The following is a 114,571-nucleotide window of genomic DNA, read 5'->3' on the forward strand; positions in this document are numbered from 1 at the left end:
CAATACGCTGTAAATAAGATAAAAACAAATTTAACCGAAAACTTTGATCCAATTTTATTTGGATTGTAACAGGAAAACAACTATGGGGGCGGAATGCCCCTATGCTTTTATAAACGGATAAAGAAAATGACAGAAATAACGAGAAAGCAGATATCTGGTCTGCGGGTAAAGATGTATTAACGGCTATGGGAGAGGAACATAGAATCAACGAGATAAAAGGTGTCATCATCAGCCGTGCCCTGCTCAAGGAATACGGGTATGATGGCGATATGCCCACCGACAAACAGATGCAGGTCATCGGCAACGGGTTACTTGAATACTGGGGCGTAAGCGACGGTTTCAAGGAAGCCCTCGCCAGTACAATGGAGAACATGTTCGGTGTAAAAGCAAAAGATTAGGTCTATGGAAACGAAAGAACTTACTACCCACCAGCGTGGTGTTATTCTACGCGGCATCTGCGGCGGGGCTGCATTGAAAGACAAGTCGCCGCAAATATCTGAAAACAATACCGTCATAACCTGCGCCGGAGGGTTGGAGATTTGGGACATCTGCTGCATCAGCAGTGATGCCGAAGCCTTCGGCCTGAAACCGTCCTTCGGTTATGACGGGCACACGAGAATCACTTTCACCCCCAAAGAATAAGCGGAATGAAATCATATTACTACTTGGACTACCTGCACCGTGAAATCTTCCTTGAAGAGGAGGATATTCAGACCGTTCCGGAATCAGGCAGGGCGGACGATGCCTGTTCCGCCATTGCCGAAAAGCCGTATGTCGTGGAGCAGTTCATGGCGGACTCTTTCCGGACACTCAAAGATGTGGCCAGCCGCCTGTGCGATTCCCCTGATATTAAAAGCCGCCACGATGCGCTGATGTATATCGTGTGGAGGGTGGCACTGGACATCAAGGAGTGGCGGACTCTGAGCCATAGCGAAGCCGCCGTCAAGGTAACCCGTGAGGACGGTTTCGTGTGGCTGCTTGTATCGGCGGAAAATGCCCGGAAGCTATGGGAGGCAGACGTATTCTCCCTGTACAGGCTTTATGCCGATGATTCGGAATCCCTGATCGAAAGCGAGGCGGAGCTGGAATCGACCATCAAGGGCGGATACCAGATAGGTATCGAGGTGGGGTTCGCCTCTGTAATGGACCATGCCGCCCGGATGAAGCAACAATAAAAATCGGAAACAATCAAATAACGAAATCAAGAAGAAAGGTATGGAAACAACATTATTGACAAAGGAAAATGCCCATCGTGTGACCATGGTGCGGCGTGTGGATGCCCCGGAAAGCGAACCGGTAGCGTTTCTTTTCAGGGGAAAGAGACACGGGTATTGCAGCTATTCCCATCTTGTAGGGAATCCGGGCAAGGAAGAAATCCTCGCCCCGGCGGACTTCAAGGACTGGGAAGTTGTGGAAGTGGCGCACCCGGGCTATCTGGAAGAATATTTCAAGCAGGCGTGCAGCTCCTACAACCTCACCTCCTTCTCACCCGACGAGCGGGGTGAGTCAGACATCGCCTCGCACGAAAAGGAACTGCACGAGGATTTGCAGTCGATGCCCGAGCAGCAGCGGGAACGTTACATGGAAAACTACAAACGCTATTTCTCTGCCATGATCGCCGCCAACAGCCGTTGTGCCAGCGCGATGATTACGGGACCTGCACGCTTCAACACGGGCCGCAACGAAAAGGCCTGCAACAGCCACGCCAAGAGCGTCACGGCGTTCCGGGAATGGCGAGAACGTGCACTCGAAGCGATTCGCAAGGCTACCGAAGCGGCCAAGCCCGAAGAACAGCGTCTCGAGGAGGAGTGGCAGAAGGTCAAAGCCTTTATCGACGATGCCGCCTCGACCATTCACGGTATCGATACGGGTACGGCACGAGGCTATAGCCGGGCTCTCTTCGTCAGCAACCTCGCCGGGCGACTCTCCACCTATGTCAACCATGGCAACGTGGAAATCATCGACCGTGCCGTCGCTCGTCTGCGAGAGTGGAACGACAAAGTCAAGAAACCTGTCGTCACGGCACGCCATTCAATCTTCAAGTATCCCGAACTCGTCCGCAAGGTGCGGGAAAAGCAGCAGGAACGGGCAAGCCGTGAAAATCGTGAGATTCCGTTCGATGGCGGCAAGGTGGTCTACAACTTCGAAGAAGACCGCCTGCAAATCCTCTTCGACAAAATACCCGATACCGATATGCGTACGACCTTGAAGCGTAACGCTTTCAAGTGGGCGCCACGCAACCAGGCATGGCAGCGCCAGCTCACCCGCAATGCCGAATATGCCGCCGGTCAGGTGTTGAAAATAACCATTTAATCCAGTGCCCATGAGATACATCATCGATTCACGTTATTTCGACGGGACATGCCTCACGTCGATGTCGGATGACATGCACAGCGACTACGGCGGCGAGACGCTGGAAGCACTGCGCGAAAGGGAGAAGAACCCGTACCTGGTCGCTGTATCACCGGTACGCATGACACTGCTTGTGAAGCGTTATACCCGGGCACTTTGCAAGCCCTTCCATGAAATTACGGAGGAACGTTATTACGAACTGCTGGAATGCCTGCCTCCGGCCCGCATGCAGAGCGACTGGTTCTTTGTCGGGGAACCGTATTACCGAAACCTGTACGCGCTCTGTTTCGAGTCGGACGGCAGGTATTTCCGGGCGGAACGTCCCGTACGTCTTTCCAATGTGGAAATCTACCGCCAGATTCGGGAACACATGGAGAAAGTAAACCTGCATCCCGCCATCGTCAAGAAGGCTTCCTTTGTCAAATATGTCAATTGGTACAAAAAGACGGTCACCTACATACCGTACTATTTCGAGTATGGAGGTAAAATATATTTCCTGAAGAACCTCGCCACTCGGACGGGATCCGAATTTGGCGACCGCCGGGAACGGAACGAGATGGCGGCATTGCTGAGGAACCTGCGCGGAAACCGCTACGAATACTGTACTTTCTACTCCCAAAAGAAGGACATCTTCGAGTTTTTTGACTGGCTACGGAAGAACAAATACACGCTGGAAATCCAGGGCGACTTGTTCGACTTTGCGGATGACCGCTCCCACGTGGACTTTCACGGCAATGTATGCGAGTATTCGGCTGTGTTCCATTACCGCATCTATTCACGCAAGCTTTTTGGCCATATCATTAACCAGCTACGCACCGTGAAACGGTATCACGCGTGGCATAAAAGGAGGGAAATACGATGAAAATCTCAAATGAACCTACCCCATACCTCCTGCTCAAGGCAGGAACTGACAGTGCATGGGATTGCTGCGACTTTGCAATCGTGTACCTGTCAAAAGAGTGGAGACAGACACAGTCCGGCAGGCTGGAAGCCGTCAAGCCATTCAAGGATGACATCAGTTTCCAGTCTTTGAACTTTTATGACATATCGGTTGGTTTTTACCAGCCGGACGAGGACGGGATACTGGGCAGCGAGGACTTGCCGGAAGACAATAACTGGTGCTTCGTGGAACTGACCGAAACGGAACTGGAAAGGTTGGTTCCGCCGGACAATGTGCTGGTCAGCCATATCTTGGCGGTATTTGCAAACGGGGAAGCCAGATACCGGGCGTACGGCAAACATACCGACGAGCGATTCTGGACTGAAAAATTCCCTTTGCAACAGATTTTGGATATACTGGCGAGTCATGAATCTTAAAATTTCAAAGCAACTATGACAGAAATCATCAAAACGGACGGAACACGCCAACCCGTGCAGCCAGCCAATGGCTCAGACTTCACGCTGGAGGAGATGCAGGCGATTGTCGGCGGCTACATCGAACTGGTGGAACTGGACGGGAACACGACAATGGTCGTCAACGAGGAAGGCAAATTTATCCCTCTGTCCCTCAATCTTGAAGCGAGCAGGATATTCCGTGCTCATCACCCGGCGTCGAAAGACTTCATCGTTGGGGACGTACTTGTGTGCAATAACAATCAAATCAGATAAAATTATGGATAAAGAGAAAGCAAAAGCGCTCAGCAAGACCCTCGCATGCTACAAAGAATTACAAGAGAATAACAGTGTAAACCTGATCGAGTTCCATACCGCTGACGGGCAGAAACACGGTATCGGCAACCCGGAAGCCATCAAGCTGTTGCTTTCGGTGGCCGTCATCGAACTGGAACGCCAGCTCCGGACCGCACAGTTCGGTGATATTCCGGAAAGCCTGGAGAACAGCCGCGAGTACAAGGCGGCCAAACAGCTGGAATACGCCATGAACGATTTGGGATTCAAGTCCGAACGTTTCGCCCAGGCTCTTCCTTATTTCCACAAGACACTGGAACAGACATTCTTCAGAACGGTAAAGGCTTCCATTACCGCTATGGCAGGGCGTGATTCACGCTGCATTGACGACCGCAACCGTGCTTCATACGAGATGTGTCAAATGCTGGCCTCCATGCTGGAAGATACCCGTCTGCCCTTTATCTAAATGCCATGTTCATAGACGAGAGGACACAAAACCGCCTCCATGCCGTGCCGGGAGAGAGTATCTCCCACGGCACGATGCGCACGCAGGACCTGATTCCGGCGTTCTTGGACGTTATCCGTGACACACCGGAGTACGTGCAGGTGATGAATGCCATCCCCGCCCATGCCATGGAGGACAAAGAAGCAGACTGGTGGAACAGCGATGACGCGGCGGGATTGCTGGAATCGCTGTTCGACACGCTCGATAGTTACTCACCGGAGGGGTACTATTTCGGTGCTCATCTCGGTGACGGGTCCGATTACGGATTTTGGAAAATGGACAAGTGAATGTCGGAACATGGTACGGATTACAAAAGACAAGCGGCATGACATTCTCAAAGACGGGATTCGTATCGGGCAAATCTATCTTGCCCGTGCCGAAAGCAGGAAATTAAGATACTGGGCAATCTCTTGCATGAGTGGAATCGGCTTCAACACTTTCAATGAAGCCCGCAGTTATGCCAAGGATTTCCTTTAATAAAAGAATCGCATGAAAAATTGGATACAACAGATGCTTTTGTGGCGTAAAAAGACGGACAAGGGCAGAATGACACTCGGAAAGGTGCAGAAAGAGTATCGCGAGAATGACGTATGCATGGGAGAACTCCTTGATGCCCTTCCCGCCGACGGCCTTTCCATAGAGGAAGCTTTCGAGCTGGCTATCACCGCCAAGAAGTGGGCGGACGGAGACCGTTTCTACCGGAGTATCAACGATGGAGAACCGGAAGAATTGTAAGGTAAATAACAATAAACAATAATGACAAATGAGCAGATATGATTTTATAAGATTCGGCGGCTTTGTCAACTGGGCGGACGAGGACACGGACACGTTCCGGAAAATGAAAGTCTGCCTGCCGGTAAAGGAGCCTGTCGAAGATGACACGAAAATAGGACTGATTTCCACGGACGAGGACAATCCGGAAGAAATCGCGGTTTCCTATTCCGTCAGGGCAGCCGAACTCATCCCTTGGACGGACTCATTCCAGGAAGGATACTGGAAAGCCCTGATAGTGGCAGAGGCAAACGGAGCAGGCACGGACGTATTGCTGCCCATGCTCAAAGATGCCGGACTATGCCTGATGGAATGTGTCTTCCTGATGCTCCGGAGCGATGCCTGCAAACTGTTTCCGGTCCTGTGCCGGCTGTTCCCGGAAGTGGAGGAAATGTTTGAGATTATCACATGGAATGACAGGGAATATTTTGTCAGGGAACTGACGCTGTTCCGTGGAACGGGCGGGGAATACAAAACCCTGGTCTCTGTAACGGGTCTGCAAGACGTGCTGGTCGGCAAAGACGGCGCACCCATATCGGACGAGGCGGAGGCCGTGGACCGGAAAATCTGCTATTACTTCACGGACGAGGAGTTCCTGCTGCCGGAAGAGCGGCTTGTGGCCCTTGCGGAGGATGCGTGAGAAATCATAATGTATGTACAAAGACCAGAAAATGAATAAAAGAATGAACAAACAGCAAACCACTCCCGTTACCGACACTTTTAAGGGGATGCTACTTATGTCAATGGGTGTCCCTGTAGGAAACATCCGTCCCTACCGTTTGAAGTCGGCACCTTCCTGCCTCGGCGGTTTCGAGCGCATGAGCGTAGCGGCAGCACGAGCCTCGGGAATGGATATCCCGGAGACGGAGAAAGAGAACGATGAAGTTTACATATGCCGCTTGGGACCCGCCGTCTTCCATAAATGGATGCCTGTCTGGATGTTCGAAACCGCTTTCGAACCGGTTCCCGAGCAGAGACGCGGTGACCGCATCCGAACACTTACGGAAGAGATGAACAACCATCACGTGGCGGAGAAAGCCCTGAATGAAAAATGTTACGCCCTGTCCGTGAAGCTGCTTTCCGAGTGTGGCGGCAGCCTTGATGACAACGGTGAACAATCCTCGACCTATCTCCATGTTGTGGACCGTGACCCCGTGGAACTGGTCATCACGAACGCGTCGCTCCGGAAAGACGGGAAAATCTTCATCATGGGTTACAGTTACTACACGGGCGAGGAGTACGAGCAGGAATGTGACGTAGAATCCGGCATGGACATACTGAATTTTATCCTTTCCCAAAAAAGTTTTGAGTGCCATGAATGAAGACAAGATATTGCAAATGTTCTTCGACATAGGCCGGTGGACGAAGGCCATTGAGAAAGGCGTGCTGAAAGACATTAGGAAAGACCAACTTATTCGGCTGACCGACGAGCATACCCGTATGGCGATGGCCTATGCCATGCGCCGGGGAAAGTACGAGATTTCCCCTCCCCACACGGCGCAGATACCCAAGGACAACGGTGAGTTCCGCACAGTGTACGTAAACGAGCCGATGGACCGCGTAGTACTGGGTATCGCCAACGACCTGCTCTTCGAGTTGATGCCGGAGATGCTGCACTCTTCGTGCAAGTCCTACCAGACCGGTATAGGGTGCGGCAAGGTAGTTACGGAAGTCAGCCACCGGATGACAGAAACCGGCAATAGCGGCTGTCTGGGCTGGAAGTCCGACCTTTCCAAATACTTCGACAGTGTTCCGATACGGTTCATCGACGAGGCGTTCGACAAGGTGGAGGCCAAACACGGCCAGTCTGCCCTGATAGACGTACTTAGGAAATATTACCACTCGGACCTCTATTTCGATGAAGATAACCGGTTGCAAAGCAAGTATCAATCCTTGAAACAGGGTTGTGCTGTGGCTAGCTGGCTGGCGGATGTACTGCTCTACGACCTAGACAGGGAACTGTCACAAATGAACGGCTACTACGTCCGGTATTCCGACGATATGCTTTTTATCGGCAAGGATTATGAAAAAGCGATGGACACACTCCAAAAACGCCTGGAAGATAAATCCATGAAGCTAAATCCCAAGAAAGTGGAATACCTGGCAGCCGATGTCTGGTTCAAGTTCTTAGGATTCAGTATCAAGGGCGGCATGGTCTCGCTCTCGTCATCACGCATCAAGACCTTCCAGCACGAGATCGAGCGGCGGACAATCCGCTGCCGGGACACGACACTGGCAAAAGCCGTGGACGCCGTGAACCGTTACCTGTACAAGGGCGAGTTCAGCTGGGCGATACAGGTATTGCCGGTCTGTAATGTGAAGAGTGACCTCAACGAGCTGAACAAGTTCGTGATGGACTGCTTTAGAGCCGTTCAGACGGGCAGGTGCAAGATCGGCGGTCTGGGATATGTCCGAACCAAACCGGATGGCTGCATCGTCCGGGGACGGGGACGCAACGTGAAGGCCAACCGCGATAAAACAGACCGGGACATACCGGGTTACCTGACTGTCGGCTGCATGCGTAACGCCCTTCTGACCAGCCGGGCGGTGTACAACACGCTGGTGGCATCGCTATAAGTTACGCCGGGCACACGGCAGAACGGGTGGACGGGCAGGCTATTCAACGTTACAGGCTTATAACCAGAATCCATATCGAGATTAACCGGTCTAACACCCGGTTAATCCCATCTCGATTCTGGCTGCGCCTGTAATGTATCGGGAAATTAAAGTCATGTGCCGTCTGTCCCGTACCCGTTACCGGAGCACACCGGGAAAGTTCAAGGAATAGGTTTGGGCATCCCGCGTACCAACGTCTTCTTTCCGAGTCTGAAGGCGGCTGACCGTCGCCTTCGGACTCCGCAGAAGACCCATACGCGGGATACATCGGAAGCATAAAGCCATGTGCCGGTATTATGAGAACTTTCGGTCTTTTCCAGCACGGGAACGTGCGGTTCGGGGGAATGGATTCAGCCTGCTGTCCCCGATAAGCCCGTCTCGCGCCGTCGTATCCCTAACGTTATACGACGGCGCCATTCCGGCTTCCGCCACAGCAGACATCGGACCTGTAAAGGAACGTGCCGGCATTCCGGGAACCGCAAAAAGAACAGCACAGGGCAAAGGGGGCAAGGCCGGGATTTCAACAGAGCCGCAATTCACACGGCTGGAGCCTGTGTTATCTCCTGCTAACACGACAGATGACACAGGTTCCAGCTGTACTCGCGGCCCGTATCAGGTTTTTAAAGGGATGTGCCGTCCGGATGAGTCCCCTGAACAGAAGGTAGCGCGACCGCATATGCACGAGGGACCCAAATTCAAGATACAGTATTCAAGCTTGGTCCTGAGCCAGGCAACTACCTGGTTCAGGACCGAAGTCCTACTGTATTTATCAGGACTATAAAGATACGCGCCAGGGGTTTGAGTGCCATTAATTGTAAACAGGTGAGAAAATGGAAGATATTTACCGAGAAACCGTCACCGCCATAGAGAACGGCGCAAATTTCCGGATTGATTTCCAGTCCAGAAGTTTAAAAGTAAACGGGAGACACATGATACGGAACGGCAGGTATGATGGCGCTCCGTGGTTGCCGGAGTACGGCTGCGGGGATTTTTTCACGGATGTGGAGGAGCTGTACCGCCGCTATAAACATTCGATACCATCGGAGCGCAGCCAGAGCAAGTCCCGCCGGTATTTCATGGCATTGCCCGAAAGTGACCTCGAGGACGGGGACATGCTGTACGGGCAACACCGGGATACCGCGCAATTCGAGCTGGAATTCTATATCCTCTGCCGGATTATAGGCGGGTTCACATGGAATCCCGAAACGATGGGCAAATGGTTCTGGCAAAGCGAAAAAGACAAGGACCTGGTGATACTCAGAAAATGGGTGGAACCCGGAAGTAATCAATTATTAACAAATTCACAATGAGTAGAAAGAAACAAGAAACAAAAGTCCTGTGCCCCGGATGCGGCACGGAATTCGCCATCGCGGACAAGGAATTTGCCGCCACGGGCACCGTTATCGGCAAGAATTCGGATTTGGGCACCGTCTATCCGGTGGTGGCCGGCCATAATTCTCCTGCCGGACTTCCCAAAGGGGCGCGGGAGCGTATCGAGGCACTCCGCGGTGCCGGTGTGGACGTGAGCTGCCTGTTCGCCATGCAGGGAGCCGAGGGCGGCGAGTATATCGCCTCCAACAAAGACGGGAAACTTACCATCCTGGATGACAACGACCCGATATTCGGCAGCATCATGGCACAGGGTACCGTTCCCAACAACCGACTCTTCCGCCGGTGGGTCATGGCACAAATGTTCCATATGATGTCATACACGCATTACCGTGAAAAAGAGCCGGCAGGGGTGACCGAGATGATTCACCGGAAAGGCTATGATTACCAGTGGAAAATGCTCTTGAACGAGCTGCACGCCCAGATGAAGATGGAACACAAGGACATCACGGGTTTTGCCGAGAGAAACCGCTGGTTCAACCGTGATGTGGTTTTGGCCATCGCGAGCGACTATGTCAACGCGCTGAAAAAACACGTGGGCAACCTGGAAACAAGAAAATGCAAGGGAGTTCCCTACAAGCGTATACACGGCCGTAATATTTTCGTGGAGGACCTGCAATCCAAACTGTACTACCCGCTTTCCATCGCGATAACCCACATCAGGCACGCGTTGGACGCCACACAGCTTTACAACGCGGTCAGACAGTTCAATGACCGTCGTATCCGGCTGCCATGGGGCACTCCTCAAAGCAAGGCATGGATGGATGCCTATAAGGGAGCCGGGGCGTTCTTTACCATGCAGAACCTGATTCGTTTCCACGGTTGCACGGCTGTCAATGACCGGGGTCGGCGTCTGGACAAGTACCAGTCACTGACGTTCCTGTCAGCCAAGGCGGAAGAGTATAAAAACGGAGAAGGCTGGCGGTTGCTGGCAGTCCTGAAAAAAATGCTGGCGGACAACAATATCAACATCAAAAAGAAGATGGCGGCATGGCGTAAGAAATAGGCCGTCATCACCATCCGCCCGGTAGGCGGCGCGGTGTGGCGGGTCAGAATAAATTAGTACTCCCTCCATTGAAATGATGCTCATCCCTGTTAACACAAGATGAGCATCTTTCAATGGAGGCATTACATCGAAAACGTAAAGAGATGCCCCTGTTTGACGACCACACCGCTATTCTAATCAAAACGACATAATCCTTTATACGATGAGCAAGAAACAACTACGACGCAGGGCCTACCTGCTGTACCGGTTACGAAAACAGGGTATCCGATGCCTGACACGTTGCCGGACCATCTTCTACCTTTACGGGGAGGATCCTAAATCAGTACCGCAGATTTGCAGCCTGATAAGCGAATTCCATTTCCATGTCCAGTTTGAAATACCCGCCTGACATGAAACCGGGAGACATTGCAACGCTGAAAGTGCCCTACAAGGGCTATCGCCGTATAGAACTGTTGGAACGGCTCCAATACACCTGGCTGGTACGCATCTGCGAGAGCAGGAAGGAGATCGAGGTCTATGAAGACGAGTTCGAAACGGATTAAAGGCACGGAACAATGAAAGGAGAACAACAGGAAGAACGCGTACCGAACTTCATCGGCAATGCCGTCATTATCCTCACGGCCAGCCATCTGGGCTGCGAGGTGGAGATGCTCGCCACCGCACAGGAGGTGTGGCGGACGAAACGCCTGCCCGAGGCGGTACTGCTGGGCATGTACGAAAAGGCCGCACGCGATGCCGTGTCGGCTGTCCGGAAGAGAGGTCTGGCGGAACAGGCTGACCGTCTCGGAGAGATATTTTACAGGACGGGGGAATTTCCCCCGCCGGAAGAAGACAATACATAAAAAGGAGTAACAAATGAAAACAAGGACTTTTCAGGAAATATATGATTTCTGCCGTACGGACGATACCTACCGGAGCTATTTCGAGGCATCGGACGAGTCCCGCATTACCGGAGCAAGGGCAAGAAAGTACTATTACGGCGACATCCGCCGAGGCCAGTGCCGCGTGGGGACATTCATCTACCGCCAGTCGATGCGGCAGCTTGAAAGGTTCCTCGGGGGCGCAAGGCAGGACCACTACATCCATGTTGACCCGCCGGCCTGCCGGGGAGTGAGCCTCAAGGACGATATGTTCCCCGGCCAGACCGCCTATATCGTGGTACATGTCAGGAGGCAGGGTGTGCAGATTGAAATCGAACACCCGTTGCATGGTGGATGGGTGCATTTCACGGCACGCTCCCACCGTCCCTTCACCAGGGAGGGAATCATAGCCGAGGCGAAGTCCTACATTGACAGCCACATCCTGCTGGCACCGGGAAGATACCGGGACTTGCAGCTGGAAAATATGGTTTCCAAGGAACAGTTCCCCGCATGGTACAGGCTGTATAAAATGAGGCTGCACGACCGGGCGGAAGCCGAACATCGGGACATGGTGGACAGATACAGGCACAGGAACGACCTTACCTACGGGGAAGCCCGTGACATGCTCGCGGCTTCGGGTATATTCTTCGACCTGAACTGCGACGAGTTCGAGCGGGACGAGATTACGGAACAATTTGTAAGACTTTGTAACAAGACATAATACCCAGGCAAATGAATCTATATAATCAAATCAAATATAACGGGTACCGCATCAACATCTATTATGATGATGACGCCCGAAGCCCGCGTGAAGCATATGACAATCTCGGTACGCTTTATACGGCACATCGTCGCTACCGCCCGGAGAAGGAGTTTGATGACCACTTCGATATCGACAAGGTTTTTGAAGGGCATATCGGAAATTTCCGGGAATCGTTCCTGAAGGAATATATCGCCCTGCCGGTCTACCTCTACGACCATGGCGGCATTACAATATCCACCTCGCCGTTCAGCTGCCCGTGGGATTCCGGATTTTTCGGAATCATCGCGGTACCGTTGGACAAGGTGCGCCGGGAATACGGGTGGAAGAACATCACCGCGAAACGCAGGAAGCGGATCGAGGGATACCTGCAAGACGAAATCAGTACCCTTGACAACTACTATACCGGGGAAGTTTTCGGGTATCGCATCATGCCGGAAAGTGACGATGACAATGAACTGGACAGTTGTTGGGGATTCTATGGTACGGAATGTATGAAAGAACTGGAAGCCGAATGCAGGCATATTATCGACGGGCAGAACAAAGCGGTAGCATAAAATAGAAAAATACGCATAATAACTGGAAATACAATGAAGACATCATACGGACTTGAATTTGACACGGTAACAGAAATCAATCCTGAATGGAGCGGCTATGACAAGACGATAGCAGGATGTCACCTGGCCAATGCCAGGGTGGTCATCGTGGATACGGAATACGGGCAACCGATAGACAATGAGCATGACCTTGAAGAAATCTACCGGATTCTCGAAAAGAAAAAGACAGGCCATACTAAAAATGAACGACATGGAAGAAAAACGAGATAACAAGGAAATCAGGGTACGCCTGCACCATATCGACCGTGGAAACTGCACGGAAGTGTGGGAGGTGCAGACAGAGAAGGGTAAGCCCAAACGCTATCTGGGACGTGACGACGGTTATGGACCGAAGGAGTGGTACACGCTCTGCGATGCTCCCTACGGCTATTGCGAACGCGACTGCCATGTGAGGGAGGACCTCACCCTCATTGTCTGCGACAAAGATTGGAACGAGGTGTTGCGAGACGGAACGGACAGGGAACGCTTTCCTGAAAGTTTCCCTTCACTGGATGAAGCCTGCAACGAGGCATGGAGCAAGGTCGTGAAAGTGCTTCCGCATGTCACGCACAAAGGTTTCGGGCAGTGGATCACCAAACAGTCATTCCTCCCGCTCAGCCAGACCGAAGAATTGAATTGGCGGGATAGCTACTATGAGGAAGAAGCGAGTGAGATACTCTCACGTTTTACATGGATCGGTGAAGAGTATGCCATATTCAAGGTTACCCAGAGGCACACCAAGTGCGACGCCCAATGGTACGAGTATTACGCGGGGAAGACAAACCGGCAGGAACACGAGTGGTATACCCGTTTCTTCGGTTACGAGTACCATGACCGGCATATCAGCGACGTACTCCGGACACTCGGAAGGCGGTGCGACGACATCATCCGTACTGCGGTGGAAACCCGCACGGACCACTATTACGGGCGTACGGTTTCCTGTTTCATGGACGAGTTCATCGGTTACGACCTGTCCCATGAACAGGTCCGTGACGCCAAGGAATGCAGATTGCGCAAGGCACGGGAAGACTACGACGAAGCGAACGCCTACTATTACAAACTGAAAGAGAATGAGGAAAGCATCCGTGGTATCGAATTGATGCTGCACTGCATAAGACAACAAATCCGAAAAATGAAAAGATAATGGCCAGAAACTACATGTAGCCAGAGTTTGGCAAATCGAATACAAATATCCGGGTATGTATGGCGGGGGCGGTCAGGATATCTTTTATGATATCCTGACAATGTTCGAAGTTGATAACTCCGCAGAAGACGCCTATACCGATGACTTCGAAATAGCCCGTTCGGGTCTGCAGCAGCTAAGAAAACATATCTCAGAACAGGATGAAACCTTCCGGCAGAATGCCGAAGAATTTTATTCCTGCCTGGCAAAGGCCGGGATGGACCGGGAAAAGTTTATCGAAGTACTTGATTGTCTAATCAACGGCAGTGACCAAAGCGATGCCTATGTGCATGTCTCATGGTTTTAATGATATGCCATGAAGGCGTTTCGAGCAAACCTGCCGTAACATCAAACCTGTATGAAACCTAAAGATAACGGGCTGGCCAACCTTCATGACCGGAAACGTGAGGAACGCGGTTTCTGCTGCATGCAACTGATCATATTCCTTACAGACAATGGAGTGAAGAGCTGGGATGAATGGCACCGGGCGCATACCGACGCGGCCCGGGGCGAATGCAGATACCGCAAGCGGTGCCCGGTTTATGGACGTAGCAAACATTTAATGAACAATAAATAATATGGTACTTAATATTGTAAAAAACGACCTGCCTGCCTCATGCATTGCAGAATATGTAAGATGCGTGTTTGACAATGCCAAAGTAAACATCAAAGATGAAAATGCAGTATCCGTCGACATCGAAGTGACCGGAAAGAACGAGCTGCACTCTTTGGAAGGATTAAAAGAGTTGGAATACTATTTTAAAGATTATGACATAAGAATATGGTGACCGCCATGCAACGGGCGGCAAACCGGAAATTGTTCAACTACAGATAAAAAACAAGCAACATGGAACAGGAAAAACCTACAAAGCCGGAAACAGACAGAACCTTTCCGGAAGACGATGACACACTTTACCGTGAAATGACAGTGCACATGCCCCGCTGCTATTTTCCGACTTCGCTAGGCGAGAACAGTATCCTCAAATTTGCCGGAGAGGAATTCCGCCGCGTCAAGAATATTGTCTGCCGGCGCTACAACTTTAACGAGGACAAATATATCCGGGAGAACGCCGGCGTATCCCCTTTCGACTCTGTTCGAGGCAACTTCGAGCAGGAAGTGTACAGACGTCTCCGTAAGGATTATGCGCACCTCAGTATCATCTCCATCAGAAGATCACTTATGGAGAAAATCCGCGACGCCGTGAAGAAGGAGAACAACATCATCGGCACGTTCTACCGCAACTGCGGCGTACATTACCGGGAGGCGGAATCAGCGGAGTATGAAACCTCCCCGATAGTGGTGGTCCACAATTCCGCTTTTTACGGATACGGCGGTTATGAAAGTGCGACCGTTTATGAACTTTTCATCGACGGGAACGGCAAACTGCTCTGCACGCTCAACGGCGAAGCCGGCGAGGATTTCGATGAGCCCATCGGACAGGTACAGACCGAGGGATTGCTTGAGATTGCCCACTGGCTGGAAGAACACGGGTTCATCTCCGCTGATGTCAATGACGACGAGATTGTCGTATGCGAGGGGTGCGGTTCAGACAATATACAGACCCAGGCATGGGTGGATCCGAATGCCCGTACATTCATCGGTACCACGGGTATAGACCGCTATGATAACTGGTGCGACGAATGCGAGGACCATCAGCCATTCTGTACTTTAAAAGAGTTCAAAGAACGCATGGAGGAATGGTGGAACTCGTTGGACGCAAATCAAATGGAACAGATCACGGGTTGCCGTCAGGACAAGTGTCCGGCCGGAGACAACCATCAGGGGTTTGCCGAAACCTGCAATGAATGGTGGGAAAACAAGGGCTATGACGAGAAACGTAAAATCTGGAAAGAACATAATGACTGCTGATTATGATTTACAATCTTCTTAAACGCATACAGAACCTGTTGGCTTCCAAGCCGTCCGGGACAAAGGAGGAACAGGAAATCCTGAGTCTGGTCAGCCAGGCGCTTCCTGCAATGCTCAATGGGCATGATACGGAAACACTTGCCGCCAATGAGCTGCTGGTACGGATATGCCCCGACACCAAACGGCCGGTCCTCGTATGCCATAACGGCAACGGGCAGTGCCTGTGCCTGCACAATGGGACGACGGAAGAGGATGCCGTCGACGTGGACTTATGGCTGCGTTCCAACGGTAGAGAGTGTAACGGCTACAACAAGTTGCAGGAGGCTGTCGTGGACCTTGCCTACAATGCCGGGGCGGACAACCTGTGGGAGGACAGGGACTCCCGTGCCGTCAATGCCGAGATCGTCCAGTGGGCGGAAGAATTCGAGACTGAGCATGCGGGCACTGATTGGGATGCGGAGGACTACTTCCTTGCCATCGACAGGTTTTACAAGGAAAAGACAAAACAAATGAATCCGGTTACAATACCGGCGAACTGAAAAAATGGCAACCGAATGGACAAGGAAATTGCAGAAGAAATCATCCGGGAAAACCGTTATCCGTCCGGATATGACATACAAGACTATCTGTTTGACAATGAGGATACTGTGCTTTCTCTGGAGGACGGAACGGAGCTGCTTGATGACTTCGACCTCTGGAAAGAACGTTCCGACCTCGAACTTGAAAAAATCATGGACCGGAACTACTGGTCCTCGACTGGTGGATATTAGATTAAAAACAGGAATATAATTATGGTAAGAGAACTTTATCAACGGCTCAGGGAATATTTCAACAACTTACCCGAACCGACAGAAGAGGAAAGACAATTTATCCGGGAGCTGAACGCCGGGTATTTCCCTATCACGTCCGTCCACCGCGATGACCTGGAAGGACAAGGTTTCGATGTGGAAAAGATCAGCGATGACGACATGCAGAATCTGGCGGAAAAGATGGCCGACGATTACTGCGAACAGTTGTTCTGGCCCAGCATGGAAATCATTGCCGGAGAAATCCTGAGTTTCCCGAAAGTAAAAACAAAAGACATTATCTGTCCGAAATGCAATTCGGAAAATATCCGTTATGATATTCACGAAAGTCGGTTCCACTGCGGCGAGTGTTCCCTGGCATGGGATGACAAGTTATATGCACTCGTGGAATTTCCCGAGGAAAGTGCTCCTTTCGAGGAAGAAGGAACCGGTTATCCGGCATGGGGAAGCGGGGAGAACGGGGCGCTTTACGTGCCCGAGGAAGACTATATACGCCATACCGGCAAATCTCCCGAACGGGACAAGTGTTACCGTGCCGTGTGTTGGCCGGACTCCCAGAAATACATGGGAACGAAAGGTTGTGAACCCATACAGGATGAAAACGGGATACGGGATTTCGGCACATCGGCATACTGGGTGCCGCTGCTTCTGACGGAAGAAGCGGCAGAGCGACGAATGGACAAGAAAAAGGTACCGGTATGCCCCGAATGTGGGGGCACAGATATTGACATTCTGAGTGACGAGGGCGTGGCCGTATGCAATGACTGCTGCCTTGAATGGCCTTACGCGGAGGATTGAGAATGGAAACGGTAGATGTTTATACGGAACGAGGCGACCTGGTCACCTGTTCCGATTGCGGCAAGGTGATGCTCCTGCCGTATGGAGCGGATAAATGTCCCGCCTGCAAGAAAGAAGGTTGCCTGGTATGGACGGACGAAAGCTTGCGGGAAGCCGACATCGACTCCCTGCTCGAGAGGCACTGTAACCTGCACCAGAAGAGCGAACTGCAACCGGAGGAGTATCTTTCACTTTCCATACTGGTGACCGAGTATATTCCATATCTGGCCGATAAACCGCAGACAGCGCGTGAAACCCTGTTCCTACTCCTTGAAACCGGCTCTCTTTTCGAGAAATACTGGCGGGATACAAGATGCTTCCAATCCGAAAATATCTACACGCCCGCCATCAAGACACTGCTTGACAAACTGGACGTGAAACTGCGAGAGGGCGACACGATTCCGGTAGAATACCAGGATTGCCGCTCCCTGGAGGACTTCTTCAGGGTCGTTGCCGGCGAGCGTCCGGCAAAGGAAGAGGTATCGTTTTCTTCAGATAAGGAGGGAAACTATTATTTCAACGGACGCAAGGTCAAGGTGGAAAATTCTGACGAGTACGCCTACCGCCTGCTGAAAACCAAAATACAGACGAGCTACCGGCGTCCGGTAGATTTTTACTTCCGCTTCCTTGCCCGTTTCGGACCATACGGAACTTATGGCAACGTGTATTACCCGAGTATCACGGACCTGATATGCAGGCGTTACCTGCCTGAAACCGCAAAATGAATTCCGGAAAGGCGATGGACAACGGTTCACCGCCTTTCTTATTGTATAACTTTTTTAATATCAATCATTATGGCAACAGCATTAGCAACAACGGCCGCCCCCGTGCAGTTCGATTTCCAGAACAACAACGTCGAGGTGATGACGCTCGACACGCTCCGGCGCACACACAAGGAAAATGACATCTATGGCAACCCGCTCAAGGGAATCTACCATTACGAGGTGATAGAGCGCATGGCGGACATCTGCCAGAAACACAACCTGAATTACGAGGTGGAGGAAATCTTCGCCGCCCAGAACAAGAACAAGGCACAGCCCGGCGTGGTCGTCCTGCCCCAGGTGGAACAAAAGTACGGGGCGATGGCCGTCGAGGCGCATATCCTGCGCCGCGTTTATACGACCATCCGCATTAAGGAATGGGAAACGGACGAGCTGACCACGACGCTTGTCATCGCCTTCCATCAGGACGGCATCCAGGCGGCCATCGGCCCGTGCGTCAGGGTGTGCCACAACCAGTGCATCCTCTCCCCCGAACGCAGTGTGTCGAACTACGGGAAAGACAAAGTCACCACCGAAGAGCTTTTCGGTCGTGTAGACGAGTGGCTCTCGAACTTCGAGGTACAGATGAACGAGGACAGGGAACGCATCCGCCGCCTGAAAGCGAAAGTAATTACCCCGGTGGAGATGTACGCCTACATCGGATTGCTGACAGCATTGCGCGTATCGCATGACAGTTCCGACAAGCGTCTTTCGTCCAAGGTGGAGACCTATCCCCTGAACCAGTCCCAGATTTCCATCTTCACCGAGGACCTGCTCAAACTCACCGAAGAGAAGAAGACGCTCACGGCGTGGGATATCTATAACGTGGCAACCGAAATCTACAAGCCCGGACGTACGGACATTCCGGCCATGATTCCCCAGAACGGGGCGCTGGCCGAGCTGATGCTCTCGGAAGGGTTGCCGGAATCTTAAAAGGCTGCCACGTGACAAGAATCAAGGGACAACTGACGACAGCCGACTACCTGCCCATAGCGGAATATAACAGGCTGGTCCGCGGGCTTGAGAAGGACGGCGAGTACCTGTGGGAGACCTACTGCTGGCTGTCGTTCTGCACGGCATGCAGGGCCTCCGACGTGAGGACCCTGCGCTGGAAAGACATCTTAGGAAAAAGCACCATGACCCGCATCGAGCAGAAAACAAAGAAAAACCGCCTGATCAAGTTCAACAGGGACGTGCAGGAGAAGAACCGTTTCCTGTACGAGATGCTCGGACAACCCGCCCCCGAACAGTACATCTTTCTCAGCCCGCGTACCGGGAAACCTTACTCGCTGGAATACATCAACAGGCTGCTCAAGGTATTCAAGGTAAGGTACAGGCTGCCGATCAGGGCATTCTCCACACATACCTTCCGCAAGACTTTCGGGCGCTATGTCTACGAGCTGATGGGACGCTCGGCCGAGGGCCTGATCCTGCTCAACCAGATATTCCGCCATTCCAACCTGGAAACCACCCGGCGCTACATCGGGCTGGCGCAGGAGGACATCGACAAAGTGTTCGATTCCATACGTCTATGAGAATATTTTCAACGATGCCCGGAACCCGAGCGGGAGGTTCCGGGCTATGCTTTATATAACATATCAAAATCAGAACTGTAAATGGACACACCGATATATATCGACACATACTTCCGCGTCGAGTCCGGCTATGACGGCGGTCGCATGCCGGAAGAGAAAGCCGGACGCTTCTTCGACGAGGTAAAGCGCCTTTTCACGGAAACAGGGTTCAGCATCAAGGAAAACAAATACAAAGACGGTTGTCCCGAGGTGTATCTCGGAAAGACATGCCTGTACTGTCATCCCCAATCGTTATCGGGCCCTGTTCTTAAAGAGCACATGGAGCTTATCGAGAAGATTCTGGCACAAGGAACGACCTTCCGGTACCTACGTACTGACACTTACGGCGAGATTCTCGACCTGACGGAGGAGGAAGAACTCGCGTATTACCACAAGACTCATGACATGACTATCGGGGGTGTCTTTCTCGACGCCTTCCGCACCAAGCGCCGGAACCTGTACAAGAGCCGGGAGCAGGTGCTGGAAATACTCGTCGAAAAGCTGCGTGTCAAGACACTCCGTGGGAAGTCCGTTTATTCGAACACCTCCCCGGCATACCGTTATATCAGGGAAATGTACGGGAAAATGGTGTCTGAAGGACGGCTCGTCGAGGGATGCAAGCAAACCGCTTCCGGGAAACTGCCGCTCTGCCGCACGGCAACCGGCAGGGAACTGAAAATGAAAAGACGGGAAGACGACAGGACGGAATGACACGCGGTTCCGTACCGGACATGGCCGGATACCAGTCCGAAGACTTCTGTAAATCATAATTTTCAAGCCGGACTGTCAATCGAAAGAAGGACGACCCGGCTATACTTCAACAACAAGAGATAGCACTATTATGAGCATACAAATCGGAAAACTGTTGCCGGACGGCAGTGTCCGGCACATCAAGGCGCTCCATGAGACGCTTTCAAAAGACCTTGTGAGGAAACTCCGGGTGTTCTATCCCAATGACAGACGGGTAGATGCCCTGCTGTCGCTGGGCGACATACAAAAACTGGGACCGTCACCCTATGGAAAATGGACAGGAACCGGCGATACCGTCCACTGTTTTTCAAAGATCCGTGACGGACGGGAAACACCGCGGCAATCCGCATCACGCATCGCGGACAACGCAGACATTTTCGGCCGCATGGAGGACACGTGCCTCCTGTTCGATAACGGCAGATGGCATGTCATGGACAAGGGAGAATACTGTGAACAGCCGCTCTTCGTCGAAGATACGCCCTCCCATGACAGCATGAAACCGATCACGGTATATGTGAACAACCATGTCCGACTCGAAAAGATAAATACACCGCAGCACTGGCAGGGACTTGAGGAACTCGCCGAACGGGAATCCAGGATACTCTATGTCTACCGGGGGTGCCGCCTTGTGAGAATCGTCCGTTCGTCCAACCTTAAAAAGAAACTGTATGCGGCACAATAACATCGTATCGGCCATAGAATGGCTGCCGGAACACCTGTTCACGGAAGAGATCGTGGAAGCAGCCGTCGAAAGCAAGGAAATAGAGGTGCTGAGCCATATTCCGGGACGTTTCCTCACACCCGGACGTATAGAACGAATCATCGCGGGCAGCACGGAGAGCTGGCACAGCTTCGAGCTGCGCAATATTCCGGAGGCGTACCGTTCGGGAGCAGTCTGTGACTACGCCATGCGCAAAAAACCGAAGAATATCACGGCCGTTCCCGAAGCAATGGTTACCCGAGAAATGGCAGAAGCGGTCATCCGAAACGGACGCGGGGATTTCGACATTCTCGCCTTCATACCTGAACGCCTTTGGGATGCGCAACTGGCATACCTGGCCTTGCGCAGCTATATTTACGACCCGTATTACACGGACAGCAGGACAGACGCCGTCATGAAAACGGGGCTTATCCTCGGATATGTCCCCGTTGAGGTAAAGACTCAAGAGTTCTATTACGGGATGCTCGACGGGATGAAAATATTGAGCACGGTTACCGATGCCGTCGTGCCGTCCCGTTTCAAGACTGCGGCATACTACCGCAAGATGGCGGAACATGACCTCTCGCTTGTTCCCGCCCGGTTCTATTCCTATGAGATTCTCCATGCGGCTGTCTGTTCGACCGAAGGAAAAAACTTCATCACAGACCCCCAGTTTTTCAAGCCGTTGTCGGTATATCTGGACGACATGCTGGCGGACCGGCTGATGGAGAAACACCCTTACATGTTCGGGGAGTTGCCGAAGCGGTTCAAGACACCGGAAAGACTGGTCATTGCCATCGATAACAGCAAACGGGAGACGAACTGCTATATCGACGAGGAAACTGAACAATCCCTGCTCACGGTGGAAGTGTGCAAGGCATTCATCCGAAGAAACGGCAACTGTCCCGAATTTCCTGAAAATGTATGGACGCGGGAATTTGTCGACTACTGCATGGAGCACGGGACGAGTTTCCGCTGGTTCCGCCAGATGCCCAAAAAGTTCCAGAGCTCCGCGAACACGCAGGCGGCGTATGATTACGGTCATTACCATATCTGTGACTTTGCCAAACGGTTCATCACTCCGCAAATGGCGAAGGAGTGCTACCAGGAGCGCAGTTATGCACATGCCATCCCCGGACATTTCCTCACGGAGTTCTGCCGACAGACCGGACTGCCCGAGAAGTTCTACGGCGGGGAAACCACGATGCTGTCGCTGAAAAACAGCCGTGACGACTATACTTACTGCAAAGTCGGCAATACCTGTCTGGCCTTTTACCTGAAAGAACAATACGAGCCGTCCTCGGCACATCTGATGATGACGCGGTCGGATTCAAAATACTGCACGCCGGAGAAGGTGTTCGACGTGCCTGTCGGAACCTTCCACCGCACGTGGCTGGAAAAGATCGTGGCGGAAAACGACCCCCGCTTTGTCAAACCCCGTGTGGACAAAGCGTTGAAAGCCGTACAGGCGGTCTGCTATTACGGTGTCGAGAAGTTGAAGGACCTGAACCGTACGGAAATCTTCCGCAACACCTTCATGGGTGAGACCATCGGTTACTGCGCCCGCCGCAGGGACCTGACCTACCACAGCGACAACTGCGGGACCCTTATCGAGGGCTTGAAGTTCAAGATCCGGGGAATGGCTGTCCCCGTAACCTTGGCGGAAGACATGACTCCTTATACGGCCGACATGCTGCACCGGAAGTTCGGCTTCTGCTATATCGGAATGACGGCATTCGCCACGGACTACGGCCTGGACATGGAGAAGGCATACACCTTTGCACAGATGCGCCAGATCGTAAGGGAGAAAGGGCACAAGCCGTCATTGAGAAACTACAAACGTGAACTGAAACAAATAAACATCATACAATGAAAAAATACCGGATAGCTATCGAAGAGACGCTCCGTAAGGTCGTGGAGATCGAGGCAGAAACGCCCGGTCTGGCCGTCTGCAGGGCGGAAGACGAATACAATGAAGAGAAACACGTGCTGTCAGCCGACAATTTCGCAGGAGCTGACATCGCGCTCTCGACTGATGACAGCACGGTCATGGAGACTCTGGAAGACGTGGATTTCATCGGATACGTGCAACGCCGTTTCGAGGAATGCCGGGAGTCCATATCCGTCGAAGACAAAGTCCGGCTGGCATTCGGAAGTTTCGACAACGCCCTGTATGAGTTCGGCGAATACCGTAAGGAGGCGGCTCGGAACCGCCCGCAGGTCTACCTGCTGTACCGGAGCGATGCCTGGCACAACCGTTCTTCCATGGAGCTCATAGCCCCGTTCTCCTCCCTCGAAAACATGATGGAGTACCTGCGGCGTAAGAAGAAGGAATTCCGCCTGACGGAAAGTGATCTGGAAGAGTTCAAGAACAACCGGCAGACGAAGGGGCGCGACGAAAACTACCTGTACGAGTCGGATTATTTGGATGTGCTGCCGGAACAGGAACCCGAACTGCCGCCGAAAGATGACGCTTTCTATGACAAGGTTTTCACCTGCGGGCAATCCGAGCTGTCACGCAGGGAGTTGGAATCTCTGCCGGAGCCGTTCGATACCTACCATGTTACGGACGAAGAAATGGAACAGATTGTGTACGAAACGGAAATGGAGACACGGGACCGGCTGCGGCTCGGTAAAAGAAAGCCCATAGATTTTGACAATGACCGCCATAGTGAAATCTGGTGGGAAGAAATGGAAAAAGCAGTGGTAAGGCACGGCGTACCGTACTACGAGGCCGAATAACGAAAATAGAACCTGTTCATCACATGCCATAATGATGACGGGCCGTCGCGGCTACGGCTGCGGCGGTCTTTTTTTTCAAAACGAGGTGAGTATTCCACCCCTTATACAAAACGATTACCTACTCTTAAAAAAACGGATTTATGAAACAGACAAGACAGGATTTCTTCACGGCGAACGGGGAAGGAATCAAAATCATGACATTTACGGAGTTCGCCCGGCATATCCTGCGTATGGAATGCGGGGAAAGTCTGGAACTGTATGCCGTTGTGAACCGGCAGACACGGGAATGCTCCCGGCCGCTCTCTGTCAGAAAGGAACAATGGAACGGTACGCCCTTTTACCTGCTCGGCGGGCACGGGCAGGAAGTCCGTACCATCAATTTTGCGGGTCGTCCGAAAGAGGAGTTTGAAACGACCTGCCATGATGTCTTGGACAGCTACGATGCCGTGGAAAGTATCGGGGCGGTCGTGTCAAGACTGCGTGAATTATCTCCTGAAGAACTGCATAAGCGGATTGCGGAAGAGATGAAGACCGGCTGTAAATACCTGTTGGTCTACCGCAGCGAGGAGGAGATGACGGCCGCACTCGACGGCAAGATATACGCCATCAGCGATACGGACGGCAAATTCCTTTGCGACCTGTATCAGCCGGATTATCTCCATCTGGAAAACGGGGGCGATATTGTGGACACCGCATCCATTCCGGACATGCATTTCCATTCCGATTGGGCAATCGCCAACCCCACGGTACGCGACAAGGTGCTCTCCTCCCGGATGGTGATTATATATACCCACGAAACGGTAACGCTATGATAGAGATTGGCAACAGGATAGAAACGCCGGAAGGTGTGTTCTATGAACTGGAATACGGAGGGGAAGGAAACATCTACAAGAACGAGGATGCCTTTCTCAACCGCCCCGATGAAGTGTGCTATGTACCTGAATACGCGGCAGAAGACCGTGAGGACTGGCGTGTGTCGGAGAGCAGTGACGGCTGTTTCACGCATAACTCACTGCTCGCCCTGTGCAAGGGTAATGAAGAGGTGTGCCAGGATCTGTTTTACAGCCTTGAATGGACGTACCCGACCACCTTGCTGGAAGAATGGGACTCGAACGGCTATTTCGATGAGATCGAGGGCTGGTATGACAGTAACGATTAAATGGAACGGCATATCATGGACAGGAAATACAAAATCACATACTCGGGAAAAATCACGGGCAAGACCCCGAACTACATATTGAGCCTGCGGGCGCATCTGAAAGGCATCTTCCCTGAAATGGAACGGTATGGTAAGGAAGAATTCGACCACGTGCTTCATTGCATCAGCTCGTTCATTGATGATTTTACCTTCAAGGTACGCAATTCCCGATACCGGGGAGACATCCTGAAAAGGACTATCAGTAACGACTGCCTGAAAGTGTTCAACCTGGGTGACGAGAAAGTGATACTGACCGTCTCCTTCACCCCGCTGGAAACATGAAACCAACAATATGACAGATATGGATAAAATACAGAAAGACAATGCGGAGCCGGGCAAAGCCCCGGACAAAATGAGCGCCGACAAGCTGCATCTGTTCGCCACCCAGTACGCCTTTATCGACGGACGGCTGCACGAGGCCGAGCAAGCCATGCTGAAATTCATGCTGGAGTTCCTGGCACAATATGGCCGCGTATCACTCGGCCTTACAGAAGAGGAGGAACTCGATGACAACAACTTCCCCGTCACGACAACCTTGTACGGGAAGCACGACACGCCCCGTATCAAGCTTACCGATGTCTACCTGACGGATGACGGGGAATATCTCCTTGCTGACGGAATAGATGCGGAGACCGGGGAAAAACGGGACGGATTCTATATCTACAGCGAACAATACGCCGATATCTTCCAGTTCGTCGGCCACGCTTCGGAGATGAACTGACGAATGAGGAACAACCATAAAACGAAATATCAATGGACTGTATCAAAGATTTACAAGACGCCATCCGCAACATTCTCGTGAACAACGGCCTTACGGAACTCTGTCTGGGAGAGCCTGACGAACTGGACGATCCCACCTATATCATCTGGTATGACAGGCACTGTGAGCCTCACGAAGACCCGGTATTGAAGGTTTACCTTGAAAATGAGGGCATTGCCGTTGAGGTCGAAGCCCGCAGTTTCGGGAACACGATAACCGTCTACGATTATGACATAGACCGTATTGAATGGTGGAAAGGCATTCATGCCAATATTCTGGAAGTGCTGGAGCGTGACGGCAAGCGCCGGTGTCCGGCCTGTGGCAGGACGGTCAAGGGGAAGCAGCGGTATTGCGGTGCCGGATGCCGTGATTTCATGACTCCCGGACCGACAGTGGAGCAGGTCGCGGAAAAAGCCAACCGGAATATCCGCAAACTGGCAAGCCTTGCCGCCGGAAAAGACAAGGCGTACCGGAAGCGGCTGATAGAGAAATATACCGTCGGTCCGTCATAAGCCGGCTTTGTTACACTAAAAAATGTATGATATTATGGCAACAAGAACCATTTACCTGACCGTACGGCTCGATATCGACAACCCGAAGGCTGATGAAATAACGGACGAAGAGGTTGACGAAATTATCAGCGAAGTGGACTATGAATTCAAAAATTACGGGGACTATGAAATCGACACGGAAATCTGCGGGAAAAATGACGAAGGTGGTCTTTAGACGCTATCCCGACGGACAGGTCATCGCCCTGTTCCCGGACATACCGTGGAGCGGACGGCGGGGTGAAATAACCTCCTACATGCATGTCGGCCAGCATGGCGCAGCCGACTATGCGGGCGTGATCGCCATGACACGGCCAGCCCATGAAAAGGAGTACCGCAACCCGCTTTCCGAACTGAGAGCCATCGGTTACGATGACCTACACATCATGCGGCGTGCAAGACCGAAATTCATAAACAGCTAAAAACAAATCTTATGTCTCATAAACCGAATGCCGTTCCTGTCTTGCAGGAGGGAACGGTCTATACAATTATACTTGACAACGGACGAAAGGTCCACGACGTAATCTATCATGCCTGTGTCGCCTCCGGCAAGTCGTATTTCGCCAAAGGCGATAAGACCTATCCCGCCGAAAAGGTGCGGAACCATTCAATCACCGGACATGCCGCATCGGACGGCTCTAGAAGGAACGGCACACCCAATCCCGACCGCTTCGCCATCACGGATGAAGTGTGCGAGGTCGTTGATGTAGTTACCACGCCGGAAACCAATCCGGAAATGTTCCGGTGTCGTGTCAAATGCCTGATGTATTCAGGCCTGTCACAAGCCGAGGCTGAGAAAGTCATCGCTTCAACGCCACTAAAGCTGGAACTCTTCTACGACGTAGGCCGTGGCAGTTTCGCTATTGACGCCGAGGCAGTTGGCAACACACCGCTGTATAATCCTTACACGGGAAAGGAAATCCCGGATGAAACCTAAGCCGAACTACATCGAATATGAGAGAACTATATATCAAGAATCTCTGCATCGAGATTACCCGACGTTGCAACATGCGCTGTACCCATTGCATGCGGGGAGATGCCGAATCCGTGGATATCCCTTTGAAACATATAAGCAACCTGCTGCGGCATGTCAGGCATATTCACCATTTCAACATCACGGGCGGCGAGCCGTCGCTTAACGTCCGGGCCATCCGCCATATCCTCGAACGGGTACGCGCCTACGGTATTACTGTCAATGACTTTTATATCGTAACCAACGGCTCTGCCACATCCCGTTCGGAGGAATTCATAGAAGCCTGCGCCGCACTGTACGAGTACCAGGAGGAAAAGGAACAGGACTCCGGCCACATGCTCGAAATGAGCGACGACCGCTTCCATGATCCGGCAGAGCATGCCGCCACGCTCGCGGCACTTTCCCCGTATCCCTTTTTCGGAGTCCGGGGACAGGCCGAGCGTATCTTCCTTTTCCGGGAAGGCCGCAGCACGGAGGGGTTTCCGAACCCTGTTCATGGGATTTATCTTACGGAGGAGAACTACGTTTACGGCGACCTCTGTCTCAATGCTGAAGGCATGGTTCTCTCCAACGGGGACCTGAGTTATGCCCGCCAACGGGAACATGCCCTGTGTCCCTGCGGGAAACTGATGCAATATCTCCGGATGACCTTGAAAAAGCGTCAAAAAGAAAGATTGTACGAATAAATACACAAATCAAAAAACTTATGTCAATCGTATGCAGTATCTGCGGCGGCACTGGAGTGAAATGTACCGCCGTCATCGACCCGAACACCAGACAGTTCCTCGAATTTACCCGCAACGCCTTGTCGGACGGCCGGTGCAGCCAGTGCGGCAACGTTGCCCTGACCGACCCTGACGAAGTAAAAGCCGGGCTGGACAAGCTTTGGACGGAATATACGGCGCGGCATCGTGCCGCCCCCAACTACACCTGCTGCGACATTGTCCGGCATGGTGATTACGACGGGTGTGAAAAGGCGTATATCCGCATCGGAGGCCCGTCAGACGTGGTCGAGAAGTATCCGGTCGTGGCCGTGTGCCGCGACCTCGAAGAGCTCAAATCACTTGCGCTCCCTGACCCGACGCGAGAATTTACCCTCATGGGAATTCAAGGGTTCGAGTTCCACGACGTGTTGGAAAACAAGACCTACGAGATCGGGGTGGACGACCTGAAAATTCCCGTCACGACGAAAGAGGTGCTGGACTTTTACCCGGCGGAACATCGGCTGAAAGAAACGGACATCGAACAATATGCCGCGGCTTACACGGCCCGTATCAAGGCGTACAGGGAGTATACCCGTCAGCTCGACGCCACACTCGTGCGGCGGCTTCTCGACAAAGAGCGGCTGATGAAAGTCGGCGAGAGCGACGGTTTCCGCTTGAAACTCCATTTCGACTGGTTTGTCATTTTAAAGCGGGAGAACGAAAGGATGTACGCGCCTTTCAAATACGCTGTAAATGCTTATTGTCTGGATAATATCCAAACTTTCGACCGTCGTTATGTCACGCTCGAAGATGCCTTGCTCCACTGCCTGAACGGTTTCAACGAGAACGCGAACATTCCTAACCGTTACAAGTCCATCGGGCATTACCTGTCGGGGAAATCCTGACGACGGGCAGTGTATCGACGGGTTACCGGAGGCCACGGGTGCTTTCCCCTTGACCGGAATACCGTCGGAACAAGTAACAATGTAACCAAAGAATAAAAAATATGATGAATGATTATAAAATCAAGAACATTCTCGAATCCCTGAAAGAGGAGGTCGAGAACGGGAAGGTATCCCTGCGGGAAGCTGCTGTCGAACTTCATAAAGCCGGCTGGACGAATTTCATCGACATCGACGCCACGAGGAACCTACTGAAGACCCGGAATGTAACGGGGAACGGAAATGTCCCGGGAGTTTCCGACATGATGGGAAAATACCGCGAGATGAAAGCGGCGCACCCGGATGCCCTGTACATTTTCCGAAACGGGGAATCTTGTGAATTGTATGAGGATGATGCCATCGCCGCTTCCGGCATTTTGGGCATTGCCACCGCCGAACGCGTCGACGGGCAAGGGAAAGGCGTCAAGGAACTGCGGTTTTCTTTTCGTGACCTGGACGTGTATCTCCCCAAACTGATACGCGCCGGAAACCGGGTGGCTGTCTGCGAACCGAATCAAACCGGTTCGGGCAAACGAGTTTGATAACCATTAAATAACAAATATTCAAAACCCAAAGACACATGATAAAGATAACAACGATTTTCGGCGAGGACGCCGTACGGGAATATGAAGAGAACAATGAACTGCCTTCTGAAGAATGGCTGGCGGATAACGGGGGCGTCGTGGACGAGAAAGAGTTCGAGACTGAGGCGGAGTACAATGCCTACATCGCCGGGGTAAACGATGCCGACGGATGGAGTGATTATCATATCATACGCCACCGGTCGGAAGAGGCGGACACCTCGAGAGAGGAAAATCTCTGGCTACGTCTCGGAATTAGCGTCCGGGGCAGCCGGGAGGACATCGAAAGGATTCTAAACGGGGACACCGAAACCCTTCGGAAACTGCTCGATGCCGGACGTTATGGGATTGGCGGAGAGACCTATGTCCCTGGTTCGACCGTCGAGGGGTACAACGAGGACCACGACACGGAGTTCGAGGAGGAAGACGTGGAGTTCCATTTATAATAAAACCACACCATCTGCAATAATGATAACAGTAAAAGTTCTACTCGGTAAGGATACTGTAAGCATATACAGGAAAACCGGGGATATCTCGTCGGTGGAGAGCACGGCCGAATCCGGGGGATATGTGATAACCCGACATTTCGAGACCGAAGCTGAATACAAAGCCTACGCAATGGCTGTGGAAGACCTGGACGGACATGAAGACTGGCAGATGCTGACTCCTGCCGTTACGCCGGAAGCTCCGTTCCGCAAAGGGGAATTTGTCCGGCTGACAGACGATGCAATTAAGCGGATACGTGAAAGTTTCGGGGACGGACCGGCTGACTACAGAAAGGAAATGATTTTGGAGGTGATTGCCTGGTGCCGCTATGAAGGCACATGGATCATTGAAGTCCGAGATATCCGTGAAGACGATACTCAGGAGTTCGATGCCGTTTTTCTGCGCCCCTTGACGGCACGGGATCTCGTGGCTATTTCCGCACCCCGACACCCGCTATCCACTGCGATATATCCTATTCACATCCGATAACTTAAATGATGCATGATGGAAAATATATTCATACTGCCCGGAAACGAACAGGAACTGTTTAACCGGTATTTAGATAACAACGAATACGGCCCTCTGAAAGAACGGCTGGAACTGGTCAGGAAAGCCTTGAGCAACAAGCTTTCCCCGGATGAACGCAATAAGCACGGGCTGAACGTGGGTGTGCATGAACTGTCCATGGAACGTAAGGAACTGGAAAGAAAGATATTCCAAATGGCACTCAAATCCTTTGCAGAACGGGTTTGTGACGAGCAACGCGCTCTTTGCGAACAGGGGTTCTGGCAGGCACCGTGCGGCAAAGAGGCGGAATATATCTCCTCCGCTCCGGTTCCGGACCTTGTAACGGACGTGAAGCAGTACAAGACCATTTGCCGCTGGTGGGAGAAGCTGTCCGATACCAGGAGGCTGAAGGTAGCGGCGATGTTTGCAAACGAACTGGGACCGATATACGGGCACGACACCGAAACGCTGGAACGGATTTATAGCCGCTGGTTTCTACTCTCCTTAGATGGCAAACAACGCATCTACCATTCATGGACCACAAACGAAAAACAGACTTCACCATGCCATACAAAAGCTCGGGAATAATCATCAGCGGGACACAATATGACCGCAGGCAGAAGCTCACTCCTTTTCAGAAGGCTGAAATTTTCCACCGTTACATGACAGAAGCTGTCAGCCAGCGCCAGCTTGCCCGGGAATACGGTGTCAGCCGCAGGCTGATAACCTTCATTGTGAACCCAGAAAGCGAAGAGCGGAACAAGGAACTGCTGAGAGAGAACAAGGCAAAAGGCTTGTATAAATATGACCGGAAGAAACATACCGAAAATATACGCAACCACCGTCGTTACAAACAGAGATTATTTCAAGAAGGTAAAATCATACTAAAAGATGGATAGACAATGAGAATACAGGAGAAACAAAAAGCGTTGGAACAGGAAGTTATAGCCAACCTGTGTGCGATACCGAAAATGCCGGAAAATATGTTGCCCCATACGGTATATGTCGAGGAGGAAGGGGAAGACGGGTATGGCCACGGGATACCGGTATACACCATGTACCGGTTGGAGGAGATACGCACGGACGGAAGCTGCACGCTTTACAACGCGGAAAGCCGGGAGCGTTTCACCTGCCGCCACCTGCATGAGATTAACATGGACTGGCTGGTGACAGTCTGGGAACGTTATCTGGAACTCTGTGTCGAGCAGGATATCTGGAAAGGGAATGCCGTTGCATTCCTGAAAGACCGTACCGGCAAACCGGAAGAGGAAATCATTTCATTCGTGGAAACCTCGTGGGACAAATGCCAGGCTTATACAGACAACCTCAAGGCGTTTCTTGGGGAAGATAAAGACCGGGAAATATGGATATTCTCTTTCCCGCTGGACGAATTTGAACGTGACGTTCCGGCCGGGAAAATCATCGTTGATTACGAAAATAACCCCGCAACGCGGGTTGAGAAGATGACACCGCTGGAATTTACGGCCAACATCAATGATGAATGTTTTGATGACCGGAACAATTGGGTAAGAGCCATTGAACTTCCCAAGCAGGAATAATAAACTATTTGAATCAATAAATATGATTACAAAAGAAAACATTGGCAACGAGACCTTTGAGTCTATGACCATCAATGACACGCCTGCATTGTTTACGGATATGCGGATTGACCGGAATGCCGTTCCGGAGGGACTGTACGCATACGATATCCGGGAGTCGGATGACGGGGACCGTCTGGCGACCATCGAACCGACGGTGATGGTAAATCATGGCGGAACCATCCTGACCAGGAAAGAGTTTATCACGGAAAAGGACGGCTATGTACAGATTGACGAATACGGTTTCGAGGCCTCCATGACACTGGAAGAGTGGCTTGAGGAAAACAATTAAATGTATAAAGGATATGGATATTAAGGAACTGACAGAAAGGTATCAGGATCGTTTCGATGCCCATTACCTGCAAGACGATAACGGAACCGGCAGAAAAGGTCGGAAACGGAAAAAGGAAGTTGAGACCCCGAATTTTCTCAAGGATGTTATCCGGCCGATCCTGGACACTTTGCCGGACTTGTTGCCGGAGTACGGGTTCACCAAAACTACGGATGATTACGCCATGTACGGCGAGTATTACCGTATCAAGGCGGGTATCGTCCTCGTGGGAGGTTTTTCCATCGATGAGGATTTTAACCTGTACTTCACGCCATTGTTCCATGGCAAAGCCTGCGGTAAGAGTCACAAAATCGACAGCATCGGACAACTCGTTGAAATCATCCGCGAACAATTTGAAAGAAGGGAGGTGAAGATGAAAGGATAGTTTCATGCAATAGACATGGGTCGTTCCGTAATTTATTGTATATTTGTCAGATGAAGAAAGTCTGTATATGTATTTCGGACGAAAGCCCGGCAGTTGAACGGATTACAGGCACTTTCATGTTTGGCTGACATCAAACCTAATATATCTATTTGATATGAAAAAGGAAGAGATTATTCGCCGCTGTTACGGCGGCATGAAGGAAAGGCATGGCGTGGAAACCATCATCCTTTTCCATGTCGGAGATTCATTCGAGGCGTATTTTGATGATGCCGAAACGATTACCCGGATCACGGAAGTGCCCCGGTTCAAGATGACGGCGGCAGGTATACCTGCCATCAGGATTTCCGACGCCGCCTTGGAAGAATGTAGAAACCGGTTGCTGGATGCAGGATGCAAGGTATGCGTGTCCGAGGTCCGGGGGGTATCCGGCCGCCACATTCTCAAAATCAATGAAACAAATACGGAAACGGGCCGATGAATTGATATTGATAGCGGCAGCAATAGGTCCTTGGACACTGTTGGTGGTAGCGGTATTAATCATCGGAACGCTGAAATGCTGTCTGACCACGGACTCGGACAGCATTGACGAAAGTATCAACAAATCACCGGGGATAGTCGCGCATGTCATGGTACTGGACAGTACGGATAATGGTTTTCGGGTGGTTTATGCGACGGCTGCGCCGGTAACGGATGAAAGGTTTGCCGAGATATGCGACAGGCCGGGTATTTTGGAGGGGTTCGAGAACCTGAAACGGAAAGCTCCCGAACACTTTGGCGGCAACCTGCTGGAAACCGACATCTGTGACTTCGCGTTGTACGCCTACCGGTTTCCTATCGATAAGGACGTACGGATACACAATATCTTTGTCGCCGGTAAAGAGAAAATGGACTTCTATGTCCGGAACAACCCGGACCTGCCCGGGTGCGCTACATGGATGCACCACGGTACGGAACAAGGGAACCAATATCTGAATGCTGACGATATAAATCACTGTATACCCAACGGAAGGCGGATTTACCGTTATTGGAAATGCCGTTATCTACTGCAAACTTCTGATACTGACGAGCGTTTCAGTCATTTTACAGAGGAGGAAAGGCTGTACTGAATGCAGCCTTTTCTCTATATATATTACACATAACCATCTGAAAATTAATAACTAAAACGTTTTGTTGGCGTGAAAAATTGGCATATATTTGTATGGAAAAGTGACCCATTGAAAACAGATTGTCAATTGAAAGCAATAGATTGAATATGAAAGAACAGTAATATGACATCGGAAAAATCGCAACTGAAGTTTGCGAGATCGGAAGAGACGGGCGAACTGATAGGGTTCGTTTCGCGCCATTCCAAGACACGTAAATTGATGGGAGTCCGTGAAGACTCAAGATTCGGCAAGCAGATTTGTGTCCTTTCGGAAGACCTGAAAGGAACTCTCGAGCCAAACATACTATACTCGGTAGAGTTGAAACCCATGCACAAAGCCAACGGGTATGTAGTCGTTGCCGCTACCCCCGTGTTATTTCAGGCGCATGTGGAAACAGTGATCGTCCCGAAGACATTGTATCAAGTAACTGTGACGTTCGGCAACAAAAAGATTTTCTTCGACCCGAAAGACGGCAAGAGCGTAATGAGCCGCACAATAGACGGTGTGCTGGAAATCCTCAAGGGACGCAAGGATATCAAGTACAAGGAAGGTGTCATCACCGACTATCTGAATCAGGCGCGTGCTCTGGTACGACGTATGGAATCCGACGGGTTCATCTATACGGGAGACAGACATCAGGGAGGAATTCAATGAAAGAAAAACCGGTCGTGGGTATTGCGACCGACGGTGCCCATTCTGCAAAAGAGAGGTTGACACGCTTCCGGGCTGTCGACCTCTCTTCAGGAAAAGAACTCTTTTCCAAAGCTATCGGTAACTGGACGAACAATATCGGGGAGTTTCTCGGCATTGTCGAGGCGGTCAGATATGTCATGGAACATCCGGAAAGTCCGCGAACAATCTACTCGGACAGCATTACAGCCATCACGTGGTATCGTAACAAACAGACAGCCTCTTCACGCAGATGCCCGGCATTGCAGAAAGCGGAGATATTCCTCAAAGTGATGGAGGCAAGAATCAAGGACATCGAAGTGCTGCACTGGGACAACCGCCTGTGGGGTGAGATTCCTGCCGACTTCGGAAACAAATAACAACATCAATATGGCAAAATTAAAATCACAGTCACAGAAATATGTTGAGCTGAAGGAGGAAGACTACCTGTTGCTCATCGAGAATACCATCAAGATGGAAGCCCTGAAGATTGCCGGTATCGAAAAGATGCCCATATACAAGGCTATGGAACATATCCTTGAACACGAGCACATCGACCTGCTCGTCAAACCCGTTTCAAGGAGATATTCTTGATTTTTTTAGGTGGACAATAATACACCCCACAAGCAAAATCAATGCTTATCAGTACCAAATGATAGTATATAATAACAATTAATGTAAATCAATGCAAATCAGATGATTAAGAAAGTGGCGCATGTACGGAATTATCTATACCATACATGCGCCACTTTGCTCTATACACTTTTTGATTTCCTTGATTGATAAAAGAAGGTTCTTTTCCAGTGTTTTACAATCCGACTTTTTTATATACTTTTGTCTTCAGTATCAGTTGGTTATTGAAACCCTCTATGTATGCTTATAAGTAGAGATTAGCTTTTTTAAGCGAAACTAACTACTGGTTATCAATCAATTATCAAACAAAAAAAGTTTGCCCGTAAGGCAGGCCTTTTTGTAAAACTCAATAAATATCATAGTCAACACTTCCCCGAAAGTTATGATAAACATTCTATAAGATCAATCTTGATTTTCAGAAACTTTTAACCGACATTTGCTCCTACAATACCCCGCGAGTGCGTTGTATTTTAAGAAACATTTTCTAACTTTGTGGTGCTATCCGATGGGTAGTGACATATTGATTGATGAAAGTGTTTAGCTTTTATCCTTACGTGGAAATCTGGAAAATTTCAATAACTGAGGGATAGGCAATACAAACACTCATCACTTGCGTAGCTATATCATTCTCGATATACTGCTCAAGTGTGGGGTATTGTTTATTTCAGTTAAGGTATTCCAGAACCTCCACGTAAATAAACTAACAACTCCACACTTTCTTTTTATAGTTACCCGAAAGGAGTTGGGCGGGTGTTTGGGGATAGTATGAATAGTTGTTATGAGGCAGATTTACTTGCCAAAGTAATGAAAGATATTATGTTGCTTTCAAGTGTGGAAACCCCAATACCTGATGAATTATCTTCTGACAAGAGGTCAGTTGTTAATGCTTCGTATCCTATTCTAATATATCCTTGTTCTTTACATTATTATCTTCATTCAGATAACAAGGGAGTCATAAGAGATAAACTTTTATTAATAGCACAGGAAAAATATGGATTTAAGATACCTCAATTTAATGAACGTAAACCAATTTTGTCAGATATAAGTAAGGGGGTATTTTATGAAAAAATGGGTATAAATATTAAGAATATTGTTTATTCCCTTGGTTGTATATTGCTTTGTCTAACTATTATAACGCTGTTTGCGTCCCTTTTTATTTGGGTTGGGTTTGCCGTATTGTACAGACCTTTTGCAATGAGTTTTGAGGTTAACTTTCCTTATGCTGAAAGTTATTATATATCCCAATGCTGTTTCTATGGTTTTGTTATTAGTACACTTATAACCCCTATAGCTCTCTTATTTTTACATAAAATATTTGAAGAATTACCATGGTTTAGAATAACAAAATTTCGACCATATACAAATTCAGAACGAGAGGAGTTATTACAACAGAAGTTACAAGATTATAAAGTTCGCCTTAATCAGTATAAGGAACAGTTGCAACATGATTATAGCATTATTTATAATAATTTGAGTAATATTTATAAAGATTTATGGCGGGAAAAAATTGAGCCAATGGCTGATTATACTTATGAGTGTAATCCTAAAAAGGGGGTATTTGAGGAAAAACTATTAAGATATTTTCGTATAAGATATCCGTCATATATAAAGGGTGATACGAAGATTGGGCCATTCTTTCCTGATATATTGTTAGATATAGATGGTATTGCATATATTGATATTGAAATTGACGAGCCTTATGATTTACAAACTGGCGATCCAATACATCAAATATCTGGTAAGGATGATCTTCGAAATGAATTTTTTAGAGACTGCGAAATTTTTGTAGTAAGATTTGCTGAATTTCAAATTTGCCATTATCCAAATGAATGTATATCCATTGTTGATGCAATAGTGCAATTTATAAAAACTGGCGATCCACAATGCTTATCCTCTATAAGAGATTCTGTCCCTCCTATAAAACGGTGGAGTAATGCGCAATCTCGTATGATGTATATGGATTCTCTACGCACAACGTATGACGATTGCGATTGGGAATCTTACAAAAATCAATATGAGGAATATTTTCGTCCTGCATCTCTTGATGTATTATATGGAGAAGAACCTATCGAGCAAATAATGCTTTCTGCAATTCTTAAACAGATAGAAATAACCGAAATAACCGCGTATAATGATGTTAATTTGATGCGTATTACATTTGTTCCTGATAATGGTAAAATGAGATATGCATTATGTCGTCAAGAACAATTTTATTGTGATGGTGCACAGAGAGTTCCGGAGATTATTGATGAGCATGGTTTGCCAATAACAATTACATTTTATCGGGATAGTAATGATAGACCATGCATTTTAGACATCACTTATCGTAAGATGGATACAATGCCTCTAAGTTCTGAAATGAAAGAACTTTTGCGAACGGGAGCAGTACAAGTAAAGTTTTAGTAGCGACTAATATAACAATATCCTACTGATGCAATCTGCTTATTTTTACTGCTTCACCTGCGGCTACTCTGATTCCTGCGTAGGCCATCGTTGGGAAGATGGTACACCATTAGCCAAATTCACCTCTTTTGCTTGTAAGGATTGTAAAAGGCTGTGTGATAATTCATATCTAAAAGGTGTGCCTAATTTGTCAGCGACTACATGGAAACCTACTTGGGAATATGTCCCCGATGAACCTTTCTGCATGTGGTGCGGGTCAAAGAATGTCGAAGAGTGGAGCGAAGATAATCCGGTATGCCCGAAATGTGGAGGGGTGATGCAGAAATTCGATAAATAAGATAGATTTACTCACTTACTTTGTAAGATATATAAAGTAAATGAGTGAATCTAAGATCGAAAATATACTCAAAAACTAAAAAAATAGACCCATGAAGAAATTATTATCCTTTTTATTAGTCTTGTGTTGGTTTACGTCTGGTTATGCACAAGATAAAACAGATCTGCGCAAAGGCATTGAGGCATATAAGAATAATGATCCGGCTTTAGCATTAGAACACTATGATCGTTACATCGAAAATAATCCGGATGATTCCGATGCGTTGTATCTACGAGCTATCGTGTATTATGAGTATGACAAGTATAATGATGCTCTTTCAGACATAACACATGCGATTAGAACTCACACAAAAAAGACTGTAATGTCTAAATCTCAATTATACCATTTGCGAGCCAAGATTTATGATATGGTCGATAATTATGATGCGGCACTGGTCGATTACAATGCAGCATTGAGGTTATCATCGCAAGATGTTGATATCCTTTGTGGCCGAGCTCAATTATTCTATAATCGCAAAGATTACGCTTTATCGGATAAAGATTACAATGAGGCGTTGCGGATTAATCCCAATCATCTCAAAGCACAAATAGGGCTTGCTCGCAATAAGATTGAGATAAAACAATTTCAATCTGCAATCGACATATTGAACCAAGTTGAAAAAATGGACGATACTTATGGTGAAATATACAGATTTCGGTGTGAAGCTTACTATGAATTAGGGGATTCCCGTAAGGCTGTAGATGACTTAATCAAGTATATGGAGATTGCCCATATAGATAATTTTTCGATACGAAGATTGATTGATTATTCTAAACAGATTCCTACTTATGCTACAGCTCGATTAGGAAGTGCGATAGCAGAGCATCCGGATGATTGGGAATTGGTATATGTTCGAGGAAAGTTACACTCTGCTCGGGAAAAGTATGAATTAGCACTAATAGATTATATAAAAGTCAAAGAATCTCGTGAAGAACCTAATCTTTCGATTTTGTATGATATTGGAATATGCTACAAAGAATTAGGACTTTATTTACAAGCAATAGATGCTTTCGACCAAGCCAATGCCGTAGAAGAAAATGCTGATGTCTATACTGCAAAAGCAGACACAGAGCGATTGAATGGAGATTATGAAGCTTCTATTCGGGATTTTACCAAAGCCATCGAACTTGCCCCTATGAATGGTTGGACCTATTATAGACGTGGCTGGGTTAAAGAACATATTGGAGATAAAACCGGAGCTTTGGAAGATTATAATGCAGGAATTGAGATTGAGCCGGATTATTTGTATACTTATCTTAATAGAGGTAAGTTATATTTAAATATAGGGAAAATAGAATTGGCAAATAAAGATTTCAACTATGTCGTTAATAATGAATCAAAAGAATATATTGGGAATTGCAAGCAATATGCTTTATTCTATCTTAGCCGGGAAACAGATGCTATTGAATATATGAATACGATTTTGGAGAATCGGCCAACAAGCAGGGCATATTATGATGCAACTTGTCTATATTCCATTATGAATAAACCTGAACAGGCCCTTAAATATTTAAAGATAGCTTTGGAAAAAGGATATAGGGATTTTATTCATATGGATGTTGACGAAGATTTGGATAATATCCGGAATTTGCCGGAGTACAACGCATTAATTGAGAAATATCGAAAAACGAATTTGGATATATCTTCTACTATTATTATAGAAAGAGATACGACACCTGTCACAGCAGTAGTTCCAATGAAGAAATTATCTTCGGGTGTATTCGAGATACCTTGTAAAATTAATAATTTGCCATTAAAGTTTATTCTTGATACGGGCGCCAGCGATATTTCCATATCTTCGCTTGAAGCTACCTTTATGCTTAAAAATGGCTATCTAAATAGATCTGATATTTTAGGTAGACAGAATTATCAGACAGCATCTGGAGAAATTATGCAGGGAACTAAAATTAAATTACGCAATGTTTCCATCGGAGAGATAAGTTTGAAAAATATAGAAGCATCCGTAGTTCACAATCAAAACGCTCCATTATTATTTGGACAATCCGCTTTAACCAGATTTGGGAAAGTATCGGTTGACAATAAAAACAGCAAGCTAATATTCACCAAAGAATAATAGCTATATTCAACTAATTACTAATATTTAACAATCATGAAAACAAGTTTCACCCAAACGATGATAGCTATCTTAGCTATTTTCGCTCTTTCATCCTGCTCGAAAGAATTTTATCAAGTATTAACGGCCGAATCCAAATCGGTCGAAACCCAACAGACAGGTATGGTCTATGAGGACGAGAATTGTAAAATAACATACAATTTATGGGCTCCTCATGGAAACGCCGGATTTATATTCTACAATAAGACAGATAAAAACATTATTGTAGATTTGAAAGAATGTTTCTTTGTCTTCAACGGCTATGCCAATGATTATTATTTGAATAGAAGTTACGTTTATGGCAAGTCCGCTAACATTGGTATGGGAAAATCATTAGGTAAATCTGCAAGTTATTCCGAAACCTTGTCTGGGACTCTTTATGGAGATTGGTTCGGTTATAATGCAAGTGTATCAGGTAGCATGTCAGGCTCCATCGGTGCATCCCAAAATAATACAACTTTTGTGCAAGCAGGAGCGAATGCTTCGATAGAAATTAAAGAACAAGATTTAATCTGCATCCCGCCCAAAACATCTAAGCTATTCTATGAGTATCAAATTTTGGAAAATATCTATCGAGAATGCGGATTCTTGCTTGCTCCCAAAAAATCGGGAGTGAAGCATTTGAAATATACGAATGCCAACTCTCCTATAAAGTTTGGTAATGTAATCAGCTATAAAATTGGAGAAAATGGCTCGCCTGTTGTCGTAAACAATGATTTTTATGTTGCAGATATTGCGAATATTACTGCAGATTCGTTTACCACAAATATTAAAATCGAGAAAGATTGTATGGGAAAATCTTACATAACAAGCCAATATAAGACAGTTTGCAAGGAACAGGCTCCGAATAAATTTTATATTAAATATGTTCAAAATGCCAAAAGCTCAGATAAATATTAATTAAAATTTGTCGAGTTATCCCCGCATTCTCCGGAATGTGGGGATTTTTGTACTTGATGGAATACAAACATCCTTAGATCGAACGTAAATCATACTCATTTACTTGTATATAAATTAATAAAGTAAGTGAGTAAGTAAGATTGTTTTTCTCCGGTCATATTATCACCTAAATTCGGTTCCTCGTAGAATTGTTTCTTAAATATGGAGTAACTATATCTGCTCCTTGATTGCAATATAATTGGCCCGATTCCTGTCTTTTTGGGGTGAAAAAGTCGCACGATTTCCTCATAAATTCTGCCCCGAATTCAACTTTCCTATCATAATGGAAGAGAAATACAGATTTATACGTTGATGATAGCGATAATAGTAGTTAGATGTTGTTATTAATGATATTACAAGGTTAAGCCAAGCCAAATTTTTACCACAAATTTTTTTTGTAACTCCCCGCACTTGTCCGAGCGCAGGATATTCCCCGAATACCCCCCCCGCTTTGCGGGATTGGGGTGCGACCCCGGCTATCCTCCGGGGATATTATATTATTCCCGCGGTATTGTCGAATCTAAACTTTTATGGCTATGACAAACACACTCAAATTCCTGCGGACCTTTACCCTCGACGAGTTCAAGGAGTGGAAAGGTATTCTGCAAATCCGTATCATCCGCAACGAGCAGACGGGAAAGTATTTCTTCGGATATGGCGATAAGGCGGGCGCCGTTACCTCGAAGTATCCCGCAGAACCGCTCGATCATCCCGTCGTTTCAGAGGTGATCTCCGAGGAGAGCGGCGAACAGTTTCTCCTGCTTCACAATGCCGGGGACAACCCGCAGTTCACCACGGTTGCCACGCTATAACCTTGTCCCTCTCTCTATCGAAAGGCTGTTCCTCCAATTCCGGGGGAGCAGTCTTTTTATTATGTTCAACCCAATTCATTCATTTCATCATGCAATTACGTCATTCACAACGCCGGGCAGCCAAGATGCGCTTAGCCCTGCAAGGAGCCTCGGGATCGGGAAAGACCTATTCGTCGCTCCTTATCGCCCACGGCATGACCTCCGACTGGAGCAAAATCGCCGTCATTGACACCGAGAACGGGAGTGCGGACCTCTATGCCCATCTGGGAGCCTACAACGTATTGTCTCTCTCGGAGCCTTACAATCCCGAGAAATACATCGACGCCATCGGTATCTGCGAAAGTGCAGGCATGGAGGTAATCATCATCGACAGCATCTCCCATTGCTGGGACTATCTGCTGGATTTCCACGCCAATCTGCAAGGCAACTCCTTCGCCAACTGGGCCAAGGTTACGCCCCGGCAGAACGCCTTTATCCAGCGGATTCTGAACTCCTCATGCCATGTGATCTGTACGATGCGAAGCAAGCAGGAGTACGTGCTCAACGAACGCAACGGGAAGATGATCCCCGAGAAAGTGGGACTGAAAGCCGTACAGCGGGACAATGTAGACTACGAGTTCACCATCGTATTCGATGTCAACATGAAACATTATGCGTTGGCTTCCAAGGACCGCACGGAGCTCTTCGCCGGAAAGCCGGAGTTTCCGCTTACGGAACAAGTCGGGATGCAGATTCTCGGCTGGTGCAACCAATGTCGAACCCAACCCTCCGCAAATTATGGAACAAGCTATCCTGCGGGCAGAACCGCACAATAACGTACTGCCCTTTACGCTCCGTGAAGATGCACGGGACGCAACGCAGCTGATTATCCCCTCGCCCTCGTTCGAGGAGCAAGAGGAATCCCCGTTCCGGGAAACTCCCGAAGAACAGCCCCGCAAGCCTTTCATCGAAGCAAATACCAAGGCCGTGACACTCGGTCATCTGCAAAACGACTGCATCACCCCGGTATTCTCCAAGGACAACGAGGTGACCATCTCGCACAATCAGTTCATCGAAACCACATGGGAGTGTGCGCAGCGGATGTTCCGAAGCTGTACGGTAGAGGAGCCCGAGATACGAGTGAGCCATATCGTCAAGGGACGGACCCCCGAAGCCATCCACAAGGCCGTAAAAGACCTTACCGAGGATGACAAGACCATCTATTACGAGCGGATGATGTTCTGCATCGAGATACCCGCCGTAACGGAGGTTATCGACGGATGCAGACTCAATCTGACCGTTGGAGGGGTAAGGGCCTACAATCAGGAGAACCTTTACAGTAAGAAGGGCTTTGAGAAATTCAAAGTATTTATCGGGTTCAAGAACATGGTGTGTTGCAATATGTGTGTGGCAACGGACGGACTGGCCGGGGAGATGCGGGTGACGAACACGCAGGAGCTGACGGCAAAGATTACGGAGCTGATCGTGAGCTACAATGCCAAACGGCATTTGGAGCGGATGCGGGCGTTGCTCGATACCTCCATGTCGGAAAGCCAGTTCGCGCAGATGGTGGGAAAGGCTCGGTTGTATCAGTTCCTCCCGCCTGCACAGCGTAAGCAGCTCCCGGAGTTCGAGTTCACGGACTGCCATCTGAACACCATCGCAAGGGCCTATTACAACGATACGGCGTTTGCATGCGACAAGCAGCGGGAGATTGACCTATGGAGGGTGTTCAACCTCTTTACAGGGGCCAACAAGTCCAGCTACATCGATTCGTTCCTCGCAAGGAGCCGGAATGCGTCGGTATTCACGGAAGGAGTGGCTAAGGCTCTTATAGGCGAACCCGAGTACAGGTGGTTTGTAGAGTAAAAAAACGTAATGGTATGGTACGGTTGTTCTACAAGATGATATTCGGGTACCTGATCAAACGGTGGGGTTAAGAAATTATGCTTACCTTGCCTACCCATTAAACAAAGGAGAGGGTCCCAAAGCCCTCTCCTTCTTACTAAAATTACTCCTGCTGCCGTTGGACCCTGCCAATACGAGCCACAGGAAGCTGAGCCAACTCTATTTCCTCCGGTTCCTCCGGGACCTGAACTTCTACCATCGACTCTAATTCAGACAACAAGGAATCTGGCACTGAAGGCTTTCGCAGTCGCAGAAGATACCCATATCGCCCGTCTTTCTTAACGCGCTTATAGCCCAAACTCATCAGAACCCGTCCGAGTTTCTGATCTGAAAGCGATCTCAAACCGGATAACTGCAACAAGCTTTTCAAAATATCCGTTGTTTTCATAAATAAAACGCCTGCATCACCCTCATTACAAGGTTCATAGAACGAAGTTAGTTGCTCTTCCTCTACGCACACAGCACGAAAAGCTTCATTATTTCGCTCCAAAACAGCCATCTCATCTTTATCAAACCAGTATTGGAATCCACCCACCCATAACGCAATAGCCTGAGCATATACTTGTTCCATATTAACGTCATGGTTATTGACAATATTTTCAGCTACAAAACACAAGAAGCGTCTGTTTCCGGTCATATCGGGCAACAAATCATAATTATTTGTCGAACCTGCAAAAGAAGCTCTTCGGGTATAGTTTTCATGAACAAAAGCATACGCCCGACGAACATAAATACACGACTTTGTTATCAGCTCTTTTAACGCATCAGTATCCCGACGCATATTTTCAAGCTCGTCCATAATTATCAAACAACACTCGGAAAGTTTTATCTGTGAATCTTTATCCCGCACATTCACTTTGCCGGTAAAAATATAATTGCTCAGAACATCAGGAATTAATGCTTTTAACCACGTAGTCTTTCCACAACCTTGTGGACCACATAAAATCAATGCGGTATGGTTGACAATATCAGGCTTAATCCACGATATTACCATAGCTACTAACCATTTACGAAGGCATATAGCCCAAAAATCTGGATTAGTCGTCCGTACAGTTGCCGCCAACTCTCCAATATGGTCCTGTCCATCCCAGTCCGGAAGATTTTTCACGAATGCTTGGTACGGATCATATGGCATTACAAAATCCGATGCCAAAATCTGACGTAAAGAACTTATGGAACACGACAGATCAGACAACTTTAATTCTCGGAGAAGACTATTATAATCATAATCTCGCATATCCCGGAAGTCTTTGTCTACAATACGCCCAAATTCAACCTTATTCGACACGAGATTGTAACGAAACCGATATTTGCTTCGCAGATACATTTCAATTTGTATCAACACGTTATCACCTTTCTTAGCTGGTTTTGCCAATTCCACGAGAGGCTGGGGAGCAGGCATTTCGCCTGCACCCTCTACAAAAGCCTCCAATCCGGGATTATCATCCGGGGTTATTCCGGCATCTGCTACCCCCTTAAATTCGTCAAGCGCATTACTCATGGCGCCCTCCTTTCTGCAACGCAGGGTTGCCTTCGATTAAAGCCATCAAATCACGCTTGGAAATATAGTGCTTCTTACCAAGCATTTTCGTCGGCAAAATACCTTCCGAAATCCACGTAAAAAGGGTGCGCCGCGAAACTTTGAGGATTCTCATAAGATCGGTCAGATCGTAAATAATTTCCTCATCATTTTTTCTAATTTGTGTTGCCAGCAACTCTACTTGTGCCGACAAATTGGTTAAATTTACATGTTCTTGCATGTTTTTATGAAAAATAAAGACCTTTTCATCAGACATTACTATGACTGATATAGCAGCGAAACTCTTCTCCCGTTCAGATAGGGATAAAAAAAATGCGTAAATAAACGATCGCTGCACCGTCTTTTTACACATGGGAGAAAGTATCGCCCGATATGTTCAATCGTTTTGACCTTTCTCTTCAGCCAACCACTATCGTAGTCCGCTGTCTTGGCTTTCAACCGCCCTATCGCATGTTGAAAGTTGCTCGTATTTTCCGAATGCAAAGTAAAACAATATTTTTTTCACTTCCAAATCTTCGAATCCCTTTTTTCTAAAATTTCACGCTATTGCATTCATTTTCAGGGAACATCATATTTCGAGACAAAAGGACGAATCGTTGGACCGGAGTAAGACACACCACATAAAACATTGATTATCAGCAATATTATTCCAGGTTCGAATCCTGGTAGCTCAACTCAAAAAGGATGCCTCGCATGCGGGGCATCCTTTTTCGTTCTCGGGCTATTTCCCCGCGTCCTGCGCGCTCCAGTGGAGGGGGGGGGCACTTGTTGCCCGGAGCGAACAGACGGTACGATGCCTCGGACACCGCCGACAAAAAAAGCCGGGAGAACCCCCTCCCGGAGTTCTCCCGACTGTACGGACAGAGCCAAAGGGCTATTTGCCGAGCCCCATCTTCTCGATCAGGGCCTTGGTTTCGGGTTTGTGGCCCCGGAAACGCTCGTAGAGCTTCATCGGATGTTCCGTGCCGCCTTTCGAAAGGATGTTGTCGCGGAACGACGAAGCCACCTCGCGGCTGAAAATACCCTTCTCCTTGAAAAGCGAGAAAGCGTCGGCCTCGAGCACCTCGGCCCACTTGTAACCGTAGTAACCCGCCGCATAGCCGCCCGAGAAGATGTGGCCGAACGAGGGCGCCATAGCAGTTCCCGCAATGACGGGCATCACCTGCGTCGGGGCCATCGAAGCCACCTCGAACTGCTCCACGTCGCCGTCGAACGGCTCGGTGAGCGTATGCCAGGCCATGTCGGTCATGCCGAACGAGAGCTGGCGCACGTTGGCGTAGGCCGCCAGGTAGTTCTGCGCGGCGACGATGCGGTCCACGATCTCGGCGGGAATCGGTTCGCCGGTCTCGTAATGCACGGCCCACAGGTCGAGGAACTCCTTCTCGGTGGCCCAGTTCTCCATGATCTGCGAAGGCAGCTCCACGAAATCGCGGTAGACGCTCGTGCCGGTCAGCGACTCGTATTTACCCTCGCCCAGCATGCCGTGGAGGGCGTGCCCGAACTCGTGGAGGAAGGTCTCCATCTCGTCGAAAGTCAGCAGCGAAGGCGTCGTCTCGGTGGGCTTGGTGAAGTTCATCACCAGCGACACCAGCGGGCGGGTCTCCTTGCCGTCCTCGATCTTCGTGCCGCGGAATTCGGTCATCCACGCCCCCGAACGCTTCGAGGCACGGGGGAAGAAATCGAGATAAAGCACCGCCATGAAACGGCCGTCGGCATCCGTCACGTCGTAGGCCGTCACGTCGGGATGGTAGACCGCGATCTTTTCATTGGGCGTGAAATTCAGCCCGTAGAGTTTGTTGGCCAGCATGAAGACGCCCTTCTTCACGTTTTCGAGTTTCAGGTAGGGTTTCACCAGCTCGTCGTTCAGGGCGTATTTCTCATCCTTGTATTTCTCGGTGTAATAGGCCCAGTCCCAGGGCATCAGCTCGCCTTCGAAGCCGAGCGACGCGGCATAGTCGGCGACCATGCGGTAGTCGGCGTCGGCATAGCTCTTGGTCTCGGCGAGCAGTTCGGCGAGGAAGTCGTTGACGATCTTCGTGTTCTCGGCCATGCGGTTTTCGAGCACGTAATCCGCATAGCATTTGTAACCCAGCAGATTGGCCATCTTCAGGCGCGTGTTGACGATCTTCTTCACGATCCCGGTGTTGTCGTATTCGCCGCCCAGCGCCTTGGAGCCGCTGGCCCGCCAGAGTTTCTCTTTCAGGGTGCGGTTCGACGAGTAGGTCATGAAAGGAAGGTAGCTGGGGTATTGAAGCGTCACCGTCCAGCCCTTTTCGCCGCGGGCCTTGGCCTCGGCGGCCATCCCCTCCTTCACGAACGCCGGCAGCTCGGCCACCACCTTCGGATCGGTGATGTTGAGCGTAAAGGCGTTGGTCGCGGCCAGGGCATTCTGCCCGAATTGCAGCGTCAGCGCCGACAGTTCGGAGGAGTACTGGCGGTAGAGCTCCTTATCGGCGTCGGACAGGGCCGCACCGCTGCGGGCGAAGCCCTTGTAGGTGTTCTCCAGCAGTTTCTTGTCCTCTTTCTTGAGGCGTCCCGGATGCTCGTAGACGTATTTCACGCGGGCGAACAGTTCGGGATCGAGCGAAATGTCGTTCGACAGCTCCGTCAGCTTGGGCTGCACGCGCTGCGCGATCTCCTGCATCTCGTCCGACGAATCGGCTTCGAGCAGGTTGAAGAAGAGCCCCGAGATGCGGTTGAGCAGCTCGCCCTGACGCTCCAGCGCCACGATCGTGTTGCCGAAGGTCGGCTTCTTGGGGTTCTTGACGATCGCCTCCACCTCGGCGCGCGAGCAGGCGATCGCGGCGTCGAACGCCGGTTCGTAGTCCGAGAGTTTGATCTCGGAGAACGGCGGGGTCTCGTGAGGCGTATCCCATGCGGCCAGCAGGGGATTCGACATATCCAGTTCGGGCAGCTGCGCTTCGGGAATCGAATTGTCGGCACAGCCTGCCGCCATAGCGGAAACAGCCATAATAAAGAGTGCTTTTTTCATTTTTTATTTCGGTTTTCGGGTTTCTTTCTGAATGGGTTTCGTCCGGTCAGTTTTCGGGAACAGCCTCTACGCGGAAGCCCTCGGCAGGCTCAGGCGAGCCGGCCAGCGAATCGACCGGTTCGGGTTCGTTCCACAGCCCCCGGCTGCGGAGCATCGCCCGCTTGTCGGGGTCCTTGCCGCGGAAATCGCGGTACATGGTCATGCCGTCCTCCGAGCCGCCGCGGGCGAGGATCTTGCGGCGGAAATCGTCGGCGATCTTCTTGTTGAACAGGTCGCCGCTCTCGCGGAAGGCTTCGAAAACGTCCTTGTCCAGCACCTCGGCCCACGTGTAGAAATAGTAGCCCGCGGAGTATCCGCCGTCGAAGATGTGCGAGAAGTAGGGATAGCGGTAGCGCGGCTCGATCTGCGGAATCAGCCCGCGTTTTTCGGTCAGGGCCTTCCGCTCGAACTCCATCGGGTCGAACGGCTCGTATTCGGTGATCGAGTGGATGTCCATGTCCGACAGCGACGCGGCGATCAGCTCCGTGGTCATGAAGCCCTGGTTGAACAGCTCGCTGCGGCGCAACTTCGCCACCAGATACTCCGGAATCACCTCGTTCGAACGGTAGTGCACGGCGTACTGCTTCAGCACCTCGGGATCGAAGGCCCAGTTCTCCATCAGCTGCGAGGGCAGCTCCACGAAATCGCCCTCCACCTCGGTCAGTCCGCGGTACTTCACGTCGTGGAAAAGGAAATGGAGCGCATGCCCGAATTCGTGGAACAGCGTTTCGGTTTCGTCGAGGGTCAGCAACGCGGGGGCGTTGCTCGTCGGACGGGTGAAGTTGCAGACGATCGACACCACGGGCGCCACGCGCTTGCCGTCCTCGTAGGTCTGCTCCACGTAGTTGCCGCACCACGCGCCCTGGCTCTTGCCGTCGCGCGGGAAATAGTCGAAATAGAGCACGCCCAGATGCGATTCGTCGGCATCGAGCACCTCGTAGGCGATCGCATCGGGATGGTACAGCGGCACGACGATGGGACGGAACGTGATGCCGTAGAGGCGGTTCGCCAGGAAGAAAATCCCCGACTGCACGTTCTCCAGCGAGAAATAGGGACGCAACAGCTCCTCTTCCAGCTGGTATTTCTGCTTACGGACCTTCTCGGCATAGTACCACCAGTCCCACGAGGCGAACTCCCCGTCGGGGTAATCCTTTCTGAAGAGCTCCTCCATCTCGGCGAGTTCGCCCTTGGCGCGCTCCAGCGCGGGCGTCCAGATCTCGTTCAGCAGCTTGTAGACGGCGTCGGTCGTCCCGGCCATCTCGTCGGCCACCACATAGTCGGCATACGACGGATAGCCCAGCAGATGGGCCTTTTCCGTGCGCAGACGGATGAAGTCGTTGATCAGCTGTTTGTTGTCGTACTCGTCGCCGTTGTTGCAGCGGTTGAGATACGCCTTGTAAATCTCCTCGCGCAGTTCGCGTTTCTGAGAGTAGGTCAGAAACGGGATCAGGCTGGGTTTGTGCAGCGTGAAGACATACTTGCCCTTCTTGCCCGTCGCTTCGGCCTTCTCGCGGGCCTGATCGCGGACGTTGGAGGGAATGCCGTCCAGGTCGGCCGATTCGAGCACCAGCGCATAGTTACCGTTCTCGGCGAGGATGTTCTGCCCGAACTTCACCGCAGCCAGCGACAGTTCGCCGTTGATGGCTTTCAGACGGGCTTTCTGCTCGGCGTCGAGCAGCGCCCCGGCGCGCACGAAATCGCGGTAGGTCTTCTCCAGCAGACGGCTCTGCTCGGCATCGAGCTCCAATGCGCCGCGCCGGTCGTAGACGGCCTTCACCCGTTCGAAGAGCTTTTCGTTCAACAGAATCTTATCGGCGTGCGCCGCCAGCAGGGGCATCACCCGCTCCTGCAAAGCCTGCATCTCGGGGGTGTTCTCCGCGGCGCAGAGCATCCCGAAGATCAGTTCCGTCTGCGCGAGCATCCGCCCCGAGCGGTCGTAGGCGAGGATGACGTTATCGAACGTCGGGACGTCGTTGTCCGACGTGATGGCGTCGATCTCGGCGTCGTGCAGCGACATGCCGCGCTCCAGGGCGGGCAGGAAGTGTTCGGGAGCTATCCGGTCGAAGGGCGGCACCCCGTAGGGCGTATTCCATTCGGCGAAAAAGGGATTTTCGCCCGCATGCTTGTCGGATTTGCAGGACACGAGTGTCATGGTCAGAATAAGTGTCAATAAAGCGGTGATACGTTTCATGCTGTCGTGTTATTTTAGTAACTTTGCCGCATATTATTTACAAAGTTACAATAAAATTCCATAAATAACGCCTCCGATCATGCAACTATTTTACGCACCGGACATCATGCCGCCCCTGTACGCCTTGGGCGAGGAGGAGTCGAAACACTGCGTCCGCGTACTGCGTCTGCGGCGCGGCGAACGTATCCATATAACCGACGGACGGGGCAATTTATTTTGCTGCGAGATCACCGACGACGATCCCAAACGCTGTACGGTGCGGATCGTCAGCGTGGAAGAGGAGTTCGAAAAAATGCCCTATGCGCTGACTCTGGCCGTCGCGCCGACGAAAAGCCCCGACCGTTTCGAGTGGCTGTTGGAGAAGGCCACCGAGGTCGGCGTCACGGAGTTCCTGCCCCTCGACACGGCCCACAGCGAACGGCACGTCTTCAAGCCCGCACGGGGCGAGAAGGTCATCACCGCAGCCCTGAAACAGTCGCTGAAAGCCTATCGCCCGGCGCTGCTGCCCCTCACGCCCTTCCGCGAAGCGGTGCTGCGGCCCTTCGAGGGACGGCGTTTCATCGCCCACTGCGCCCCGGCCCGGTCGCCCGAAGGCAAGGTCTACCTCCCCGACGCGCTCCGCCCGGGCGAGACGGCCGCGGTCTTCATCGGCCCCGAGGGGGATTTCTCGCCCGAGGAGATCGACTTCGCCCTCGCCCGCGGGTTCGAGGAGATCACCCTCGGCACCCAGCGTCTGCGCACCGAAACGGCGGCCCTCGCGGCCGCGGTCATGGCCTCGGTCGTAAACCCGCCTAAGAGGCGGGACTTAGGAGTGGCGGAAGCGGGAAACGGGCTTTGACGTACAAAATCCTGCCGCAGCACCTAAAACCCGCTTTTTAAGCGGGGGTTTTGATACTTTTGCCGCCAAAAGTACATAATATGTTAAAAATATAAAACCTGAATAACTTGCAACGCCTCCACACCATCTTCCTGTCGTTCTTCAAGATCGGACTCTTCACCTTCGGCGGCGGCTACGCCATGCTGCCGCTGATCGAGCGGGAGCTCATCGCCAAACGCAAATGGATCGAGCAGAAGGAGTTCCTCGACCTGCTGACCCTCGCGCAGTCGGTTCCGGGACCGATCGCCGTCAACACCTCGGTCTTCGTGGGCTACAAGGTCCGCGGCTTCGGCGGCGCCGTGGCGGCCCTACTGGGGTGCGTGCTGCCGTCGTTCGCCATCATCCTGGCCATCGCGCTCTTCTTCTCCGACATCCGCCAGAACCCGGTCATCGACGCCGCCTTCAAGGGCATGCGCCCGGCCGTCGTGGCGCTCATCATCGGCCCGGTCATCTCGCTGGCCCGGGGCATGCACTGGACCATGCTGGGGGTGATCGCCCTCGCGGCCCTCGCAGTCTGGGGGCTGGGCTGGTCGCCGATCTGGGTGCTCGCCGCCGCAGCCCTGTCGGGCATCGCGTGGGAACTCGCAACCGTTAAAAAGAAAGGAAAGCAATGATACTCTGGCAACTCTTCCTGTCGTATCTCAAAATCGGATTCTTCGGATTCGGCGGCGGCTACGCCATGCTGTCGCTGATCCAGAACGAGGTGGTCGTGCAGCACCAATGGATGACCAACGCCCAGTTCGCCGACATCGTCGCCGTGTCGCAGATCACCCCCGGCCCCATCGCCATCAATTCGGCGACCTACGTGGGTTACAGCGTCGGGGTCCAGACCGGACACCTTTGGTGCGGCATTCTCGGGTCGGTGATCGCCACCTTCGCCGTCTGCCTGCCGTCGCTCACGCTGATGATCCTCGTGGCGCGCTTCTTCATGCGGCTCCAGCACAACCGGCTGGTCGAGGGGGCCATGCGGGGCATGCGTCCGGCGGTGATCGGCATGATCGCCGCGGCGGCCCTGCTGCTGATCTTCCCCCACAGCGACGCCCCCGGCGACCAGAACTTCATCGACGTCTGGAGCTGGGTGCTGTTCGGCGGGGTCTTCGCAGGGTCGTGGCGCAAGATCAACCCCATCCTGCTGATCGTCCTCTCGGCCGCGGCCGGAATACTCATCTATTACGTGTTCTGACGTGCGCCGTCAGCCCGCCGTACAAACGCCGGGCCCGCGTCAGCACATGCAGTGTCCCCAGGATTCCCGCGGCAAGTCCCGCGGCGTAATGGCACAGCCCGACCGGCGTGTTGGCCCCATCTACGCAGCACAATAACAGCACCGCCGTAACAAGCAGCGGAACGCATACGGCCGACAGCGCCGATACGATCCGGCTCCTGCCCTTCGGGCCTTTCGCCCACAGCCCTCTATACCACCCCCAATGGTCCCTGACGTGTATGGCTCCGAACACCGTAAACAGCAGACCGACGAGCGTGTGGAACACCGCCCAGCCGTGCCAAAGTTCATGGTCCGCGCCGTGCCCGGCGACATGCAGTTCCAAACCCGTATATACCGTCAGCGCAAAAAGAGGCGCCAATACTGAATCCACAAGGAATACAAACCGTTTTTCGTTCATCGTTTTTTTGATTGCAAAATAACGGCTTGCCGGGTAAACGGACAATGGACGCCACGAGGCGGGATTTGGACTATTCGAGGTATTTTTTCCGATAGGCGGTGGGATTCATTCCGGTCTGCTTCGTGAACAGGCGGGTGAAATAGGCATAGTCGTCGAAGCCCAGTTCGCAGGCTATCTCCCCGATGTTGCGCGTCGTATAGACCAGCATGCGCTTCGCGCGCAGCACGATTTCGTTCCGGATGTACCTGCCGACACTCTCCCCGGTCACGTTTTTCACCACCTCGTTCAGATAGACCGGGGAGATATGCAGAGCCGCCGCATAGTGGGCCGGATTCCGGACGATCCGGCCGTCTCTCGCCAGCAGTTCCCTGAATGCCAGCACGATTTCCACATGCCGCCGGTTTCCGGGCAATCGGCCGACCGCACTCCGCAGAATCTCCGTCACCATCCCCATCAGCGCATCCGACAGATACCGCACGATGCGTTTCGAATCGTCGTTCTCCAGGCTGTCCATCCTGCGGAGGATCATCGCAAACAACCGTTCCAGTTCGTCCCGCTGCGCCCCGGCGGTACGGCAGGGAGCCGGACACAGCGCATATTCGGCGAGCACCTGCTTATTCGGGGGATCGACGAGCGCAGCGTCCGCGAAGAGGAGCAGCGCCTCGGCGTCGCCGGCATCCGCGACGCGGTGGACCTGTCCCGGCCGGACAGCCACGACATCGCCCTCCGAAAGGCTATACTCCCTGAAGTCGATGCCGACACGGCAGCTTCCGCCGGTCACCAGCCCGAACACATAGAAATCGTCGCGGTGGGCATATCCGACAGGCTCTCCCGCCGACCGGGAAGCGATCTCCTTGACGAATATCCCGAAATCGGAACGCTGGGCCGCCTTGTGCAGGGGGATGGAGGCGGATTCCGGATTCACAGCGCCAGCAGCATGGTTCCGCCCGTCAGCAGCAGGAACAGGAAAGCCGCGAGGAACAGCATGCCCAGCACGGCGACGAAGGTTCCGATGCACCCCCACCGCTGATCGCCGCCGGGCAGCGGGTCGGTCAGCAGGGCGATGACGAGCCCCACCAGCGGCGTGAAGATCACGCTCAGAAGAAACGCCCAGCCGAAGCCGATGCGCCGGCGGCTGCCGATGATCCCCACCAGCACGGAGAGGAAACAGCCGCTCAGAAGTCCGAATATCAAGGTCAAAACACTCATATCTTGCGTTTTAATCCAATGTCAAAAGGCCCCTACCGCGTGAACCGGTAATAGGTCCCCAGCGGCAGTTCCTTGCCGGCGCGGTCGGAGAAGCACAGTTCGCCCCACTGCTCCGTGCGCGGAGCCCCGAACGCCTGCCTTACGGCGGTGCGGGCCAGCGTCGGGGAAAGCCCCATCGAATAGAGGTTCAGCACGAGGAAGGCGTTTTCCGGCTCCAGCAGCCGCGCACAGCAATCCAGCATCTCGCAGATGTCGTCCTCCAACACCCACTTTTCGCCGTTGGCCCCGCGCCCGTAGGCCGGAGGATCAAGGATGATGCCCCGATAGCGGCTGCCGCGGCGAACCTCGCGCCGCACGAATTTCAACGCATCCTCGACGATCCACCGCACGCCCTCCAGACCGCTCTGCTCCATATTCTCGCGCGCCCACGTCACCACCTGCTTCACCGAATCGACATGCGTCACCTCGGCTCCGGCGGCCCGGGCCGCCAGCGTCGCGCCGCCCGTATAGGCGAAGAGGTTCAGCACCTTCGCACCGCCCGAATCCCCGGCCAACTTCCGGCATTCGTCGTAGATGAAGTTCCAGTTGGCGGCCTGCTCGGGGAAGATCCCCACGTGCTTGAACGACGTGAGCCCCAGCCGCATGCGCAGCCGCATCCCCCGGTAGGAATACTCCACCGTCCAGCGGTCGGGGGTCTTGGGCGCAAGACGCCATTCGCCCCGCTCGTCGCTGCGGGCGTCGCGCAGGAATGCGGCGTCGGCCGTGCGGCGCCACTCCTCTTCGGAAAGCGTCCGCCGCCAGATGGCCTGCGGCTCGGGACGGCGCGTCACATAACGCCCGAAACGCTCCAGTTTCTCGAAATCGCCCGTGTCGATCAGTTCGTAATCCCCGAAATCGGGTGTCAGCTGCTCCTGCATTATTTCAGATTTTTCGTGCAATCAATTAGTGACATTTCGCAGGCCGCGCAGTCGAATTCCAGCCGGTAACGGTGCGCGCCGTGCTCCAGATAGAGGTCGCCGCGCAGCCGCGGACGCTCGCGGAGACACTCGCCGATCTCGCGGCGGATGCAGTAGGCCGAACGCATCACCCGATACCCGGCGGTCGTCGGCGCGAGGTCCAGTCCCCGTTCGATCTCCCGCACCCCGTGGTCGCGGTAGAACGCCTCGGCCAGCCGGTTGGTGACGTTCTCCTCGGCCGTCAGCCGCTCCGAAGGATACCGCGCCGCCGGATTTTCGGGCAGAATGCGGTGTTCCAACGGCCTGTTCCGGCGCGCCTCGTCCAATGCGGAGAGCGCTTCGCGGCGCACCTCAGCGGCCAGCGACGCCGGCACGAACCACTCCGCGCCCCGCACCTCCGCATCCCGCACTGCAAAAATCGTGTCGCCCGACTTCATCGCCTGCACCCGCAGCGCCGAAGCGTTGGCGCCGGGATTCTTCGCCCGGTCGAGCGGCACGGTGCACGCGGCCGAAGCCGTGACGCCCTCGCAGTCGGTGTAGGTTATCGCAAAACCCTCCGCCGAGACCTCCGCGACGGCCGTGGCAGGAATCACCCGCCGCGTGCGGCTGCGCTCCAGCCGGAGGTTGAACAGCCGGTCGGAATTGCGGTAGACCTCCGCCCCGGCGACGATCCCCTCCATGCGGTTGGGCACGATGCGGCGCCCCTCCGCGGCATTGACATTGGTTCCGGTCACGCCGTGCGGCGTGATGAAGCAGATACCGTCGCCCGGAGCCAGTTCAGCCTCCCCGAGAAGCGTAAACCCATTCCCGAAAACCTTCGCCACGCGTCCCACATACTCGCCGACGGCCTTCGGGGTGTCGAACGACGCCACCCCGGGACGCTTTCCGGCAAAAAAGTATTCGGATTCCCCGCGCGTGAAGCTCTTCGAGGGATCGGGCGTGAAGTCCGGAACGCTCTCGCCCGCGGACGACCGCACGAACCCCGGCCGCACGGCCAGCGCCTCGTCCACCGCCCGGCGGTAATAGGCCACGACGTTCTTGATATAATTGGTGTCTTTCAGACGCCCTTCGATCTTGAAGGAGGTGACGCCCGCATCCAGCAGGTCGCCGATGCGGTGCGATAGGTTCATGTCGCGCACCGACAGCAGGTGTTTGCCGGCGATGTAGGTGCGTCCCCGGCCGTCGGTGAGGTCCCAGACCAGGCGGCAGGGCTGGCTGCATGCGCCCCGGTTGCCGCTGCGCCCCGACATCGACCGCGAAAGGAAACAACGGCCGCTGAAACCCACGCAGATCGCCCCGTGGACAAAGCATTCGACCTCGGCCGCCGTGGCCGAGCAGATCGCCCGGATCTCGTCCAGCGACAGGTTCCGTTCGAGGATCACCCGCGCGAAGCCCGCCTCGCCCAGAAAACGGGCCCCCTCGGGCGTCGAGTTGCACACCTGCGTCGAGGCGTGCAGTTCGACGGGCAGCGACATCCGCCGCAGAGCCATGTCCTGCACGATCAGCGCATCGACGCCCGCGGCGATCAGCTCCCGGGCCTGCCGTTCGGCCTCCTCCAGCTCGTCGTCCCACACCAGCGTGTTGAGCGCGGCATGGACCCTCACGCCGTAGCGGCAGGCGTACTCCACGACGCGGGCGATCTCCTCCGCGGAGTTGCCCGCGGCCTGCCGGGCCCCGAACTTCGCGCCGCCGATATAGACGGCGTCGGCGCCGTAATCCACGGCGGCCACGGCCGAGGCGTAATCTTTGGCGGGAGCCAGGAGTTCGACGGTTTTCACGAATGCGGAATTTTGCACAAAAATAAGACAATTTCAGGAATTGTTTTGTAATTTTGCCTTTCGAAACGCGAAAACATAAAAATCACCCGATACTATGCTTACGATAAAGCAAATCCGCGACGACAAAGAGGCTGCCGTCCGCAAACTGGCGAAAAAAGGCATCGACGCCGCGCCCGTCATCGAAAAAATCATCGCCTTCGACGACCGCCGCAAGGCCGTCCAACTGGAGCTCGACAACACACTGGCCGCCCAGAACAAGGCCGCCAAGGAGATCGGCGCACTGATGGGCCAGGGCCGCCGCGAGGAGGCCGAGGAGCGCAAACGCTTCGTGGCCGACCTCAAGGAGAAATCCTCGCGCCTCGAAGCCGAACTGAACGACGTTCGGCAGGAGTTGCAGGCCGCCGTCGTTTCGCTTCCGAACTTCCCCGCCGACATCGTCCCCGAAGGCAAGACGGCCGAGGACAACCTCGTGGTGAAACTCGTGGAAAACTACACGACGCTGCCCGAAAACCCGCTGCCCCACTGGGAGCTGGCCCGCAAATACGACATCATCGACTTCGACCTGGGCGTGAAGCTCACCGGCGCCGGATTCCCCGTCTACAAGGGGAAGGGCGCACGGCTCCAGCGCGCGCTGATCAACTATTTCCTCGACTGCAACACCCGGGCCGGCTACCTCGAAGTCGAGCCTCCCGTGATGGTCAACGAGGCTTCGGGCTTCGGCACGGGACAGCTTCCCGACAAAGAGGGCCAGATGTACCACGCCACGGCGGACAATTTCTACCTGGTGCCCACGGCCGAGGTTCCCGTGACGAACATCTACCGCGACGTGATTCTCGAAAAGGAGGATTTCCCGGTGAAGATGACCGCCTACACCCCCTGCTTCCGCCGCGAGGCCGGCTCCTACGGCAAGGACGTGCGCGGACTGAACCGCCTGCACCAGTTCGACAAGGTGGAGATCGTGCAGCTGTCGCTGCCCGAAGTCTCCTACGAGGCGCTCGACGGCATGGTGGCCCATGTCGAAGGGATCGTCAAATCGCTCGGGCTCCCCTACCGCATCCTGCGGCTGTGCGGCGGCGACATGTCGTTCACCTCGGCGCTGACCTACGACTTCGAGGTCTACTCCGAGGCCCAGAAACGCTGGCTGGAGGTGTCGTCGGTATCGAACTTCGAGTCGTTCCAGGCCAACCGCCTCAAACTCCGCTACCGCGACGAGGAGAAGAAAATCCAGCTGGCCCACACGCTGAACGGCTCCTCGCTGGCCCTGCCGCGCATCGTGGCGGCGCTGCTCGAAAACTTCCAGACCCCGGAAGGCATCCGCATCCCCGAGGTGCTGGTTCCCTACACGGGTTTTGATATTATCAAATAAGTTTCTATATTTGCACTGCACACATTAACCATAAACACGAAAAACAATGGCTTACAAAATCACTGATTCCTGCGTAGCATGCGGCACCTGCATCGGCGAGTGCCCGGTAGAGGCTATTTCGGCCGGCGACATCTACGTCATCGACGCCGACAAGTGCATCGACTGCGGCACCTGCGCAGGCGTTTGCCCGAGCGAAGCGATCGTTTCGGAGTAACGAACGGAATATCCGAAAGGAAAGCACACCCCGCAGTTTCGGCCGCAGGGTGTGCTTTCGGTTTAAGACAGAGCGATGGACGATCTTGAAAAAATGAAGGCGGGCCTCTGGCTCCACGCCATCCGCCCGCAGATCGGCGAAGCCCTGCGGCGTGCCGAGGAACTGGTCTTCGAACTCAACCGGCTGGCCCCGAGCCGCCGCGAAGAGCGCGAGGCGATCATCCGCCGGCTGTTCGGGCGCATCAGCCGGGATTTCACCATCCACAGCCCGTTCCACTGCGACTTCGGGGAGCAGATCTCGATCGGCGACCATTTCGTCGGCAACTTCAACCTGACGATCCTCGACGAAGCCCCCGTGACGATCGGGGACCACGTCTTCATCGGTCCCAACGTGGGGCTCTACACCGTCAGCCACGCCCTGCTGCCCGACCAGCGCAACGCGGGCATCATGCGTTCGCTGCCCATTACCATCGGCAACAACGTCTGGATCGGGGGCAACACGGTGGTGATGCAGGGCGTGACGATCGGCGACAACACGGTGATCGGCGCCGGGAGCGTCGTCACGCGCGACATCCCCGCGGGGGTGATCGCCGTCGGGTCGCCCTGCCGGGTCCTGCGGGAGATCACCGAGGCGGACCGCATTGCGGAGGTATATTAAAGAAAAAAGAAAAGCGCCCCGTTTTCGGAGCGCTTTTTATTCGATTGAAAGCCCTTTGAAGAGCTCTTCCAAGGTTATCCCGTAAAATTTACACAATTCACAGAGCGTTGACAGCGACAAATTCGTCTTTCCGCCTTCAACGCGACGCATATTCAGGCCCGTATTGAAATACACTGCCTCCTGGGTCAACCCCCGGGCAATCCGCACAGCACGAAGTCTTTCGGCTACGGATTTTATGGCAGTATCATAATGTTTCTGGCCTTTCATAGTACAAAGGACTCGTGAAATCGAAAAAACAGTCAGACGAATTCGTCTTTTTCGTTTTTTTGATTACCTTTGCACAAACCGGACCGACCCTATATCAACCAGAAATTATCTGCGGGACGGCGACACAACGCGGCATTGCGTCACTGGATCTTCATAGAATTTCGAAAGCCGCGGCCGCCCCGCTTCTTACGAAAAACAGCCCCGGAAATCCGGGGCTGTTTTCAATTTTCATACAATAAGTATTTCGTTCTCCGTTCGCGGTAGCGTTCCACATCGTCGGCCCAGCGGGCGCGTATCTCCGCCTCCGAAGCTCCGGCGAGGATCATCTCGCGCACCCACCCCACGCCGACCAGCTTTTCGAACATCGGCGTGAAGAACTTGTCCCCCATCCCCAGGTCCGCACAGGCGTCGATCACGTACCGCAGCGAAAAGCCCACCTCGCGGGCCTCGGCGAGCGGCATGCCGCTCAGATCGACGCCCCGGCACAGCCGTCCTTCGAGCGGCGGATGCTTGGCCCCGGCCGTCGGACGGGGCGTGAAAGAGAACGTACGTCCGGTCATATCCGGATGTCCGTACATCTCGAACGGCTTGTCGGTCCCCCGTCCGAGGCTGACGACGGTGCCTTCGAAAGGGCACAGCGCGGCATAGAGATAGACGGCGCGCGCGGTCGGCAAGTTGGGCGACGGAGCCACGGGCAGGAGGTATTCGGTCGCATGGGTGTAGTTGCGGCACTTCACGACGGTCAGGGCGCATTGCTTCGCCCATCCCTCCCCGGCGGCCATGCGGGCGATCTCGCCCATCGTCAGGCCGTGGAGCACGGGAACGGGAATCGCCCCGACGCCCGACCGGTATTTCATGTCCAGCACGGGACCGTCGATGATGTGTCCGTTGGGATTGGGACGGTCGAGCACCACGACCCGGCGGCCGAAATCGGCGCAGGCATCCATCATCCGCAACATCGAGATATAATAGGTATAGAACCGCAATCCGACATCCTGCATATCCACGACCAACACGTCGAACGAGCGCATCGTCTCGTCCGAAGGACGTTTCGTGTTGCCGTCGTAGAGCGAGCGGATGGGAATGCCCGTCCGTGCATCGACCGAACTTGCGACATGCTCCCCGGCATCCGCCGTGCCGCGGAATCCGTGTTCGGGCGAGAAGATCGCCGCCACGTCGAAGCCCGCCCCGTGAAGCAGGTCCACGAGATGCACCCGCCCTGCGGCATCGGCCCCGGGCGCTCCGGGCATCTCCGCCACGGAGGTCTGATTGGCCAGCACGGCCACGCGCTGCCCCCGGACGAGCGGGAAATAGGCCGCCGTGTCGGTCATGCCGACCAGCACCCGGGCTGAAAGGGCCGACGGCAAAAGCACCGCCAACAACGATATGACGCTAAGCCTGCGCACCGAACTCCATTAAATATCCCTTGATGAACTGGTCCAGGTCGCCGTCCATCACCGCCTCCACGGCCGACGTCTGGACGCCCGTGCGGTGGTCCTTCACACGGCGGTCGTCGAAGACGTAGGAACGGATCTGCGACCCCCACTCGATCTTTTTCTTCGAAGCCTCCAGGGCCTGCTGCGTCGCCATGCGCTTGTCCAGCTCGCGCTGGTAGAGCTTCGATTTGAGGATGCGCATGGCGTTCTCGCGGTTCATCAGCTGCGAACGGGTCTCCATGTTCTCGATCAGAAACTCCACGGGTTCGCCCGTGTCGGCATCCTTGCCGTGGTAGCGCAGGCGCACCGCCGTCTCGACCTTGTTGACGTTCTGGCCGCCGGCGCCCGACGAGCGGAACGTGTCCCATTCGATGTCCGACGGGTTGACCGTGATCTCGATCGTGTCGTCCACGGCGGGCGAAACGAACACCGACGCAAAGGTCGTCTGCCGCTTGTTATTGGCGTTGAACGGCGAAAGGCGCACCATGCGGTGCACGCCGTTCTCGCTCTTGAGGTAACCGTAGGCGTACTCGCCCTCGAACTCCATCGTGCAGGATTTCACCCCCACTTCGTCGCCGGCCTGATAGTCCAGCACCTTGACCTTGTAGCCGTGGGCCTCGCCCCAGCGGGTGTACATGCGCATCAGCATCGACGCCCAGTCGAGGGCCTCGGTGCCGCCCGCCCCGGCGTTGATGTCGAGGATGGCTCCCAGTTTATCCTCCTCGCGGCGCAGCATGTTGCGCATTTCGAGATTTCCGATCTTTTCGAGCGTCGCCGCATAGTGGGCGTCCATCTCGGCCTCGGTCACCACCCCCTCCTTCACGAAGTCGGGCATCAACGCGAGGTCCTCGGCATCCTTGCGCACGGCGTCGTAGTCATCGACCCACGCCTTGATCGCCGCCACCTTGCGCAGCTGTTCGCGCGCCTTGTCGGGTTCGTCCCAGAAATTCGGTTCCTGGGTCTTCTCCTCCTCGTTGCGGAGGTCGATGCGCTTCTGTTCGATGTCGAGACAGCGTTCCAGCGCCTCCCGGCGCTGTTCGATCTCCTTGATCTGTTCGGCAAGTACCATAGTTTTCGATTAAATGCTAACAAAAATACGGCAAATAATCCGGAAGTGCAATATCCATACGAAAAGAGCCGCCGATCGGCAGTTCTTTTATCCGGCACTACCGCAATTCAGGCAGTGTGAACGCAGCCGGACGCTGGTCGAAAGGTTTGTAAACCCAATCGGGGAACAACTTGAAATGGAAAATATCGCCCGCATAAATCTGGTAACACGGTTCCGGATTCTCCTTGTAAAAGAGCTCGACCTTCCACCGTTTCTCGATCGCCTCGATCAGGCGGGCGAATTTCTCCACATTGAGGGCGCTCGGATGCAAGTTGTCAAGCGAATCGGTACCTATACCGCCCATTGCAATAGAAACGATCTTTCCGGTATAATCGCACAAAATATAGAGAAAGATACCTCTCATGTCGCCCGTCTTTGCAGCAGCATATTTCTCGATCTCTTCAGGAGTATAGACCGAGCGAATTATCCGTTCCAATTCATCATTGCCGGATATCCCCGTAATCCGAAGTTTCGCCTCATCCCGGAGGAGCAGTGTCCGGCGGGCGTTGGACTCATATTCAAGAAAATCCCCGGACTCCCAAAATTTCTCCCAGGCCGCATTCATCTCCGGCCTTGTCAGTCTGTAAAAATCCGACCGTTTGACAAGGCAATAGGTCTTGTCGCCCACCTTATATTCTTTCACAATCTGCGACGGCGTAACGTCGGCACGTGCGGGAGCGATCATACCGACCAAAAGCAATACCGAAAGAAGAAACAATAGCTTTTTCATAGGCTAATTATTCGATGGTTTTGCAATATAAATAAAATATTCATAATCAGCAAATCACAATAAAAAAACAGACATCGGAACCATGTCTGTTTTTCAATAAACTAAAAAAACGTATTCTCACATTTTTTCGTGCAGTTTCCGTGCGGCGAATTCCAGAATGAAATCGGCCGTGCCCTCGTCGCCCAGCACCGAGGAGCTCACGCAGAGGTGGTAGGTCGAAGCCACGCCCCATGTCCGCGAACTGTAATAATTGTAATACGAAGCGCGGCGGGCGTCCACGCGCTCCATCAGAGCCTGCGCCTCGGCGGAAGTGCAGCCCTGCCGCGCGCAGATGCGGCGGCAACGGTCTTCGTCGTCGGCCGTGATGAAGACGTTGACGCAGCGCGGATTCTCGCGCAGGATGTAGTCGGCGCAACGGCCCACGAAAACCGCCGACTCCCCGGCGGCGACCTTGCGGATCACGTCGCTCTGGATCTTGAACAGCGCGTCGTTCGACAGAACGTTCGTCATGCCTGCGTCGTCGCCCGCGAAGGGCGCGCGCAGGTAGCCGATCATCGTCGAGAGCACGCCGCGCGACTCCTTTTCATCGGCCTTTTCGAAAATCTCGGGACAAATGCCGCTCTCCCGGGCGGCCAGGTTGATCAGCTCCTTGTCGTAGAGGCGGATGCCCAGTCGGCGGGCGATGATCTCCCCGACGGTCCTGCCGCCGCTGCCCAGCTGGCGGCCGATGTTGATGACGAATTTTTCCATATCCCTATCCCTCTTTGGCGGCATTCGCGGCGCCGATGGCGCGGAATTTCCGCAGTTGGTAAGTCAGCATGAAGAACGCCACGAGCGACGCCAGGAAATCCGACAGCGGCATGGCGCACCACACGCCCCAACTGCCGCTCCACTCGGTGCAGGCGTCGAAGATGCGGGGCAGGAAGATCAGCCCCGGCATCAGGAACAGCAGCTGGCGCGACAGCGACAGGAAGATCGCCTTGCCGGCCATGCCGACGCTCATGAAGAAGTTCGTGGCCACCATCTGAAACCCGATGATCGGGAAGCAGAAGAAGACGATGCGCATGCCCTCGACCGACAGGCGGATCAGCTCCTCGTCGGAGGTGAACATCCCCACGGCCATGCGCGGCAGGAACTCGCCGATGACGAATCCCGCCGTGGTGACGCACGTGGCGCCGATGATCGTCAGTTTCAGCACACGCATCACGCGGTCGTATTGCTTCGCGCCGAAATTGTACCCCGCAATGGGCTGCATGCCCTGGTTGACGCCCAGCACGATCATCACGAAGAAGAAAGCCAGCCGGTTGACGATGCCGTAGGCGCCGATCGTCAGGTCGCCGCCGTACTCTTTCAGCCCCTTGTTGATCAGGATGACGATGAAGCAGGCCGCGAGGTTCATCAGGAAGGGCGACATGCCGATGGCGAGCATGTCGCGCACGATCTTCTTCCGCAGGCGGTAGATGCCGCGCCGGAAGTGGAGCAGCTCCCGTTTGTCGGAGAGAATCCGGAACTGCCATACGAGCGCGATGATCTGCGCCAGCACCGTGGCGACGGCCGCTCCGCGAATGCCCCAGCCGAACCCGAAGATGAAGATCGGGTCGAGGACGGCATTGATGACCACCGTGATTATGGTGGCGTACATCGACTTGCGGGGATGCCCCGAGGCCCTCAGCACGGCGTTCAGTCCCAGATACATATGGGTAATGACGTTGCCCAGCAGGATGATCGTCATATACTCGCGGGCATAGCCGATCGTGGCCTCGCTGGCCCCGAAGAAATAGAGGATCGGATCGAGGAAAAGCAGCGTCACGAGTCCGAACGAAACGCCGATTATGAGATTAAGCACCAACACATTGCCCAGCACCCGCTGAGCCGTCTCATAGTCCCGCTGGCCCAGGCGCATCGAGATCAGCGTCGCGGCGCCCACGCCCACCAGCGAACCGAACGCCGCGGCGAGGTTCATCAGCGGAAAGGTCAGCGCGAGGCCCGAAATGGCCAGCGGCCCCACTCCGTGGCCGATGAAGATGCTATCGACCATGTTGTAGAGCGACGAGGCCGTCATGGCGATGATCGCCGGCACGGCATATTGCACGAGCAGCTTGCGGATACGCTCGGTCCCGAGCTCCAAAGCCGCCGATTTTATTTCTGTTGTCATAAATTCATTCCATTTTCCCCGCGTCTCGGACACGGAATTTCATGTACTTTTTTCGGAAAAAAGTACCCGGCTAAGAGCCGGAATCTTTCAATGCGGCATACGGGAGCGGAAATAAGGTGCTGATATACAAGGTACTGCCGCAGCCCCAAAATCCCGCTTCTTAAGCGGGTGGGGGCTATTCCAGCTCCCAGTCCGTGCCGTCCTTGCGGTCCTTGACGCGGATGCCGGCCGCGGCCAGCCCGTCACGGATGCGGTCCGATGCAGCCCAGTCCTTCGCGGCACGTGCCTTCAGCCGCTCGTCCAGCAGCATTTCGACCAGCGGTGTCACGTAATCCCGGCCCGAGGCGGCCCCGGCGGCCTTTTCGTCGCGCAGACCCAGAATGTCGAAGGCATAGCGGCGGACGGTGGCCGTAAGGGTTTCGAGATCGGCGGCGGTGATCGTCTGCGAACCGTCGATCAGCTGGTTGATGATGCGCACCCAGTCGAACAACGCCGAAATGACCATCGGCGAATTGAGGTCGTCGGCCATCGCCTCGGCGCAGCGGGTCTCCAGCTCCGCGGGGTTCACCGTCGAAGCCGCCGCGGGTTTGATTTTCCCCAAAGCCTCGATGCCTTTCATCAGACGGTCCAGCCCCTTTTCGGCGGCCTGCAAAGCCTCGTTCGAGAAGTCGAGCGTCGAGCGGTAGTGGGCCTGCAAGACGAAGAAACGGATGGTCATGGGCGAAAAAGCCTGCGCCAGCAGTTTGTGCGACCCGGTGAAGAGCTCTTCGAGGGTGATGAAATTCCCCAGCGACTTGCCCATCTTCTGCCCGTTGATCGTGATCATGTTGTTGTGCACCCAATACCGTGCCGAGTCGTGGCCCAGCGCGGCGGTAGACTGCGCGATCTCGCACTCGTGGTGCGGGAACATCAGGTCCATGCCGCCGCCGTGGATGTCGAAACGTTCCCCGAGGTAGCGCGTGGACATCGCCGAGCACTCCATGTGCCAGCCCGGGAATCCCTCGCCCCAGGGCGACGGCCACCGCATGATGTGTTCGGGCGCCGCCTTCTTCCACAGCGCGAAATCGTAGGAGTGGCGTTTGTCCGACTGCCCGTCCAGTTCGCGCGTGTTGGCGACGATGTCGTCGAGGTTGCGGCCCGACAACCTGCCGTAGTTGTATTTGGCGTTGTACTTCTCCACGTCGAAGTAGACCGATCCGTTGGACTCGTAGGCGTAGCCGTCGGCGAGGATCTTCTTCACGAACTCGATCTGCTCGATGATGTGGCCCGAGGCGTAGGGCTCGATCGAGGGGGTCTCGACATTGAGGGCCTCCATCGCCCGGTGGTAACGCTCCGTGTAGTAGTGGGCCACCTCCATCGGCTCCAGCTGTTCGAGCCGGGCCTTCTTGGCGATCTTGTCCTCTCCCTCGTCGGCGTCGTGCTCCAGATGCCCCACGTCCGTGATGTTGCGCACGTAGCGCACCTTGTATCCCGAAGCCTTGAGGTAGCGGAACAGCAGGTCGAACGTCACGGCGGGGCGGGCGTGGCCCAGATGCGGATCGCCGTAGACCGTGGGACCGCAGACATACATGCCCACGCGGCCCGGCACGAGGGGTTCGAACTCCTCCTTGCGGCGGGTGAGCGTATTGTAAAGTACGAGTTTGGAATCCATATTCGTGAATTAACGTTTTGAACGGGTAAAATTACAACTTTTTCCACAAACAACCGCCTTTCAACTCAAAAATCGAGCAGCCGGAAGCGTTTGCGCACCTCGGGCATCGGCATCGGCTCCTCGTAGTGCCACCATTCGCGGCGGTAGGGAACCAACCCGGCCTCGCGCATGACCGACCGAAGCAGTTCGCGGTTGCGGGCCGCCACGGCCGAGATCTTCCCCGCGGCGACCAGCGCAGCCTCGCCCCCGGTGTGGGCCTCCTCGCCGAAGAAATCGACCGGCGTTCCCATGTCGGCCTCGCGCCCCGCGGCGTCGAGCAGCGTCACATCGACCGCCACTCCGTAGTTGTGGCGTCCTCCGCGGGAGCCGTCGGCCACATAGACCTGATTCGGGGTCCCCTCGACCAAGCTGTACATATACCGCTGGACGCTGACCGGACGCGCCGCGTCGCAGACCAGCATCCGCCACCCGGGACGCCGTTCGCGCAGCAGCCGCTGGGCGTGCGCCAGCTTCGCGGCGAAGTGCGGCAGCAGATAGGCCCGTTCGAGGTCGCCGTAAACGTCGCGCCCCATGAAATTGTCGTCCGTGGAGTACATCAGCCGTACGCGCAGGGTGGAATCCACTTCGAGCACGTCGATCAGCCCCACGTCGCGCATTTTCCGGTCGGTCGCGCCCTGCGCCCGGACGCCCGCGCAGAGCAGGACGGCACACGCCGCCAAGAGCAAGTTTCGTTTCAACATTTTTTGCGGTATTGACGTGACAAAGGTAGCAAAAAGCCGGGGCGGTTCCAAAACCAGATTGCGAACGGCCCGGCGAGACTTTTCGAATCTCCGAAAGCGCCGTTACGGCGCCAAAGGCAAGAAATATACGCCGCTCCGGCGCAGGAACCGGGAAATTATCGTACCTTTGCCACCGATTATTATGAAATTTCAAGACTTAGGACTCTCCGAGCCGCTGTTGCGCGCCATCGGGGAAAAGGGGTACACCGATCCGACCCCCATTCAGCAACAAGCCATCCCTCCCGCACTCGAAGGCCGCGACCTGCAAGGCTGCGCACAGACCGGGACGGGCAAGACCGCAGCTTTCACGCTGCCCATCCTCCAGCTCCTGGCCGCAGAGCCCGCCGCCAAAGGCCGCCGCGAAATCCGCGCCCTGGTCGTCACGCCGACGCGCGAGCTGGCCATCCAGATCGACGAATGCTGCCGCGACTACGCCCGCTACCTCGCCGTCCGCCACTGCGTGATCTTCGGAGGCGTCAACCAGCGTCCGCAGGTCGATGCGCTGCAACGGGGCGTGGACCTGCTGGTCGCCACCCCGGGCCGCCTGCTGGACCTCGTCGGGCAGGGCCATATCTCGCTGGACAAGGTCCGCTTCTTCGTCCTCGACGAGGCCGACCGCATGCTGGACATGGGCTTCATCCACGACATCCGCCGCATCCTGCCGCTGCTGCCCGCACGGCGACAGACGCTCTTCTTCTCGGCCACGATGCCCTCGGACATCGCCCAGCTGGCCGCCAAAATCCTGCACGACCCCGTGCTGGTGACCGTCACGCCGCCGGCCTCGGTCGTCGAGACCATCTCGCAGCGGATCCATTTCGCCGAGAAGGCCGAAAAGAGCCGGCTGTTGATCGACCTGCTGGAGGGCTCCGACGCACAGCAGGTGCTGGTCTTCACACGCACCAAGCACGGCGCCGACAAGCTGGCCAAGATCCTCAACCGCACCGGCATCCAGTCGAGCGCCATTCACGGCAACAAGTCGCAGAACGCCCGCGTGAAGGCGATGAACGACTTCAAGGGCGGAGCCTGCCGCGTGCTGATCGCCACCGACATCGCAGCGCGCGGCATCGACATCGACCAGCTGCCGCTGGTCATCAACTACGACCTGCCGGAGGTCGCCGAGACCTACGTCCACCGCATCGGCCGCACGGGCCGCGCCGGGTGCGAGGGCGCCGCATGGTCGTTCTGCTCGGAGGACGAGTTCGACTACCTGAAAGACATCCAGAAGCTCACCGGGCTGACGATCCCCGTCGAGGGCCCCGTTCCGGAGTTCGCCGCACGGCAGAACGCCGCCCCGGCGCAGAAACAGGCCCGGAAAGCCGCCCCGAAACCGGCGCAGAAACCCGCCCGGAACGCGGAGCCTGCACCTGCCCGCACCCCGGAGCAGAAACCGCCGCAGGAGGCCGCGGAAAAGACCGCCCGGCCGTCGCGTTCGCGCCGCCGCCGGGGCACGCGCCCCGCACCGGGAACCCCGATCCAGCCGTCGGCCAAACCCGCCGCCGACACTCCCCGCAAGCCGGAACGGAAGCAGAACGGCAACGCCCCGAAAGGCGACCGGAACGCCCAACAACCCGCCGCAAACAAATCCGCCGCGAAACCCGCTGCGAACGCCCCGGAGGACGCTCCGAAACCGTCGTCGTCCCGCCGCCGCAGACGCCGCCCCGCAGGCGGTGCGAAACCGGCGCAGGCCCCGGCGGCGAAGCCCGCCGCAGAGCCCGCCCCGCGGAAGAGCTGGTGGAAAATGTGGTAAAAATCGGGTTTTCGCGTAATAAGGATTGGAAATAAGCCGTTAAATCGTTACTTTTGCGAGATAAGTAGTTACGAAAAAAGTTTTCTCGGATATGCAGTTTTTCAAACGCTGGAACAATATCACCGGCTGGGCGGTATTCGCCGTCGCGGCGATCGTCTACCTGATGACCATGGAACCCGTGTCGAGCCTCTGGGACTGCTCGGAGTTCATCGCCACCTCCTACAAGCTCGAAGTGGGGCATCCTCCCGGAGCCCCGCTGTTCATGATGCTGGCGCGCCTGGCCACGCTCTTCGCCTTCGGCAACCCCGACTACGTGGGCATCGCCGTCAACGCCATGAACTCGCTGGCCAGCGCTTTCTGCATCTTGTTCCTGTTCTGGACCGTCACCCACCTGGCGCGGCGTCTGCTGACCCGCAACGGCGGCGAACTCTCCGTGGCCGACACCGTCGCCGTGCTGGGCGCCGGAGCCGTCGGGGCCCTGGCCTACACCTTCACCGACACCTTCTGGTTCTCGGCCATCGAGGGCGAGGTCTACGCCCTGTCGTCGATGTTCACGGCGCTGGTCGTCTGGCTGATGCTCAAATGGGAGGAGCAGGCCGACGAACCCCACGCCTCGCGCTGGATCGTGCTGATCGCCTACCTGATGGGCCTCTCGATCGGCGTGCACATCCTCAACCTGCTGTGTATCCCGGCGCTGGTCTTCATCTACTACTTCCGCAAGACCGAACGGGTGACGTGGAAAGGCATCGCGTGGTCAACCGTGATCTCCGGCGCGCTGATCGTCTTCGTCAACAACTTCATCATCCCCTACACCGTCTGGTTCGGGGCGCAGATCGACACGCAGTTCGTCAACACGTTCGGCCTGCCGGTCAACTCGGGCATCACGCTCTTCGCGCTGGCGCTGATCGTCGGCCTGGGATGGGCCGCATGGACCGCCCACAAGCGGGGCCGCGTGCTGCTGAACATCATCCTGCTCTCGACGACGATGATCCTCGTCGGCTACTCGTCCTACGCCTCGGTGACGATCCGCGCCGCGGCCAACCCGCCGATGAACTCCAACAACCCCAACAACCCGCACGCCCTGCTGTCGCTCCTGAACCGCGACCAGTACGGCGACCGCCCGCTGCTGTACGGCGCGCAGTATTCGGCTCCCCCCGAGGGCGTGAAGGAGAAGAAGGTGTGGTATCTGGACGAGGACGGCAAGTACAAGACCGCCACGGTGCTGACGGGCTACACCCACTCGCCGGAGTTCATGACCCTCTTCCCGCGCATGTGGAACTACTCGAAAGGCGAAAAGGAGTACAAGCAGTGGGCCGCCTACCGCACCAAGACCGAGGCGCTGCGCGACGAGAACGGCGAAGTCCGCCGCGACGCGCAGGGACGCCCCGTGCGCGGCGAGGTGCTCGATTTCGGCCGCAGGAAGGTCTACACCGACTCCTACGGCGAAACCCGCACGGTCACGGAACCGACGTTCGGCGAAAACCTCAACTTCTTCTTCAACTACCAGCTCTCGTACATGTACTGGCGCTATTTCCTGTGGAATTTCGTGGGGCGCCAGAGCGACATACAGCCTTCGCGCACGACGATCACCGACGGCAACTGGCTCTCGGGCATCCGCTGGATCGACGAGATGTACCTCGGCCCGCAGGACAACCTGCCGCGCGAAATCGCCGAAAACAAGGGCCGCAACACCTACTATTTCCTGCCCTTCCTGCTGGGGCTGATCGGACTGCTGTACCAGCTGAACCGCGACCAGCGGAACTTCTCGATCGTGATGTGGTTGTTCGTGATGATGGGTATCGCGCTGGTCTTCTATTTCAACACCTCGCCCGGCGAGCCGCGCGAACGCGACTACGTCTATGCAGGCTCGTTCTATGCCTTCTCGATCTGGATCGGGTTCGGCGTGCTGGCCATCCGCGACCTGATCGCGTGGATCACCAAACGCAGCAACGTCACGGCTGCTGCCGCCGCAACCGTCCTCTGCATGGGCGTTCCGGCGATCCTCGCGGCCCAGAACTGGGACGACCACGACCGCTCGCACCGCACGATGGCCCGCGACATCGGCTGGAACTACCTGATGTCAACGCTTCCCAACTCGATCATCCTCAACTACGGCGACAACGACACCTTCCCGCTGTGGAACAACCAGGAGGTCTACGGCGTGCGCCCCGACGTGCGGATCATGAACACCTCCTACCTCGGGGGCGAATGGTACATCGACGAGATGAAGACCAAAGCCAACGAGGCCGCAGGGGTTCCGTTCTCGCTGCCCAAACGCAAGTACACCTACAACAACGACATGATCTACGTCACGAACAGCATTGACCGCGCGGTGGACATCCGCGAGGTGATGGACTTCGTGCGCAGCGACGACCCGCGCAGCCAGATCAAGCTCTCCGACGGTTCGATGACCGACTACATACCCACCAAGCGCATCGCGCTGCCGGTGAACAAGGAGAACGCCGTCGCTTCGGGCATCGTGGCCGAAAAGGACCGCGACAAGATGGTTGACACGGTGTACATCAACATCAAAAAGAACTCGCTGGACAAGAACCAGCTGATGATCCTCGACATGCTGGCCAATTTCGACTGGAAACGCCCGATCTACCTCACGCAGGTCTACATCCTGCAAGACTTCGGGCTGATGGACTACCTCCAGTTCGACGGCTATGCCTACCGTTTCGTGCCGATCCTTACCCCGGCGCAGAACCCCTTCGAGATCGGGCGCATCGACCCCGACTATGCGGCTCCGCTGCTGAAAGAGACCTTCCGCTACGGCAACCTCTCCGACCCGAGGGTCTACGCCGACTATTTCATCCAGTACAACCTCTCGGCCTCGCACGCCCGCGACGCCTTCGCCCGCGTGGCCAAGGAACTGCTGCGGCAGGAGCGCGTCGCAGAGGCCGTCGAGCTGCTCGACCTGGGGCTGGAACGGATGCCGACTTCGCAGGTGCGCTTCACCGACACCAACACCTACCCCTTCCTCGAAGCCTACTACGCCGCTGCGGCGATGGGCGACGCGGAGGCCGCCGAGAAGGGCGACGCGCTGCTGCGGGAGTATGCCCAGACGCTGATCGAATACATCGAGCACTACCTCCGTTTCGAGGGTGCACAGGGCGACATGGTTTCGGGCATCATCGACGAGAAGCTCGACCAGCTGGGCGACGTTTACTACCTGGCCAGCTACGCGGGCCGCAGGGAGGTGCTCGCCGAACTGAACACCTACTACCGTTCGCTGGGAGTCTCGGAAGAGAACCTGATCGACGCGGGCGACAAGCCCCAGCAGCCCGATTCGGCCCGCTTAAGAAGCGGGATTTAGGAGCGACGGTCCGCATTAACCGGATTGCCCGCTTCAATCCCATTGAAAACCCGCAGCCTATGCAGAACGCACGGAGCAATCCGTGCGTTTTTTTGTGCGCCGCAGGAGCGATTGCGTGCACTTTTTCGTATATTTGCCGGGTACAAACCCCCAAAACCCCGAACTTATGCCGCTGTTCATTCCGAAAGAGTACACGGCCAAACTCGCTCCCGAAACGATGGAGCAGGCCATCACCTACCTCAAAGAGATTTTTCCCGACATGCTGGCCCGCAGCCTGCGCCTGCGCCGCGTCACGGCCCCGCTGTTCGTGCTTTCGGGCACGGGCATCAACGACGACCTCAACGGCGTGGAACGCCCCGTGTCGTTCCCGATCCGCGACCTGGGCGAACGCCGTGCCGAAGTGGTGCACTCGCTGGCCAAGTGGAAACGCATGAAGCTCGGAGCCTACAAGATCGCCCCGGGATACGGACTCTACACCGACATGAACGCCATCCGCGCCGACGAAGAGCTGGACAACATCCACTCGCTCTACGTCGATCAATGGGACTGGGAGCGCACGATGCGCCCCGAGGAGCGCAACCTCAGCTTCCTGAAAGGGATCGTCGAAACGATCTACGAGGCGATGAAAGCCGTCGAAGAGGAGGTCTACGAACTCTACCCGCACATCACGCCCATCCTGCCCGAACGGATCACGTTCATCCAATCCGAAGAGCTGCTGCGGGAGTTTCCCTCGCTCACGCCCAAGGAGCGCGAGCAGGCCGCCGCACGGAAATACGGCGCGCTGTTCCTCATCGGCATCGGCGGCGAACTGTCGAACGGCCAGCGTCACGACGGACGCGCCCCGGACTACGACGACTGGAGCACTCCGACCGAAGGGGGATTCAAGGGGCTCAACGGCGACATCATCGTCTGGAACCCGGTTCTCGAAAACGCCTTCGAGCTGTCGAGCATGGGTATCCGCGTGGACCGCGAGGCGCTCGAACGGCAGCTGTCGATCTGCGGATGTCCCGAGCGGCGCGAGATGGAGTTCCACCGGATGCTGCTCGAAGGGCGTCTGCCGCTCTCGATCGGCGGCGGTATCGGACAATCGCGGCTGTGCATGTTCTACCTGCGGTGCGCCCATATCGGCGAGGTGCAGGTCAGCATCTGGCCCGAGCAGATGACCGCCGAGTGCGCCGCCCACGGCATCTACCTGAAATAAGCCCGCCCTTCTAAAACCCGCCCGCCTAAGAGGCGGGTTTTAGGAGGGGGGGGGTGCTTCGGGGCGCTTTCCGTCCGGTTCCGCGCCTCTTCAGTCAGATGCAGCGGCGGCCTGAACCTCTATTGTCATTGCGAGGAGCGCAGCGACGCGGCAATCCGATCGGAAAGCCGTAACCTTACAACTGCATTTATCGGGTTCCCACGCTCACCTCCGTTCGCTCGGAATGACCCACCTAAGAAGTGGGGTTCAAGGGGCAATGGTTGCTTCAGAACGCTTTCCGTCCGGTTCCGCGCCTCTCCCGTCATTGCTCGGCCCGGCTAAAAGCCGGATGTTAGGGCGCGACGGAATGTCAGGACGCTTTCCACCCTCATCTGCGCCTTTTCCGTCATTGCGAGGCATCGCAGATGCCGTGGCAATCCGATCGGAAAATCGTGACCTTGCACCGCATTCAGAGGCGAATTTAAGGGCTGCTGAAACATCTTATACCTCGTCCATATTGAAAACCCCGCACTTTCCGGTGCGGGGTTTATTTGTGCAGCCGAAAAAAAAGCGGCGGGCAAAGGAAAACTCTGAAGAATTCAATAATCAGTGACGCAACTCACACCTTTGCTCCGCCGCATGCCATTCCGGCCCGGTATCTGCTGTTTCATACGACAAAGATAAATAAAATTTCCCATTACACACTATATAGGGTGTAATAAAATTTTATTTCAAAGTCATCTTTGCACCATGAAGCCGAGAAGCCCGAAAAGAGTGAACAACTCATTGACCTCAGCCGTTGCGTGGAAATTGAAACAACTCCGCGTTGCCAAAGGGTTCTCGCAGGAATATGTAAAGGAAAACACCGGAGTAAACATACAACGCAGCGAATCCAGCACGACAACCGTATCCCTGATTACGTTGGATATTCTCTGCAAATTCTACGGCACCTCGCTGAAAGAGTTTTTCAACGAACTCGACCAATAAAATCAACCCCTGCTTCTTTCGAAGCAGGGGTTGATTTATCGCATCTTCAATGCGAAGGCTTTATGTACTTTTTGGCCGCAAAAAATACCGCTGAAACGCATTCCGAGCGAACGGAAGTGAGCGCGGGAATCCGAAGAATGCGTTGTAAGGTTACGGCTTTCCGATCGGATTGCCACGGCATCTGCGATGCCTCGCAATGACAATAGAGGTTCAGGCCGCCGCTGCATCTGACTGAAGAGGCGCGGAACCGGACGGAAAAGCGTTCCGAAGCAACCATTGCCCTTGAACCCCACCTCTTAGGTGGGTCATTCCGAGCGAACGGAGGTGAGCGTGAGAATCCGATAAATGCAGTTGTAAGGTTACGACTTTCCAATCAGATTGCCGCGTCGCTACGCTCCTCGCAATGACGAAAAAGGCGCAGATAAGGGTGGAAAGCGTCCTGACATTCCGTCGCGCCCTAAAACCCGCCTCTTAGGCGGACCGAGCAATGACGGGAGAGGCGCAGTACCGGACGGAAAGCGCTCCGAAACACCCCCTCCCCTAAATCCCGCTTCTTAAGCGGGTCTTAAGCGGCGGCTCTTGGGCGGGCGGAGTTATTTCCCGGTGGCCGGCTGATCGGGCGTCTTGCCCTCTTTCTTACTCTTGTTGTAGAGGAATCGCTTGATCTTCTGCGTGGGGGTCTTGATGAAATCCTCCTTCTCCTCGACCACCTCCGAGATGCGCGAAAAACGGTTGACCTTGGCGTTCACGAAATCCATGATCTCCTTCTTCAACTGCTCGGTCTTGGCCTCCCAAGCCTCCTTCTTGCTCTCCCACTCCTCGCGCCAGTCGTCGATCATCGACTCGATCTCCTCCCGGTTGAAGTGCACGAGGGCTATGAGACGCCCCTCCTGCTCCGTGACGATCGAATCGGCGATGCAGACGTGCGAATTCAGCACCGTTTCGATGTCCTCGGGATAGATGTTCTCGCCCCCGGGCCCCACGATCATATTCTTCAGACGGCCTTTGATGTAGAGCCATCCGTCCTTGTCGAACTCCCCGAGATCGCCTGTGCGGAACCAGCCGTCGGCCGTGAAAGCCTCCTTCGTGGCCTCGGGATTCTTGAAATACCCCACCATCGCGCTCGGCGTGCGGGCCACGATCTCGCCCTGCCGGGTTTCGGGATTGACATTCTCCAAACGCAGTTCGACCCCCGGAGCCTGGGGGCCCGTCGATCCGAGACGCACTTGCGAGGGAGCGGCTCCGGCCAGCAGCGGCGCGGTCTCGGTCAGCCCGTAACCGATGGCATAGGGCACTTTCGCTTCGAGCAGAAACCGTTCGGCCCCGCCGTCGAGCTTCGCTCCGCCGATGCCGAGGAAGCGCAGGCGGCCTCCGAAGAGCTTCAGGAGCTTCTTGCCGGCCATGCGGTTGAGATAGCGGCGCATGAAGCCGATCCGGTAGAGCATGCGCCAGAAGCGCGTGGAGTTGAATTTGGCGAGCACCTGATGGCGGTAGATCTTCTCGATGACCAGCGGCACGATCAGCATCACCGAGGGACGGATGGCCCGCAGGGCGGGCATCAGCGCCGACGCCGTGGGCGGACGGTCGAGATAGACGATCCGGGCGCCCATCGAGAAGGGATAGATCATGCCGATCGAACATTCGTAGGTGTGCGACAGGGGCAGCACCGAGAGGAACGTATCGTCGCCGCCGACCGGGAAAATCGCCTCCGAGATGGCACCCTGCGCGCACAGCGCCGCATGGGTCAGCATCACGCCCTTGGGCTTCGAGGTCGTGCCCGAGGTGTAGATGATCACGGCGAGGTCGTCGGGTCTGGGGATGCCGGTCGAACCCTCCTCGCGGACGCGCTGGGCGATGACGCCGAGATTCTTGGTGCGGACCACGACGTTGAGCCGTTCGATGGTGTCGCGGGAAAGCTTGGTGAAGAGTTTGTCGGAAACCAGCAGCGCCTTGGCCTCGGAGTGTTCGATGATCATGTCGAGCTCCTCGCCCGAGAAGTCGGGCAGGATCGGCACGGCGATCATGCCGGCCGAGGTCACGGCGAAGTAGCAGACGCCCCAGTTGGGCATGTTGCTGCTCAGCAGGGCCACCTTGTCCCCGGCGCGAAGCCCCGCTCCGGCCAGGATTTCCTGCACTTTGGCAATACGACGGCCCGCCTCGGCGTAAGTCACGTCTTCGCCCTCGAACATCGAAAAGGCGATTTTCGACGCGAACTTCTCCACGCTGTTGCGGGCCAGTTCGTACAATGTATTGATTGTCATGGTACGTTCTCGTTTATGTGCGTTGAGATAACGCAAAAGTCCGGGGCGAAATTACTAAATTCCGGCGAAAAAACACTACTTTTGAGACAAAATAACAGCATGCTCGACCTTCTGAACATCAAAAAACTTGCCGCCGATGCGGGCTTCGACCTCTGCGGCGTCGCGCCGTGCCGCCACCTGTCCGAGGGCGAAGCGCGGTTCCGGGCATGGCTGGCGCGCGGCGGGCAGTCGTCGCTGGGCTACATGGAGCGCAACGCCGAGAAGCGTTTCGACCCCCGGCTGCTGGTCGAGGGGGCCCGCACGGCCGTCGTCTGCGCCGTCTCCTACAAGAACGCCGCCTCGGAGGGCTATCCGGCCGGACACCGCACCAAAATCGCCTCCTACGCCTGCACGGCGGACTATCATACGACCATCCGGGCCATGCTCGCACAGCTGTTCGAGGCCCTGCGCGCGGCGTATCCCGGGCTCGGGGGCCGGGCGTTCACCGACACGGCGCCGCTGGCCGAAAAGCAGCTGGCCGCGGAGGCCGGACTGGGCTGGATCGGACGCCAGTCGCTGCTCGTGACGCCGCAGTTCGGCACCTGCGTCCTGCTGGGCGAGCTGATCCTCACCGACGAGGCCGACGCCTACGACACGCCGTTCGGAGAGGAGCGCTGCGGCACGTGCCGCCGGTGCGTCGAAGCCTGCCCCACGGGGGCCATCGCCCCGGACCGGACCATCGACACCGCGCGCTGCATCTCGTGCCGCACCATCGAGAAGGTCCCGGAGAGCGACGCCGGCCTCGACGGCTGGATCTTCGGCTGCGACTGCTGCCAGAGCTGCTGCCCCTGGAACCTGCGCGCGCCGCGGCACCGCAACGCGGCGTTCGACCCCGTGTTCGACCCGCTGGCGATGGACGCCGCGGCATGGCTGGGGATGGACGAAACGGCGTTCGAGGCCCTCTGCGGCCGCACGCCGCTGACCCGCAGCGGACTGGCCCGCATCCGGGAAAACGTCCGCCGGAACATCGCCCCCGAAGAGCCCTCGGAACGCTGAACCGGCCTCCCCGCCCCTCGCCTCCGATACGGCAAATGCGACCCGCCCCCAACACCAGCCCAGCAGAACCCGACCCAGCCCCCTCCGACACGGCAAACCCAGCCCAACACCCAACGCCCCGCCCCCGCCGGGCACGAAAAAAGCGGGTCCCGGAAATCCGGAACCCGCCGTATGACAGTCGTTCGTCCGCGAACTACTTCGACAACTCGGCCAGCGCGGCCTTGGCGCTCTCGGCAGCGGGACCTGCGGTCACCTTCTGGAAAGCGGCGATGGCCTGCGGCTTCATCTCCTTGGCGTTGTAGGCTGCGCCCAGCAGGTAGTACATCAGGCTCTTGTCCTCGGGATCGGTCTGAGCGTCGGCGGCGGTCTGGGCCAGCTCGATCACCTTGGCGTAATCCTTCTTGTTGGCATAAGCCTGCAAACGGACCTTCTCGGCCAGCGCGCTCGCCGGATTCTTGGCCAGCATGGCGTCGGCTGCGGCGATGATGCCGTCGAAGTTGTTGGCCTCCTGCAACTTGGCCACCATGTTATTGGTGTAGAGCGTGATCATCTCCTTGGCCTTGGCGGCAGCCTCGGCATATTTGGGGTGCGTCTTGGCCGCAACGGCCTCGTAGATCTCCATACCCCGCTCGTACAGAGCCATATCGCCCGTGTTCATGAACATCTCGCAGTAGCTCATCGCCAGGTTCAGCGCCATGTCCGTATTGTCGGGGTCGGCCTTGTAGCCCTTCTCGAAGATGCCGGCGGCCGTCGCGTAATCCTTGTTGTTGAAAGCGTCGCCGCCCTGAATCTGATACATCTTGGCGACCCAGCCGTTGGCCTTGGCCATCTGGTTCATGTCACCGTAGAGCTCGGCCAGCTCGGCGGACTTGGTGAAATTCTTCAGCGCCTCGTCGTAGTTCTTGCCTTTCAGCGCCCCGCCGCCCAGCATGAAATAGCAGTTGGGGAGCGTCTTCTTGGCGGTTGCCACCAGCGAAGCGGCATCTTCGTTGTCCATCCCCTGGTCGATCACCTGCTCGAACTTCGCGGCGGCGCCGGCGAAATCCTTGGCGCCGTAAGCGGCCGCCGCCTCGTTGTAAATTGCCGTGAGATCCTGCGCCGAGAGCGATACCGCCGCCAGCAGCGCGACTACCGATACGAATAACTTTTTCATTGTCTTACTATTCGATTTTTAAGTTTTTCAGTCCGTGCACCCCGCCCGGAGATGCGTCGGTTGCAAAAGTATAAAAAAAATTCCTTTTTTACCAAATCTATCCGCGCAAACCCGCGAAAAAATCGTTCATCAGCGCTTCGCACTCTTCGCGGAGCACGCCCCGCGTCACGGTGGTCTTAGGATGGAACACGCTTTCGGAGTAGCGGCGGTAGCCCTTCTTCGGGTCGTCGGCGCCCCACACCACGCGGCTCACCTGCGCCCACCCGGCGGCTCCGGCGCACATGATGCACGGCTCGACCGTCACATACAACGTGCACTCCTGCAAGTATTTGCCTCCGAGCGTCGCGGCCGCGGCCGTCAGGGCCTGCATTTCGGCGTGGGCCGTGGGGTCGGCGAGCGTCTCCACGAGGTTGTGGCCCCGTCCGATGACGGCGTCCCCCGCCACGACGACGGCTCCGATGGGCACCTCCTGTTCTTTTAACGCCTTTTGCGCCTCGTTTAGTGCCAGGCGCATGAATTTTTCGTCGGTTTGCAGCTGATTCATCGCATTTTTTTTGCAAAGGTAAAAATTTTCGCTATATTTGTCCCAAGCAGTTCCGGCTGCGACGTTCTTGACATACGATAAATTTTATATTTATAAGGCATTAGCTTTTTCATTTGCAGCCCGAAATCTGGAAAATTTCAGCAAGAAGAAGTTATAGAGTTAATGCTCGTGTTGTTTCAACGCGGGCGTTATCTATGATTCTTCTTGCGGGTATTCCAGAACCTCGGGCGCGATCATACGAATTTCGTCCGCGTTTTTCGTTTTACGCGGGCCCCTCGGACCGAGCTCTGGGAAGCCTTCAAGCAATAAGCGCACATTAGCCCGCGGCGGGGCGTGCATACGGCACGTCCCGCCATCGTTTTTTTGGCCTTTTCCTTTCCGAATCCGGAACCTTTTTGCTAACTTTGCGGGTTGCAACAACAAAACGAACGAACATATTTCCATTTCCGCCATGTACAGAACCCATACCTGCGGCTGCCTCAGGGCCTGCAACGTCAACGAAACCGTCACCCTGGCCGGGTGGGTGCAGAAAATCAGAAACCTCGGGGCCATGACCTTCATCGACCTCAGGGACCGTTACGGTATCACCCAGATCGTCGTCGAGGAACACTCCCCGGCCGAAGCCCGCGCCGTGGCCTGCTCGGTGGGCCGCGAATGGGTCATCCAGGTCGTCGGCAAAGTCATCGAACGCGAGTCGAAGAACCCGAAGATGGCCACCGGGGACATCGAGGTGGCCGCCCAGAAGGTGGTCGTGCTACACGAAGCCGAGGTGCCCCCCTTCACCATCGAGGAGGTGTCGGACGGCGGCGACGACCTGCGCATGAAATACCGCTACCTCGACCTGCGGCGTCCGCCCCTGCAACGCAACATGATCCTGCGCCACAAGATGGCCCAGGAGATTCGCCGCTTCCTCGACTCCGAGGGATTTCTCGAAATCGAGACCCCCTGTCTGGTGGGTTCCACTCCGGAGGGCGCCCGCGACTTCGTGGTGCCCAGCCGCATGTCGCCCAACCAGTTCTACGCCCTGCCGCAGTCGCCGCAGACCCTCAAACAGCTGCTGATGGTCGCCGGCTACGACAAATATTTCCAGATCGTGCGCTGCTTCCGCGACGAGGACCTGCGCGCCGACCGTCAGCCCGAGTTCACGCAGATCGACTGCGAGATGTCGTTCGTCGAGCAGGAGGACGTGCTCGAAATCTTCGAACGCTGGGCCAAGCACATGTTCAAGCACGTGATGGGCATCGAGCTGACCGAGCCGCTGCGCCGCATGCCGTGGATCGAGGCGATGGAGAAATACGGCTCGGACAAACCCGACCTGCGCTTCGGCATGGAGTTCGCGGACATTACCGACCTTGCCAAAGGGCACGGTTTCAGCGTATTCGACGACGCCGAGTACATCACCGGATTCGCCGCCACGGGCTGCGCCGCGTACACCCGCAAGCAGATCGACTCGCTGACGGAGTTCGTCAAGCGGCAGCAGATCGGCGCCAAGGGCCTCGTCTGGATTCGCGTCGCGGAGGACGGCGTGAAGTCGTCGATCGACAAGTTCTACTCCCCCGAGGAGGTGCGCGCCATGGCCGAGCGCTGCGGCGCTGTGGCCGGGGATATGGTCTTCATCCTCTGCGGCAAGAAGTTCAAGACGCTGACGCAGCTGTGCGCCCTGCGCCTCGAAGTGGCCCAGCAGCTGGGGCTGCGCGACCCGCAGAAGTTCGCCCCGCTGTGGGTGGTGGACTTCCCGCTGTTCGAGTGGGACGACGAGACGCAGCGTTACTACGCCGTGCACCACCCCTTCACCTCGCCCAAGCTCGAGGATGTGCAATACCTCGACAGCGACCCGGGCCGCGTGCGCGCCAACGCCTACGACTTCGTCTGCAACGGCACGGAGATCGGCGGCGGCTCGATCCGTATCCACGACTCGAAATTGCAGGAGAAGATGTTCGAACTGCTGGGCTTCACGCCCGAGGAGGCGCAGAAGCGCTTCGGCTTCCTGATGAACGCCTTCAAATACGGCGCGCCCCCTCACGGCGGACTGGCGTTCGGATTCGACCGTCTGTGTTCGCTGTTCGGCGGTTCGGAGTCGATCCGCGACTACATCGCTTTCCCGAAGAACAACGCCGGCCGCGACATGATGCTCGACGCCCCGGGCTACATCGACCAGTCGCAGCTCGACGAACTGTATCTGGAGCTGCGGAAGCCGGAGGAGTAAAGCAAAATCATCCCGACGGAAATCAATTCACCCCTGCCGCAGGTTGCGGCAGGGGTGAAATCATAAAAAAAGCACTATCTTTGTCCGACGAAAAGCGTCATTGCGGGGTTTCGGCAGATCGCCCGTCGCCTGCGGCTCCCCGCAATGACAGACAAAACTAAAACCGCCGCCATGTCAGCACCCTTAGCCGAACGACTGCGCCCCCGCACGATAGACGAATATATCGGGCAGGAACATCTCGTGGGTAAAAACGGGGTGTTCCGAAAATTCTTCGAGACGGGAAATGTCCCGTCGTTCATCCTTTGGGGGCCTCCGGGCGTAGGCAAAACCACCCTGGCCAAGATCGTCGCCACGCAGTTGGAACGCCCGTTCTTCACCCTCTCGGCCGTCACGTCGGGCGTGAAGGACGTGCGCGAGGTGATCGAATCGGCGCGCAAGCAGCGGTTCTTCGACCAGCGCCCGCCGTTCCTCTTCATCGACGAGATCCACCGCTTCAACAAGTCGCAGCAGGATTCGCTGTTAGGAGCCGTCGAGCAGGGCGTCGTCACGCTGATCGGCGCCACGACGGAGAACCCCTCGTTCGAGGTGATCTCCCCGCTGCTGAGCCGCTGTCAGGTCTACATCCTCAAGTCGCTCGAAGACAAGGACCTGCAAGTGCTGCTCGACCGAGCCCTGACGACCGACACCGAACTGAAGGAACGCGACATCGAGGTCACGGAGACCGGCGCGCTGTTCAAATTCTCGGGCGGCGACGCGCGCAAGCTCCTGAACATCCTCGACATCGTCGTCGGAGCCACGGACGGCAAGGTGACGATCTCCGACCAATACGTCACCGACTGTCTCCAACAGAATATCGCCCTCTACGACAAGAACGGCGAACAACATTACGACGTTATCTCGGCCTTCATCAAGTCGGTCCGGGGCAGCGACCCCAACGCCGCGATCTACTACCTCGCGCGGATGCTGGCCGGGGGCGAGGAGCCGCGGTTCCTGGCCCGGAGGCTGGTGATCCTGGCCTCGGAGGACATCGGGCTGGCGAATCCCAACGCCCTGCTGCTGGCCAACGCCTGCTTCGACACGGTGCACAAGATCGGCATGCCCGAAGCGCGCATCACGCTGGCCGAGACGACGATCTATCTGGCCACGAGCCCCAAGAGCAATTCGGCCTACATGGCCATCAACAAGGCGATGGGGCTCGTCGAACACGACACGACGAACCGCCCGGTGCCGCTGCACCTGCGCAACGCCCCGACCAAACTGATGGACCGGGCGGGTTACGGCAAAGGGTACAAATACGCCCACGACTACGCCGGGCACTTCGCCGAGATGGAGTTCCTGCCGGAATCGCTCTCGGGCACGAAATTCTACGAACCCGACACGCAGAACGCCACCGAAGCGAAGATCGCCGAACGGATGGCGCAACTCTGGAAAGACAAATACAAATAAGATGAAGCGCATCGGTATCCTGTCCGACACCCACGGCACGTTCGACGAAACCCTGATGAATTTCTTCCGGGACGTCGATGAACTCTGGCACGCGGGCGACATCGGGTCGATCGAACTGGCCGACCGGATCGCCGCCTTCAAACCGCTCCGGGCCGTCAGCGGCAACATCGACGGCGGACTGACCCGCCGCGTCTATCCCCAGTTCCTCTCGTTCGAATGCGAGGGTGTCCGGGTGCTGATGACCCACATCGGGGGCTATCCGCGCCGCTACGACCCGCGCGCCGTCGCCAAGATCCAGTCCGTGCGCCCGAAGCTCTTCATCGCCGGACACTCCCATATACTCAAGGTGGCTTACGACCCCGTCTACGACCTGCTGGCGGTCAATCCCGGAGCCGCCGGGGAGTTCGGATTCCACAAGGTCCGCACCGCCGTAAGGCTGGTGATCGACGGTACGGACATGCGCGACATGGAGGTCGGCGAATGGCCGCGAAAATAGAAAAATCGGACTTACCCCGAGCCAAAAGAGCTAACTCACCCCGGCTTTTTCAGCCACCTTCCTACCTGAATGCAATTTATATATCAAAAAAAGCCGGGAACGTATCTCGGACAGACTTTGCTGGTAGTCAGAGAAATAAACGGTGCATTCCGCCGGGGCACCCCACAAAACGGACCCGACTGCACGATTCCGCCCATCGGAAAACCAATACCGCCCGCAACCGACTGATAAACAGCCCGTAGTCCCAAGCCTCAGGATCGGACCGAAACGGACCCGGCACACGGAACCGATTAATAATCAACAGGCACGGTTCACCTGCTAAACAAAAACGATCTTACAATAATCATATACGCCTCGCCGTTAGTATAGCGAATTCACTAACGACGACGCAACATGCAACCGAAAATCTCAAAAACGCTGGAAGGCATCATCGCCCGTTCGGCATTCAACACAACGAAGGCAGGAATGACGCACTCGTTCAAAGACTTCCTCACGCTGGAACTGCTCCGCGAAGAGGGCTCCCTCGCCTATCAACTCTTGTCCTCCCGTCTCAAGGACTGGGAGCTCTACCAGGTACGCCTGCGCATCGAACGCGAGATAATCACCGTCAAACCGCAGGAGTCCCTCTCGCCGGAGACCTTCTTCCGGGATTTCACCGAGGAGCTGCTCGCCACATCGGGGGCTGTCCGGAGCGTCTCGACCGCCCACGCGCTGCTGGCCGTCATCAAGGACCGCACGACCGCCACGTCGCGCGTGCTGGAAATGTACCATGTGACGCCGGAGATCGTCGCCGAAGAGCTGCAAAAGTTCTCCGTGGGCGACGACTTCCGCTCCGAAATACAGGTCCACATGCTCGACTTCGGCGAGGAGAACAAATCCGCCGGAAAGGAGTCGGAACACCTGCTGGACAAATTCGGTGTGAACCTCACGCGGCTGGCCCGCGAGGGCAAGATCGACCCGGTCGTGGGCCGCGAGCAGGAGATCGAGCGCGTGGTGCAGATCCTTTCGCGCCGCAAGAAGAACAACCCGATCCTGATCGGCGAAGCCGGCGTGGGCAAAAGCGCCATCGTCGAGGGGCTGGCGCTGCGCATGGCGCGCGGCGAGGTGCCCTACACCATCGCCGACAAGACGCTCTTCTCGCTCGATGTCTCGTCGCTCGTGGCGGGCACGAAGTTCCGCGGCGAGTTCGAGGAGCGCATGCAGCAGCTGATCGACGAACTGCGCAAGGCCAAGGATACGATCATCTTCATCGACGAGATCCACACCATCGTCGGCGCGGGCTCCACGCAAGGCAGCCTCGACACGGCCAACATCCTCAAACCGGCCCTGGCGCGCGGTGAACTGCAAACCATCGGCGCGACGACGCTCGACGAGTACCGCGAGAACATCGAAAGCGACTCGGCGCTGGAACGCCGTTTCCAGAAGGTGGTGATCGAGCCCACAACGCCCGAGCAGACGCTCCAGATCCTGCGCAACATCGCCCCCCACTACGAGCGCTACCACAAGGTGCACTACACCGAGGAGGCGTTGCAAGCCTGCGTGAACCTCACCGGACGCTACATCACCGACCGCTACTTCCCCGACAAGGCCATCGATGTCATGGACGAGGCCGGATCGCGGGCCCACCTGCAATCGGCGCGCGAACCCGAGGAGCTGCAAGCCATGAAGACGGCACTCTGCGAAGCCAAGCGCGAACGCCGCGAAGCGATCGAAGCGCTGGTCTACGAAAAGGCCGCCTCGGCCCGCATGCGCGAAATCGCGCTGCGCTCGAAGCTGGGCGAAACCAGCGCCGAATGGAAACGCTCGCTGGAAAACAACCCCGTGGAGATCACCGCGGAGCACATCCAGCAGGTCATCACGGCGATGACGGGCATCCCGGCCGAGCGGGTTTCGAGCGGCGAAATGGCCCGTCTGCAAACCCTGCGCGACCACCTCGCCCGGCGCGTGGTGGGGCAGCAGGAGGCCGTGGAGAAGATCTCGCGCACGATCCGGCGCTCCCGCGCGGGTCTGAAAGACGAGAACCGCCCCATCGGGGTCTTCCTCTTCGTGGGTCCCACGGGCGTAGGCAAGACGCTGCTGGCCAAGGAGGTGTCGAAATGGCTGTTCGACGAACACCGCGGACTGATCCGGATCGACATGAGCGAATACAGCGAGAAACACAACGTGGCGCGCCTGATCGGCTCGCCCCCCGGATACGTCGGTTACGGCGAAGGAGGCCAGTTAACGGAGGCCGTGCGTCGTCAGCCCTACGCCGTGGTGCTCTTCGACGAGATCGAAAAGGCCCATCCCGAGGTCTTCAACACCATGTTGCAGATCTTCGACGAGGGGCACCTCACCGACGGCTCGGGACGCAGGGTCGATTTCCGCAACACGATCATCATCATGACCTCGAACGTGGGTTCGCGAGCCGTGATCCAGAAATCGGTGCATGTGGGTTACAGCACCACTTCGAAGAGCGCCGTGGCCGACCGGACGCCCCAGAGCGAATACCGCAAGGCGCTGGAGCAGACCTTCGCCCCGGAGTTCCTGAACCGCATCGACGACATCATCCTGTTCCGCACGCTGGAAATCGCCGACGTGGAACGGATCATCGAGCTGGAGTTGCAGGGATTGCTCAACCGCACGAAGAAGCTGGGCTACAAGGTGAAGATCACTGAAGGGGCCAAACGCCGCCTGGCGGCCATGGGCTACGAATCGCGCTACGGAGTCCGCTCGCTGAAACGGACGCTGATGGACAACGTCGAAGAACCGCTTTCGTCGCTGATCATCGACGGCAAACTCCACGAGGGCGACACCGTGGTCGTGGAGTCGGACAAGGCCCACGGCGTGAAGCTGCGCGTGGCGTAAGCCCGGCGCACCTCTTACCGAAATCCCCGCGGGATGCCGTTCTGCATCCTGCGGGGATTTTTCTGCGGCTCTCTTTGGCCGCAGCAAAAGCATCGTTCCGGACGGCATTCCCGGCGATTTTTGCCGCCCCGGCAGGGAGCGGCGCTGTATTTCGCGCCAAAATTCGTACCTTTGCGCACCTATGTACAAATTCGCAACATACAAAGACCAATACAAGGCCAACCTGCGGCTGGCGCTGCCCGTGGTGCTCACGCAACTGGGCCAGATCCTGACGCAGTTCGCCGACAACCTTATGGTCGGCCGCTACGGCGGAGACGACCCCACGCCGCTGGCTGCCGTGTCGTTCGGCGGCGCGGTCTTCTTCATCCTCTTCATCGCCGCCGTCGGCATCGCACTCGGCATGACGCCCCTCGTGGGCGAACTCTACGCCCAGGGCGACCGCGAGAAATCGGCGGGCCTGCTGCAAAACGGCATCCTCTTCTACGGACTGCTCGGCCTGACGATGGCCGTCGTGCAGTATGCCGCCATCCCGCTGCTCTACCATCTCGGCCAGCCCGCCGAAGTGGTCGATATGGCCATCCCCTACTACAAGATGCTGGTTTACAGCATGCCTTTCATCATGCTGTTCTTCACCTTCAAACAGTTCCTCGAAGGCGTGGGCAACACGAAAGTCGAAATGGCGGTCACGATCGTCGCCAACCTGGCCAACATCGGCTTCAACTGGGTCTTCATCTACGGCCGCTACGGATTCCCCGAGATGGGCGCCGAAGGCGCGGGCCTCGGCACGCTGCTGTCGCGCATCATCGCCCCGATCGGGATGATCGGCTACTTTTACAGCCGCCACAAATACCGCGCTTACCTCGACGGATTCTCGCCCCGCAACTACTCGTGGGCCACGGTCAAACGGCTGCTGCACATGGGGCTTCCGATCTCGCTGCAAATGTTCCTCGAAGCCTCGGCCTTCGTCGGCACGGGGATCATGATGGGGTGGTTCGACAAGGAGACCATGAGCGCCAACCAGATCGCCACGACCATCGGCAACTGCGCCTTTATGATCGTCATGTCGATCGGCGCGGCCACCACCATCCGCGTGTCGCACTGCTACGGAGCACGCAACATCGGCGAACTGTCGCTGGCGGCCAAGGCGTCGTACCACCTCGTGCTGGCGTGGAACGCCTTCGCGGCCATCGTCTTCATCACGATGCGCAACGTCATCCCGACGCTCTTCACCACCAACGCCGAGGTGATCGCCATCGCCTCGCAGCTGATGGTCTTCGCCGCGCTGTACCAGCTTTCGGACGGCATCCAGAACGTCTCGGTGGGCATTCTGCGGGGTATTCAGGACGTGAAGATCATCATGCCGATCGCCTTCGTGTCGTACTGGCTGCTGAACCTCCCGGTGGGCTACCTCTTCGGCTTCACGATGGGCATGGGCCCTTCGGGGCTCTTCCTGGGCTTCTCGTTCGGACTCTCGGCCGCCGCCGTGATGATGATCCTGCGCATCCGCCGCAGCATTCGCCGCTTGTATGCAAGCGGCAATTAAGAATTAAAAATCGGGGCGGGCATCTTCGGGGATATTTCGAATGGCAATCCTCTCGATTTTTAATTTTTAATTTTTAACTTTTAATTGATTATTCGTATCTTTACGCAAATTATACCCGTCAATGGATAGCGAAAAACAACATACAGGCGCCTGCAAACCCGAAGTGGGCCGCGGATGCGCCTTCTGCGACTGCGGCTCGGAGAGCGAGGCCAGGCTCTGCGACGGCTGCTTCAAGCTCCACGAAACCCCCTGGCTCGACGAGTATCCGGTCAACGTGCCGACCGACATCGTCGAGGTGCGCTTCAAGAACACCCGCCGCTCGTTCTACCAGAATGTCAACAAGCTGCCCCTCAAACGGGGCGACATCGTGGCCGTCGAGGCATCGCCGGGCCACGACATCGGCATCGTGTCGCTCACGGGCGACCTCGTGGCGCGGCAGATGCGCCGCACGGGCTTCAACCCCTTCAACGGCGAATACCGCAAGATCTACCGCAAGGCCAAGCCCTACGACATCGAAAAGTGGCAGGAGGCCATCGCCCTGGAGCACGAAACGATGATCGCCTCGCGCCAGATCGCCGCCGACATGGGACTGAACATGAAAATCGGCGACGTGGAGTATCAGGGCGACAAGATCAAGGCCATCTTCTACTACATCGCCGACGAGCGCGTCGATTTCCGCGAGCTGATCAAGGTCTTCGCCGAGCGGTTCCACATCCGCATCGAGATGAAGCAGATCGGCGCCCGCCAGGAAGCCGGACGCATCGGCGGACTGGGCGCCTGCGGCCGCGAACTGTGCTGCGCGTCGTGGATGTCGAGCTTTTCGAGCGTCACCACGGGCGCCGCGCGCGTGCAGGACATCTCGCTCAATCCCCAGAAGCTGGCCGGGCAGTGCTCGAAGCTCAAATGCTGCATGATGTACGAATACGACACCTACGTCGATGCCCGCAAGGAGTTCCCGCGGCTGCGCGAGCCGTTGCAGGCCGTCGAAGGGGAGTGGTTCCTCGTCAAGAGCGACGTGCTGGCCGGCACGATGACCTTCTCGTCGTCGAAAGACACGATGGCCAACGTCGTCACGCTGCCCATATCGCGCGTGCGGGAGATTCTGGCGCTGAACCGTCAGGGCAAGAAGGTCGAGCAGCTGCAACACGCCGACGACATCCGCCCGACGGTCGAGGAGCCGACCTACCGTTCCGAGGAGGACAGTATCACCCGTTTCGACCAGGCCAAGCGCCGCAACAAGCGCGGAGGCCGCAACAACAAGGGCCGCGGCGGCGACCGTCCGCAGCAGAACGGCGGCGGAAACGAACGCCGGGAGGCTTCGGGAGAGGCCCGCACGCCCCGCGAAGGTCAGCAGGGACGCCCCGAACAGCGGCGTCAGCAGCGTCCGAACAACGGCGGCGAACGGCCGCGCAACAACAATTCCGAGGGCGGCGGCAACGCTCCCCGCGAGAACAACGGCAACCGGAACCGCAACAACCGGCGCCGCCGCGGCAGCGGAGGCAACGGAGGCGGCAATAACGGGAACAACGGCGGGAACGGCGGCAACGGCGGGAACGGCGGCAACGGCGGCAACGGCGGCAACAACGGCGGATCGCCCCAAAACCAATAGGCGCGTGAGGGCTTCGGCACGGCATATCGCCGCGGCCGCGACGGCCGCACTGCTGGCCGGAGGGTGCGTTTCGCCCCACCAGTCGGCGGCCACGGATGTCGATCCGTTCCGCTGGGAGCTGGGCACCGAAATCCTCCTGCCGAATGCCGACACCGTGACCCTGCGCGACGCGAAGGTGTTTCTGCGCTGCAACGACCGCTTCGCCGAAGATACGCTGACGCTCCGCATCGCCACCGTGACGCCCGATTCGCTCCGCTTCGAGGAGCCTTTCCGGCTGGTCATCCCCCGCGGAGAGAGCCGCCCGACACCGCTGATGCGCGAAATAGTCGTCCCCTACCGCATCCACATGCGGTTCGCGCAGCAGGGCGACTACCGCTGCATCCTCACGCCGACACGCCCCGTCCGCGGGGTCGAAGCCGTGGGCATTAACCTGACAAAGAGCGAATAGATACGCAATATGGGCAAAGACAAGCTCCGGAGGTTCCGCGAGAACCTCGGTTTCGAATGTTTCGTACAACCCGAATTCGACGAGGTGTTCCGCCGCGACCACCCGCTGAAAGGGAACTGGCGCCGCGACTTCTTCCGCAACGACAACCCCATCGTGCTGGAACTGGGGTGCGGCAAGGGCGAATACACCGTGGCGCTGGCCGAACGCGACCCGATGCGCAACTACATCGGCATCGACATCAAGGGGGCCCGCATGTGGCGGGGCGCCCGCACCGCCACCGACCGCAAGATGCCCAACGTGGGCTTCCTGCGCACCCGCATCGAGTTCATCAACGCGCTGTTCGCCGAAGGCGAGGTCGCCGAGATCTGGATCACCTTCCCCGATCCGCAGCTCAAAACGCGCCGGGCCCGCAAGCGGCTCACCTCGCCCGTCTATCTGGCCTACTACGCCGGACTGCTCCAGGCGGGCGGAGCCATCAACCTCAAAACCGACTCCAAACACCTCTACGCCTACACCGCCGAGGTGATCCGCCGCTTCGGGCTTCCCTGCGAGGTCTCCGAACCGGACATCTACGGCACGGGCCGCGCCGACGAGGTGCTCTCGATCAAGACCGCCTACGAGGAGCGGTTCCTCGGCATGGGGCTTCCGATCACCTACACCCGTTTCTCGCTCGGCGACCGCCGCGACTTCCCGTGGTTCGACTGGGAGGGAGACGACGAAACGGAGAAGGACAGCGAAGCCGAACGGCAACTCCGGTAATCCTGCGCAAACGAAAACAACTCATATTCCGAAATATCATGGATGTAAAGATCGCACCCGACTGGAAAGAGATCCTCGCCCCCGAATTCGAGAAACCCTATTTCGCCGCCCTTACGGAGTTCGTACGGCAGGAGTACGCCTCGCGGCGCATCTTTCCCCGCGGCAGCAACATTTTCCGGGCCTTCGACAAATGCCCGTTCGAAAAGCTGAAAGTGGTCGTCATCGGCCAGGACCCCTATCACGGTCCCGGACAGGCCAACGGACTCTGTTTCTCGGTCGCCGACGGCGTTCCCTTCCCGCCCTCGCTGCAAAACATCTTCAAGGAGGTCGCCGACGACACCGGCACGCCCATCCCCCCGACGGGCAACCTCGACCGCTGGGCCGAGCAGGGGGTGCTGCTGCTCAACGCCGTGCTGACGGTCCGCGCCCACGAGGCGGCCTCGCATGCCGGGCACGGCTGGGAGACCTTCACCGACGCCGTGGTCCGCGCCATCGCCGAACGCAAACAGCACATCGTCTACATGCTCTGGGGCAGCTACGCCCAGCGGAAAGGCGCCATCGCCGATCCCGGACAGAACCTGATCCTCAAGGCCGTGCACCCCTCGCCGTTGTCGGTCTACCGGGGATTCTTCGGCTGCCGCCACTTCTCGCGCGCCAACGAATACCTCCGCTCCGTGGGCAAGGAGCCGATCGTGTGGTAACCTCCCGGAACACAAAAATCCCGGCCTCGCAATGAGCGAGGCCGGGATTTTTTACGGACTGCGGGACTCCCTATCCCAGATAGGATTTCAGCAGCTTCGACCGCGACGAGTGGCGGAGGCGGCGGATGGCCTTCTCCTTGATCTGACGCACACGCTCACGCGTCAGGTCGAACTTCTCGCCGATCTCCTCGAGGGTCATCTCCGAGGTGCCGATGCCGAAGAAATACTTGATGATGTCGCGCTCACGCTCCGTCAGGGTCTCCAGCGCACGGTCCACCTCCGTCGATAACGACTCGTTGATCAGCCCGCGGTCGGCGTTGGGCGAATCGGGATTCACCAGCACGTCGAGCAGCGAATTGTCCTCGCCGTCGGCGAACGGAGCGTCCACCGAAACGTGGCGGCCGGCGACACGCAGCGTGTCGGTGACCTTCTCCTTCGGGAGTTCCAGCTCCGTGGCCAGCTCCTCGGGCGACGGCGTGCGCTCGTGCTCCTGTTCGAAGCGGGCGAACGCCTTGTTGATCTTGTTCAGCGACCCCACCTGGTTCAGCGGCAGGCGCACGATGCGCGACTGCTCGGCCAACGCCTGAAGGATCGACTGGCGAATCCACCACACGGCGTAGGAGATGAACTTGAAACCGCGGGTTTCGTCGAACTTCTCGGCGGCCTTGATCAGTCCGAGGTTGCCCTCGTTGATCAGGTCCGGGAGGCTCAGTCCCTGATTCTGGTATTGTTTGGCCACGGACACCACGAAGCGCAGGTTGGCTTTGGTGAGCTTTTCGAGCGCTTCCTGGTCTCCTTTCTTGATTCGCTGGGCGAGTTCCACCTCCTCCTCGACCGTGATGAGCTCCTCCTTGCCGATTTCCTGCAAGTACTTGTCCAGCGAGGCGCTTTCGCGGTTGGTGATGGACTTTGTGATCTTTAATTGACGCATATCTCTAACTACCTAAAAAATTATCTCTCTGCACAACCCGCCCGGGTCCGCGTACCTACTCCACCAGCGTATAGCTTGCCGAGCGTCCGTTGGGATAGACGCCGTCGATCGCCGTGACCTTCTCCGTCATCCGCTGCATGTCGTTGAGCGAATAGACCGGACGGTCGTTGATGTGAGTAATTACAAATCCCTGCTTGACACGGGCGCGGGCCAGAATTCCGTCGGCCTTGATGCCGACCACCTGTACGCCGCCCTTGATGTCGAGCTCGCGGCACAGTTTGGCGCCCGCATCGGCGAACTTACCTCCGAGGGCCTCGACCACATCGACATCCTCCTTGGTAACCAATTCCGTTTTACCTGCCTTATTACGCAAAGTAACGTCAAATTGTTTCACCTTGCCGTCTCTTTTTACCGACAATTTCACCGTATCGTTGGGCCGGCGCTTGGCGACCTGCTCCTGGAGCGTCGAGGGATCGGTGACTTTCACGCCGTCGATGTCGAGAATGATGTCGCCCTTGCGGATTCCGGCCTCCGAGGCCGAACCGCCCTCGATCACACCGGCCACGTAGGCCCCGCCGAGCTCCTTGATGCCGAGCTCCTTGCCCTCCTCGTCGAGGAAGTCCTGATCCACGACGCGGAACTGGATGCCCAGCAGCGCGCGCTGCACGACGCCGAACTCCTTGAGGTCCATCACGACCTTCTTGACGATCGACTCGGGAATGGCGAACGAATAGCCCACATAGCTGCCCGTCTGCGACTTGATGAGCGTGTTGATGCCCACCAGCTCGCCGTGCGTGTTGACCAGCGCACCGCCCGAGTTGCCGGGGTTCACCGCCGCGTCGGTCTGGATGAACGCCTCGATGCGGAAGTCATTGGGAATGACGCCCAGCTGACGCGCCTTGGCGCTCACGATACCGGCCGTGATGGTCGATTGCAGGTCGAACGGCGAACCGATCGCCAACACCCACTCGCCCAGACGCAGGGCGTCGGACGATCCGAAAGCCAGCGTCGGGAGCCCCTCGGCCTCGATCTTCAGCAGGGCGAGGTCCGTCGCCGAGTCCTTGCCGATGAGTTTGGCATCGAACGAACGGCCGTCGTTGAGCTTCACCTTGAGTTTCGAGGCGCCGTCCACCACGTGGTTGTTCGTGACGATGTAGCCGTCCCCCGAAATAATGACGCCCGAACCGCCCGCGCGCTGTTCGCGGTACTGCGGACGCCCGTCGCCGCGGCCGTAGTCCTGCGGAATGCCGAAGAACTCCAGGAACGGGTCGTAACCGCCCCGGCGCTGGGGCATCTCGACCTGCTGGATAGCCTCGATGTTCACGACGGCTTTCACCGCATTCTCGGCGGCATAGGTCAGGTCGGGATACTGATCGGCCTGGTAGGAGGTGAACTGTGCGCCCAGCGCGGGAGTGCGTTCCACCTCGCGCTCGACATATCGTACCGAATCACTGCGGTCGCCCGCAACGGTCCACGCCGTAAGTCCGCCGGCTGCGGCCGACACGGCGACTATTCCTAAAATCAAAAATGCCTTTTTCATAATGAATTAAAGTGTTAAGTTCTATTAATCGGAGGCAACTTCATTGCATAAGCCGTACGTTTAGATTTCAAATTCGTAGGACAAACGCACAATAACGCCCGGTTAGTATGTCATTTTCACACAAAAATCGGGACATCCGCGCCGGACATCCCGATTTTTCAACACATTCGTCCGTCAAAGTCCGAATTCCTTCCGGATCTGCTCCACGGCGTCGAGTTTCTCCCAGCCGAAGAACTCGATCTCGCGCTCGATCTCCGCGCCGTTCTCCCAGACTTTCTCGGTCCGGGTGTAGGGCCGGTTGCCGAAATGTCCGTAGGAGGCCGTGGCCTCGAAGATCGGATTTTTCAGTCCGAAGCGCTTCACGATGGCCGCGGGGCGCAGGTCGAAGAGTTTGCCGATGCGGCGGGCGATCTCCCCGTCGGTCATGCCCTTCAACGCCTCGGGACGGGGCGAATTGTAGGTATCGACATAGATCGACAGCGGCTCGGCGATGCCGATGGCATACGACAGCTCCACCAGAATCTGGTCGGCGACGCCCGCCGCCACGAGGTTCTTGGCGATGTGCCGCGCGGCATAGGCCGCCGAACGGTCCACCTTCGAAGAGTCCTTGCCCGAGAAGGCGCCGCCGCCGTGCGCGCCGCGCCCGCCGTAGGTATCGACGATGATCTTGCGGCCCGTGAGGCCCGTATCCCCGTGGGGGCCTCCGATCACGAACTTGCCCGTGGGATTCACGTGCAGGATGTAGTCGTCGCCGATCAGCTCCGCGAGCTGGTCTCCGGCACGCTCCAGACGCGCCTTGACGCGCGGGATCAGGATCGTGCGCACGTCCTCGCGGATCTTCTCCTGCATCTGCCGCTCCGCCTCCTTCTCCGAGCGGCCCTCGCCCGGGAGGATGAACTCGTCGTGCTGCGTCGAAACCACGATCGTATGCACGCGCAGCGGCTTGTTCGTCGTCTCGTCGTACTCCATCGTCACCTGCGACTTCGAGTCGGGGCGCAGGTAGGTCATCACCTTGCCTTCGCGGCGGATGACGGCCAGCTCTTTCAGAATCACGTGCGAGAGGATCAGCGTCGCAGGCATCATCTCGCGGGTCTCGTTGCAGGCATAACCGAACATGATGCCCTGATCGCCGGCGCCCTGCTCCTCCTCGGCCTCGCGGACGACGCCCTGATTGATGTCCGACGACTGTTCGTGGATGGCCGACAGAATGCCGCACGAATTGCAGTCGAACTGGTATTCGCTCTTGGTGTAGCCGATGCGCTCGATCACGCGGCGCGCCACGCCCTGCACATCGACATAGGCGTCCGAACGCACTTCGCCGGCCACGACCACGAGGCCCGTGGTGCAGAGCGTTTCGCAGGCGACTTTCGAGTTGGCGTCGCGGCGCAGGAATTCGTCGAGGATTGCGTCGGAAATCTGGTCCGAGACCTTATCGGGGTGCCCTTCGGACACCGACTCCGATGTAAATAAAAAGCCCATTTTCATACATTTTTTAATGGTTAAACGTATAAAATGGGAAAAATTGGCTGCTTGGGAATAAAAAACGTGCTGTTTTAGCGATTTTTTATTGTGGTTTGCAATCAGTCAAATCTTTCCACATTCCCCGCTTGACAGACGGGACTGCAAAGATAGGCATAATTTCGGAATCTGCAAAACAAAAGCCACCGCTCAACGCGGTGGCTTCTGCACAATATATAAATAGGTATTACTTGCCGAGCATCTTCTTCACTTCGGCGGCGACTAAAAATCGTTGCCGCCGAAGGTCTGTCAATGACAACTATTTCCCGAGCATCTTCTTCACTTCGGCGGCGACTAAAAATCGTTGCCGCCGAAGGTCTGTCAATGACAACTATTTCCCGAGCATTTTCTTCACTTCGGCGGCGACTAAAAATCGTTGCCGCCGAAGGTCTGCCAATGACAGCTATTTCCCGAGCATCTTCTTCACTTCGGCGGCGACTAAAAATCGTTGCCGCCGAAGGTCTGTCAATGACAGCTATTTCCCGAGCATTTTCTTTACTTCGGCGGCGACGGTAGCCCCGTTGTAGCCGAACTTCTCGTCGAGCACCGTGTAGGGCGCCGAGTAGCCGAAATGGTCCAGACCGTGAATCGTTCCCTTCTCGCCCACGAGGCCCAGCAGGTTGATCGGCAGCCCCGAGGTCATGCCGTAGCGCGCAACGCCTACGGGCAACACGCTCTCCTGGTACGATTTGGGCTGGTCACGGAACAGTCCCTCGCTCGGAACGCTCACCACGCGGACCGGAATACCCTCCGCAGCCAGCAGTTCGGCGCCTTCGACCAGCGTCGAGACCTCCGAACCCGTGGCGACCAGCACCACGGCGGGTTTGGCGGCGTCCATCACCACATAACCGCCCTTGGCGACCTGTGCGGCCTCCTCGCGGCGGCTGTCGCCCAGCGTCGGCAGGTTCTTGATGTTCTGACGCGAGAGGACCAGCGCCACGGGGCGGTGCTCCTCGACGGCCAGTTTCCACGCCATGACGGTCTCTTCGCCGTCGGCCGGACGCAGCACGACCATCGAACGCTCGCCGTGGTGGTTTTTCAGATGCTCCATCAGGCGGATCTGCGCTTCATGCTCCACGGGCTGATGCGTAGGACCGTCCTCGCCCACGCGGAACGAGTCGTGCGTCCAGACATAGATCACGTGCAGACGCATCAGCGCCGAGAGGCGCACGGCCGGCTTCATGTAGTCCGAGAAGACGAAGAACGTGCCGCAGACGGGGATCACGCCGCCGTGCAACGCCATGCCGTTCATCACGCAGGCCATCGTCAGCTCCGAGACGCCCGCCTGGAAGAATTTACCGGAGAAATCGCCCTTCGTGAACGCCTTGGTCTTCTTCAGAAATCCGTCGGTCTTGTCCGAGTTCGACAGGTCGGCCGAAGCGACGATCATGTTGTCGATCTTCTCGGCGTAGACGCCCAGCACCGCAGCCGAAGCGGCGCGCGTGGCCACCCCGGCCTTCACCTCGACGGACTTATAGTCGATCTCGGGAAGTTTGCCCGAAAGGAAATCGTCAAGCTTGCGCGCCAGGTCCTTGTGCTCGGTCCGCCACGACTTCTCGATGGCGGCCTGCTTGGCGGCCCACTCCTTCAATGCCTCGCGGCGCTCGGCGAAGACCTCGCGGCTCTCCTCGAAGATGGCGAACGGATTCTCCGGATCGCCGCCCAGATTCTTCACCGTAGCGGCGAAATCGGCTCCGGCGGCTGTCAGCGGCTGGCCGTGGGTCGAAACTTTGTTCTCGAAATTCTCCCCGGCGGGACCTTTGGCGCCCTTGCCCATGACCGTACGGCCGATGATGAGCGTCGGACGCTCCGTCTCGCTCTCGGCGGCGACGAGCGCCTCGCGGATCTCGTTGATGTTGTGTCCGTCGATCGACAGCACGTTCCAACCCCATGCCTCGTATTTCATGGCCACGTTCTCAGTCATCACCTCATCGACCTTCGTCGAGAGCTGGATGTTGTTCGAGTCGTAGTACATCACGAAGTTCGACAGGCCCAGATGGCCGGCGATGCGGCCCACACCCTGCGAGATCTCCTCCTCGACGGCACCGTCCGAAATATAGGCATAGGTCTTGTGCGCCATCCACTCGCCGAAGCGCGCGGCCATGAAACGCTCCGCGATGGCGGCGCCCAAAGCCATAGCGTGCCCCTGCCCCAGCGGGCCCGAGGTGTTCTCCACGCCGCGCAGCACGTCCACCTCGGGGTGGCCCGGCGTCACGCTGCCCCACTGGCGCAGCGACTGCAAATCCTCGGTCGAATAATGCCCCGCCAGCGCCAGCGTCGAATAGAGCATCGGCGACATGTGGCCCGGGTCGAGGAAGAAGCGGTCTCGGTAGGGATAAGTCATATTGTCGGGATCGTAGCGCAGGAATTCCGCGAAGAGCACCGTGATGAAATCGGCACCGCCCATAGCGCCGCCGGGGTGGCCCGACTTCGCCTTTTCGACCATTGCAGCCGACAGGATGCGGATGTTGTCGGCTACGCGCGTCAGTTTCGAGTTCGTTGTTGACATGGATTAGTGTTTTTATTTTTTATTTCAGAATCTTCCCGGTAAAGGTAATCAAAAAGAAGCTATCCGACTTGTTTTAGCTCCAAAATATTTGCTTTTTCTATCTTTTTCTTTGCATAAGACAAAGTGACGGTGAATTTCCGGGTGTCGGTCGAAGGGATGTCGAACATCGTGTCCATCATGATCGCCTCGCAGATCGAACGCAGACCGCGGGCCCCGAGTTTGAACTCGACGGCCTTGTCAACGATGTAGTCCAGCGCCTCGTCGTCGAACGAGAGCTTCACGCCGTCCAGCTCGAACAGCCGCTTGTACTGCTTGACGATGGCGTTCTTCGGCTCGGTGAGGATCGACCGCAGCGCGGCGCGCTCCAGCGGCTGCATGTAGGTCAGCACCGGGAGACGCCCCACCAGCTCGGGGATCAGCCCGAACGACTTCAAATCCTGCGGCGTGACATACTGCATCAGATTCGAACGGTCCACGGGATCGGCATTCAGACGCCCGTAACCCATCGCCCGGGTGTTCAGCCGCTGGGCGATCTTCTTCTCGATGCCGTCGAAGGCGCCACCGCAAATGAAGAGAATGTTGCGCGTATCGACCTGAATGAATTTCTGTTCGGGGTGCTTGCGCCCGCCCTGCGGCGGAACGTTGACCACCGTCCCTTCGAGGATCTTCAGCAGGGCCTGCTGCACGCCTTCGCCCGACACGTCGCGCGTGATCGAGGGGTTGTCGCCCTTGCGGGCGATCTTGTCGATCTCGTCGATGAAGACGATGCCGCGCTCGGCCTGCTCGACGTTGTAGTCGGCGACCTGCAACAACCGCGAAAGGATGCTCTCGACATCCTCGCCCACGTAGCCCGCTTCGGTCAGGACCGTCGCATCGACGATCGTGAAGGGCACCTTCAGCAGCTTGGCGATCGTGCGGGCCATCAGCGTCTTGCCCGTGCCCGTCGGACCCACCAGCACGATATTCGACTTGTCGATCTCCACTTCGTCCTCCTTCGGGGCGTACAACAGCCGCTTGTAGTGGTTGTAGACCGCCACCGACATATAGCGTTTGGCGGCATCCTGCCCGATGACGTACTGATCGAGGAACTCCTTGATCTGCGCCGGTTTCAACAGCTCCTCCATCTTCAGCGGAGCCGCCGTTCCCCGGCGGCGCTGTTCGGTGGCGATGTCGTTGTCAACGATGATCTTATAGCCATTCTCGATACATTTGTTGCAGATATTGGCGCCGTCCGCACCCTGGAACATGATCTCCACGTCCGAGCGCTTGGCGCCGCAGAACGAGCAGCAGTCGCCGCCGTTCTTATGATTGTTCTTCTGTGCCATGCGGTTTACTTTTCGCGTTTGGAGAGCACCTCGTCGATCAGGCCGTAGTCCTTGGCCTCGCGGGCCGAAAGCCAGTAGTCGCGGTCGGCGTCCTTCTCGATCTTCTTCACCGAGACGCCCGAATGGGCCGCGAGAATCTCGTACAGCTCGCGCTTGGTCTTCATGATCTCGCGCGCCGTGATCTCGATGTCCGAAGCCTGCCCCTGGGCACCGCCCAGCGGCTGATGGATCATCACCCGCGAGTGCGGCAGCGCCGAACGCTTGCCCTTGGCGCCCGCCGTGAGCAGCACGGCGCCCATCGAGGCCGCGAGGCCCGTGCAGATGGTCGCCACGTCGGAGTTCACCAGCTGCATCGTGTCGTAGATGCCCAGTCCGGCCGAAACCGATCCGCCGGGCGAGTTGATGTAGATCTGGATGTCCTTGTCGGGATCGACCGATTCGAGGAACAGCAGCTGGGCCTGGATGATGTTGGCCGCATCGTCGTAGATCGGTGCGCCGAGGAAGATGATGCGGTCCATCATCAGACGCGAGAAGACATCCATCGTAGCGATGTTCAGCTGGCGTTCCTCGATGATCGTCGGCGACACGTAGGCCGAGCTTATCGACTGGAAATCGTGCAGTTTCAGCGAGCTGATACCGCAGTGGTTCCGTGCGTATTTTTCAAATTCTGACATAGTTGTATCTGTTTACTTTTCATTCATCCGTCGGGAGCGGGCAAAACCGGTTACAGCACCCTGACCGCCCATCGCCCTCTAAAACCCGCTTCTTAAGCGGGCGGGCAAAACCGGCTGTAAGCACTCGGCTTCCCATCGTCTTCTAAAATCCGCTTCTTAAGCGGGCGGGCCTCCTGCCGCCCCTAAGAACGCCTTCTTCAGGCACAAAGCACAAAGGACTTTGCAAACATCACGCCTGCAAAGTCCAAAGATACACAAAATCCCGCTAAATCTAAAGCTCCTTGGCCAATTTAGCGAAATCGTCGGCAGATACGGCTTTTTCCGTCACCTTGATCTTCGATTTGACATCCTCGACGACCTTCACTTCGTAGAGCTTCTCGTAGATCTTCTGACCCTGATCCTTGTCCGCGAGAATCTTCCCGGCATAGTCGGCCAGCATCTCGTCCGGAGCCGACGGCATGCCGTACTGCGCGAACTGCGCGGCGGCCAGCGCCTTGGCCTCGGCCAATGCCTCCTCCTTCGTCACGGAGAGGTTGTCGGCCTTGATGAAATGCTTCTGGAGGTAGTTCCAGGTGAACATTTTCAGGAACTGGTCGAAATCCTTCTCGATGTCCTCCATCGAGAACTTGCCCTCGTTGATGGTGTAGAGCCAGCGTTTGAGGAACGCCTCGGGCATCTTCAGCCCGGCTTTCTTGACGAGGTAGTCACGCAGCTGCATCGTGAAGAGATAGTCGCTCTCGCGGCGCAGCTCGCTTTCGATCTGAGCGTCGATGAACTTGTCGAACCCGGCCTCGTCGGTCACTCCGCCCTGCGGGAAAGCCATCTTGAAGAACTCCTCGTTCAACTCCGGTTCGGCGAACTTGCGGATCTTGGTGATTTCCAGCTCGAATTCGGGGTTGATGCCCTCCAGTTCGTTCTCCTTGACTTGCAGGCAGGCGGCGCGCTGGGCGGGATTCTTGTAGAGTTCGTTGAGATTGACCTTCATCTTGGCGCCGACCTTCTTGCCGACGAACGGCTTGCGCTCCTCGTCCGTCATCGAGATCAGACCCACGTAGGCGTCGGCCACGTTCATCTCGCCGTTGTCGAGCGTCACGGTCAGCGCCTCGTCCGAAGTCACCTTGTCGGCGTCCACCAAGCGGCCGAAGCGGCGCAGGTAGTTCGAACGGTAGTCGTCGTGCATCTTCTTGTCCACCTTGATCTTGCTGTAAGTCAGCTTATCCTTGTCGGAGAGCTCCAGGTTGACGGCGGGAGCCTCGCCGATCTCGAACACGAATTCGAACTCCGTGGCGTTATCGAAATCGAAATCGAAATCGCCCTGCTCCTCCGAGGGGATCACGTCGCCCAGGTAGTCGATCTTCTCCTTTTCGAGATACTCGAAAGCGGCGTTCGACGCCTTGCGGTACGACTGCTCGGCCAGGACGCCCTTGCCGTACATCTTCTTGACAAGCCCCATCGGCACCATGCCCGGGCGGAAACCGGGGATATTGGCCTTGCGCTTGTACTCGCGCAGGGCCTTCTCGACCTCCTGTCCGTAATCGGCCTCGCCGACAGTCACGCGGATCAGCGAGTTATTCTCGCCGCGTTGTTCTCTTACAATGTTCATAATGAATGAATTATATTTGTTATTCTTTGTTTTTGCGCCCAGAATCGGGAGGCAAAGATACGAAATTATTCCGTTTCCGGCAAGACATTTCTCTATATATGGTGAAATTATGGTTTTTTGGAACCGTCCGGCTTTTTTCGTACCTTTGGGGTCGTAAACGACCCTTTTATCAGTCGGGAGGTTTTACCGAACTGCACGGCATTCAGTTTTGGACTCATTCGACTTTTTCATATCTTTGAAATCGTAAACGACCCTTTTATCAGTCGGGAGGTTTTGCCGAACTGCACGGCATTCAATTTTGGACTCATCCGACTTTTTCATATCTTTGAAATCGTAAACGACCCTTTTATCAGTCGGGAGGTTTTGCCGAACCGTGCGCAATTCGGTTTTGGAACCATCCGGCTTTTTTCGTACCTTTGTAGGCTATATTTGTCCCGAACGATGAAAACGATCTTCATATTCCTGCTTTCCCTGCTGCTGCTCCCGGCATGCGGCGGCTCCGTGGCGCGCTCCAAACGCCCCGCGCAGACGGCCCCGGCAGTCGCACAAGTGCAGCCCAAGACATACACCTACCGCATCGCGGCGACCTATCCCCACTCGACGACAGCCTACACGCAGGGGCTGTATTACGACGACGGCCTGCTGTGGGAGGGAACGGGACAATACGGCGAATCGCGCATACAGACCGTCGATCCCGAGACCGGCAGGACCGACGTGCTGGCACGTCTGCCCCGCTCGGAGTTCGGCGAGGGGATCGCCCGCGTGGGCGACGAACTCTTCCAGCTCACCTGGCAGTCGAACACGGCGCACGTCTATTCGCTGAAAGACGGCAAGTTGCGCAAAATCCGCGACCACCGCTATCCGGGCGAGGGCTGGGGCCTCACGACCGACGGCGAGAAGCTCTACATGTCCGACGGCACGGCCAGCATCTACACGGTGGACCCCGCGACGTTCCGCCGCGAAAAGCGCGTGACGGTGACCTTCCAAGGGACTCCGGTCAACTACCTCAACGAACTGGAATGGATCGGGGACCGGATCTGGGCCAACGTCTACACCACCGACCGGATCGTGATCGTCGATCCCGCGACGGGCGTCGTGGAGGGAGTCGCGGACCTGTCGGGACTGCTTTCCGAGGAGGAGATCGCCCCGACGACCGACGTGCTCAACGGCATCGCCTACGACGCCGCCGGAAAACGGATCTTCGTGACGGGCAAGAACTGGCCGAAACTCTTCGAAATAGAACTAATCGAGCGATAAATGGCAACGACGCTATACGAACAACTGGAAAAACGCATTCTGCTGCTCGACGGCGGCTTCGGGACGATGGTCCAGGGCTACGGATTGCAGGAGGAGGACTACCGCGGCGAACGCTTCGGCGACTGGCCCGTGCAGCTGAAGGGGTGCAACGACCTGCTTGTGCTGACGCGCCCCGACGTAGTGCGCGAAATCCACGAAAAATACCTGCAAGCGGGAGCCGACATCATCGAGACCGACTCGTTCAACGCCAACGCCGTGTCGCTGGCCGACTACCGCATGGAGGGGCTGGCCTACGAAATCTCGAAGGCCGCGGCCGAAACGGCCCGCCGTGCGGCGGATGAATTCACGGCCCGCAACCCGCAGAAACCCCGCTTCGTGGTGGGCTCGATGGGCCCCACGAACCGCACGGCTTCGATGTCGGCCGACGTGGCGAACCCCGCGGCCCGCGAAGTGACCTTCGCGCAACTGGCCGAAGCCTACACGGACCAGGCGCGGGGCCTCATGGATGGCGGCGCGGACATCCTGCTGGTGGAAACCGTCTTCGACACGCTCAACGCCAAGGCGGCCCTCTACGCCATCGACACGCTCTGCGCGAAGCTGGGGCGGAGGATTCCCGTGATGGTCTCGGGAACGCTCGCCGACGCCAGCGGCCGCACCCTCTCGGGACAGACCGTCGAGGCGTTCACCGCCTCGGTGTCGCACGCCGAACTGCTCTCCATCGGCCTCAACTGCGCCTACGGGGCCCGGCAGCTCCTGCCCTACCTCGAACGGCTGGCAGCGGTGGCCGAAACCCGCGTCTCGGCACACCCCAACGCCGGGCTTCCCAACGTCATGGGCGGCTACGACGAGACGCCCGAAATGTTCGCCGAGGATGTCGGAGAGTACCTGCGGCGCGGACTGGTCAACATCGTGGGCGGATGCTGCGGCACCACGCCCGCACACATCTTCGAACTCTCGAAGATCGCCGGGCAGTACGCCCCGCGACCCCTTCCCGAACCCCGCCATACGACGGTGCTGAGCGGTCTGGAGCCGCTGCGGATCGTCCCCGAAGCCAACTTCATCAACATCGGCGAACGCACGAACGTCGCCGGATCGGCCAAATTCGCCCGGCTGATCCGCGAGGGCAACTACGAAGAGGCCCTTTCGGTGGCCCGTGCGCAGGTCGATGCCGGGGCGCAGATCGTCGATGTCTGCATGGACGACGGGCTGATCGACGGTCCCGCGGCGATGCGCACGTTCCTCAACCTGATGGCCTCGGAGCCCGAGATCGCCCGCGTGCCGGTGATGATCGACTCGTCGAAATGGGAGGTGCTCGCAGCCGGACTCGAAGCGACGCAGGGCAAGTCGGTGGTCAACTCCATATCGCTCAAGGAGGGCGAGGCGGAGTTCCTGCGCCGCGCCGCGGAGATACACCGCTTCGGTGCGGCCGCCGTGGTGATGCTCTTCGACGAACGGGGGCAGGCCGACACCTGCGAACGCAAGGTCGAGGTGGCGGAGAGGGCCTACAAGCTGTTGACCGGCAACGGATTTCCGCCCGAAGACATCATTTTCGACCCCAACGTGCTGGCCGTGGCGACGGGCATTCCCGAACACGACGGCTACGCCAAAGCCTTTATCGACGCTACGCGCTGGATCAAGGAGAACCTGCCCCACGCGAAGGTTTCGGGCGGGGTGTCGAACCTCTCGTTCGCCTTCCGCGGCAACAACGCCGTGCGCGAGGCGATGCACTCGGCGTTCCTCTACCACGCCATCCGCGCGGGAATGGACATGGGCATCGTCAACCCGCAGCTGCTACGCGTGTACAGCGAGATCGAACCCGAACTGCTCGCGCGGGTCGAGGACGTGATCCTCTGCCGCCGGGCCGACGCCGCCGAGCGGCTCACGGAATACGCCCAGGAGGTGCGGCAGACGGCCGAAACGGCCCCGCAGGCCCCCGACGCATGGCGTGCGGGGACGCTCGAAGAGCGCATCGGCCACGCGATGCTCAAAGGCGTGGCGGATTATATCGAGCAGGACGCGCTGGAGGGTTACGAGGCGCTGGGCACTCCGATGGCCGTGATCGACACCCTGCTGATGCCCGCGATGGAGCGTGTCGGAGCGCTGTTCGGCGAGGGCAAGATGTTCCTGCCCCAGGTCGTGAAGACCGCCCGGGTGATGAAACGCGCCGTGGCGGCCCTGACGCCCTACATCGAACAAGGGTCGGCCTCGCAGGCCCACAACGCCGGGAAAGTGCTGATCGCCACCGTGAAAGGCGACGTGCACGACATCGGCAAGAACATCGTGGCGGTCGTGATGGCCTGCAACGGCTATGAAATCCGGGACCTGGGCGTGATGGTCGAATCGGAACGCATCGTTGACGAGGCGGTGGCGTGGGGCGCGCAATGTATCTGCCTGAGCGGTCTGATCACGCCGTCGCTCGACGAGATGGCCCACGTCTGCGAGGAACTCGAACGCCGCTCGCTGCGCATCCCGGTCATCATCGGCGGCGCGACGACCTCGGACCTCCACACGGCCGTCAAGATCGCCCCGGTCTACTCGGGTGCGGTGATCCACTCCGCGAACGCCAGCAGCAACAGCCAGATACTCGCGCAGCTGCTGGGTCCCGACGGCGGCGCCTACATCGACAAGGTAAAAGCCGATCAGCAGGCCCTGCGCGAAGAGTACGCCCGCAAAATGCGCGAACGCGACCTGCTGCCGCTCGCCGAGGCCCGCGAGGCGGGGCGGAGCATCCGGCCGCACGATCCCGTAAAACCGCTCCACACGGGACGCATGGTCTTCCCGGACTTCGACGTGGCCGACGCCGAGCCGTTCATCGACTGGAACTTCTTCTTCCCGGCGTGGGGGCTCAAGGGACGCTATCCCGAGATACTCGACCATCCCCAGCGGGGCGCCGAGGCCCGCAAGGTCTTCGACGATGCGCAGGCGCTGCTGGCCCGCATCCGCGACGAGCGGCTGCTGACGCTGCAAGGCGTCGTGGGTATCTTCCCGGCGCGCTCCGAGGGCGACGACATCCGGGTGACGGACACCCGGGGCCGCGAAAAACGCTTCCCGATGCTCCGCAACCAGACGCGCGGGCAGGAGAACCGGTCGCTGGCCGACTTCATCGCTCCGTCCGGCGACTGGATCGGCTGTTTCGCCGTGACGGCCGGCATCGGGCTGAAAGAACTCACGGAGAAATTCCGCGCCGAGGGCGACGACTACTCGGCGATCATGGCCAAACTGCTGGCCGACCGGCTGACGGAAGCCTTCGCCGAAGCCGTGCACACTTTCGTGCGGCGGCAGATGTGGGGCTACGAGACGGGCGAACCCCTCGCGCCGAAGCAGATCGTCCGCGGCGAATACCGGGGCCGCCGCATGGCGTTCGGCTACCCGGCGACACCCGACCACTCGCTCAAACGCGAGGCTTTCGACCTGCTGGCCGCCGAGGTGACGACCGGCATGCGGCTGACCGAGAACTGGATGATCGACCCCGGCGAGGCGCTGTGCGGCCTGATGCTGTCCGACGCCGACTATTTCTCGGTCGGAACGATCGACGCACAGCAGCTGGAGGAGTATGCCGACCGCCGCGGAATGACGGCCGAAGATGTGAAAAAGATTATACCGAACAACGTATGAACGTCGTAGAGATCATCAACGAAGCGGTGGCCACCGGGCGCACGCGCTTCGCTTTCGAGCTGCTGCCGCCGCTCAAGGGGGACGGCATGCAGAAGATATTCGCCGCCGTGGAGCCGCTGATGGACTTCGACCCGGCCTATGTCAACATCACGTTCCACCGCGAGGGGATCAAGGAGACCGAGCGCGAGGACGGAAGCATCGAATGGCACGTCGTGCGGCGCCGTCCCGGAACGGTCGGCATCTCGGCGGCCATCCAGCACCGGTACGGCGTGGAGGTGGTTCCGCACCTGATCTGCGGCGGACTGTCGAAGTACGACATCGAGGACACGCTCATCGACATGGACTTCCTCGGGCTGCACAACGTGCTGGCGCTGCGTGGCGACAAGTCGCAGAACGAAAAACGCTTCATGCCCCACCCCCAGGGCCACTCGCACGCCGTGGACCTCGTGAGGCAGATCGCGGACATGAACCGCGGAAAATTCATCGACGGCGAGGTCGAAGAGTGCCACCACTCGAAATTCTCGATCGGCGTGGCGGGCTATCCCGAGGTGCACGCCGAAGCCCGCGACATCACCTCGGACATCATCCGGCTGAAGGACAAGATCGACGCCGGGGCCGAGTACGTCGTGACACAGATGTTCTTCGACAACCGCAAATACTTCGATTTCGTGCGCCGCTGCCGCGAGGCGGGGATCGGGGTGCCGATCATCCCCGGCATCAAGCCCATCTCGACGCTCCGCCACCTGGAGATCCTCCCCGAAACATTCGGTGTGGAGCTGCCCGAAGAGCTGGTGCGCGAGGCGAAGGCGCATCCGGACGACGTGCGCGAGGTGGGCACCGAATGGGCCATCGCCCAGAGCCGCGAACTGATGGCCGCGGGCGTGCCCGTCCTGCACTACTACACGATGAGCCGCACGACGAACATTCAGAAAATCGTGAAAACGATTTTCTAACAGTAAAAATGAAAAATCGAGTAATGAATAATTTTTTTCGTCATTCCGAGCGAACGCATGTGAGCGTGGGAATCTGCGCAGGACCCGCGCCCATACGACTTGTCAGCCGATTGCCACGGCATCTGCGATGCCTCGCAATGACGGGGTGTTTCTTAAATTATTCATGGTTAATTATCAATTAAAAAAATGAATCCTGTCGAATTTCGGCGTCACCTGCATGCGCATCCCGAGCTCTCGTTCCGGGAGCACGGCACGGCGGCGTTCATCGAGCAGCAGCTCACGGAGCTGGGCATCGAGCACCGCCGGATCGCATCCACCGGCGTACTGGCCCGCATCGAGGGCCGCAAGACGCCCGCAGGCGACCGGCGCGCCGTCGTCCTGCGCGCCGACACCGACGCCCTGCCCATCGCCGAGCGGAACGACTGCGCATGGCGGTCGCAGAACGAGGGCGTGATGCACGCCTGCGGCCACGACATGCATGCCGCGGTGCTGTTCGGGGTCCTGAAAGAGTTCGCCGCGGAGCCCGACTTCCGGGGCACGCTCTTCGGACTGTTCCAGCCCGGCGAGGAGTGCAACCCCGGCGGAGCGTCGCTGGTGCTGGCCGAAAAGCCGTTCGACGGATACGACGTGCGGGCCGTGGTGGGCGAGCACGTCGAACCGCAGCTGGAGGTCGGGACCCTCGGGTTCCGGGCCGGGAAATACATGGCCGCAAGCGACGAACTGCGCTTTCGCATCCACGGCACGGGCGGCCACGGCGCCATGCGCAAGCAGCTCAAAGACCCCGTGGCGGCGGGCGCCGAACTGCTGACGCGCCTCATCGCGCTCAACGGCGAGGAGTGCGTGCTGTCAATCGGCCGCGTGGAGGCCGGCGGGGCGACGAACATCGTCCCCGACGAGGTCTACATGGAAGGGACGCTGCGCACGTTCGACGAACGCGAACGCGGGATCATCCACCGCCGCATCGGAATCATCGCGGCGGACATCGACAAACGCCACGGCGTGCAGACCGACGTGGAGATCGGCCGCGGCTATCCCTGCGTGGTGAACGACGAAACGCTGGTCAAAAAGGCCGTCGCGCTGGCCCGGGCCGAAGGGCTCGGCGTGGAGATGCTGCCGCTGCGGACCACGGCCGAGGATTTCGGCTTCTATTGCAGACAATATCCGTCGCTGTTCTACCGGCTGGGCGTGGGCGCCGCAGCCGGACGGCCCCATACGGCGACGTTCTCACCCGACGAAGGGGCCTTGGACGTGGGCATCGGCTTCATGCGCCGCATGGCCCTGCAAATTTTGGAAAAAAGATGAAAAAACAGAACCAACGCTCCGGAAAAGGAGCCCGGAAAACGGACCGCGCATCGGTCATACTGAGCCTGCTGCGCGAATTCCCCAACAATAAATTCTCGCTGAAACACCTCGCTTCGGCGTCGGGAGGCGCCTCGAAGGAGGGCCGCCGCGAAACGCTCGAAATCCTCGACCGCCTCTTCGAAGAGGGGATCGTCGAGGAGTGCGCCCGCGAAAAATACCGCCTCACCCAGAAGCACCTGCCCCACTACGAGGGCGTGGCCGACATGACCCCCTCGGGTTCGGTCTACGTGAAGGTCGAGGGACTGGAAGCCGACATTTTCGTCAACCAGCGCAATGCGGCCAACGCCCTGAACGGCGACCGCGTGGAGGTCGTGGCGATGCACCGCGGCCGCAACGGACAGATAGAGGGCGAGATCACCCGCATCATCGAACGCAACCGCAAGCCCTATGTGGGCGTGGCGGAGGTCGGCGCGCACCAGATCTTCGTGCGGGCCGACTCGCGCCGCATGCCGATGGACATCTACCTCTCGAAGCGCACCTGGCCCGACATCAGGAACGGCGAGAAGGTCGTGGTCCGCATCGTCGATTGGCAGCCCGGGAGCAAGAGCCCCGAAGGCGAGCTGGTCGAACGGCTGGGCATGGCCGGAAACAACGACACGGAGATGCACGCCATCCTCGCGGAATACGAACTGCCCTACCGTTTCGAACCCGAGATCGAAGAGGCCGCCGAAGCCATCGACGCCCGGGTGACGGGCAAGGAGATCGCCGAACGGCGCGACTTCCGACAGGTCGTGACCTTCACGGTGGACCCGGCCGACGCCAAGGACTTCGACGACGCGCTGTCGGTGCGTAAAATCAAAGACGGCGTGTGGGAGATCGGCGTGCACATCGCCGACGTGACCCACTACGTGCGGCCCCATTCGGTGATCGACGACGAAGCCGTGGAACGCGGCACGTCGGTCTATCTGGTGGACCGCACCGTGCCGATGCTCCCCGAGCGGCTCTCGAACGAACTCTGCTCGCTGCGCCCCCACGAGACGAGCCTCTGCTTCTCGGCGGTCTTCACCCTCAACGAGAATCTCGAAATCCTCGAAGAGTGGTTCGGCCGCACGGTCATCCACTCCGACCGCCGCTTCACTTACGCCGAGGCGCAGGAGATCATCGAGACGGGCCGCGGGGATTATGCCGAAGAGGTGCTGACCCTCAACCGGCTGGCGCAGGCGCTGCGGGCAGAGCGGTTCAAGAACGGCGCCATCTCGTTCGACCGCGAGGAGGTGAAATTCAAGCTCGACGAGAACGGCAAGCCCCTGGGCGTCTATTTCAAGGAGCAGAAGGAGTCGAACCAGATGATCGAGGAATTCATGCTGCTGGCCAACCGCCGCGTGGCGGAGTTCTGCGGCAAGCGACGGACCGAAAGCGGCCGCACGACGGCGCGCACGATGGTCTACCGCGTGCACGACTCCCCGAGCGAGGAGAAGCTCGACCGCTTCCGCCAGTTCATCCTCCGCTTCGGGCATATCTTCAAGGCCACGAAGGGCCGCGCCGTGGCCAAGGAGATGAACAAGCTCTTCAAGCAGATCAAGGGCACCACCGAGGAGAACGCCGTCTCGACGATGGCCGTGCGCTCGATGGCCAAAGCCTACTACACGACCGACAACATCGGCCACTACGGACTGGCCTTCCCCTACTACACGCACTTCACCTCGCCCATCCGCCGCTACCCCGACATGATGGTCCACCGCCTGCTGGCCCGCTACCTCGCAGGCGGCAAGTCGGCCGACAAGACTGAACTGGAGGAGCTCTGCGCACGCGCCTCGGAGCGCGAGGTGGTGGCCGCCGAAGCCGAACGCGCCTCGATCAAGTACAAGATGGTCGAATTCATGAAGGAGCACATCGGCGAGGAGTTCGAAGGGCACATCTCGGGGCTCACGGAATGGGGCGTCTACGTGGAGCTGGACGAAACCCACATCGAGGGCATGTCGTTCCTGCGGGACATCGAGGGCGACTTCTTCCAGTTCGACGAGCAGCTCTACGAGATCATCGGCCGCTCGACGGGCATTCGCCTGACGCTGGGCAGCCCCGTGCGCATCCGCGTGAAGCGCGCCGACCTGCAAAAGCGCCAGCTCGACTTCGAAGTGCTGCTGCCCGATGCCGCAACGCGCCGCGCCGCAGCAGCGTCCGAAGGCCGCGGCAAAGGCCCCAAGGTCCGCACGTCGTCGCGCCGCAAAGGCAAATAGGCTGCGACGCTCACGACGCAAAAAAGGGAAGCCCTCGGGGCTTCCCTTTTTGCATGCGGGTGTTTCTCTTTAGAAGAGGTTCACGCCGTCGAGCGTGGCGATCAGATAGGTGGCGGCCACCGTCAGAATAGCGTACAGCTCGGGGAAAGCCGCGAGAATCAGCGTCTTACCCATCACGTCGTGACCGTTGCCGATGGCGGCGATACCGTTGGCGCAGACCTTGGCCTGATATACCGAAGCCGCGAGGTTCACCATGCCGACCAGCAGACCGGCACCGAAGATAGCGGCGCCCTGCACCAGCGTCGGAGCCGTCAGGCCGTTCTGCACTAGGAAGAAGCAGACGAAACCGTAGAGACCCTGCGAACCCGGAAGCGCCGAAAGGATCATGTAGCTACCGAAAGCCCCGCCGTTCTTCTTCATGGCCCCTACTGCGGCCTGACCCGTAATGGCAGTACCGATCGACGAAGCGACGCCTGCCAGGCCCACCATCAGCGCTACGCCGACGTAAGCCAATACCAATGCTGTTGTTTCCATAATGAGTTGAGTTTTTTAATTGTTATTTATTCGTTAGTATCATTCATTTTACGGATGGGATCGAAATTGCGCGGAGCCATTTCGAAACCGGCGTTCTTGTAGAACTCGACGAACGTCAGACGCAGCGGATGCACGAACGACGAGATGGTTGACATGAAGAGGTTGATGCCGTGGCCGATCAGCAGGATCGGAATCATCACCAGCAGCCGCACCACGATTCCCGAGCCCTCGGGCACGAAGCCCGCCGCCAGCGTGTTGAACACCAGCGCCAGCACGCCGCCCGAAAGTCCGATGGCGAACAGACGGATGTAGGAGAGCACGTCGCTGAGCAGTCCCGTGACATTATTATACAGGTCCCACAGCCCCGCGCCGAGATTGATGAGCGGGTTGCGTTTCGGATCGTTCAGCAACAGCATCAGCACGGCCCCGACGCCCAGCGCCGCGTAGAAGGCCACCGATCCGGAGGTGAATCCCGGGATGGCGAGCCCCGCCATCGGCAGGCCCACGGCCAGACAGCACGAAACGAGCATGATGAACCACCCCAACTGTCCGAGCGCACGGCTCAGACCGAAATTGCGGACGGTCATCCAGATATTGAGCGACATGCCGAAAAGGATCTGCACGATGCCGATCACCAGCGCGATGGAGAAGAACTGCCCCTGGAAATTGAAGAATTTCACCGAGGGGAACCACTCCTGCATGTTGATCCCGAAGAACGATCCGCAGAAGAGTCCGAAAGCGACCGTCGCCAGTCCGCACATCGTGGCGAACCACGCCGCGCGGCGCATCATGCCGGGCTTGCGGAACTTATACAGCATGAAAGCCCCCATCAGAGCCAGGATGGCGCCGTAGCCGGCGTCGTTCAGGCAGATGCCGAAGAACAGCACGTAGAACGGCGCGAAGAAGGGCGTGAGGTCCATCGTGCCGTATTTCGGCCGGGCGTACATGTCGCCCACCAGCTCGAAATTGCGTGCGAACCAGCCGTTCTTCAGCTTCACGGGCGTCTCGTCCTCGGGCGTGGGGTCGCTCTTGAGGTAGACCACGTTGGGGTACTCCTCCAGCAGGGCATCGACCCTGCCGGAAGTCTCCTTCTCGGCCCAGCCCTCCATGACGACCAATGTGCCGTCGGCGGCCTCCTGCGCCGTAGCCGTCACCTGCACGCCCTGCAAACGCTCCTTCAGCGAGCAGGCGTGCTCCGCAAGCAGCTTCTCCGAAGCGGCCACGCGCGAAAATTCGGCGTCGAGGGCCCGGAGTTTCTTTTCGGCCTCGGCGATGCGGCGCTCCGCCTCGCGGACATCCATCGTCGGGGTCTTCATCTCCTGCGCATCGAGCGTCACCTCCTCGCCGGGCTTCGCCACGACGACGAACCACACCGCGGCATCGGTGCGGCTGACCTCCGAAATCGTATAACACTCCGACCACTCGCCCAGCATCTTGTCGAAGGTGTTGCGCTGGGTGAAGAAATAGCGCAGGACGATACCCTGTGCGGCGAGCTTCTTCGTGCGCTCCACATCGAAAGCACCCCACGGACGCAGCTCCTCGGCGGCCTTCTCCAAGCGGCCGATCTCGGCATGGAGCGCCGCAGCCTGCTGATGCGCAGCGGTGTAGTGCTCATAAGCCTCCAGGCCCGAAGCGAACGGTTCGGCATCCGCCTTGCAGCGGCCTTCGGCCCGAAGGGTATTCAGGAACTCCGCGGCCTTCGCGTGGCCCTCGATGTCGAGCAGCAGCTGGCGGTCCTCCTCGGAGGGCTCCCAGCCCGTGGTGGTGATGTCCACCAAGCCGAGTCCGCGCAGCTTCTCGATGAAATCTTCGCTTTGCGCCGCATAGAGCACAAAGTTGTATTTCGACATTCTGGCTATCATAACATCGCGCCCTCCCCGGCGGCCTGTTGTTTGGTTTTCACGATCTTCTGGGCCGACTTGGAGAGGTTCTCCTCATCCTCCATGAAGCGTTTGATCTTGCGTATGGCGTCCTCGTACCCGGGTATCTGCACCTTTTCGTACAAGTTCACCTTCTGAGTGGTTTTGCGGCGCGCGTGGTCCAGCAGCTCCGTCTTGCGGTCGTAGACCGCGAACTCGATGCCCAGCTGCGCCATGCGCTTGAGGATATCGACTCCGTCGGCGAACCACACCGGAGAGGAAAACAGATCGTAGGGTTTCTCCTCGAATTTCACTTCCTGCAAGACCGGAGTGCGCACACCCGCGATCTTCTGTACCGACAAGTCGATATCGACGACGCGCAAGAGGTCACAATCAAACTCTCCCCAGAGCGACACCATGTAGTCGTACTCGGCCTTCAGGGCATCGAGCCGGCGGCGGCAGTCGTTTGCGGAGTCCTTCGCCTTCTTCACCTCGGAGCGCAGGGCCGATTCCTTACTTTTGATCGTAGGGAGGGCCTTCTGGCGCATTTTCAGCTGTTTGCCGAGGTCGCCGAGCGAGGTCTTGTTATATTGGAATTTGATTGCCATCGCGCGTTACGCCTCCTTCCAGTATTTTTTGATGAGTTCCTCCTTGATGGCGACCTCCTCCTTGGAGAAGTACTTCGCAAAAAGGCTCCACGCCGTGTCGAGCATCTCGGTGATCTCGATGTTGACATCGATCGCAAGCAGTTTCTCCGAGTAGTCGAAAGCGAATTTCAGCGTGCGTTCGTCGTAATCCGAGAGGTCGAAACCGTTCTCCAGCTTGGTCTTGGCATTCGCGGCGTCGGCGTACAGACGCACGCAGGCGTTCATCACCTGCGGATGGTCCTCGCGGGTCTTTTTGCCGATGACGAGCTGTTTCAGACGCGACAGCGAACGGAACGGGTCCACGATGACCTTGCCCGTGTCGGAGTCGTTGCGCAGGAACAACTGGCCCTCGGTGATGTAACCCGTATTGTCGGGGATGGCGTGCGTGATGTCGCCGCCCGAAAGGGTCGTCACGGCGATGATCGTGATCGAACCGCCGTTGGGCAGCTGCACGGCCTTCTCGTAAATCTTCGCCAGGTCCGAGTAGAGCGAACCGGGCATGGAGTCCTTCGACGGAATCTGGTCCATG

The 114,571-nt window shown here is 56.5% G+C and carries 119 protein-coding genes (1 of these 119 cut by a window edge); 89 read left to right on the top strand and 30 right to left on the bottom strand.

Annotation, left to right across the window (positions count from 1 at the left end; genetic code table 11):
• The first annotated feature begins 185 nt into the window (after positions 1-185).
• The 64 genes from WMO46_RS08680 to WMO46_RS08995 all read left to right on the top strand — a co-directional run bounded on the left by WMO46_RS08680 (position 186) and on the right by WMO46_RS08995 (position 43,654).
• The gene (locus tag WMO46_RS08680; RefSeq protein ID WP_004293628.1) at positions 186-398 is read left to right on the top strand and encodes a hypothetical protein; all 213 of its coding nucleotides are present in this window, start codon (positions 186-188) and stop codon (positions 396-398) included.
• Positions 399-402: 4 nt separating this feature from the next.
• Complete coding sequence (locus WMO46_RS08685) at positions 403-642, top strand: hypothetical protein (protein ID WP_004293629.1); 240 nt, start codon at positions 403-405, stop codon at positions 640-642.
• A 23-nt stretch (positions 643-665) separates the two neighbouring features.
• Entirely contained in the window at positions 666-1,175 is a 510-nt protein-coding gene (locus WMO46_RS08690) for a hypothetical protein (protein ID WP_227043634.1), read from the top strand.
• A gap of 40 nt (positions 1,176-1,215) precedes the next feature.
• A complete protein-coding gene (locus WMO46_RS08695; RefSeq protein ID WP_004293631.1) occupies positions 1,216-2,313 on the top strand; it encodes a hypothetical protein in 1,098 nt (365 codons plus the stop codon).
• A 10-nt stretch (positions 2,314-2,323) separates the two neighbouring features.
• On the top strand, positions 2,324-3,214 hold the full coding sequence (locus WMO46_RS08700) for a hypothetical protein (protein WP_004293632.1): 891 nt from the start codon (positions 2,324-2,326) through the stop codon (positions 3,212-3,214).
• On the top strand, positions 3,211-3,669 hold the full coding sequence (locus WMO46_RS08705) for a hypothetical protein (protein ID WP_004293633.1): 459 nt from the start codon (positions 3,211-3,213) through the stop codon (positions 3,667-3,669). Before WMO46_RS08700 ends, WMO46_RS08705 begins: the two co-directional genes overlap by 4 nt.
• A 15-nt stretch (positions 3,670-3,684) precedes the next feature.
• Positions 3,685-3,960 (top strand): DUF3846 domain-containing protein, encoded by a 276-nt coding sequence (locus tag WMO46_RS08710; RefSeq protein WP_004293634.1) that lies wholly within the window; start codon positions 3,685-3,687, stop codon positions 3,958-3,960.
• A 4-nt stretch (positions 3,961-3,964) separates the two neighbouring features.
• Entirely contained in the window at positions 3,965-4,444 is a 480-nt protein-coding gene (locus WMO46_RS08715; protein WP_004293635.1) for a hypothetical protein, read from the top strand.
• 5 nt (positions 4,445-4,449) lie between these two features.
• Positions 4,450-4,770: a hypothetical protein gene (locus WMO46_RS08720; RefSeq protein ID WP_004303957.1), complete on the top strand. Its 321-nt coding sequence runs from the start codon at positions 4,450-4,452 to the stop codon at positions 4,768-4,770.
• Between the two features lie 202 nt (positions 4,771-4,972).
• Positions 4,973-5,218, top strand: a complete 246-nt coding sequence (locus tag WMO46_RS08725) for a hypothetical protein (protein WP_004293638.1) — start codon at positions 4,973-4,975, stop codon at positions 5,216-5,218.
• Positions 5,219-5,321: 103 nt separating this feature from the next.
• A complete protein-coding gene (locus WMO46_RS08730) occupies positions 5,322-5,894 on the top strand; it encodes a hypothetical protein (RefSeq protein WP_239454788.1) in 573 nt (190 codons plus the stop codon).
• Positions 5,895-5,907: 13 nt separating this feature from the next.
• Positions 5,908-6,576: a hypothetical protein gene (locus tag WMO46_RS08735; RefSeq protein ID WP_004293640.1), complete on the top strand. Its 669-nt coding sequence runs from the start codon at positions 5,908-5,910 to the stop codon at positions 6,574-6,576.
• Complete coding sequence (locus tag WMO46_RS08740) at positions 6,569-7,831, top strand: RNA-directed DNA polymerase (RefSeq protein WP_004303952.1); 1,263 nt, start codon at positions 6,569-6,571, stop codon at positions 7,829-7,831. The genes WMO46_RS08735 and WMO46_RS08740 overlap by 8 nt, the downstream gene beginning before the upstream one ends.
• A gap of 869 nt (positions 7,832-8,700) precedes the next feature.
• A complete protein-coding gene (locus WMO46_RS08745) occupies positions 8,701-9,180 on the top strand; it encodes a hypothetical protein (protein ID WP_004293642.1) in 480 nt (159 codons plus the stop codon).
• Complete coding sequence (locus tag WMO46_RS08750; protein ID WP_004293643.1) at positions 9,177-10,265, top strand: hypothetical protein; 1,089 nt, start codon at positions 9,177-9,179, stop codon at positions 10,263-10,265. The genes WMO46_RS08745 and WMO46_RS08750 overlap by 4 nt, the downstream gene beginning before the upstream one ends.
• Before the next feature lie 362 nt (positions 10,266-10,627).
• Positions 10,628-10,807, top strand: a complete 180-nt coding sequence (locus tag WMO46_RS08755; RefSeq protein WP_004293644.1) for a hypothetical protein — start codon at positions 10,628-10,630, stop codon at positions 10,805-10,807.
• 12 nt (positions 10,808-10,819) lie between these two features.
• Positions 10,820-11,107 carry a hypothetical protein gene (locus WMO46_RS08760; protein ID WP_004293645.1) on the top strand — a complete coding sequence of 96 codons (288 nt, stop codon included), beginning with the start codon at positions 10,820-10,822 and terminating at the stop codon, positions 11,105-11,107.
• 13 nt (positions 11,108-11,120) lie between these two features.
• The gene (locus tag WMO46_RS08765) at positions 11,121-11,846 is read left to right on the top strand and encodes a hypothetical protein (RefSeq protein WP_004293646.1); all 726 of its coding nucleotides are present in this window, start codon (positions 11,121-11,123) and stop codon (positions 11,844-11,846) included.
• Between the two features lie 11 nt (positions 11,847-11,857).
• Complete coding sequence (locus WMO46_RS08770; RefSeq protein WP_004303947.1) at positions 11,858-12,442, top strand: hypothetical protein; 585 nt, start codon at positions 11,858-11,860, stop codon at positions 12,440-12,442.
• 33 nt (positions 12,443-12,475) lie between these two features.
• Positions 12,476-12,712: a hypothetical protein gene (locus WMO46_RS08775; RefSeq protein ID WP_004293648.1), complete on the top strand. Its 237-nt coding sequence runs from the start codon at positions 12,476-12,478 to the stop codon at positions 12,710-12,712.
• Positions 12,693-13,625 carry a hypothetical protein gene (locus WMO46_RS08780; RefSeq protein WP_004293649.1) on the top strand — a complete coding sequence of 311 codons (933 nt, stop codon included), beginning with the start codon at positions 12,693-12,695 and terminating at the stop codon, positions 13,623-13,625. The genes WMO46_RS08775 and WMO46_RS08780 overlap by 20 nt, the downstream gene beginning before the upstream one ends.
• Positions 13,626-13,680: 55 nt before the next feature.
• Positions 13,681-13,971: a hypothetical protein gene (locus tag WMO46_RS08785; protein ID WP_004293650.1), complete on the top strand. Its 291-nt coding sequence runs from the start codon at positions 13,681-13,683 to the stop codon at positions 13,969-13,971.
• A 51-nt stretch (positions 13,972-14,022) separates the two neighbouring features.
• Positions 14,023-14,241 (top strand): hypothetical protein, encoded by a 219-nt coding sequence (locus WMO46_RS08790; RefSeq protein ID WP_004293651.1) that lies wholly within the window; start codon positions 14,023-14,025, stop codon positions 14,239-14,241.
• A 1-nt stretch (position 14,242) separates the two neighbouring features.
• On the top strand, positions 14,243-14,452 hold the full coding sequence (locus WMO46_RS08795) for a hypothetical protein (RefSeq protein ID WP_004293652.1): 210 nt from the start codon (positions 14,243-14,245) through the stop codon (positions 14,450-14,452).
• 59 nt (positions 14,453-14,511) lie between these two features.
• Positions 14,512-15,534 (top strand): hypothetical protein, encoded by a 1,023-nt coding sequence (locus WMO46_RS08800; RefSeq protein ID WP_004293653.1) that lies wholly within the window; start codon positions 14,512-14,514, stop codon positions 15,532-15,534.
• Between the two features lie 2 nt (positions 15,535-15,536).
• Positions 15,537-16,073, top strand: coding sequence for a hypothetical protein (locus tag WMO46_RS08805; RefSeq protein WP_004293654.1), 537 nt, complete (start codon positions 15,537-15,539; stop codon positions 16,071-16,073).
• Positions 16,074-16,088: 15 nt separating this feature from the next.
• Positions 16,089-16,304, top strand: coding sequence for a hypothetical protein (locus WMO46_RS08810; protein WP_004303944.1), 216 nt, complete (start codon positions 16,089-16,091; stop codon positions 16,302-16,304).
• A 21-nt stretch (positions 16,305-16,325) separates the two neighbouring features.
• Entirely contained in the window at positions 16,326-17,138 is an 813-nt protein-coding gene (locus WMO46_RS08815) for a hypothetical protein (RefSeq protein ID WP_004293656.1), read from the top strand.
• Positions 17,117-17,902, top strand: coding sequence for a hypothetical protein (locus WMO46_RS08820; RefSeq protein ID WP_004293657.1), 786 nt, complete (start codon positions 17,117-17,119; stop codon positions 17,900-17,902). Before WMO46_RS08815 ends, WMO46_RS08820 begins: the two co-directional genes overlap by 22 nt.
• Before the next feature lie 69 nt (positions 17,903-17,971).
• The gene (locus WMO46_RS08825; protein ID WP_004293658.1) at positions 17,972-18,871 is read left to right on the top strand and encodes a DUF932 domain-containing protein; all 900 of its coding nucleotides are present in this window, start codon (positions 17,972-17,974) and stop codon (positions 18,869-18,871) included.
• A gap of 11 nt (positions 18,872-18,882) precedes the next feature.
• On the top strand, positions 18,883-19,473 hold the full coding sequence (locus WMO46_RS08830) for a tyrosine-type recombinase/integrase (protein WP_004293659.1): 591 nt from the start codon (positions 18,883-18,885) through the stop codon (positions 19,471-19,473).
• 81 nt (positions 19,474-19,554) lie between these two features.
• Positions 19,555-20,223 (top strand): hypothetical protein, encoded by a 669-nt coding sequence (locus tag WMO46_RS08835; protein WP_004293660.1) that lies wholly within the window; start codon positions 19,555-19,557, stop codon positions 20,221-20,223.
• A gap of 130 nt (positions 20,224-20,353) precedes the next feature.
• Positions 20,354-20,944 carry a hypothetical protein gene (locus tag WMO46_RS08840; RefSeq protein WP_004293661.1) on the top strand — a complete coding sequence of 197 codons (591 nt, stop codon included), beginning with the start codon at positions 20,354-20,356 and terminating at the stop codon, positions 20,942-20,944.
• Positions 20,931-22,835, top strand: a complete 1,905-nt coding sequence (locus tag WMO46_RS08845) for a hypothetical protein (RefSeq protein ID WP_004293662.1) — start codon at positions 20,931-20,933, stop codon at positions 22,833-22,835. The genes WMO46_RS08840 and WMO46_RS08845 overlap by 14 nt, the downstream gene beginning before the upstream one ends.
• Complete coding sequence (locus tag WMO46_RS08850; RefSeq protein WP_004293663.1) at positions 22,832-23,704, top strand: DpnD/PcfM family protein; 873 nt, start codon at positions 22,832-22,834, stop codon at positions 23,702-23,704. Before WMO46_RS08845 ends, WMO46_RS08850 begins: the two co-directional genes overlap by 4 nt.
• A gap of 140 nt (positions 23,705-23,844) precedes the next feature.
• On the top strand, positions 23,845-24,516 hold the full coding sequence (locus WMO46_RS08855; RefSeq protein ID WP_004293664.1) for a hypothetical protein: 672 nt from the start codon (positions 23,845-23,847) through the stop codon (positions 24,514-24,516).
• On the top strand, positions 24,513-24,863 hold the full coding sequence (locus WMO46_RS08860; RefSeq protein ID WP_004293665.1) for a hypothetical protein: 351 nt from the start codon (positions 24,513-24,515) through the stop codon (positions 24,861-24,863). The genes WMO46_RS08855 and WMO46_RS08860 overlap by 4 nt, the downstream gene beginning before the upstream one ends.
• Positions 24,864-24,878: 15 nt before the next feature.
• Positions 24,879-25,184, top strand: coding sequence for a hypothetical protein (locus WMO46_RS08865; protein ID WP_004303937.1), 306 nt, complete (start codon positions 24,879-24,881; stop codon positions 25,182-25,184).
• A gap of 19 nt (positions 25,185-25,203) precedes the next feature.
• Entirely contained in the window at positions 25,204-25,623 is a 420-nt protein-coding gene (locus WMO46_RS08870) for a hypothetical protein (protein WP_004303935.1), read from the top strand.
• Between the two features lie 32 nt (positions 25,624-25,655).
• A complete protein-coding gene (locus WMO46_RS08875; RefSeq protein WP_004293668.1) occupies positions 25,656-26,174 on the top strand; it encodes a hypothetical protein in 519 nt (172 codons plus the stop codon).
• Positions 26,175-26,208: 34 nt separating this feature from the next.
• A complete protein-coding gene (locus WMO46_RS08880; RefSeq protein ID WP_004293669.1) occupies positions 26,209-26,388 on the top strand; it encodes a hypothetical protein in 180 nt (59 codons plus the stop codon).
• Positions 26,369-26,632, top strand: a complete 264-nt coding sequence (locus tag WMO46_RS08885) for a hypothetical protein (protein ID WP_004293670.1) — start codon at positions 26,369-26,371, stop codon at positions 26,630-26,632. Before WMO46_RS08880 ends, WMO46_RS08885 begins: the two co-directional genes overlap by 20 nt.
• A gap of 11 nt (positions 26,633-26,643) precedes the next feature.
• A complete protein-coding gene (locus WMO46_RS08890; protein WP_004293671.1) occupies positions 26,644-27,147 on the top strand; it encodes a hypothetical protein in 504 nt (167 codons plus the stop codon).
• Positions 27,148-27,164: 17 nt separating this feature from the next.
• A complete protein-coding gene (locus WMO46_RS08895; RefSeq protein WP_008672671.1) occupies positions 27,165-27,869 on the top strand; it encodes a radical SAM protein in 705 nt (234 codons plus the stop codon).
• Positions 27,870-27,889: 20 nt separating this feature from the next.
• On the top strand, positions 27,890-28,792 hold the full coding sequence (locus WMO46_RS08900; RefSeq protein ID WP_004293673.1) for a hypothetical protein: 903 nt from the start codon (positions 27,890-27,892) through the stop codon (positions 28,790-28,792).
• Between the two features lie 101 nt (positions 28,793-28,893).
• Positions 28,894-29,370, top strand: a complete 477-nt coding sequence (locus tag WMO46_RS08905) for a MutS N-terminal domain-containing protein (protein WP_008143055.1) — start codon at positions 28,894-28,896, stop codon at positions 29,368-29,370.
• A gap of 38 nt (positions 29,371-29,408) precedes the next feature.
• On the top strand, positions 29,409-29,855 hold the full coding sequence (locus WMO46_RS08910; protein WP_004293675.1) for a hypothetical protein: 447 nt from the start codon (positions 29,409-29,411) through the stop codon (positions 29,853-29,855).
• Between the two features lie 22 nt (positions 29,856-29,877).
• Positions 29,878-30,384, top strand: coding sequence for a hypothetical protein (locus WMO46_RS08915; RefSeq protein WP_004293676.1), 507 nt, complete (start codon positions 29,878-29,880; stop codon positions 30,382-30,384).
• Between the two features lie 15 nt (positions 30,385-30,399).
• Positions 30,400-30,990: a hypothetical protein gene (locus WMO46_RS08920; RefSeq protein ID WP_229053208.1), complete on the top strand. Its 591-nt coding sequence runs from the start codon at positions 30,400-30,402 to the stop codon at positions 30,988-30,990.
• Positions 30,966-31,301 (top strand): helix-turn-helix domain-containing protein, encoded by a 336-nt coding sequence (locus WMO46_RS08925; protein WP_004293678.1) that lies wholly within the window; start codon positions 30,966-30,968, stop codon positions 31,299-31,301. The genes WMO46_RS08920 and WMO46_RS08925 overlap by 25 nt, the downstream gene beginning before the upstream one ends.
• Positions 31,302-31,304: 3 nt before the next feature.
• On the top strand, positions 31,305-31,961 hold the full coding sequence (locus tag WMO46_RS08930; RefSeq protein ID WP_004293679.1) for a hypothetical protein: 657 nt from the start codon (positions 31,305-31,307) through the stop codon (positions 31,959-31,961).
• Between the two features lie 22 nt (positions 31,962-31,983).
• Positions 31,984-32,292 carry an LPD28 domain-containing protein gene (locus tag WMO46_RS08935; RefSeq protein WP_004293680.1) on the top strand — a complete coding sequence of 103 codons (309 nt, stop codon included), beginning with the start codon at positions 31,984-31,986 and terminating at the stop codon, positions 32,290-32,292.
• Between the two features lie 13 nt (positions 32,293-32,305).
• Positions 32,306-32,716 carry a hypothetical protein gene (locus WMO46_RS08940; protein WP_004293681.1) on the top strand — a complete coding sequence of 137 codons (411 nt, stop codon included), beginning with the start codon at positions 32,306-32,308 and terminating at the stop codon, positions 32,714-32,716.
• Between the two features lie 154 nt (positions 32,717-32,870).
• Positions 32,871-33,194, top strand: coding sequence for a MutS N-terminal domain-containing protein (locus WMO46_RS08945; protein ID WP_004293682.1), 324 nt, complete (start codon positions 32,871-32,873; stop codon positions 33,192-33,194).
• Complete coding sequence (locus WMO46_RS08950) at positions 33,166-33,822, top strand: hypothetical protein (protein WP_004303923.1); 657 nt, start codon at positions 33,166-33,168, stop codon at positions 33,820-33,822. Before WMO46_RS08945 ends, WMO46_RS08950 begins: the two co-directional genes overlap by 29 nt.
• A gap of 162 nt (positions 33,823-33,984) precedes the next feature.
• Entirely contained in the window at positions 33,985-34,515 is a 531-nt protein-coding gene (locus WMO46_RS08955; RefSeq protein WP_004293684.1) for a hypothetical protein, read from the top strand.
• Positions 34,512-34,910, top strand: a complete 399-nt coding sequence (locus WMO46_RS08960) for a ribonuclease H family protein (protein ID WP_004293685.1) — start codon at positions 34,512-34,514, stop codon at positions 34,908-34,910. Before WMO46_RS08955 ends, WMO46_RS08960 begins: the two co-directional genes overlap by 4 nt.
• A 10-nt stretch (positions 34,911-34,920) precedes the next feature.
• A complete protein-coding gene (locus tag WMO46_RS08965) occupies positions 34,921-35,124 on the top strand; it encodes a hypothetical protein (protein WP_004303920.1) in 204 nt (67 codons plus the stop codon).
• Positions 35,125-35,967: 843 nt separating this feature from the next.
• Positions 35,968-37,566, top strand: a complete 1,599-nt coding sequence (locus tag WMO46_RS08970; RefSeq protein WP_302588429.1) for a hypothetical protein — start codon at positions 35,968-35,970, stop codon at positions 37,564-37,566.
• Positions 37,567-37,994: 428 nt separating this feature from the next.
• Positions 37,995-40,016 carry a tetratricopeptide repeat protein gene (locus WMO46_RS08975; protein WP_349094210.1) on the top strand — a complete coding sequence of 674 codons (2,022 nt, stop codon included), beginning with the start codon at positions 37,995-37,997 and terminating at the stop codon, positions 40,014-40,016.
• 36 nt (positions 40,017-40,052) lie between these two features.
• A complete protein-coding gene (locus WMO46_RS08980; protein ID WP_349094211.1) occupies positions 40,053-40,955 on the top strand; it encodes a hypothetical protein in 903 nt (300 codons plus the stop codon).
• Positions 40,956-41,530: 575 nt separating this feature from the next.
• Positions 41,531-41,806, top strand: a complete 276-nt coding sequence (locus WMO46_RS08985; RefSeq protein ID WP_015548057.1) for a hypothetical protein — start codon at positions 41,531-41,533, stop codon at positions 41,804-41,806.
• A 125-nt stretch (positions 41,807-41,931) separates the two neighbouring features.
• Positions 41,932-42,621 carry an ATP-binding protein gene (locus WMO46_RS08990; RefSeq protein ID WP_349094212.1) on the top strand — a complete coding sequence of 230 codons (690 nt, stop codon included), beginning with the start codon at positions 41,932-41,934 and terminating at the stop codon, positions 42,619-42,621.
• Positions 42,584-43,654 carry a DUF3871 family protein gene (locus WMO46_RS08995; RefSeq protein ID WP_349094213.1) on the top strand — a complete coding sequence of 357 codons (1,071 nt, stop codon included), beginning with the start codon at positions 42,584-42,586 and terminating at the stop codon, positions 43,652-43,654. The genes WMO46_RS08990 and WMO46_RS08995 overlap by 38 nt, the downstream gene beginning before the upstream one ends.
• 142 nt (positions 43,655-43,796) lie before the next feature.
• Here WMO46_RS08995 and WMO46_RS09000 read toward each other — a convergent pair whose 3' ends face one another.
• The 4 genes from WMO46_RS09000 to WMO46_RS09015 all read right to left on the bottom strand — a co-directional run bounded on the left by WMO46_RS09000 (position 43,797) and on the right by WMO46_RS09015 (position 50,455).
• Positions 43,797-45,194, bottom strand: a complete 1,398-nt coding sequence (locus tag WMO46_RS09000; RefSeq protein WP_349094214.1) for a VapE domain-containing protein — start codon at positions 45,192-45,194, stop codon at positions 43,797-43,799.
• On the bottom strand, positions 45,187-45,489 hold the full coding sequence (locus WMO46_RS09005; protein ID WP_195636335.1) for a helix-turn-helix domain-containing protein: 303 nt from the start codon (positions 45,487-45,489) through the stop codon (positions 45,187-45,189). Before WMO46_RS09005 ends, WMO46_RS09000 begins: the two co-directional genes overlap by 8 nt.
• A 618-nt stretch (positions 45,490-46,107) precedes the next feature.
• Entirely contained in the window at positions 46,108-48,189 is a 2,082-nt protein-coding gene (locus tag WMO46_RS09010; protein ID WP_278966780.1) for a M3 family metallopeptidase, read from the bottom strand.
• A gap of 82 nt (positions 48,190-48,271) precedes the next feature.
• Positions 48,272-50,455, bottom strand: a complete 2,184-nt coding sequence (locus WMO46_RS09015; RefSeq protein ID WP_129651667.1) for a M3 family metallopeptidase — start codon at positions 50,453-50,455, stop codon at positions 48,272-48,274.
• Between the two features lie 79 nt (positions 50,456-50,534).
• Here WMO46_RS09015 and WMO46_RS09020 point away from each other — a divergent pair, with 79 nt between their 5' ends.
• The 3 genes from WMO46_RS09020 to WMO46_RS09030 all read left to right on the top strand — a co-directional run bounded on the left by WMO46_RS09020 (position 50,535) and on the right by WMO46_RS09030 (position 52,515).
• Positions 50,535-51,293 (top strand): RsmE family RNA methyltransferase, encoded by a 759-nt coding sequence (locus tag WMO46_RS09020; RefSeq protein ID WP_129651666.1) that lies wholly within the window; start codon positions 50,535-50,537, stop codon positions 51,291-51,293.
• Between the two features lie 107 nt (positions 51,294-51,400).
• Complete coding sequence (locus tag WMO46_RS09025; RefSeq protein WP_019151149.1) at positions 51,401-51,946, top strand: chromate transporter; 546 nt, start codon at positions 51,401-51,403, stop codon at positions 51,944-51,946.
• Entirely contained in the window at positions 51,943-52,515 is a 573-nt protein-coding gene (locus WMO46_RS09030) for a chromate transporter (protein WP_129651665.1), read from the top strand. The genes WMO46_RS09025 and WMO46_RS09030 overlap by 4 nt, the downstream gene beginning before the upstream one ends.
• On the opposite strand, the gene WMO46_RS09035 is transcribed toward WMO46_RS09030, so the two are convergent.
• From WMO46_RS09035 to WMO46_RS09055, 5 genes are all read right to left on the bottom strand, one after another.
• Positions 52,496-52,924, bottom strand: a complete 429-nt coding sequence (locus WMO46_RS09035) for a hypothetical protein (protein WP_278966769.1) — start codon at positions 52,922-52,924, stop codon at positions 52,496-52,498. The two genes, WMO46_RS09030 and WMO46_RS09035, sit on opposite strands and share 20 nt — an antisense overlap.
• A 97-nt stretch (positions 52,925-53,021) precedes the next feature.
• Positions 53,022-53,876, bottom strand: coding sequence for an AraC family transcriptional regulator (locus WMO46_RS09040; RefSeq protein ID WP_019151152.1), 855 nt, complete (start codon positions 53,874-53,876; stop codon positions 53,022-53,024).
• The gene (locus tag WMO46_RS09045) at positions 53,873-54,160 is read right to left on the bottom strand and encodes a hypothetical protein (protein ID WP_019151153.1); all 288 of its coding nucleotides are present in this window, start codon (positions 54,158-54,160) and stop codon (positions 53,873-53,875) included. Before WMO46_RS09045 ends, WMO46_RS09040 begins: the two co-directional genes overlap by 4 nt.
• 32 nt (positions 54,161-54,192) lie before the next feature.
• Complete coding sequence (locus WMO46_RS09050) at positions 54,193-55,077, bottom strand: class I SAM-dependent methyltransferase (protein WP_129651662.1); 885 nt, start codon at positions 55,075-55,077, stop codon at positions 54,193-54,195.
• Positions 55,077-56,894: a peptidase U32 family protein gene (locus tag WMO46_RS09055; protein ID WP_349094215.1), complete on the bottom strand. Its 1,818-nt coding sequence runs from the start codon at positions 56,892-56,894 to the stop codon at positions 55,077-55,079. The genes WMO46_RS09050 and WMO46_RS09055 overlap by 1 nt, the downstream gene beginning before the upstream one ends.
• Positions 56,895-56,988: 94 nt before the next feature.
• Between WMO46_RS09055 and serS the strand changes: the two genes are divergently transcribed.
• The 3 genes from serS (at position 56,989) to WMO46_RS09070 (ending at position 59,131) form a co-directional block, all read left to right on the top strand.
• Positions 56,989-58,260 (top strand): serine--tRNA ligase, encoded by a 1,272-nt coding sequence (serS, locus tag WMO46_RS09060; RefSeq protein ID WP_019151156.1) that lies wholly within the window; start codon positions 56,989-56,991, stop codon positions 58,258-58,260.
• A gap of 46 nt (positions 58,261-58,306) precedes the next feature.
• A complete protein-coding gene (locus WMO46_RS09065; protein ID WP_019151157.1) occupies positions 58,307-58,474 on the top strand; it encodes a DUF362 domain-containing protein in 168 nt (55 codons plus the stop codon).
• A 75-nt stretch (positions 58,475-58,549) separates the two neighbouring features.
• Entirely contained in the window at positions 58,550-59,131 is a 582-nt protein-coding gene (locus WMO46_RS09070) for a sugar O-acetyltransferase (RefSeq protein ID WP_129651660.1), read from the top strand.
• A 488-nt stretch (positions 59,132-59,619) separates the two neighbouring features.
• Here WMO46_RS09070 and WMO46_RS09075 read toward each other — a convergent pair whose 3' ends face one another.
• The 7 genes from WMO46_RS09075 to WMO46_RS09105 all read right to left on the bottom strand — a co-directional run bounded on the left by WMO46_RS09075 (position 59,620) and on the right by WMO46_RS09105 (position 67,218).
• The gene (locus tag WMO46_RS09075; RefSeq protein ID WP_302588364.1) at positions 59,620-60,777 is read right to left on the bottom strand and encodes an exo-beta-N-acetylmuramidase NamZ family protein; all 1,158 of its coding nucleotides are present in this window, start codon (positions 60,775-60,777) and stop codon (positions 59,620-59,622) included.
• Between the two features lie 13 nt (positions 60,778-60,790).
• On the bottom strand, positions 60,791-61,903 hold the full coding sequence (prfB, locus tag WMO46_RS09080) for a peptide chain release factor 2 (RefSeq protein ID WP_019151161.1): 1,113 nt from the start codon (positions 61,901-61,903) through the stop codon (positions 60,791-60,793).
• A gap of 97 nt (positions 61,904-62,000) precedes the next feature.
• Entirely contained in the window at positions 62,001-62,570 is a 570-nt protein-coding gene (locus tag WMO46_RS09085) for a hypothetical protein (RefSeq protein ID WP_278966760.1), read from the bottom strand.
• A gap of 219 nt (positions 62,571-62,789) precedes the next feature.
• A complete protein-coding gene (locus WMO46_RS09090) occupies positions 62,790-63,422 on the bottom strand; it encodes a cytidylate kinase-like family protein (protein ID WP_278966759.1) in 633 nt (210 codons plus the stop codon).
• A 4-nt stretch (positions 63,423-63,426) separates the two neighbouring features.
• The gene (locus WMO46_RS09095; protein WP_195497328.1) at positions 63,427-64,827 is read right to left on the bottom strand and encodes an MATE family efflux transporter; all 1,401 of its coding nucleotides are present in this window, start codon (positions 64,825-64,827) and stop codon (positions 63,427-63,429) included.
• A gap of 175 nt (positions 64,828-65,002) precedes the next feature.
• On the bottom strand, positions 65,003-66,478 hold the full coding sequence (gene cysS / locus WMO46_RS09100; RefSeq protein WP_019151165.1) for a cysteine--tRNA ligase: 1,476 nt from the start codon (positions 66,476-66,478) through the stop codon (positions 65,003-65,005).
• A 65-nt stretch (positions 66,479-66,543) separates the two neighbouring features.
• The gene (locus WMO46_RS09105) at positions 66,544-67,218 is read right to left on the bottom strand and encodes a M15 family metallopeptidase (protein ID WP_278817847.1); all 675 of its coding nucleotides are present in this window, start codon (positions 67,216-67,218) and stop codon (positions 66,544-66,546) included.
• 181 nt (positions 67,219-67,399) lie between these two features.
• On the opposite strand from WMO46_RS09105, the gene WMO46_RS09110 reads away from it, so the two are divergent.
• The 4 genes from WMO46_RS09110 (at position 67,400) to WMO46_RS09125 (ending at position 74,490) form a co-directional block, all read left to right on the top strand.
• A complete protein-coding gene (locus WMO46_RS09110) occupies positions 67,400-69,004 on the top strand; it encodes a DEAD/DEAH box helicase (protein WP_349094216.1) in 1,605 nt (534 codons plus the stop codon).
• A gap of 91 nt (positions 69,005-69,095) precedes the next feature.
• Positions 69,096-72,323: a glycosyltransferase family 117 protein gene (locus WMO46_RS09115; protein ID WP_302588350.1), complete on the top strand. Its 3,228-nt coding sequence runs from the start codon at positions 69,096-69,098 to the stop codon at positions 72,321-72,323.
• Between the two features lie 166 nt (positions 72,324-72,489).
• Entirely contained in the window at positions 72,490-73,524 is a 1,035-nt protein-coding gene (gene asnA, locus WMO46_RS09120; RefSeq protein WP_278963442.1) for an aspartate--ammonia ligase, read from the top strand.
• 729 nt (positions 73,525-74,253) lie between these two features.
• Positions 74,254-74,490 carry a helix-turn-helix domain-containing protein gene (locus WMO46_RS09125; protein ID WP_019151170.1) on the top strand — a complete coding sequence of 79 codons (237 nt, stop codon included), beginning with the start codon at positions 74,254-74,256 and terminating at the stop codon, positions 74,488-74,490.
• Positions 74,491-75,083: 593 nt separating this feature from the next.
• Here the strand turns inward: WMO46_RS09125 and WMO46_RS09130 are convergent.
• The gene (locus WMO46_RS09130) at positions 75,084-76,751 is read right to left on the bottom strand and encodes an AMP-binding protein (RefSeq protein WP_278964044.1); all 1,668 of its coding nucleotides are present in this window, start codon (positions 76,749-76,751) and stop codon (positions 75,084-75,086) included.
• 99 nt (positions 76,752-76,850) lie between these two features.
• Here WMO46_RS09130 and queG point away from each other — a divergent pair, with 99 nt between their 5' ends.
• Positions 76,851-77,786: a tRNA epoxyqueuosine(34) reductase QueG gene (gene queG, locus WMO46_RS09135; protein WP_302588363.1), complete on the top strand. Its 936-nt coding sequence runs from the start codon at positions 76,851-76,853 to the stop codon at positions 77,784-77,786.
• Positions 77,787-77,979: 193 nt separating this feature from the next.
• On the opposite strand, the gene WMO46_RS09140 is transcribed toward queG, so the two are convergent.
• Both WMO46_RS09140 and WMO46_RS09145 read right to left on the bottom strand, forming a co-directional pair.
• Complete coding sequence (locus WMO46_RS09140; protein WP_278964259.1) at positions 77,980-78,939, bottom strand: tetratricopeptide repeat protein; 960 nt, start codon at positions 78,937-78,939, stop codon at positions 77,980-77,982.
• A 97-nt stretch (positions 78,940-79,036) separates the two neighbouring features.
• Positions 79,037-79,483 (bottom strand): nucleoside deaminase, encoded by a 447-nt coding sequence (locus WMO46_RS09145; protein ID WP_129651648.1) that lies wholly within the window; start codon positions 79,481-79,483, stop codon positions 79,037-79,039.
• Positions 79,484-79,934: 451 nt separating this feature from the next.
• On the opposite strand from WMO46_RS09145, the gene aspS reads away from it, so the two are divergent.
• The 9 genes from aspS (at position 79,935) to ung (ending at position 91,538) form a co-directional block, all read left to right on the top strand.
• The gene (gene aspS / locus WMO46_RS09150; protein WP_349094217.1) at positions 79,935-81,689 is read left to right on the top strand and encodes an aspartate--tRNA ligase; all 1,755 of its coding nucleotides are present in this window, start codon (positions 79,935-79,937) and stop codon (positions 81,687-81,689) included.
• A 171-nt stretch (positions 81,690-81,860) separates the two neighbouring features.
• Complete coding sequence (locus tag WMO46_RS09155; protein ID WP_278964454.1) at positions 81,861-83,135, top strand: replication-associated recombination protein A; 1,275 nt, start codon at positions 81,861-81,863, stop codon at positions 83,133-83,135.
• Position 83,136: 1 nt separating this feature from the next.
• Entirely contained in the window at positions 83,137-83,631 is a 495-nt protein-coding gene (locus WMO46_RS09160; RefSeq protein ID WP_019151178.1) for a metallophosphoesterase family protein, read from the top strand.
• A 393-nt stretch (positions 83,632-84,024) separates the two neighbouring features.
• Entirely contained in the window at positions 84,025-86,478 is a 2,454-nt protein-coding gene (locus tag WMO46_RS09165) for an ATP-dependent Clp protease ATP-binding subunit (protein ID WP_129651647.1), read from the top strand.
• A 181-nt stretch (positions 86,479-86,659) separates the two neighbouring features.
• Complete coding sequence (locus WMO46_RS09170; protein ID WP_129651646.1) at positions 86,660-88,021, top strand: MATE family efflux transporter; 1,362 nt, start codon at positions 86,660-86,662, stop codon at positions 88,019-88,021.
• 121 nt (positions 88,022-88,142) lie between these two features.
• Complete coding sequence (locus tag WMO46_RS09175) at positions 88,143-89,630, top strand: PSP1 domain-containing protein (protein ID WP_278964462.1); 1,488 nt, start codon at positions 88,143-88,145, stop codon at positions 89,628-89,630.
• Between the two features lie 4 nt (positions 89,631-89,634).
• Positions 89,635-90,078, top strand: a complete 444-nt coding sequence (locus WMO46_RS09180) for a hypothetical protein (protein ID WP_278964465.1) — start codon at positions 89,635-89,637, stop codon at positions 90,076-90,078.
• Positions 90,079-90,087: 9 nt separating this feature from the next.
• Positions 90,088-90,837 carry a tRNA (guanosine(46)-N7)-methyltransferase TrmB gene (trmB, locus tag WMO46_RS09185; RefSeq protein WP_196018181.1) on the top strand — a complete coding sequence of 250 codons (750 nt, stop codon included), beginning with the start codon at positions 90,088-90,090 and terminating at the stop codon, positions 90,835-90,837.
• Between the two features lie 38 nt (positions 90,838-90,875).
• Complete coding sequence (gene ung, locus WMO46_RS09190; RefSeq protein ID WP_019151184.1) at positions 90,876-91,538, top strand: uracil-DNA glycosylase; 663 nt, start codon at positions 90,876-90,878, stop codon at positions 91,536-91,538.
• 70 nt (positions 91,539-91,608) lie between these two features.
• Here the strand turns inward: ung and WMO46_RS09195 are convergent, their stop codons facing one another.
• From WMO46_RS09195 to WMO46_RS09225, 7 genes are all read right to left on the bottom strand, one after another.
• Positions 91,609-92,469, bottom strand: a complete 861-nt coding sequence (locus WMO46_RS09195; protein ID WP_010266169.1) for a sigma-70 family RNA polymerase sigma factor — start codon at positions 92,467-92,469, stop codon at positions 91,609-91,611.
• A gap of 55 nt (positions 92,470-92,524) precedes the next feature.
• Positions 92,525-94,009, bottom strand: coding sequence for a Do family serine endopeptidase (locus tag WMO46_RS09200; RefSeq protein ID WP_129651642.1), 1,485 nt, complete (start codon positions 94,007-94,009; stop codon positions 92,525-92,527).
• Between the two features lie 174 nt (positions 94,010-94,183).
• The gene (gene metK, locus WMO46_RS09205) at positions 94,184-95,488 is read right to left on the bottom strand and encodes a methionine adenosyltransferase (protein WP_278964470.1); all 1,305 of its coding nucleotides are present in this window, start codon (positions 95,486-95,488) and stop codon (positions 94,184-94,186) included.
• A gap of 514 nt (positions 95,489-96,002) precedes the next feature.
• Positions 96,003-98,036, bottom strand: a complete 2,034-nt coding sequence (locus tag WMO46_RS09210) for a transketolase family protein (RefSeq protein ID WP_349094218.1) — start codon at positions 98,034-98,036, stop codon at positions 96,003-96,005.
• A gap of 59 nt (positions 98,037-98,095) precedes the next feature.
• A complete protein-coding gene (clpX, locus tag WMO46_RS09215) occupies positions 98,096-99,361 on the bottom strand; it encodes an ATP-dependent Clp protease ATP-binding subunit ClpX (RefSeq protein WP_278817927.1) in 1,266 nt (421 codons plus the stop codon).
• A gap of 5 nt (positions 99,362-99,366) precedes the next feature.
• On the bottom strand, positions 99,367-100,035 hold the full coding sequence (gene clpP / locus WMO46_RS09220) for an ATP-dependent Clp endopeptidase proteolytic subunit ClpP (RefSeq protein ID WP_019151275.1): 669 nt from the start codon (positions 100,033-100,035) through the stop codon (positions 99,367-99,369).
• A gap of 271 nt (positions 100,036-100,306) precedes the next feature.
• Complete coding sequence (locus WMO46_RS09225) at positions 100,307-101,638, bottom strand: trigger factor (protein ID WP_278965549.1); 1,332 nt, start codon at positions 101,636-101,638, stop codon at positions 100,307-100,309.
• 441 nt (positions 101,639-102,079) lie between these two features.
• On the opposite strand from WMO46_RS09225, the gene WMO46_RS09230 reads away from it, so the two are divergent.
• The 5 genes from WMO46_RS09230 (at position 102,080) to rnr (ending at position 111,002) form a co-directional block, all read left to right on the top strand.
• Positions 102,080-102,895 carry a glutaminyl-peptide cyclotransferase gene (locus tag WMO46_RS09230; RefSeq protein ID WP_278965833.1) on the top strand — a complete coding sequence of 272 codons (816 nt, stop codon included), beginning with the start codon at positions 102,080-102,082 and terminating at the stop codon, positions 102,893-102,895.
• On the top strand, positions 102,896-106,510 hold the full coding sequence (gene metH, locus WMO46_RS09235; protein WP_278965830.1) for a methionine synthase: 3,615 nt from the start codon (positions 102,896-102,898) through the stop codon (positions 106,508-106,510). It abuts the gene before it with no gap.
• A complete protein-coding gene (gene metF / locus WMO46_RS09240) occupies positions 106,507-107,463 on the top strand; it encodes a methylenetetrahydrofolate reductase [NAD(P)H] (protein WP_129651637.1) in 957 nt (318 codons plus the stop codon). Before metH ends, metF begins: the two co-directional genes overlap by 4 nt.
• A gap of 186 nt (positions 107,464-107,649) precedes the next feature.
• Complete coding sequence (locus tag WMO46_RS09245; protein WP_278963139.1) at positions 107,650-108,765, top strand: M20 family metallopeptidase; 1,116 nt, start codon at positions 107,650-107,652, stop codon at positions 108,763-108,765.
• Positions 108,762-111,002: a ribonuclease R gene (rnr, locus tag WMO46_RS09250; protein WP_278963140.1), complete on the top strand. Its 2,241-nt coding sequence runs from the start codon at positions 108,762-108,764 to the stop codon at positions 111,000-111,002. Before WMO46_RS09245 ends, rnr begins: the two co-directional genes overlap by 4 nt.
• Before the next feature lie 69 nt (positions 111,003-111,071).
• Here rnr and WMO46_RS09255 read toward each other — a convergent pair whose 3' ends face one another.
• The 4 genes in view from WMO46_RS09255 to WMO46_RS09270 are tightly spaced (at most 26 nt apart) and all read right to left on the bottom strand, a layout consistent with a single transcriptional unit that may run on beyond the window.
• Complete coding sequence (locus WMO46_RS09255; RefSeq protein ID WP_044118758.1) at positions 111,072-111,536, bottom strand: ATPase; 465 nt, start codon at positions 111,534-111,536, stop codon at positions 111,072-111,074.
• A gap of 26 nt (positions 111,537-111,562) precedes the next feature.
• Positions 111,563-113,386, bottom strand: a complete 1,824-nt coding sequence (locus tag WMO46_RS09260; protein ID WP_349094219.1) for a V-type ATP synthase subunit I — start codon at positions 113,384-113,386, stop codon at positions 111,563-111,565.
• Positions 113,387-113,394: 8 nt separating this feature from the next.
• Positions 113,395-114,003, bottom strand: coding sequence for a V-type ATP synthase subunit D (locus WMO46_RS09265; RefSeq protein ID WP_019151284.1), 609 nt, complete (start codon positions 114,001-114,003; stop codon positions 113,395-113,397).
• Between the two features lie 6 nt (positions 114,004-114,009).
• A protein-coding gene (locus tag WMO46_RS09270; protein WP_019151285.1) for a V-type ATP synthase subunit B crosses the window boundary here: on the bottom strand, positions 114,010-114,571 show its 3' end. It continues 761 nt past the right edge of the window; 562 of the gene's 1,323 nt are visible here — the last part of the coding sequence; its start codon lies beyond the right edge, outside the window; its stop codon occupies positions 114,010-114,012.

The organism is Alistipes intestinihominis, assembly GCF_040095975.1.
GTDB classification, from domain to species: Bacteria; Bacteroidota; Bacteroidia; order Bacteroidales; family Rikenellaceae; genus Alistipes; species Alistipes senegalensis.

What these genes read in the sequence shown, in the direction of transcription:
- WMO46_RS08995 (WP_349094213.1), top strand. Translation starts at nt 42,584, where the DNA reads ATGGAACAAGCTATCCTGCGGGCAGAACCGCACAATAACGTACTGCCC.
- WMO46_RS09265 (WP_019151284.1), bottom strand. Translation starts at nt 114,003, where the DNA reads ATGGCAATCAAATTCCAATATAACAAGACCTCGCTCGGCGACCTCGGC.
- WMO46_RS09245 (WP_278963139.1), top strand. Translation starts at nt 107,650, where the DNA reads ATGAATCCTGTCGAATTTCGGCGTCACCTGCATGCGCATCCCGAGCTC.
- WMO46_RS08940 (WP_004293681.1), top strand. Translation starts at nt 32,306, where the DNA reads ATGGATATTAAGGAACTGACAGAAAGGTATCAGGATCGTTTCGATGCC.
- WMO46_RS08855 (WP_004293664.1), top strand. Translation starts at nt 23,845, where the DNA reads ATGAAACAGACAAGACAGGATTTCTTCACGGCGAACGGGGAAGGAATC.
- WMO46_RS08950 (WP_004303923.1), top strand. Translation starts at nt 33,166, where the DNA reads ATGAAACAAATACGGAAACGGGCCGATGAATTGATATTGATAGCGGCA.
- WMO46_RS09005 (WP_195636335.1), bottom strand. Translation starts at nt 45,489, where the DNA reads ATGTCTGATGAAAAGGTCTTTATTTTTCATAAAAACATGCAAGAACAT.
- WMO46_RS08715 (WP_004293635.1), top strand. Translation starts at nt 3,965, where the DNA reads ATGGATAAAGAGAAAGCAAAAGCGCTCAGCAAGACCCTCGCATGCTAC.
- WMO46_RS09020 (WP_129651666.1), top strand. Translation starts at nt 50,535, where the DNA reads ATGCAACTATTTTACGCACCGGACATCATGCCGCCCCTGTACGCCTTG.
- WMO46_RS08825 (WP_004293658.1), top strand. Translation starts at nt 17,972, where the DNA reads ATGGCAACAGCATTAGCAACAACGGCCGCCCCCGTGCAGTTCGATTTC.
- WMO46_RS08745 (WP_004293642.1), top strand. Translation starts at nt 8,701, where the DNA reads ATGGAAGATATTTACCGAGAAACCGTCACCGCCATAGAGAACGGCGCA.
- WMO46_RS08800 (WP_004293653.1), top strand. Translation starts at nt 14,512, where the DNA reads ATGGAACAGGAAAAACCTACAAAGCCGGAAACAGACAGAACCTTTCCG.
- WMO46_RS09050 (WP_129651662.1), bottom strand. Translation starts at nt 55,077, where the DNA reads ATGCAGGAGCAGCTGACACCCGATTTCGGGGATTACGAACTGATCGAC.
- WMO46_RS08775 (WP_004293648.1), top strand. Translation starts at nt 12,476, where the DNA reads ATGAAGACATCATACGGACTTGAATTTGACACGGTAACAGAAATCAAT.
- WMO46_RS08835 (WP_004293660.1), top strand. Translation starts at nt 19,555, where the DNA reads ATGGACACACCGATATATATCGACACATACTTCCGCGTCGAGTCCGGC.
- WMO46_RS08845 (WP_004293662.1), top strand. Translation starts at nt 20,931, where the DNA reads ATGCGGCACAATAACATCGTATCGGCCATAGAATGGCTGCCGGAACAC.
- WMO46_RS09130 (WP_278964044.1), bottom strand. Translation starts at nt 76,751, where the DNA reads ATGACAATCAATACATTGTACGAACTGGCCCGCAACAGCGTGGAGAAG.
- WMO46_RS08735 (WP_004293640.1), top strand. Translation starts at nt 5,908, where the DNA reads ATGTACAAAGACCAGAAAATGAATAAAAGAATGAACAAACAGCAAACC.
- WMO46_RS08990 (WP_349094212.1), top strand. Translation starts at nt 41,932, where the DNA reads ATGCGCTTAGCCCTGCAAGGAGCCTCGGGATCGGGAAAGACCTATTCG.
- WMO46_RS08970 (WP_302588429.1), top strand. Translation starts at nt 35,968, where the DNA reads ATGAAAGATATTATGTTGCTTTCAAGTGTGGAAACCCCAATACCTGAT.
- WMO46_RS08795 (WP_004293652.1), top strand. Translation starts at nt 14,243, where the DNA reads ATGGTACTTAATATTGTAAAAAACGACCTGCCTGCCTCATGCATTGCA.
- WMO46_RS09015 (WP_129651667.1), bottom strand. Translation starts at nt 50,455, where the DNA reads ATGAAACGTATCACCGCTTTATTGACACTTATTCTGACCATGACACTC.
- WMO46_RS08810 (WP_004303944.1), top strand. Translation starts at nt 16,089, where the DNA reads ATGGACAAGGAAATTGCAGAAGAAATCATCCGGGAAAACCGTTATCCG.
- WMO46_RS09210 (WP_349094218.1), bottom strand. Translation starts at nt 98,036, where the DNA reads ATGTCAACAACGAACTCGAAACTGACGCGCGTAGCCGACAACATCCGC.
- WMO46_RS09065 (WP_019151157.1), top strand. Translation starts at nt 58,307, where the DNA reads ATGGCTTACAAAATCACTGATTCCTGCGTAGCATGCGGCACCTGCATC.
- WMO46_RS08805 (WP_004293654.1), top strand. Translation starts at nt 15,537, where the DNA reads ATGATTTACAATCTTCTTAAACGCATACAGAACCTGTTGGCTTCCAAG.
- WMO46_RS08765 (WP_004293646.1), top strand. Translation starts at nt 11,121, where the DNA reads ATGAAAACAAGGACTTTTCAGGAAATATATGATTTCTGCCGTACGGAC.
- cysS (WP_019151165.1), bottom strand. Translation starts at nt 66,478, where the DNA reads ATGGATTCCAAACTCGTACTTTACAATACGCTCACCCGCCGCAAGGAG.
- WMO46_RS09155 (WP_278964454.1), top strand. Translation starts at nt 81,861, where the DNA reads ATGTCAGCACCCTTAGCCGAACGACTGCGCCCCCGCACGATAGACGAA.
- WMO46_RS08860 (WP_004293665.1), top strand. Translation starts at nt 24,513, where the DNA reads ATGATAGAGATTGGCAACAGGATAGAAACGCCGGAAGGTGTGTTCTAT.
- WMO46_RS08900 (WP_004293673.1), top strand. Translation starts at nt 27,890, where the DNA reads ATGTCAATCGTATGCAGTATCTGCGGCGGCACTGGAGTGAAATGTACC.
- WMO46_RS08850 (WP_004293663.1), top strand. Translation starts at nt 22,832, where the DNA reads ATGAAAAAATACCGGATAGCTATCGAAGAGACGCTCCGTAAGGTCGTG.
- WMO46_RS09260 (WP_349094219.1), bottom strand. Translation starts at nt 113,386, where the DNA reads ATGTCGAAATACAACTTTGTGCTCTATGCGGCGCAAAGCGAAGATTTC.
- WMO46_RS09160 (WP_019151178.1), top strand. Translation starts at nt 83,137, where the DNA reads ATGAAGCGCATCGGTATCCTGTCCGACACCCACGGCACGTTCGACGAA.
- WMO46_RS08680 (WP_004293628.1), top strand. Translation starts at nt 186, where the DNA reads ATGGGAGAGGAACATAGAATCAACGAGATAAAAGGTGTCATCATCAGC.
- WMO46_RS08895 (WP_008672671.1), top strand. Translation starts at nt 27,165, where the DNA reads ATGAGAGAACTATATATCAAGAATCTCTGCATCGAGATTACCCGACGT.
- WMO46_RS08705 (WP_004293633.1), top strand. Translation starts at nt 3,211, where the DNA reads ATGAAAATCTCAAATGAACCTACCCCATACCTCCTGCTCAAGGCAGGA.
- rnr (WP_278963140.1), top strand. Translation starts at nt 108,762, where the DNA reads ATGAAAAAACAGAACCAACGCTCCGGAAAAGGAGCCCGGAAAACGGAC.
- prfB (WP_019151161.1), bottom strand. Translation starts at nt 61,903, where the DNA reads ATGGTACTTGCCGAACAGATCAAGGAGATCGAACAGCGCCGGGAGGCG.
- ung (WP_019151184.1), top strand. Translation starts at nt 90,876, where the DNA reads ATGGATGTAAAGATCGCACCCGACTGGAAAGAGATCCTCGCCCCCGAA.
- WMO46_RS09195 (WP_010266169.1), bottom strand. Translation starts at nt 92,469, where the DNA reads ATGCGTCAATTAAAGATCACAAAGTCCATCACCAACCGCGAAAGCGCC.
- WMO46_RS09115 (WP_302588350.1), top strand. Translation starts at nt 69,096, where the DNA reads ATGCAGTTTTTCAAACGCTGGAACAATATCACCGGCTGGGCGGTATTC.
- WMO46_RS08865 (WP_004303937.1), top strand. Translation starts at nt 24,879, where the DNA reads ATGGACAGGAAATACAAAATCACATACTCGGGAAAAATCACGGGCAAG.
- WMO46_RS08695 (WP_004293631.1), top strand. Translation starts at nt 1,216, where the DNA reads ATGGAAACAACATTATTGACAAAGGAAAATGCCCATCGTGTGACCATG.
- WMO46_RS08840 (WP_004293661.1), top strand. Translation starts at nt 20,354, where the DNA reads ATGAGCATACAAATCGGAAAACTGTTGCCGGACGGCAGTGTCCGGCAC.
- WMO46_RS08720 (WP_004303957.1), top strand. Translation starts at nt 4,450, where the DNA reads ATGTTCATAGACGAGAGGACACAAAACCGCCTCCATGCCGTGCCGGGA.
- WMO46_RS08980 (WP_349094211.1), top strand. Translation starts at nt 40,053, where the DNA reads ATGAAAACAAGTTTCACCCAAACGATGATAGCTATCTTAGCTATTTTC.
- metH (WP_278965830.1), top strand. Translation starts at nt 102,896, where the DNA reads ATGGCAACGACGCTATACGAACAACTGGAAAAACGCATTCTGCTGCTC.
- WMO46_RS08730 (WP_239454788.1), top strand. Translation starts at nt 5,322, where the DNA reads ATGAAAGTCTGCCTGCCGGTAAAGGAGCCTGTCGAAGATGACACGAAA.
- WMO46_RS08910 (WP_004293675.1), top strand. Translation starts at nt 29,409, where the DNA reads ATGATAAAGATAACAACGATTTTCGGCGAGGACGCCGTACGGGAATAT.
- WMO46_RS09110 (WP_349094216.1), top strand. Translation starts at nt 67,400, where the DNA reads ATGAAATTTCAAGACTTAGGACTCTCCGAGCCGCTGTTGCGCGCCATC.
- WMO46_RS08710 (WP_004293634.1), top strand. Translation starts at nt 3,685, where the DNA reads ATGACAGAAATCATCAAAACGGACGGAACACGCCAACCCGTGCAGCCA.
- WMO46_RS09045 (WP_019151153.1), bottom strand. Translation starts at nt 54,160, where the DNA reads ATGAGTGTTTTGACCTTGATATTCGGACTTCTGAGCGGCTGTTTCCTC.
- WMO46_RS09105 (WP_278817847.1), bottom strand. Translation starts at nt 67,218, where the DNA reads ATGTTGAAACGAAACTTGCTCTTGGCGGCGTGTGCCGTCCTGCTCTGC.
- WMO46_RS09200 (WP_129651642.1), bottom strand. Translation starts at nt 94,009, where the DNA reads ATGAAAAAGGCATTTTTGATTTTAGGAATAGTCGCCGTGTCGGCCGCA.
- WMO46_RS08930 (WP_004293679.1), top strand. Translation starts at nt 31,305, where the DNA reads ATGAGAATACAGGAGAAACAAAAAGCGTTGGAACAGGAAGTTATAGCC.
- metK (WP_278964470.1), bottom strand. Translation starts at nt 95,488, where the DNA reads ATGGGCTTTTTATTTACATCGGAGTCGGTGTCCGAAGGGCACCCCGAT.
- WMO46_RS08820 (WP_004293657.1), top strand. Translation starts at nt 17,117, where the DNA reads ATGGCCTTACGCGGAGGATTGAGAATGGAAACGGTAGATGTTTATACG.
- WMO46_RS09095 (WP_195497328.1), bottom strand. Translation starts at nt 64,827, where the DNA reads ATGACAACAGAAATAAAATCGGCGGCTTTGGAGCTCGGGACCGAGCGT.
- WMO46_RS08955 (WP_004293684.1), top strand. Translation starts at nt 33,985, where the DNA reads ATGACATCGGAAAAATCGCAACTGAAGTTTGCGAGATCGGAAGAGACG.
- WMO46_RS08945 (WP_004293682.1), top strand. Translation starts at nt 32,871, where the DNA reads ATGAAAAAGGAAGAGATTATTCGCCGCTGTTACGGCGGCATGAAGGAA.
- WMO46_RS08905 (WP_008143055.1), top strand. Translation starts at nt 28,894, where the DNA reads ATGATGAATGATTATAAAATCAAGAACATTCTCGAATCCCTGAAAGAG.
- WMO46_RS09225 (WP_278965549.1), bottom strand. Translation starts at nt 101,638, where the DNA reads ATGAACATTGTAAGAGAACAACGCGGCGAGAATAACTCGCTGATCCGC.
- metF (WP_129651637.1), top strand. Translation starts at nt 106,507, where the DNA reads ATGAACGTCGTAGAGATCATCAACGAAGCGGTGGCCACCGGGCGCACG.
- WMO46_RS09000 (WP_349094214.1), bottom strand. Translation starts at nt 45,194, where the DNA reads ATGAGTAATGCGCTTGACGAATTTAAGGGGGTAGCAGATGCCGGAATA.
- WMO46_RS08985 (WP_015548057.1), top strand. Translation starts at nt 41,531, where the DNA reads ATGACAAACACACTCAAATTCCTGCGGACCTTTACCCTCGACGAGTTC.
- WMO46_RS08725 (WP_004293638.1), top strand. Translation starts at nt 4,973, where the DNA reads ATGAAAAATTGGATACAACAGATGCTTTTGTGGCGTAAAAAGACGGAC.
- WMO46_RS08935 (WP_004293680.1), top strand. Translation starts at nt 31,984, where the DNA reads ATGATTACAAAAGAAAACATTGGCAACGAGACCTTTGAGTCTATGACC.
- WMO46_RS08925 (WP_004293678.1), top strand. Translation starts at nt 30,966, where the DNA reads ATGCCATACAAAAGCTCGGGAATAATCATCAGCGGGACACAATATGAC.
- WMO46_RS08780 (WP_004293649.1), top strand. Translation starts at nt 12,693, where the DNA reads ATGGAAGAAAAACGAGATAACAAGGAAATCAGGGTACGCCTGCACCAT.
- WMO46_RS08815 (WP_004293656.1), top strand. Translation starts at nt 16,326, where the DNA reads ATGGTAAGAGAACTTTATCAACGGCTCAGGGAATATTTCAACAACTTA.
- WMO46_RS09165 (WP_129651647.1), top strand. Translation starts at nt 84,025, where the DNA reads ATGCAACCGAAAATCTCAAAAACGCTGGAAGGCATCATCGCCCGTTCG.
- WMO46_RS08740 (WP_004303952.1), top strand. Translation starts at nt 6,569, where the DNA reads ATGAATGAAGACAAGATATTGCAAATGTTCTTCGACATAGGCCGGTGG.
- WMO46_RS08760 (WP_004293645.1), top strand. Translation starts at nt 10,820, where the DNA reads ATGAAAGGAGAACAACAGGAAGAACGCGTACCGAACTTCATCGGCAAT.
- aspS (WP_349094217.1), top strand. Translation starts at nt 79,935, where the DNA reads ATGTACAGAACCCATACCTGCGGCTGCCTCAGGGCCTGCAACGTCAAC.
- WMO46_RS09145 (WP_129651648.1), bottom strand. Translation starts at nt 79,483, where the DNA reads ATGAATCAGCTGCAAACCGACGAAAAATTCATGCGCCTGGCACTAAAC.
- WMO46_RS09230 (WP_278965833.1), top strand. Translation starts at nt 102,080, where the DNA reads ATGAAAACGATCTTCATATTCCTGCTTTCCCTGCTGCTGCTCCCGGCA.
- serS (WP_019151156.1), top strand. Translation starts at nt 56,989, where the DNA reads ATGCTTACGATAAAGCAAATCCGCGACGACAAAGAGGCTGCCGTCCGC.
- WMO46_RS09070 (WP_129651660.1), top strand. Translation starts at nt 58,550, where the DNA reads ATGGACGATCTTGAAAAAATGAAGGCGGGCCTCTGGCTCCACGCCATC.
- WMO46_RS08755 (WP_004293644.1), top strand. Translation starts at nt 10,628, where the DNA reads ATGTCCAGTTTGAAATACCCGCCTGACATGAAACCGGGAGACATTGCA.
- WMO46_RS08875 (WP_004293668.1), top strand. Translation starts at nt 25,656, where the DNA reads ATGGACTGTATCAAAGATTTACAAGACGCCATCCGCAACATTCTCGTG.
- WMO46_RS08750 (WP_004293643.1), top strand. Translation starts at nt 9,177, where the DNA reads ATGAGTAGAAAGAAACAAGAAACAAAAGTCCTGTGCCCCGGATGCGGC.
- WMO46_RS08920 (WP_229053208.1), top strand. Translation starts at nt 30,400, where the DNA reads ATGGAAAATATATTCATACTGCCCGGAAACGAACAGGAACTGTTTAAC.
- clpX (WP_278817927.1), bottom strand. Translation starts at nt 99,361, where the DNA reads ATGGCACAGAAGAACAATCATAAGAACGGCGGCGACTGCTGCTCGTTC.
- WMO46_RS08890 (WP_004293671.1), top strand. Translation starts at nt 26,644, where the DNA reads ATGTCTCATAAACCGAATGCCGTTCCTGTCTTGCAGGAGGGAACGGTC.
- WMO46_RS08965 (WP_004303920.1), top strand. Translation starts at nt 34,921, where the DNA reads ATGGCAAAATTAAAATCACAGTCACAGAAATATGTTGAGCTGAAGGAG.
- WMO46_RS08885 (WP_004293670.1), top strand. Translation starts at nt 26,369, where the DNA reads ATGACGAAGGTGGTCTTTAGACGCTATCCCGACGGACAGGTCATCGCC.
- WMO46_RS09140 (WP_278964259.1), bottom strand. Translation starts at nt 78,939, where the DNA reads ATGAAAAAGTTATTCGTATCGGTAGTCGCGCTGCTGGCGGCGGTATCG.
- WMO46_RS08700 (WP_004293632.1), top strand. Translation starts at nt 2,324, where the DNA reads ATGAGATACATCATCGATTCACGTTATTTCGACGGGACATGCCTCACG.
- trmB (WP_196018181.1), top strand. Translation starts at nt 90,088, where the DNA reads ATGGGCAAAGACAAGCTCCGGAGGTTCCGCGAGAACCTCGGTTTCGAA.
- WMO46_RS08915 (WP_004293676.1), top strand. Translation starts at nt 29,878, where the DNA reads ATGATAACAGTAAAAGTTCTACTCGGTAAGGATACTGTAAGCATATAC.
- WMO46_RS09090 (WP_278966759.1), bottom strand. Translation starts at nt 63,422, where the DNA reads ATGGAAAAATTCGTCATCAACATCGGCCGCCAGCTGGGCAGCGGCGGC.
- WMO46_RS09255 (WP_044118758.1), bottom strand. Translation starts at nt 111,536, where the DNA reads ATGGAAACAACAGCATTGGTATTGGCTTACGTCGGCGTAGCGCTGATG.
- WMO46_RS09125 (WP_019151170.1), top strand. Translation starts at nt 74,254, where the DNA reads ATGAAGCCGAGAAGCCCGAAAAGAGTGAACAACTCATTGACCTCAGCC.
- WMO46_RS09010 (WP_278966780.1), bottom strand. Translation starts at nt 48,189, where the DNA reads ATGGCGGCAGGCTGTGCCGACAATTCGATTCCCGAAGCGCAGCTGCCC.
- asnA (WP_278963442.1), top strand. Translation starts at nt 72,490, where the DNA reads ATGCCGCTGTTCATTCCGAAAGAGTACACGGCCAAACTCGCTCCCGAA.
- WMO46_RS08685 (WP_004293629.1), top strand. Translation starts at nt 403, where the DNA reads ATGGAAACGAAAGAACTTACTACCCACCAGCGTGGTGTTATTCTACGC.
- WMO46_RS08880 (WP_004293669.1), top strand. Translation starts at nt 26,209, where the DNA reads ATGGCAACAAGAACCATTTACCTGACCGTACGGCTCGATATCGACAAC.
- WMO46_RS08975 (WP_349094210.1), top strand. Translation starts at nt 37,995, where the DNA reads ATGAAGAAATTATTATCCTTTTTATTAGTCTTGTGTTGGTTTACGTCT.
- queG (WP_302588363.1), top strand. Translation starts at nt 76,851, where the DNA reads ATGCTCGACCTTCTGAACATCAAAAAACTTGCCGCCGATGCGGGCTTC.
- WMO46_RS09030 (WP_129651665.1), top strand. Translation starts at nt 51,943, where the DNA reads ATGATACTCTGGCAACTCTTCCTGTCGTATCTCAAAATCGGATTCTTC.
- WMO46_RS09175 (WP_278964462.1), top strand. Translation starts at nt 88,143, where the DNA reads ATGGATAGCGAAAAACAACATACAGGCGCCTGCAAACCCGAAGTGGGC.
- WMO46_RS08785 (WP_004293650.1), top strand. Translation starts at nt 13,681, where the DNA reads ATGTATGGCGGGGGCGGTCAGGATATCTTTTATGATATCCTGACAATG.
- WMO46_RS08790 (WP_004293651.1), top strand. Translation starts at nt 14,023, where the DNA reads ATGAAACCTAAAGATAACGGGCTGGCCAACCTTCATGACCGGAAACGT.
- WMO46_RS08960 (WP_004293685.1), top strand. Translation starts at nt 34,512, where the DNA reads ATGAAAGAAAAACCGGTCGTGGGTATTGCGACCGACGGTGCCCATTCT.
- WMO46_RS08870 (WP_004303935.1), top strand. Translation starts at nt 25,204, where the DNA reads ATGGATAAAATACAGAAAGACAATGCGGAGCCGGGCAAAGCCCCGGAC.
- WMO46_RS09170 (WP_129651646.1), top strand. Translation starts at nt 86,660, where the DNA reads ATGTACAAATTCGCAACATACAAAGACCAATACAAGGCCAACCTGCGG.
- clpP (WP_019151275.1), bottom strand. Translation starts at nt 100,035, where the DNA reads ATGTCAGAATTTGAAAAATACGCACGGAACCACTGCGGTATCAGCTCG.
- WMO46_RS08770 (WP_004303947.1), top strand. Translation starts at nt 11,858, where the DNA reads ATGAATCTATATAATCAAATCAAATATAACGGGTACCGCATCAACATC.